This is a genomic window from Alteromonas sp. KUL150, assembly GCF_009811475.1.
GTDB classification, from domain to species: Bacteria; Pseudomonadota; Gammaproteobacteria; order Enterobacterales; family Alteromonadaceae; genus Alteromonas; species Alteromonas gracilis.
Genome location: NZ_BLIJ01000021.1, coordinates 1 through 115,343, shown reverse-complemented (window position 1 = coordinate 115,343; position 115,343 = coordinate 1). Strand labels below are relative to the sequence as shown.

Annotated in this window: 96 protein-coding genes and 1 other RNA gene (1 of these 97 running past the window's edge); 38 read left to right on the top strand and 59 right to left on the bottom strand. The window is 45.1% G+C overall.

Annotation, left to right across the window (positions count from 1 at the left end):
* The 4 genes from GVO62_RS04550 to GVO62_RS04535 all read right to left on the bottom strand — a co-directional run.
* Positions 1 to 127 carry the 5' end (the start) of an FAD-dependent monooxygenase gene (locus GVO62_RS04550; protein ID WP_159117924.1) on the bottom strand. 1,046 nt of this gene lie to the left of the window's left edge, so the window shows 127 of its 1,173 coding nt (coding positions 1–127); it begins with the start codon at positions 125 to 127; the stop codon falls past the left edge of the window.
* Positions 114 to 1,469: an FAD-dependent monooxygenase gene (locus GVO62_RS04545; protein WP_159117923.1), complete on the bottom strand. Its 1,356-nt coding sequence runs from the start codon at positions 1,467 to 1,469 to the stop codon at positions 114 to 116. Before GVO62_RS04545 ends, GVO62_RS04550 begins: the two co-directional genes overlap by 14 nt.
* 71 nt (positions 1,470 to 1,540) lie before the next feature.
* Positions 1,541 to 2,854 (bottom strand): Xaa-Pro aminopeptidase, encoded by a 1,314-nt coding sequence (pepP, locus tag GVO62_RS04540; RefSeq protein WP_159117922.1) that lies wholly within the window; start codon positions 2,852 to 2,854, stop codon positions 1,541 to 1,543.
* A gap of 83 nt (positions 2,855 to 2,937) precedes the next feature.
* Complete coding sequence (locus GVO62_RS04535; protein ID WP_105929674.1) at positions 2,938 to 3,504, bottom strand: UPF0149 family protein; 567 nt, start codon at positions 3,502 to 3,504, stop codon at positions 2,938 to 2,940.
* Positions 3,505 to 4,038: 534 nt separating this feature from the next.
* Between GVO62_RS04535 and ssrS the strand changes: the two genes are divergently transcribed.
* From ssrS to serA, 7 genes are all read left to right on the top strand, one after another.
* Positions 4,039 to 4,221, top strand: a non-coding RNA gene (gene ssrS, locus GVO62_RS04530) — 6S RNA.
* 21 nt (positions 4,222 to 4,242) lie between these two features.
* Complete coding sequence (locus GVO62_RS04525) at positions 4,243 to 5,139, top strand: ribokinase (protein ID WP_105929673.1); 897 nt, start codon at positions 4,243 to 4,245, stop codon at positions 5,137 to 5,139.
* A gap of 22 nt (positions 5,140 to 5,161) precedes the next feature.
* Positions 5,162 to 6,103 carry a nucleoside hydrolase gene (locus GVO62_RS04520; RefSeq protein WP_105929635.1) on the top strand — a complete coding sequence of 314 codons (942 nt, stop codon included), beginning with the start codon at positions 5,162 to 5,164 and terminating at the stop codon, positions 6,101 to 6,103.
* A gap of 60 nt (positions 6,104 to 6,163) precedes the next feature.
* Entirely contained in the window at positions 6,164 to 7,792 is a 1,629-nt protein-coding gene (locus GVO62_RS04515) for a hybrid sensor histidine kinase/response regulator (protein ID WP_159117921.1), read from the top strand.
* A gap of 99 nt (positions 7,793 to 7,891) precedes the next feature.
* On the top strand, positions 7,892 to 8,512 hold the full coding sequence (locus GVO62_RS04510; protein ID WP_236547063.1) for a 5-formyltetrahydrofolate cyclo-ligase: 621 nt from the start codon (positions 7,892 to 7,894) through the stop codon (positions 8,510 to 8,512).
* A gap of 90 nt (positions 8,513 to 8,602) precedes the next feature.
* Positions 8,603 to 9,259 carry a ribose-5-phosphate isomerase RpiA gene (gene rpiA / locus GVO62_RS04505; protein ID WP_105929672.1) on the top strand — a complete coding sequence of 219 codons (657 nt, stop codon included), beginning with the start codon at positions 8,603 to 8,605 and terminating at the stop codon, positions 9,257 to 9,259.
* Positions 9,260 to 9,640: 381 nt separating this feature from the next.
* Complete coding sequence (gene serA / locus GVO62_RS04500) at positions 9,641 to 10,870, top strand: phosphoglycerate dehydrogenase (RefSeq protein WP_159117919.1); 1,230 nt, start codon at positions 9,641 to 9,643, stop codon at positions 10,868 to 10,870.
* A gap of 153 nt (positions 10,871 to 11,023) precedes the next feature.
* Here the strand turns inward: serA and GVO62_RS04495 are convergent, their stop codons facing one another.
* The 7 genes from GVO62_RS04495 to GVO62_RS04465 all read right to left on the bottom strand — a co-directional run bounded on the left by GVO62_RS04495 (position 11,024) and on the right by GVO62_RS04465 (position 19,615).
* Entirely contained in the window at positions 11,024 to 11,770 is a 747-nt protein-coding gene (locus tag GVO62_RS04495; protein WP_159117918.1) for a DUF481 domain-containing protein, read from the bottom strand.
* Between the two features lie 214 nt (positions 11,771 to 11,984).
* Positions 11,985 to 12,785 carry a DUF481 domain-containing protein gene (locus GVO62_RS04490; protein WP_159117917.1) on the bottom strand — a complete coding sequence of 267 codons (801 nt, stop codon included), beginning with the start codon at positions 12,783 to 12,785 and terminating at the stop codon, positions 11,985 to 11,987.
* Positions 12,786 to 12,917: 132 nt separating this feature from the next.
* Entirely contained in the window at positions 12,918 to 13,742 is an 825-nt protein-coding gene (locus GVO62_RS04485) for an HDOD domain-containing protein (protein WP_159117916.1), read from the bottom strand.
* 36 nt (positions 13,743 to 13,778) lie between these two features.
* On the bottom strand, positions 13,779 to 14,060 hold the full coding sequence (locus GVO62_RS04480) for a DUF1289 domain-containing protein (protein ID WP_159117915.1): 282 nt from the start codon (positions 14,058 to 14,060) through the stop codon (positions 13,779 to 13,781).
* A gap of 258 nt (positions 14,061 to 14,318) precedes the next feature.
* Positions 14,319 to 15,029, bottom strand: coding sequence for an SIMPL domain-containing protein (locus GVO62_RS04475; protein WP_159117914.1), 711 nt, complete (start codon positions 15,027 to 15,029; stop codon positions 14,319 to 14,321).
* A 177-nt stretch (positions 15,030 to 15,206) separates the two neighbouring features.
* On the bottom strand, positions 15,207 to 18,329 hold the full coding sequence (locus GVO62_RS04470) for an efflux RND transporter permease subunit (protein WP_159117913.1): 3,123 nt from the start codon (positions 18,327 to 18,329) through the stop codon (positions 15,207 to 15,209).
* Positions 18,329 to 19,615, bottom strand: coding sequence for an efflux RND transporter periplasmic adaptor subunit (locus tag GVO62_RS04465; protein WP_159117912.1), 1,287 nt, complete (start codon positions 19,613 to 19,615; stop codon positions 18,329 to 18,331). The genes GVO62_RS04470 and GVO62_RS04465 overlap by 1 nt, the downstream gene beginning before the upstream one ends.
* A 434-nt stretch (positions 19,616 to 20,049) precedes the next feature.
* Between GVO62_RS04465 and GVO62_RS04460 the strand changes: the two genes are divergently transcribed.
* On the top strand, positions 20,050 to 21,132 hold the full coding sequence (locus GVO62_RS04460; protein ID WP_159117911.1) for a LysR family transcriptional regulator: 1,083 nt from the start codon (positions 20,050 to 20,052) through the stop codon (positions 21,130 to 21,132).
* 118 nt (positions 21,133 to 21,250) lie between these two features.
* Here GVO62_RS04460 and lpdA read toward each other — a convergent pair whose 3' ends face one another.
* From lpdA to ampD, 6 genes are all read right to left on the bottom strand, one after another.
* Positions 21,251 to 22,672, bottom strand: a complete 1,422-nt coding sequence (gene lpdA, locus GVO62_RS04455) for a dihydrolipoyl dehydrogenase (protein ID WP_105929621.1) — start codon at positions 22,670 to 22,672, stop codon at positions 21,251 to 21,253.
* Positions 22,673 to 22,804: 132 nt separating this feature from the next.
* Positions 22,805 to 24,844: a pyruvate dehydrogenase complex dihydrolipoyllysine-residue acetyltransferase gene (gene aceF / locus GVO62_RS04450; protein ID WP_159117910.1), complete on the bottom strand. Its 2,040-nt coding sequence runs from the start codon at positions 24,842 to 24,844 to the stop codon at positions 22,805 to 22,807.
* Between the two features lie 21 nt (positions 24,845 to 24,865).
* Positions 24,866 to 27,541, bottom strand: coding sequence for a pyruvate dehydrogenase (acetyl-transferring), homodimeric type (gene aceE, locus GVO62_RS04445; protein WP_159117909.1), 2,676 nt, complete (start codon positions 27,539 to 27,541; stop codon positions 24,866 to 24,868).
* 206 nt (positions 27,542 to 27,747) lie between these two features.
* Positions 27,748 to 28,494 (bottom strand): pyruvate dehydrogenase complex transcriptional repressor PdhR, encoded by a 747-nt coding sequence (pdhR, locus tag GVO62_RS04440; RefSeq protein ID WP_024016767.1) that lies wholly within the window; start codon positions 28,492 to 28,494, stop codon positions 27,748 to 27,750.
* Positions 28,495 to 28,833: 339 nt separating this feature from the next.
* On the bottom strand, positions 28,834 to 29,751 hold the full coding sequence (gene ampE / locus GVO62_RS04435; protein WP_159117908.1) for a beta-lactamase regulator AmpE: 918 nt from the start codon (positions 29,749 to 29,751) through the stop codon (positions 28,834 to 28,836).
* Between the two features lie 42 nt (positions 29,752 to 29,793).
* Positions 29,794 to 30,333 carry a 1,6-anhydro-N-acetylmuramyl-L-alanine amidase AmpD gene (gene ampD, locus GVO62_RS04430; RefSeq protein ID WP_159117907.1) on the bottom strand — a complete coding sequence of 180 codons (540 nt, stop codon included), beginning with the start codon at positions 30,331 to 30,333 and terminating at the stop codon, positions 29,794 to 29,796.
* Positions 30,334 to 30,549: 216 nt separating this feature from the next.
* Between ampD and GVO62_RS04425 the strand changes: the two genes are divergently transcribed.
* The 9 genes from GVO62_RS04425 (at position 30,550) to GVO62_RS04385 (ending at position 38,027) form a co-directional block, all read left to right on the top strand.
* Positions 30,550 to 31,068 (top strand): retropepsin-like aspartic protease family protein, encoded by a 519-nt coding sequence (locus GVO62_RS04425; RefSeq protein WP_159117906.1) that lies wholly within the window; start codon positions 30,550 to 30,552, stop codon positions 31,066 to 31,068.
* A 31-nt stretch (positions 31,069 to 31,099) separates the two neighbouring features.
* Positions 31,100 to 31,954, top strand: coding sequence for a carboxylating nicotinate-nucleotide diphosphorylase (gene nadC, locus GVO62_RS04420; protein ID WP_159117905.1), 855 nt, complete (start codon positions 31,100 to 31,102; stop codon positions 31,952 to 31,954).
* Positions 31,955 to 32,353: 399 nt separating this feature from the next.
* Entirely contained in the window at positions 32,354 to 32,797 is a 444-nt protein-coding gene (locus GVO62_RS04415) for a pilin (protein WP_308469232.1), read from the top strand.
* 65 nt (positions 32,798 to 32,862) lie between these two features.
* Positions 32,863 to 34,071: a type II secretion system F family protein gene (locus GVO62_RS04410; protein ID WP_159117904.1), complete on the top strand. Its 1,209-nt coding sequence runs from the start codon at positions 32,863 to 32,865 to the stop codon at positions 34,069 to 34,071.
* 142 nt (positions 34,072 to 34,213) lie between these two features.
* Positions 34,214 to 35,116: a prepilin peptidase gene (locus GVO62_RS04405; RefSeq protein ID WP_159117903.1), complete on the top strand. Its 903-nt coding sequence runs from the start codon at positions 34,214 to 34,216 to the stop codon at positions 35,114 to 35,116.
* 113 nt (positions 35,117 to 35,229) lie between these two features.
* Positions 35,230 to 35,844, top strand: coding sequence for a dephospho-CoA kinase (gene coaE, locus GVO62_RS04400; RefSeq protein ID WP_159117902.1), 615 nt, complete (start codon positions 35,230 to 35,232; stop codon positions 35,842 to 35,844).
* 223 nt (positions 35,845 to 36,067) lie between these two features.
* Complete coding sequence (zapD, locus tag GVO62_RS04395) at positions 36,068 to 36,820, top strand: cell division protein ZapD (RefSeq protein ID WP_159117901.1); 753 nt, start codon at positions 36,068 to 36,070, stop codon at positions 36,818 to 36,820.
* Between the two features lie 89 nt (positions 36,821 to 36,909).
* On the top strand, positions 36,910 to 37,137 hold the full coding sequence (yacG, locus tag GVO62_RS04390; RefSeq protein ID WP_159117900.1) for a DNA gyrase inhibitor YacG: 228 nt from the start codon (positions 36,910 to 36,912) through the stop codon (positions 37,135 to 37,137).
* Positions 37,138 to 37,154: 17 nt separating this feature from the next.
* Positions 37,155 to 38,027 carry an aspartoacylase gene (locus GVO62_RS04385; protein WP_159117899.1) on the top strand — a complete coding sequence of 291 codons (873 nt, stop codon included), beginning with the start codon at positions 37,155 to 37,157 and terminating at the stop codon, positions 38,025 to 38,027.
* 123 nt (positions 38,028 to 38,150) lie between these two features.
* On the opposite strand, the gene mutT is transcribed toward GVO62_RS04385, so the two are convergent.
* The 21 genes from mutT to GVO62_RS04280 all read right to left on the bottom strand — a co-directional run bounded on the left by mutT (position 38,151) and on the right by GVO62_RS04280 (position 63,117).
* Positions 38,151 to 38,531 carry an 8-oxo-dGTP diphosphatase MutT gene (gene mutT / locus GVO62_RS04380; protein WP_159117898.1) on the bottom strand — a complete coding sequence of 127 codons (381 nt, stop codon included), beginning with the start codon at positions 38,529 to 38,531 and terminating at the stop codon, positions 38,151 to 38,153.
* On the bottom strand, positions 38,531 to 41,239 hold the full coding sequence (secA, locus tag GVO62_RS04375) for a preprotein translocase subunit SecA (RefSeq protein ID WP_120961745.1): 2,709 nt from the start codon (positions 41,237 to 41,239) through the stop codon (positions 38,531 to 38,533). Before secA ends, mutT begins: the two co-directional genes overlap by 1 nt.
* A gap of 179 nt (positions 41,240 to 41,418) precedes the next feature.
* The gene (locus GVO62_RS04370) at positions 41,419 to 42,297 is read right to left on the bottom strand and encodes a M23 family metallopeptidase (RefSeq protein WP_105929595.1); all 879 of its coding nucleotides are present in this window, start codon (positions 42,295 to 42,297) and stop codon (positions 41,419 to 41,421) included.
* A gap of 178 nt (positions 42,298 to 42,475) precedes the next feature.
* A complete protein-coding gene (lpxC, locus tag GVO62_RS04365; RefSeq protein WP_105929594.1) occupies positions 42,476 to 43,387 on the bottom strand; it encodes a UDP-3-O-acyl-N-acetylglucosamine deacetylase in 912 nt (303 codons plus the stop codon).
* A 211-nt stretch (positions 43,388 to 43,598) separates the two neighbouring features.
* Positions 43,599 to 44,765 carry a cell division protein FtsZ gene (gene ftsZ, locus GVO62_RS04360; RefSeq protein WP_105929593.1) on the bottom strand — a complete coding sequence of 389 codons (1,167 nt, stop codon included), beginning with the start codon at positions 44,763 to 44,765 and terminating at the stop codon, positions 43,599 to 43,601.
* 105 nt (positions 44,766 to 44,870) lie between these two features.
* Positions 44,871 to 46,100, bottom strand: coding sequence for a cell division protein FtsA (gene ftsA / locus GVO62_RS04355; RefSeq protein WP_120961749.1), 1,230 nt, complete (start codon positions 46,098 to 46,100; stop codon positions 44,871 to 44,873).
* A gap of 7 nt (positions 46,101 to 46,107) precedes the next feature.
* Entirely contained in the window at positions 46,108 to 46,878 is a 771-nt protein-coding gene (locus GVO62_RS04350; protein ID WP_159117897.1) for a cell division protein FtsQ/DivIB, read from the bottom strand.
* Positions 46,879 to 46,880: 2 nt separating this feature from the next.
* On the bottom strand, positions 46,881 to 47,864 hold the full coding sequence (locus GVO62_RS04345) for a D-alanine--D-alanine ligase (RefSeq protein ID WP_159117896.1): 984 nt from the start codon (positions 47,862 to 47,864) through the stop codon (positions 46,881 to 46,883).
* 1 nt (position 47,865) lies between these two features.
* A complete protein-coding gene (gene murC / locus GVO62_RS04340) occupies positions 47,866 to 49,311 on the bottom strand; it encodes a UDP-N-acetylmuramate--L-alanine ligase (RefSeq protein ID WP_120961755.1) in 1,446 nt (481 codons plus the stop codon).
* Positions 49,311 to 50,453, bottom strand: a complete 1,143-nt coding sequence (murG, locus tag GVO62_RS04335; RefSeq protein WP_159117895.1) for an undecaprenyldiphospho-muramoylpentapeptide beta-N-acetylglucosaminyltransferase — start codon at positions 50,451 to 50,453, stop codon at positions 49,311 to 49,313. The genes murC and murG overlap by 1 nt, the downstream gene beginning before the upstream one ends.
* The gene (gene ftsW / locus GVO62_RS04330; RefSeq protein ID WP_159117894.1) at positions 50,446 to 51,867 is read right to left on the bottom strand and encodes a cell division protein FtsW; all 1,422 of its coding nucleotides are present in this window, start codon (positions 51,865 to 51,867) and stop codon (positions 50,446 to 50,448) included. Before ftsW ends, murG begins: the two co-directional genes overlap by 8 nt.
* Positions 51,864 to 53,351, bottom strand: a complete 1,488-nt coding sequence (murD, locus tag GVO62_RS04325; protein WP_159117893.1) for a UDP-N-acetylmuramoyl-L-alanine--D-glutamate ligase — start codon at positions 53,349 to 53,351, stop codon at positions 51,864 to 51,866. The genes ftsW and murD overlap by 4 nt, the downstream gene beginning before the upstream one ends.
* 21 nt (positions 53,352 to 53,372) lie before the next feature.
* Complete coding sequence (mraY, locus tag GVO62_RS04320) at positions 53,373 to 54,455, bottom strand: phospho-N-acetylmuramoyl-pentapeptide-transferase (protein ID WP_159117892.1); 1,083 nt, start codon at positions 54,453 to 54,455, stop codon at positions 53,373 to 53,375.
* Positions 54,449 to 55,858: a UDP-N-acetylmuramoyl-tripeptide--D-alanyl-D-alanine ligase gene (locus GVO62_RS04315; protein ID WP_159117891.1), complete on the bottom strand. Its 1,410-nt coding sequence runs from the start codon at positions 55,856 to 55,858 to the stop codon at positions 54,449 to 54,451. Before GVO62_RS04315 ends, mraY begins: the two co-directional genes overlap by 7 nt.
* The gene (locus GVO62_RS04310) at positions 55,855 to 57,405 is read right to left on the bottom strand and encodes a UDP-N-acetylmuramoyl-L-alanyl-D-glutamate--2,6-diaminopimelate ligase (RefSeq protein WP_159117890.1); all 1,551 of its coding nucleotides are present in this window, start codon (positions 57,403 to 57,405) and stop codon (positions 55,855 to 55,857) included. The genes GVO62_RS04315 and GVO62_RS04310 overlap by 4 nt, the downstream gene beginning before the upstream one ends.
* Positions 57,395 to 59,167 (bottom strand): penicillin-binding transpeptidase domain-containing protein, encoded by a 1,773-nt coding sequence (locus GVO62_RS04305; RefSeq protein ID WP_105929583.1) that lies wholly within the window; start codon positions 59,165 to 59,167, stop codon positions 57,395 to 57,397. Before GVO62_RS04305 ends, GVO62_RS04310 begins: the two co-directional genes overlap by 11 nt.
* The gene (gene ftsL, locus GVO62_RS04300; RefSeq protein ID WP_105929582.1) at positions 59,164 to 59,499 is read right to left on the bottom strand and encodes a cell division protein FtsL; all 336 of its coding nucleotides are present in this window, start codon (positions 59,497 to 59,499) and stop codon (positions 59,164 to 59,166) included. Before ftsL ends, GVO62_RS04305 begins: the two co-directional genes overlap by 4 nt.
* Positions 59,496 to 60,437: a 16S rRNA (cytosine(1402)-N(4))-methyltransferase RsmH gene (rsmH, locus tag GVO62_RS04295; protein ID WP_159117889.1), complete on the bottom strand. Its 942-nt coding sequence runs from the start codon at positions 60,435 to 60,437 to the stop codon at positions 59,496 to 59,498. The genes ftsL and rsmH overlap by 4 nt, the downstream gene beginning before the upstream one ends.
* On the bottom strand, positions 60,434 to 60,892 hold the full coding sequence (mraZ, locus tag GVO62_RS04290) for a division/cell wall cluster transcriptional repressor MraZ (protein ID WP_105929580.1): 459 nt from the start codon (positions 60,890 to 60,892) through the stop codon (positions 60,434 to 60,436). The genes rsmH and mraZ overlap by 4 nt, the downstream gene beginning before the upstream one ends.
* A 470-nt stretch (positions 60,893 to 61,362) precedes the next feature.
* On the bottom strand, positions 61,363 to 62,187 hold the full coding sequence (locus GVO62_RS04285; protein WP_159117888.1) for a putative porin: 825 nt from the start codon (positions 62,185 to 62,187) through the stop codon (positions 61,363 to 61,365).
* 159 nt (positions 62,188 to 62,346) lie between these two features.
* A complete protein-coding gene (locus tag GVO62_RS04280; protein ID WP_105929578.1) occupies positions 62,347 to 63,117 on the bottom strand; it encodes a SapC family protein in 771 nt (256 codons plus the stop codon).
* A gap of 392 nt (positions 63,118 to 63,509) precedes the next feature.
* Here GVO62_RS04280 and GVO62_RS04275 point away from each other — a divergent pair, with 392 nt between their 5' ends.
* Positions 63,510 to 64,724, top strand: coding sequence for a dipeptidase (locus GVO62_RS04275; RefSeq protein ID WP_159117887.1), 1,215 nt, complete (start codon positions 63,510 to 63,512; stop codon positions 64,722 to 64,724).
* Positions 64,725 to 64,785: 61 nt separating this feature from the next.
* Here GVO62_RS04275 and GVO62_RS04270 read toward each other — a convergent pair whose 3' ends face one another.
* The 6 genes from GVO62_RS04270 to GVO62_RS04245 form a co-directional block, all read right to left on the bottom strand.
* A complete protein-coding gene (locus GVO62_RS04270) occupies positions 64,786 to 67,956 on the bottom strand; it encodes an efflux RND transporter permease subunit (protein WP_159117886.1) in 3,171 nt (1,056 codons plus the stop codon).
* Positions 67,949 to 69,682 (bottom strand): efflux RND transporter periplasmic adaptor subunit, encoded by a 1,734-nt coding sequence (locus tag GVO62_RS04265; RefSeq protein ID WP_159117885.1) that lies wholly within the window; start codon positions 69,680 to 69,682, stop codon positions 67,949 to 67,951. The genes GVO62_RS04270 and GVO62_RS04265 overlap by 8 nt, the downstream gene beginning before the upstream one ends.
* Before the next feature lie 5 nt (positions 69,683 to 69,687).
* Positions 69,688 to 71,070 carry a TolC family protein gene (locus GVO62_RS04260; protein ID WP_159117884.1) on the bottom strand — a complete coding sequence of 461 codons (1,383 nt, stop codon included), beginning with the start codon at positions 71,068 to 71,070 and terminating at the stop codon, positions 69,688 to 69,690.
* Between the two features lie 215 nt (positions 71,071 to 71,285).
* The gene (locus GVO62_RS04255; protein WP_236547061.1) at positions 71,286 to 71,840 is read right to left on the bottom strand and encodes a hypothetical protein; all 555 of its coding nucleotides are present in this window, start codon (positions 71,838 to 71,840) and stop codon (positions 71,286 to 71,288) included.
* 102 nt (positions 71,841 to 71,942) lie between these two features.
* Positions 71,943 to 72,983: an alpha/beta hydrolase gene (locus GVO62_RS04250; protein WP_159117883.1), complete on the bottom strand. Its 1,041-nt coding sequence runs from the start codon at positions 72,981 to 72,983 to the stop codon at positions 71,943 to 71,945.
* An 84-nt stretch (positions 72,984 to 73,067) separates the two neighbouring features.
* The gene (locus GVO62_RS04245) at positions 73,068 to 73,808 is read right to left on the bottom strand and encodes a glutathione peroxidase (RefSeq protein WP_159117882.1); all 741 of its coding nucleotides are present in this window, start codon (positions 73,806 to 73,808) and stop codon (positions 73,068 to 73,070) included.
* 236 nt (positions 73,809 to 74,044) lie between these two features.
* On the opposite strand from GVO62_RS04245, the gene GVO62_RS04240 reads away from it, so the two are divergent.
* From GVO62_RS04240 to GVO62_RS04225, 4 genes are all read left to right on the top strand, one after another.
* Positions 74,045 to 74,740, top strand: a complete 696-nt coding sequence (locus GVO62_RS04240) for an AAA family ATPase (RefSeq protein WP_105929571.1) — start codon at positions 74,045 to 74,047, stop codon at positions 74,738 to 74,740.
* Complete coding sequence (locus tag GVO62_RS04235; protein WP_159117881.1) at positions 74,700 to 75,053, top strand: replication protein RepA; 354 nt, start codon at positions 74,700 to 74,702, stop codon at positions 75,051 to 75,053. The genes GVO62_RS04240 and GVO62_RS04235 overlap by 41 nt, the downstream gene beginning before the upstream one ends.
* A gap of 163 nt (positions 75,054 to 75,216) precedes the next feature.
* Complete coding sequence (locus GVO62_RS04230) at positions 75,217 to 77,346, top strand: GGDEF domain-containing protein (protein ID WP_159117880.1); 2,130 nt, start codon at positions 75,217 to 75,219, stop codon at positions 77,344 to 77,346.
* Between the two features lie 21 nt (positions 77,347 to 77,367).
* Positions 77,368 to 77,685 (top strand): GFA family protein, encoded by a 318-nt coding sequence (locus GVO62_RS04225; RefSeq protein ID WP_159117879.1) that lies wholly within the window; start codon positions 77,368 to 77,370, stop codon positions 77,683 to 77,685.
* Positions 77,686 to 77,768: 83 nt separating this feature from the next.
* Here GVO62_RS04225 and prsR read toward each other — a convergent pair whose 3' ends face one another.
* From prsR to GVO62_RS04205, 4 genes are all read right to left on the bottom strand, one after another.
* Positions 77,769 to 79,130: a PEP-CTERM-box response regulator transcription factor gene (gene prsR, locus GVO62_RS04220; protein ID WP_159117878.1), complete on the bottom strand. Its 1,362-nt coding sequence runs from the start codon at positions 79,128 to 79,130 to the stop codon at positions 77,769 to 77,771.
* An 80-nt stretch (positions 79,131 to 79,210) separates the two neighbouring features.
* Complete coding sequence (prsK, locus tag GVO62_RS04215) at positions 79,211 to 81,241, bottom strand: XrtA/PEP-CTERM system histidine kinase PrsK (RefSeq protein WP_159117877.1); 2,031 nt, start codon at positions 81,239 to 81,241, stop codon at positions 79,211 to 79,213.
* Between the two features lie 33 nt (positions 81,242 to 81,274).
* On the bottom strand, positions 81,275 to 82,399 hold the full coding sequence (locus GVO62_RS04210) for a beta-ketoacyl-ACP synthase III (RefSeq protein WP_159117876.1): 1,125 nt from the start codon (positions 82,397 to 82,399) through the stop codon (positions 81,275 to 81,277).
* Positions 82,400 to 82,929: 530 nt separating this feature from the next.
* Positions 82,930 to 84,732 carry a choice-of-anchor I family protein gene (locus GVO62_RS04205; protein WP_159117875.1) on the bottom strand — a complete coding sequence of 601 codons (1,803 nt, stop codon included), beginning with the start codon at positions 84,730 to 84,732 and terminating at the stop codon, positions 82,930 to 82,932.
* A gap of 389 nt (positions 84,733 to 85,121) precedes the next feature.
* Between GVO62_RS04205 and GVO62_RS04200 the strand changes: the two genes are divergently transcribed.
* Positions 85,122 to 85,919 carry a M48 family metallopeptidase gene (locus GVO62_RS04200; protein WP_159117874.1) on the top strand — a complete coding sequence of 266 codons (798 nt, stop codon included), beginning with the start codon at positions 85,122 to 85,124 and terminating at the stop codon, positions 85,917 to 85,919.
* Positions 85,920 to 86,046: 127 nt separating this feature from the next.
* On the opposite strand, the gene GVO62_RS04195 is transcribed toward GVO62_RS04200, so the two are convergent.
* The gene (locus GVO62_RS04195) at positions 86,047 to 86,889 is read right to left on the bottom strand and encodes a mechanosensitive ion channel family protein (protein WP_159117873.1); all 843 of its coding nucleotides are present in this window, start codon (positions 86,887 to 86,889) and stop codon (positions 86,047 to 86,049) included.
* A gap of 798 nt (positions 86,890 to 87,687) precedes the next feature.
* On the opposite strand from GVO62_RS04195, the gene GVO62_RS04190 reads away from it, so the two are divergent.
* The 4 genes from GVO62_RS04190 to ruvX all read left to right on the top strand — a co-directional run bounded on the left by GVO62_RS04190 (position 87,688) and on the right by ruvX (position 90,585).
* Positions 87,688 to 88,416 (top strand): 16S rRNA (uracil(1498)-N(3))-methyltransferase, encoded by a 729-nt coding sequence (locus GVO62_RS04190; protein ID WP_159117872.1) that lies wholly within the window; start codon positions 87,688 to 87,690, stop codon positions 88,414 to 88,416.
* Positions 88,417 to 88,531: 115 nt separating this feature from the next.
* Positions 88,532 to 89,482 (top strand): glutathione synthase, encoded by a 951-nt coding sequence (gene gshB, locus GVO62_RS04185; protein ID WP_159117871.1) that lies wholly within the window; start codon positions 88,532 to 88,534, stop codon positions 89,480 to 89,482.
* Between the two features lie 112 nt (positions 89,483 to 89,594).
* On the top strand, positions 89,595 to 90,161 hold the full coding sequence (locus GVO62_RS04180) for a YqgE/AlgH family protein (protein WP_159117870.1): 567 nt from the start codon (positions 89,595 to 89,597) through the stop codon (positions 90,159 to 90,161).
* Positions 90,154 to 90,585: a Holliday junction resolvase RuvX gene (gene ruvX, locus GVO62_RS04175; RefSeq protein WP_159117869.1), complete on the top strand. Its 432-nt coding sequence runs from the start codon at positions 90,154 to 90,156 to the stop codon at positions 90,583 to 90,585. The genes GVO62_RS04180 and ruvX overlap by 8 nt, the downstream gene beginning before the upstream one ends.
* A gap of 75 nt (positions 90,586 to 90,660) precedes the next feature.
* On the opposite strand, the gene GVO62_RS04170 is transcribed toward ruvX, so the two are convergent.
* The 3 genes from GVO62_RS04170 to GVO62_RS04160 form a co-directional block, all read right to left on the bottom strand.
* On the bottom strand, positions 90,661 to 90,987 hold the full coding sequence (locus GVO62_RS04170) for a putative signal transducing protein (RefSeq protein WP_159117868.1): 327 nt from the start codon (positions 90,985 to 90,987) through the stop codon (positions 90,661 to 90,663).
* A 125-nt stretch (positions 90,988 to 91,112) separates the two neighbouring features.
* Positions 91,113 to 92,225, bottom strand: a complete 1,113-nt coding sequence (locus GVO62_RS04165) for a PilT/PilU family type 4a pilus ATPase (protein WP_159117867.1) — start codon at positions 92,223 to 92,225, stop codon at positions 91,113 to 91,115.
* Positions 92,226 to 92,233: 8 nt separating this feature from the next.
* On the bottom strand, positions 92,234 to 93,277 hold the full coding sequence (locus tag GVO62_RS04160; protein WP_159117866.1) for a type IV pilus twitching motility protein PilT: 1,044 nt from the start codon (positions 93,275 to 93,277) through the stop codon (positions 92,234 to 92,236).
* A gap of 27 nt (positions 93,278 to 93,304) precedes the next feature.
* Here GVO62_RS04160 and GVO62_RS04155 point away from each other — a divergent pair, with 27 nt between their 5' ends.
* From GVO62_RS04155 to GVO62_RS04135, 5 genes are all read left to right on the top strand, one after another.
* Complete coding sequence (locus GVO62_RS04155; RefSeq protein ID WP_159117865.1) at positions 93,305 to 93,991, top strand: YggS family pyridoxal phosphate-dependent enzyme; 687 nt, start codon at positions 93,305 to 93,307, stop codon at positions 93,989 to 93,991.
* 50 nt (positions 93,992 to 94,041) lie between these two features.
* On the top strand, positions 94,042 to 94,863 hold the full coding sequence (gene proC, locus GVO62_RS04150) for a pyrroline-5-carboxylate reductase (RefSeq protein WP_159117864.1): 822 nt from the start codon (positions 94,042 to 94,044) through the stop codon (positions 94,861 to 94,863).
* 20 nt (positions 94,864 to 94,883) lie between these two features.
* Complete coding sequence (locus tag GVO62_RS04145) at positions 94,884 to 95,420, top strand: YggT family protein (protein ID WP_159117863.1); 537 nt, start codon at positions 94,884 to 94,886, stop codon at positions 95,418 to 95,420.
* Between the two features lie 89 nt (positions 95,421 to 95,509).
* On the top strand, positions 95,510 to 95,983 hold the full coding sequence (locus GVO62_RS04140) for a DUF4426 domain-containing protein (protein WP_159117862.1): 474 nt from the start codon (positions 95,510 to 95,512) through the stop codon (positions 95,981 to 95,983).
* 297 nt (positions 95,984 to 96,280) lie between these two features.
* Positions 96,281 to 98,320, top strand: coding sequence for an NADPH-dependent 2,4-dienoyl-CoA reductase (locus GVO62_RS04135; protein WP_159117861.1), 2,040 nt, complete (start codon positions 96,281 to 96,283; stop codon positions 98,318 to 98,320).
* On the opposite strand, the gene GVO62_RS04130 is transcribed toward GVO62_RS04135, so the two are convergent.
* From GVO62_RS04130 to GVO62_RS04120, 3 genes are all read right to left on the bottom strand, one after another.
* On the bottom strand, positions 98,317 to 98,652 hold the full coding sequence (locus GVO62_RS04130) for a VOC family protein (RefSeq protein WP_159117860.1): 336 nt from the start codon (positions 98,650 to 98,652) through the stop codon (positions 98,317 to 98,319). The two genes, GVO62_RS04135 and GVO62_RS04130, sit on opposite strands and share 4 nt — an antisense overlap.
* 180 nt (positions 98,653 to 98,832) lie before the next feature.
* Entirely contained in the window at positions 98,833 to 100,677 is a 1,845-nt protein-coding gene (locus GVO62_RS04125; protein ID WP_159117859.1) for a DUF885 domain-containing protein, read from the bottom strand.
* 235 nt (positions 100,678 to 100,912) lie between these two features.
* Positions 100,913 to 101,557 carry a glutathione S-transferase family protein gene (locus tag GVO62_RS04120; protein ID WP_159117858.1) on the bottom strand — a complete coding sequence of 215 codons (645 nt, stop codon included), beginning with the start codon at positions 101,555 to 101,557 and terminating at the stop codon, positions 100,913 to 100,915.
* 366 nt (positions 101,558 to 101,923) lie between these two features.
* On the opposite strand from GVO62_RS04120, the gene sodC reads away from it, so the two are divergent.
* Positions 101,924 to 102,469 (top strand): superoxide dismutase family protein, encoded by a 546-nt coding sequence (gene sodC, locus GVO62_RS04115; RefSeq protein ID WP_159117857.1) that lies wholly within the window; start codon positions 101,924 to 101,926, stop codon positions 102,467 to 102,469.
* A gap of 112 nt (positions 102,470 to 102,581) precedes the next feature.
* Here the strand turns inward: sodC and GVO62_RS04110 are convergent, their stop codons facing one another.
* Positions 102,582 to 103,016, bottom strand: coding sequence for an OsmC family protein (locus GVO62_RS04110; protein WP_159117856.1), 435 nt, complete (start codon positions 103,014 to 103,016; stop codon positions 102,582 to 102,584).
* A gap of 508 nt (positions 103,017 to 103,524) precedes the next feature.
* On the opposite strand from GVO62_RS04110, the gene msrA reads away from it, so the two are divergent.
* Positions 103,525 to 104,136: a peptide-methionine (S)-S-oxide reductase MsrA gene (msrA, locus tag GVO62_RS04105; protein WP_159117855.1), complete on the top strand. Its 612-nt coding sequence runs from the start codon at positions 103,525 to 103,527 to the stop codon at positions 104,134 to 104,136.
* On the opposite strand, the gene GVO62_RS04100 is transcribed toward msrA, so the two are convergent.
* Positions 104,133 to 104,288, bottom strand: a complete 156-nt coding sequence (locus GVO62_RS04100; protein ID WP_159117854.1) for a hypothetical protein — start codon at positions 104,286 to 104,288, stop codon at positions 104,133 to 104,135. The two genes, msrA and GVO62_RS04100, sit on opposite strands and share 4 nt — an antisense overlap.
* Positions 104,289 to 104,649: 361 nt before the next feature.
* Here GVO62_RS04100 and GVO62_RS04095 point away from each other — a divergent pair, with 361 nt between their 5' ends.
* From GVO62_RS04095 to GVO62_RS04080, 4 genes are all read left to right on the top strand, one after another.
* Positions 104,650 to 105,894 carry an MFS transporter gene (locus tag GVO62_RS04095; protein WP_159117853.1) on the top strand — a complete coding sequence of 415 codons (1,245 nt, stop codon included), beginning with the start codon at positions 104,650 to 104,652 and terminating at the stop codon, positions 105,892 to 105,894.
* 381 nt (positions 105,895 to 106,275) lie between these two features.
* Complete coding sequence (locus tag GVO62_RS04090; protein ID WP_159117852.1) at positions 106,276 to 109,641, top strand: glycoside hydrolase family 16 protein; 3,366 nt, start codon at positions 106,276 to 106,278, stop codon at positions 109,639 to 109,641.
* Positions 109,642 to 109,653: 12 nt separating this feature from the next.
* The gene (locus GVO62_RS04085; RefSeq protein WP_201282643.1) at positions 109,654 to 112,401 is read left to right on the top strand and encodes a TonB-dependent receptor; all 2,748 of its coding nucleotides are present in this window, start codon (positions 109,654 to 109,656) and stop codon (positions 112,399 to 112,401) included.
* A gap of 156 nt (positions 112,402 to 112,557) precedes the next feature.
* Complete coding sequence (locus GVO62_RS04080) at positions 112,558 to 113,856, top strand: glycoside hydrolase family 2 TIM barrel-domain containing protein (protein WP_236547060.1); 1,299 nt, start codon at positions 112,558 to 112,560, stop codon at positions 113,854 to 113,856.
* Between the two features lie 169 nt (positions 113,857 to 114,025).
* On the opposite strand, the gene GVO62_RS04075 is transcribed toward GVO62_RS04080, so the two are convergent.
* Entirely contained in the window at positions 114,026 to 114,379 is a 354-nt protein-coding gene (locus GVO62_RS04075) for an RNA recognition motif domain-containing protein (protein ID WP_159117850.1), read from the bottom strand.
* Between the two features lie 151 nt (positions 114,380 to 114,530).
* Entirely contained in the window at positions 114,531 to 115,307 is a 777-nt protein-coding gene (gene yaaA, locus GVO62_RS04070) for a peroxide stress protein YaaA (protein ID WP_159117849.1), read from the bottom strand.
* Positions 115,308 to 115,343 lie beyond the last annotated feature (36 nt).

The following is a 115,343-nucleotide window of genomic DNA, read 5'->3' as shown; positions in this document are numbered from 1 at the left end:
CAGAAAGCGGTTGATAGCACGCTGCCTTGTCAATAACGGCTATGCTTAATTCACTATTTTTAAGAGCGGCAGCAAGGGTTAACCCTACAATTCCCCCGCCCACTATTGCTATATCAACGTGCTGCATTGCGGTCTCTATTTATCTGCGGTGTTTCGCCATACCCTGTTGTATGTTTAACGAAGGCTTTCTTTGCCTGCGGCATCATACTCAGCGCCAGTAGCGATACATTCCGGCCGATTACCGTTGGAAAGTACTGATTAGAAAAGGTTCTTACCAAGGTATCGGTAAGGGTTATTGTATTGTTTCTGTCCTGTTCTCTTTCGTTCGCATAGCGTTGCAGAACATCAAATGCGCCCGCATCAAAGCGTTCAGGGAGATATTCAGGCACAGCTTGACTCTCACTGTTATCTTCACGCTTGTCTGCTGCATTTTGTTGTGAATTATGCGCGCTAGACGACGCGCTAAGAACATCAATTAACGTACTTAAGTCTCGTAAACCCAGATTAAAACCTTGCCCTGCAATGGGGTGTAAGGCTTGCGCTGCATTACCGACAACCACTGTGCGATGGCTGGTCAGTGATTCAGCTTTCACAAGCATGAGCGGATAACTTGCTAACTCACTGACTCTGAGTATTTTACCCTGGCGATAACCGAACGCATTTTGCAATGCCTTTATAAATTCTGTTCTAGTTAACGTCATCAAAGACTTTGCGGCTTCTGTTTCTACCGTCCACACGACTGAAAACCCGTTTCCTCGCGCTTTAACGCCCTCAATTTCACTATCGAAGGGGAGAAATGCCAGCGGACCATTTTGTGTGAAGCGTTCGTACGCTTTGTTTTGGTGAGGTGATTGCGCATGAACATTAAATACAATGGCGGTTTGCTTATAGTCACTCACGGTTTTAGCAATCCCAACCTGCTGCGCTAAACCAGAGCGGCCTCCATCAGCTAGCACTAGTAGCTTTGCCGTGAGCGTCTCGCCATTATCAAGCGCAACGTGTACCGCATCTTTTTGCTGAGTTACCGTTTCTACTTTTGCCGGGGCGATGTATTGATACGCCGAACTAGCATTTGCTGCCAAGCGTGTCAGCGCGCTTAAACTTACAACTTGTCCGAAAGCATCAATGTGATAATCATCGCTATTGAGGTTAAGTAAGCCCACATGGCCCTTGTCGCTTACTTCGATATGCTTGATTTCTGGGGGGAGTTCGCCGTTGTGCTGCTTAGCCACATCTTCCAGATTTAGCCCGACACTAGAGAGTTCAGCTACTGTACGTCTTGCAAGTGCAATGACGCGCGTATCGGTAAATGGATTAAAATCGGTATTTGATTCCTGAGTTTGTTTTGGGTCTGCAGCGTCAATCAGCGCTACAGAAAGTCCTACTTTTTCTGCAAGCCCTTTGGCCAACACGGTTCCCACGATACCGCCACCAATAATTACTACATCCACCGCTTCTGCTGATTTCACCGTGTTTTATCCTGCCGCCCTGTTTTTTTTCGTTATTTTTTTGCGCATACGCTAGATTAGCGACTATGCTTTCAACTTTTTTTCATAAGCGCTTCGATTTCTTCGATTTCTTTGGGCACATCTGAGGTGAGCACATCCACGCCAGTGGCGGTGATAACCACATCGTCCTCAATACGAATACCGATACCCTTATATTTATCTGGCGCATCGCTGTCTCGACTTATGTAAATGCCGGGCTCAACGGTGATAACCATACCTGGCTTCAGTGGACGATCTTCGCCTTCAATCTTATAGTTACCTACATCGTGTACATCAAGCCCGAGGAAATGCCCCAAGCCATGCATATAAAATTGTCGCCAGCTCTCGCTTTGTAGGTTCTCAGCTACACTACCTTCCAATATGTCGAGGTCAACTAAACCCTGAGTAATAATCTCGGCGCTGTGTAACATCGCTTCAGAAAGCGTTACACCAGGCGCAAGCATATCTAACACACTTTTTTGCGCTTTTAGCACAACGCTGTAAATGTCTCGTTGAGCCTGGCTAAAAGTACCATTCGCCGGAAAAGTGCGAGTAATGTCGGCAGCATAGCCTTGATACTCTGCGCCAGCATCGATCAAGATCAAATCACCATCATTTACTTGCGCATTATTCTGTACGTAATGTAAAACACAGGCGTTCTCGCCGCTTCCTACTATGGTACTGTAGGCGGATGAGCGTGCGCCGGCCATTGCGAACTCATGATGAATTTCTGCTTCTAACTGGTATTCAAAACAGCCCGGCGCTGCAAACTGCATTGCACGTTTGTGAGCGCGCGCGGTGATTTCTCCCGCCGCCTTCATCACGGCAACTTCACAGGCAGATTTGAACAAACGCATTTCGTGCAAAATAGGGCGAAAATCGTGTATTGCTCGTGGTGCAAGAGACTCTTTGGGCGCATCTCGTAAGGTATTTAACGCCTCAGTGATTAACTTGTCGTGTGCTTCGTTATGACCTAATCCAAAATAAAGGTTATCTTGCCCTTGAATTGACGCCAACAATGCCTCTTCAAGTTCTTGAAGTTCAAAAGCTTCATCTAAACTAAAACGAGACAAAGCCGCTTCAGCCCCAAGGCGCTTCCCCTGCCAAATTTCGGCGCTTTTGTCTTTGTCTTGCACCACCATCGCTCGGTAACTTTCACCATAGCGTGAATGGTTAGATAATATTAGCCATGCATTCGGCTCTTCAAACCCAGTTAAATACCAAAAATCGCTGTCTTGCCTAAAGGTATACTCGGTATCTCGACTGCGTGTGACTAATCCAGCTGCCGGCACAATACATACACTGTTAGGTCCACACTGAGCCAGTAGCCTGTCCTGTCTGGCAATAAACTCTTGCGCACTAATCATAAACGAGAAAACCCTGAGTAAGTGACTTGAATGACCTGAACTAAGTAACTAATAAAAAGGCTACTTTTTCCGATAGTAATTATTTAGTGTACGGATGGCGTGTCTTGTTGATCATCTAACAGTGATTGACCAAGTTCGCTGAAGCATAAAATAGCAGAGACTTTTACGTATTCTTCCACTTCGAACAATGCCTTTTCCGACTCTTCATCTGCGTCCATGGGCTCTTCCATACGAGAGATATCAGAGAAATCCTCTAGGGCCTCTTTTACATCTTCTGAGCATTGCATCAAATCTTGTTGATGAAGTCCAAACCCTAACATAAACCCTTGAACCCAATTGATAAGAGCAGCACCACGATCATTGATAGGCGCGTGGTCTTCGGGAAGCAATAAGTTCAATGCAAACTCCGGCTCAAGCAATTGTTGGCAGGTTTGATTAAAAAGCGCATTCAGAAGGTGCTCGGTTTGGTCGTCGAAGCTTTCCCCTTGATTAATGGTTTCACTCAACGCTTCTTGCCATTTTAGATCAGTGAGAGACATTCCCCCGCAAAGCATGCCGCACAGAATGCCGTGGACTTCGGCTCCGTCTACTATGATGCCTTGCTGAGTCAATTTATTACTTACACTGTCGTAATCGAGCTGTTTTTCCACGGTTCTTTCTCTTCGTTTGAAATGAGTTGAGATTAACGCACCATTGTTACGTGGCCCATATCTCTTGATGGTGGTAATACTAGCAAAAATCAATCTATAAAGCCTACCTTTGGCAATGTTGCTGTCATGGAATAGCAGTGCCAGCAAAACGTCGTACACGCTTTGCACAATCACTTACGACACTTGTTTATTCGGTGCTCAAACAAACTTAATTTGTGTTTGTTTATCAAAATTAAAAAGCGGTATGGGTAGCAACACTGCATGATTTCATCTAAGATCAGTGTCGTTGGATAAGGATTTCCTTTCGCACAGCGTTTCAAACTGTCTTTTAGTCTGTTATTTCCTGAATTAGCTGTTTGGTTATTATTGAGCTTAACTAATATGCGTGTATAATTGCTGACCAATTGGTCAAGAAAAGTAATATTTTTTTACCGCTTTTATAATCACCACGCAAAATAGTTATAAAGCGCTTTAGGTGATCCTCTTCACTGGATCTCGCGTTTGATATACCCTGTTGCGTTAATACAACAACAATGTTTCCTGGGATGTTTGCTAGTTCATTCATGTCCCTGGCCGATGCTTTAAACCAAGGAAGTTGAAACAGCTGCTATTGTGCAAGCTCGACACGTATCGAGAAGCCTACGGCAATTGTGATACTTCCGCCCTGAACTTTTCGGTTCACGGGCGAAACATGGACAGCGGCATTCTGGGAAGCGCCCTCTTTCGACGGAAGAAGAAATGGCAATAATAAATTTTGGCTCTATAAATATTGACCACGTTTATCAGGTAGATCACTTTGTTCAACCTGGTGAAACATTAGCTTCAACCCATTACCAAACCTTGTTAGGCGGTAAGGGTGCAAACCAGTCCATAGCTCTAGCGCAAGCAGGTGCAGACGTTCGACACGTCGGCAGCATTCACGAGAACGACGCCTCATTTAAACAAGCACTTATTAAAAAAGGTGTGGATTGTCGTGGCGTAAAGTGTTCCGAAGTCCCTTCTGGTCACGCAATTATTCAAGTTACCCCTAGCGGCGAAAATGCCATCGTACTTTTTGGTGGTGCAAACCAAACCATAGATGCGAAAACCGTAATGCAGGCGCTAGACGACACACGCCCTTCAGACTGGGTGCTTACTCAAAACGAAACGAGCAGTATTGAAGAAGTACTTCGCCAAGCTAAAGAGAAGCAGCTTAAAGTGGCTTTTAACCCTGCCCCTATGAGCGAGTCGGTCAAACAATTACCACTCGACTGCGTAGATTTACTTATTGTAAATGAAACAGAAGCAGCTGCGATTACGGGTAAAGAAGAACTTGAAGATATTGTGACCGTATTTAAAGAACAATGGTCACATTGTGAGGTTATAATTACGCTAGGAAAAGCAGGCGTAATGATGCTTCGTAAAAGCGACGTTATTGAAGTTAAAGCGTTCTCTGTTGACGCTGTCGACACTACCGCAGCGGGTGATACCTTCATAGGGTATTTCCTTTCAGCTTATTGTAATCATACTGATGCAAAACAAGCATTACGCCGTGGCTGTGCAGCTTCTGCAATTGCAGTAACGCGAGAAGGTGCCGCGCAAAGTATTCCAACACAAAAAGAAGTGGATCGTTTCTTAGCGAAACACGCCAATTAGCAAGACGCATTGAGATAATTTGATGACACATAAAATCATATTAGATACAGATCCGGGCATTGATGATGCGATGGCGATATTCTTCGCATTTCAATCACCAGATATTGAAGTCCTAGGTTTAACCACTGTTTTTGGTAATGTTCCAGTAACTATGGCGGCACAAAACGCGCTAACTCTGTGCGAAATTGCCGGTAAAGACATTCCTGTTACCAAAGGTGTTGGTATGCCTTGGGTAGGTCCAGAATCTACTTACGCTCACTTTGTACATGGTGAGTACGGCTTTGGACATATTAAGCCAGAAGCGCCTAAAACTGAGTTAGACCCGCGTAGCTCAGCCCAGTTCATCGTAGATATGGCCCGCAAGTATCCAGGCGAGATTACTATTGTCGCTATAGGTCCACTTGGCAATCTAGCACTTGCTTTGCGTCTTGAACCTGAACTGCCGAAGTTAGTGAAAGGCGTCAGTATTATGGGCGGCGCCGCATTTGTACCTGGCAACGTCACCCCTGTTGCTGAAGCCAATATTTGGAACGACGCAAACGCTGCTGAAATCGTATTTGCTGCAGACTGGGAACTGACCATGTTCGGTCTTGACGTGACTAACTTCACACCTTTCTCACCTGAGTTCGTAGAAAAACTTGAAGATAAAAACAATACCCTTGGTGGGTTTGTTAAAGAAAGTGCACAGTTCTACATGGACTTCTACTCACAGAACCGTGAAGACCGCGTTTGTTTCTTCCATGATGCATTCCCTATTGCACATCTTCGTCACCCTGAGCTGTTTGAACTGACAGAAGGTCATGTTCGCGTTGGTACAGGCACGCTAGATAGAGGGCAAACCGTTGTGGCTCCAAAAGGAACGACGCCTAGCCCGCTGTGGAATGAGGCAAATACCATCAAAGTTGCAACTAAAGTTGACCATCAAAAATTGGAACAATTATTCATAGATACCTATGCTCTATGATATCTTTAAGGGATTGTTTATATACAATCCCTTTTTATTTAAGCGTTAGGTAAAATCTCTATGGAAGTGGCGCCACTCCCCAAAAACGAAGATGAACGTTTAGCGGAGCTATTAAGCTACGATGTCCTCGACACTGAAGCCGAAATACTGTTCGATGAATTAACCGCGCTTGCCTCACAGATATGTGAAACTCCTATCGCCCTTATCAGCTTAATCGACCCAAATAGACAGTGGTTTAAATCGAGGGTGGGCCTTGATGCCGAAGAAACGTCAAGAGAAATAGCGTTTTGTTCCCATGCTATTTTGCAAAAAGACGTGTTTGAAATTCCCAATGCTACCCTAGACAAACGATTCCACGACAATCCCTTAGTGACAGGTGCGCCGGATATACGTTTTTATGCAGGGGCACCACTTATTACTCCGTCGGGTCATGCTATAGGGACTTTGTGTGCAATAGACAAGAAACCTCGCCAACTAACCGATGCTCAAAAAGCTTCACTTCAAACCTTAAGCAAATCGGTAGTGGCACATCTTGAACTTAAGCGAAAGAACAGAGAACTTGAGCGAACCAGCCAATTCAAATCTGATTTCTTGTCTTACATAAGCCACGAAATTAGAACACCGCTTAACGCTATCAATACATTCAGCCACCTACTTGAAAGTGAAGCAAATAAACTGAATCTGCCTAGCACTTTCTCTACGCCTTTATCACATGTATCGCAAAGTGGCGAAAGGCTTCTGGAAATTGTTAATTCTGTCTTAGATATTAACCAGATAGAAGCAGGTAAAATGCGGGTAATGCCACGAACTGTCCGCTTAAACGACTTTTTCACTCACTTATTTTCCCTCACTAAAATTCGCGCGGAAGAAAGCGGTGTCGTATTTAGCACGTCAAGTGAGGCAGCGCTGCCTGAATCTCTATTTTTTGATGACACTAAGTTCGGTCAGGTTGCGCTTAACATACTATCTAACGCAATAAAGTTTACGGCAAAGGATAAATCTGTAAAAGCGCAGGTGAAATACAAAAACGGTAAATTAATTTTTAACGTGATTGATCAAGGTATTGGAATGAGTGAAGAGGACCAGGAGCGACTGTTCACCCCCTTTGAGCGAATGGAAAATGCCCGCAAGATAAGCGGGACGGGTTTAGGCCTTAATATATCAAAGCGCCTTGTCGAATTAATGGACGGCTCAATTAAGGTGAGTAGTAAGTTAAATGCAGGGACACGGGTTAGCGTTTCAATACCCGCCGACTTAATCGGTACTTCTGAGCCCTTTGAATCATCCCCGCGAAGTCTGGTGGCGCAATTAGATATTGATAAATCAGCTAATGTGCTTGTTGTTGAAGATCACTACATTAACCAAGTGGTAATCCAAACATTTTTTGAAAAGTTAGGCGTTCAATTTGCCATTGTGAGTACCGGTGAGGAAGGCGTTGAATATGCAAAGTCTCACCCTGCTGAACTTGTTCTTATGGACTTAAACTTACCGGGTATTCAAGGTGATGAAGCGACAGCTCAAATAAAAAGATTGAGGCCTGAGCTTCCAATTGTAGCCTTAACTGCAGATGTTATTACGAAGCCCGATTATCTTCGAGAAAAAGGCCTAGATGATGTATTAACAAAGCCTATTAACAGTGATGAGCTTATTCGCGTACTCAATCACTTTTTAGCAAAAGAAAAGCAGTAAAATGACAGCGACTAAAGAACGGCTCAAATTGCCAGGTTTACTGCATACGCCCTATAGTTAAATACAAAACCACATTAGAACATGGTCTCAGAACAAATATTGAAATCGCGCACCGCCTTGAGAAAAGAGCTTCGAGAAGCGCGTCGCGCGTTAAGCGCAGTTCAACAGGAAGAGGCCGCACGTGGTATAGCTGAGCAACTACATCAGTTGCCCTTATTAAAACACGCTCGCAATATAGCCGGTTATCTAGTAAACGATGGCGAAGTCGATCTCGGCCCCTATATTGCCTCGCAGTGGCAGAGCACCCCTTCAAAACAGTTTGCGCTGCCCGTACTTCACCCCGTTTGCAAAGGTCACTTACTCTTTCTTTTTTACTCCAGCCATACTGCACTGGTGAAGAACAAGTATAAAATCAAAGAGCCTGCACTATCCTGTCAAAACGTACTTCCAACGTCACAATGTGACGTTATTCTTATGCCTTTGGTTGGATTTGATATTAAGGGAAACCGACTAGGCATGGGGGGCGGTTACTATGACAGAACACTAGCGTTTACCCAAACCAAACGGCACTCTCGAGATCAACTATGCCCCAAAAATCCAAAGCTTGTCGGTATTGCTCACGATATCCAAGAGGTTAAATCATTACCTATTGCACCTTGGGACGTGCCGTTAGACGCCATTGTCACGCCTACTAGGACGTTAATTTTCAACAACACTTAATACCCACGATATCAAAATGTGATGACTTATATGTGGGAGCGTTTACGCATATACGTTACACTGCCAAAAACGATAAGCCGGAGAATGACCATGGATCAGAACGCAAAGAAACAAGCCGTAGCCAAAGCAGCCATCGACTATGTTGAGTCTGACAGCATAGTGGGTGTGGGTACAGGTTCTACCGTCAACTTCTTCATTGAAGAACTTGGCAAGATAAAGCATAAAATTGAAGGTGCAGTGTCAAGCTCAGAAGCCTCGACCGAGCGCTTAAAAGCACTTGGTATTGAAGTATTTGAACTTAATGAAGTAAGCAATTTATCTGTTTATATCGATGGAGCAGATGAAGTTACTGAACATAAGCATATGATCAAAGGTGGTGGCGCCGCACTCACTCGCGAAAAAATTGTTGCAGGTGCAGCCACGACTTTTGTCTGTATTGTTGATGAAAGTAAGCGTGTGCCAGTACTGGGCTCCTTCCCACTCCCGGTTGAAGTTATTCCTATGGCTCGCTCTTTTGTTGCTCGCGAGTTGGTCAAACTGGGCGGAGACCCTGAGTATCGTCAAGGCGTTGTGACCGATAATGGTAACGTTATTTTAGACGTGCACAATCTCGAGATATTAAACCCTCGCGAGCTAGAGCAGAAAATTAATAACATTCCAGGTGTAGTAACCAACGGAATTTTTGCGCTGCGCGGTGCTGACATTGTGCTTAGTGCAACGGAAAGTGGCGTCGAAACTTTTAAGTAAACACCATTTGAAATGAGCAAAAAACTTCTATGCAGGTAATGCAGCTAATTACTTTTTTGCGTATATGCAACACCTGCGGTGAAAAGCTAAACAAAAACTGCTTTTAACTTTATACGTTTTCTGTTAATTTCCGTTTGGACGTCTAGATGTCTTTTAAAGAAAGTAGGTATTCTTGTTCCTCGAAGCCATTGGCTTCGACCAAAAACAAAACCGACGGAATTAAAAGCGTGGTGGCGCTAGATTTCAGACCAAAAACAGCTTCGATACGTGAAACGAGAAATACTAAGCTGCAATACCGTTAGAAGCCTTTAACAAACGTCTGAAGCACGTGTTTTAGTGATTCAAGTAAACCAAATTACATCAGTGAGAGATAGCGAGTTCATGAGCAAAGTTTCATTAGAGAAGGATAAGATCCGAATTTTGTTGTTAGAAGGTGTTCACCAGAGTGCCTTAGAAACACTTCAAAGCAATGGGTATAGCAACATTGAATTTCTCAAGACCTCTCTTCCAGAAGATGAGTTAATCGAGAAAATCAAAGACGCTCACTTTGTAGGTATTCGCTCGCGCACGCAAATTACAGAGAAAGTGGTTGATGCTGCGCAAAAGCTAGTGGCCATTGGCTGTTTCTGTATTGGCACAAACCAGGTTGATCTTGAAGCGACACAGCGCCGCGGCATCCCAGTATTTAATGCGCCATTCTCGAACACACGTTCAGTAGCAGAATTAGTGCTTGGACAAATTATTCTTCTACTTCGCCAAGTACCTAGCAAAAACGCGAAAGCACACCGTGGAGAATGGGAAAAAACGGCCGTTGGCTCATATGAAGCGCGTGGTAAGACATTAGGCATCATTGGTTATGGCCACATTGGAACGCAGCTTAGTATTCTTGCTGAACACCTTGGTATGCGCGTTCAATTTTTCGATATTGAAGACAAACTTGTATTAGGTAACTCGGCTCAAGTGAAGTCACTAGAAAAGCTACTTAACACATCTGATGTTGTATCGCTGCATGTTCCTGAAACGCCTCAAACTCAAGACATGATTGGCGAAAAAGAGCTGTCACAAATGAAAAAAGGCAGCATTCTTATTAACGCATCTCGTGGTACTGTGGTTGATATTGATGCGCTTGCAAAGGCACTGGAGAGCGGACAACTCAACGGCGCGGCAATTGACGTATTCCCTGTTGAGCCGAAATCTAATACGGAAGAATTTGAATCGCCACTTCGCGCGTTCGATAATGTCATTCTTACTCCTCACGTAGGTGGAAGCACGCAGGAAGCACAAGAAAATATCGGTATAGAAGTCGCTGGAAAACTCGCGAAATACAGCGACAACGGCTCTACGCTGTCGGCAGTTAACTTCCCTGAAGTTTCGTTACCGGAACATACGGGTCGTTCGCGCCTGCTTCATGTACACAAAAACCAGCCTGGTATTCTTACTCAAATTAACCAAGCATTTGCAGAGAAAGGCATCAACATCGAAGCTCAGTATCTACAAACAAATTCAGAAATCGGTTACGTGGTTGTTGATGTACAAGAAGACCGCGGCTATGAAGCCCTCGCTGAACTACAACAAATTGACGGTACAATCAAAACACGTATTCTTCACTAGAAACGATAGCAACAACACCTTGATGGGACATCTACTGCAAGATGTCTTTTACAAAAAAACGCTGCATGTTATGCAGCGTTTTTTTGAATTTTCATATCTAAAGGCATTGAAAGACAGCTCATTTTTAACTGCCTTTGTACCCTCAAATCTGGCTTAAAAGAAATTGTAAACCAGGCTTACTGCGGTCTCTGTATCTAACTTCTCAACATCGTCTTCAACATTAGTGTTGTGATCAAGTTTGAAAGACAAACGCATGGATAGGTTGCCACTAATCGTTGCGGTAAGCGCTGATTCTGCGCGAGATTTAGTATTGTCAGAACCTACTTCCGTACTCACTGTTTGTGTGAACTTAGCGGTATCTGAAATTTTCCACGAATAGGCTGAAGATGCACGAACAATAACGCTATCTAAGTTTTCACCGTCTTGTGTTTCAATAAACGAGTAACCAGGACCGATTGAGTATTCAAGGGTATGGCGTTTATTCTCTAATACCTTTTGGTTCCAACCAGCAGCGATAGTAGATTGGTAATTAAAGTTACTGAAACGGTCGTCTTCGTATGATGCAAAGCCGAATAAACGATTATCTGGGTTTTCTAACTTGTAGTTACCTTGTGCTGAACCGAAGAACTTTTGTGCTGACGTGAATTCAATATCTTCTCCATCATCACCTTCTACTGTCTCTTGCTTGTAAAGACCTTTAAGAACGTAATCGTTACTCCAACTTTCAAGCTCCTGATGCGCTTGAATACCTGCACTGATTGACGTGGTTTCAGTGTTACCTGAGGTTGATATGAAGCCCAATTCACCTTCCATTGTAAAAGGCTTAACTTCATCATCTTGAGCGAAAACGGCTGGAGAAAGAGAAACTGCAATTAAAGATGCAAGCACTTGCTTTTTCATTGAACAATCCTATTGATTATCGGTCCATTAGTCGTACACGACACCTTTGGTACTGCAAGGCGGTACAACGCGAATTTTAACGTAGTCTGTTAGAAGGCATTGCAAAGTAGCAGCTACCATTATCGATGTGCTGCGCAGTTTACATTTTCATCCTTTCTAGTCAATGCGGAATAGACAAAAAGCCGGTTTCACTAGCGAAATTTAAACTAATTACCTAAAAAAACTGGTACACCAAGGCAACTGATGTCTCCGTGCTGAGCGCAGCGACGTCTTCTGGCGTGTCGGTTTCGTGACTTAATATAAATGACAATTTCATTGCTAATGAACCGAACACGTTCGCGGAAAGCGAGGTTTCGGAGCGAGATTTGGTATTCTCTTCACCTGCTTCAGTGCTTACAAACTGCCTTAGTTTGGCACCCGAACTCCAATGGTATTTATACTCAGCTGAAGCGCGCACAATAATGCCGTCATTTATAAGGCTATCGTTATCTTCCTCTGCCTCAATGAAGGTGTAACCTGGCCCCACGCTATAGCGAAATTCACTGTCTTCGTTGCGCCAAACGCGCTGCGACCAACCCGCCGCCAGCGAGGCTCGATGGTCGTATCCGGTAAATTTGTCATCTTCAAGATCGCCATACATGAAAAGACGGCGACCAGGGGTTAGAAGTTTATAGTCGAATTGGGCACTGGTATAAAATCGCTGAGCACTGATATCACGCTGCGTATTCGCTCTTCCGCTCTCCTTGTAAAGCAGTTCAGCAAAATAAACACTGCTCCAGTTTTCAGTTTCATGATCAGCATTCACCGCTGCTTTCACACTGGCAGCAGATGTATTACCGGTGTTAACTAATACACCAAGCTCGCCATCGAGAGTAAAACGGGGAATTTCATCGTCAGTGTCAGGAGTAAAGTCGGCATGATAGAGCGTTTCGATTAGATCTCTGGCCTTTACTGAAGCGCACACGCTTAAAAAGAAAACAGCAATAGCTATGCTTAGCAGGATTTTCATGAACATAATCTGATTTACGTTAAGCTTTTATAGTTCTTAGATTACGTCTTAAAACGACGCTTGTTATTCCAATCCTATGGAGAGCTTTCAACGTTCTTGCAGTATATCGATGAAGTAACGGGGTTTTATTATTAAAGCTCAGTTAATAAGTGAAGCAATTTTTGCTGTTTCTTGCTCAGCGTAATCAATTGAATTACTTATTACTTCCATGTCGAGACTTAACGTATTGGCTATTTCTGGCGTAAAAAGTTCAATATTTGCGTAATTTTCTTTATCTAGCTGACTAAACGTTATTCGATTAGCCAATGCCAGCACACAAACATCCACGTCAGACGCGTACTTCGCCTCATCATTCATGAAGGATACAGGGTAGTACAAGCCAATAGGTAAGTGCCAATTTTCGAGTATGATACCGCTGCATTGCGCAAACGTAAAACCGAAATGCGTTAACTGGTCAATATGTGGTAATTCTTCCTTTTCAGCATTCTGATAATTGTAGTAACGCTGAGGCTCTTTCTTTGCCACTACCAATTCGCTTAGGTTTTGAAGAATACCCATAACAAAGAAACGTTCCGCGCCGCGAACATTAAGTCGCATTGCAAGGCTTTTCGCGAGCATGCCGCAGTAAACCGATTGATACCAATGTTTATCTAGTTTAATAAGAATATTGTCAAAGTGCTTGAAAGCCGTTGTGGCCGTTTCAGCCATGACCAAATTGTAAAGCGCTTCTCCACCGATAACGCTTATGGCTTTTGACACTGTCTCAATTTGGGATGGGAAACGAAATAAAGAGCTGTTCGCTAAACGCAGTACTTTAGCAGTTAGCGACGCGTCTGCACTGATAAGCTGACCGATATCTTCAGCGCTAGAACGGGGGTCGTCAAGCGTAGCACGCAGCCTCACGCAAATATCGGGCAACGTAAATGATTTCGCGGCAAAGGCAACATACTTATCTAACGACATGTATTAAATCTCAGTCTCTTTTAATTTTTAACTTATCTATGACGGCGAATCGAACAAGGGGTACTGTTGTTCCCTCTCCTCGCCTTGCTCAACTTGGGCCTTACGCTTCTTAGCCAGTACGGCTTTTTTGCGCCGTACACATGCACTGATTATTTTCCGTTTGGTAGCGTCATCTACCTTAAGCCAATAAAGACGCTCATCCCGGCTTCGAAAACATCCTTTACAAAAACCTCGTGGACCAGACTCACAGACACCAACACAGGGGCTAGGAATTTCAAAAAATTCCAGTTGCTGAGCGTGCGTTTTTGGGTCTGTCATCTCAGACGTTCCACCTTCTTAGTAGCAGGCTTTAGATAGTACGGCACTGACAAGGATTAAACCCCATTAGCATGCATCAAACCAGTAGACATTAGCAGTAAGTTAAGTAAATATTTTATTAAACAAACACAAAAAGGTTTATTTTTTAAACTACAAGGCTTGAGCGTGTGCTCTTTGCGTCAGCATCAGCGATGTATAATGCATAATGCAGTACAAAAGTCTTCACACTCTCCTCGTACCTAAAGCATAACATGAATATTAGTCTACAAGCGTGTATTCAATGGTGGAAACAACTCGAACTTTCTTAATATGAGGGTGGTGGCTATCCCGGCTTGATATACTGAACTGCCCTTGATTAGCACGCTTTATCTTTCCCAACGTACTGTTTGAGTCTGAGGCAAACTTTTCCGCAACTTCACGAGCATTTAACGTAGCCTCTTCAATCATCGCCGGCTTCACATCATTTAATCGAGTAAATACATAGTCAGGCTGTGCGCGGTAACTTTGATCTGATAGCACAATACCGGTTTTGATTAATTCACCAATTTGCTGCATTAATTCACGTACTTTTTCTACCTCATTGGAAAAAACCGTTACCGTTTGAATTGCACTGTAGCGAAACGGCGCCCTTTCACCGCTCCCGTATTGTTGCGCAAGTTTGTCGTTAATTTCAGGCTTGCCGATGGCTACACTCTCAACAGGAATACCTTTTTCTTTTAGAAAATCGGCTACCTTGATGCTGTTTTTCTCGATATTTTCATACAGCTGGGGTAAGTCATTTCCTGCGTCGACAAACTGAATAGGCCAAATCACTTGGTCAGCGATGTATTCTCGCTCTGACAATCCTTTGACGGTAACTACCCTATCCCACGTTTGCATATCGTTCATGGCAGACGATACCTGGACGCCAAGTAAAGACACCGCAATCACCATGCCCAGCGCCATTACTATTGCTGCACCTATTCTCATTAGAGTCTCCAATTATCTGTTGTACTTTTTAACTTGGTGTTAAGGATGTAGTGAAATATAAGCATTTAAATAATGCAATACGAGATAAAAGCTGACCAATGGTGGCAAAAAAAAGGCCACTCAAACGAGTGGCCTAAAGAGCCCCTTAAGAGGGCAACGCTTGGGTAGTCGGGAGAGTTAACCTTTACGTTTCAGTAAATAATAAAATACAGGGGTAAGAATTAAGCCAAAGAAGGTTACGCCAATCATGCCTGAGAATACGGCAACCCCCATCGCCTGGCGCATCTCGGCACCAGCGCCGGTAGAAATAACCATAGGCAACACCCCCATAATGAAGGCAATTGATGTCATTAAGATTGGGCGTAAACGTAAGCGGCTTGCCTCTTTAATGGCAGAAAGTGCGTCCATTCCGCTGTCTTGCAATTCCTTGGCAAACTCCACAATAAGAATGGCGTTCTTCGTAGCAAGGCCGACCAATACAATCAAGCCAATTTGAGTGAAAATATTATTGTCGCCACCGTAAATTTGCACGCCTATTAAGGCACTTAACAACGTCATTGGCACAATGAGAATAATCGCTAGTGGTAAACGCAAGCTCTCATATTGCGCCGCCAACACCAAGAACACCAAAAGCACAACCAGTGGAAATACGAAGGCTGAAGCATTACCTGCCAGTATTTGCTGATACGTTAGTTCGGTCCATTCATAGGTCATTCCGAGCGGCAAGGTTTCAGCCAATACTTCTTCAATGGCCGCTTTCGCTTGGTCTGACGAATAGCCAGGCGCTGGGGCACCGTTGATTTCGGCGGTAACGTAGCCATTGTAGTGCATCACTCGGTCTGGACCGGCGCTATGTTGAACGTCTAGGAATGAGCCTAGCGGTATCATTTCACCTTGGCTATTTCTAATTTTAAACTGGGTAATGTCACCAATTTCCTGACGATATTGAGCATCTGCCTGAACATTAACTTGATAGGTTCTGCCAAACAAATTGAAGTCATTAACATACAGCGAGCCCAAATAGGCTTGAAGCGTGGTAAACAAGGTATCGATGTTTACCCCTTGGCTTACCGCTTTTTCACGGTCTACATCTACATCTAGCTGCGGTACAGCTACAGTAAAGCTTGTGAATGAACCTGTTAGCGCTGGGTGCGCCCACGCTTTACCGATGACTTCTTGGGTTACACGCTCTAGCTCTTCAAATCCTAAATTACCTCTGTCTTCCACTTGCAAGCGGAAGCCACCAATAGTGCCTAGCCCCATTACCGGTGGTGGTGGGAAAATAGCGACATAAGCCCCTTTAATCGAGCCAAACTGCTGATTGAGTTTTGCGGCAATGGCACCTGCAGATAATTCTGGCGACTGTCTTTCACTAAAAGGCTTAAGCGGGGTAAATAAAATTCCAGAACTTGGGCTATTAGTAAAACCGTTAATATTTAAGCCAGGAAACGCTACAGCGTCTGACACGCCCGGGTGTTCCATGGCAATGCGGGACATTTCGCGAATGACTTCTTCGGTTCTGTCTAAGCTTGCCGCATTAGGCAGTTGTGCAAAGGCTACTAAGTATTGCTTATCTTGACCTGGCACGTATCCGGTAGGCGTAGTCGCAAATTGATTATACGTAAGTGCGATAAGCCCCGCATACAACACCAACACAATACCACTTTTACGAATTAAGCCGCCAACCGCCCCGGTGTATTTTTTCGAACCACGCTCGAATACCCGGTTAAATGGCGCGAATACAAAACGACCAAACACTTTATCCATAGTGCGAGTTAGCCAATCATTGGCTTTACCGTGAGGTTTCAATAGTAGAGCAGATAAAGCAGGGCTAAGTGTTAACGAGTTAATCGCAGATATTACGGTCGAAATAGTGATAGTAAGCGCAAACTGCTTATAGAACTGCCCGGTCAGGCCGCTCATAAAAGCCGTTGGTATAAATACAGCAGCCAATACCAGCGTAGTAGCAATAATCGGCCCAGTCACTTCTTTCATTGCCTGAACGGTTGCGTCGAATGGCGACTTACCTTCAGCGATATTTCGCTCTACGTTTTCAACTACAACAATGGCGTCGTCGACCACGATACCAATTGCTAGTACCAAGCCAAACAGCGACAAGGCATTAAGTGAGAACCCCATGAGCTGCATGAAAGCAAAGGTGCCCACTAATGATATGGGTACTGCAACTAACGGAATAATAGACGCACGCCATGTTTGAAGAAACAGCACAACCACCAGTACAACAAGCAATACAGCTTCAAACAGGGTATCAACCACTGCTTCAATGGAGCCACGCACGAATACCGTTGGATCGTAGACTATGTCGTACTCCAGGCCATCTGGAAACATTTTAGACAGCTCGGCCATACGTGCTCGCACATCATCTGAAATCTGAATAGCGTTCGAGCCAGGTGCCTGGAAAATCGGAATAGCTGCTGCCGGGTTATTGTTTAACAGCGAACGCAACGCATAGTTGTCAGCACCTAGCTCAATGCGTGCAATATCTTTTAAGCGAGTAATTTCACCGTTTTCGCCCGACTTAACAATGATATTTTCAAATTCAGCTTCGTCTTTTAACCGTCCGCGAACATTGATAAGCAGCTGAAATTCACTGGTTCCTGTTGGCTGCGCGCCTAGGCTACCTGCCGCCGCTTGCTGGTTTTGGTCCGCAATAGCTGCTGCCACATCGCCAGGGTTTAATTGAAGCGCAGCAAGCTTGTTAGGGTCTAGCCAAACACGCATACTGAATTCACCTGCGCCGAATAAACGCACTTGCCCTACCCCGTTAATGCGCGCCAGCTCATCTTTCACGTTCTGGTCAGCATAGTTAGACAGGTAAAGCATGTCGTAACGATTATCGGGCGACGTTAAGTGCACCACCATGGTTAAATCTGGCGAAGACTTTTCGGTAACTACGCCTAGTCGCTGCACTTCCTGCGGCAGTCGTGGAGTAGCACGATTAACACGGTTTTGTACTAAAGTAGTCGCATCATCTGGATCGGTTCCAATAGCGAAGGTGATAGTGAGCGTCATACGACCGTCGCTTGTCGCCTGCGAGGACATATACAGCATATCTTCAACACCGTTTATCTCTTGCTCTAGCGGTGTTGCAACGGTTTCAGCAATGACTTCTGGATTAGCGCCAGGATAACTTGCAGTTACCACAACAGTAGGCGGCACGACTTCTGGGTATTCGGTAATTGGCAACTGCCATACCGCAATGGCGCCACCAATAAAGATAAGTAGTGAAAGCACGCCCGCAAAAATCGGGCGGCTAATGAAAAACTGCGATATGTTCATTACTTAAGACCTGCCGTCGCTGTACTCGAGGTAAATGAACCACCAGATAGAACATCTTCAACCTGCGCCATGTTTTGAGCGACTTGTGATGCATTATCAACGCGGGCCTGCCAGTTAGATAAGTTTGCTAGCGCATCTTCATCCCCCATAGGCACTTCGTTAGCAGCCACTTGTGCACCAGGGCGTACTCGCTGTAAACCGTCAACTACGATAGTGTCGTTGGCATTTAGGCCGCTAGTGATAATGCGCATGCTGCCCACTTTGTCACCAAGCTTAACCGCGCGATATTCAACCTTACTTTCGTCGTTAACCACCAATACATACTTGTTGTTAAGGTCTGTACCAATAGCTTTTTCTTTAATGAGAATACCCTGTTCGTCTGTATCTCCCGCAAGTTTAAGGTGCGCAAACAAGCCAGGAATTAAACGGCCATCTTCGTTATTAAATACGGCGCGAACGCGAAGTGTGCCAGTGCTGCCGTTCACTTGGTTGTCGATAAAATCAATCTGCCCCCAGTGGTTGTAGTCCGATTCATTTGCTAGACGCATCCCTACTGGCTGCTCGCTTACTGCCGTTGATGCTTTTTTATTGCCGTTTGAATTATCACTTAAATAATTTAAGTAAGTCTGCTCATCAATATCGAAATACGCATAAAGTCGATCGGTAGAAACAATACGAGTGAGTTCTGTTTGACCTGCGGTAACAAAGTTACCTTCCGTGATATTGGCACGAGATATACGGCCTGAGATAGGCGCTTCAACTCGGGCAAACCCGCGGTTTAAGCGCGCCACTTCAAGTGCGGCTTGTGTTTGATTTAAGCTTGCTAGTGCTTGATTCTTTTCTGCTAGGCGAGCGTCAAGCACCTCTTCAGATACCGCTTGGGTTTTACGTAGTTTGAATGCGCGGTTGTAGTTTTGCTCAGCAAGCTGAACACGGCTTTTCGCTTCTTCAAGCTGTGCGGTCAGACGGTCTACTTCCGCTTTGAACGTACGGTTATCAATCAAGAACAAGGTCTGACCTTGCTTTACATACTCACCTTCATCAAACGCAACAAAGTCGATATAACCCGATACGCGTGGACGAAGTGCAACAATGTGTGGCGATTCTAAACGGCCTGTGAAGTTATCCCATTCGGTTAAACGTTGAGATACTACGGTGGCCACATCAACAGGCACACCAGTATTTGCACTGGTACTCATAGATTGACCTTGATCCTGCTTGCCACCGCATGCAGCGACTAGCGCAGTTAGGCTGACTATTGCCAATAAACGGGTAAAAGTTTTCATCGCAAGATTCTCTAAAAAGTTAAACTAAAGTTTGATGCCGCGCATTATGCATACCCTCAAAGAATAAAAATAATTATCTTTTTATATGCAACACATCACATGATGTTATATATTAACCCGTAGAGAAATGGCGCATTAAAAGCGTTAATGAAGCGATAAAATTTGGAAAACACAACGTTAAAACAATATTACTAAAGCGTTAACATCAACCGCGTTAGGTAGGCTATTTAAAAGTTCTGAAGTTACGCTAGGTGTTATTCGAAATGAAAAAACTGATATATATCAGCATCTAAAAGAAGCGTGGAATCAGTAGTAATATCTACCTACATACTACTAGGCTGATACAAAAGAAGTGAGATAAAACGAAAGCTGCTCGCAAGCCCTACATAAGATTTGGATTATATCTAATTCGTAAACGATATTTGGAGACGATGATGCGTCCACATGATTTAAATTTATTAATGATTTTTGATGCGATTATGACCGAAGGGGCAATTACCCGTGCGGCAGATAGGCTATCAATGACGCAGCCCGCCGTTTCCAATGCGCTATCACGCATGCGCACCGCCTGGAATGATGAATTATTTGTGAAAGATGGCCGAGGTATTCAGCCAACATCGTTTGCTAAAAATTTATGGAGCCAAATTCAAGGGCCGCTGGGAGAGCTTGAAGTTGCCGTAAACCCCACCGACTTTAATCCTGCAACGGCCAAACGTACTTTTCGTATAGCCGCTACCGACAGTATTGTATCTATGGTGTGGGGGCCGCTACGCAAAGTTATTGAAAATGAAGCGCCTGGTATCAATATCCATGCTATTCCAAATTACGATATGGAAACGGATAAGATCCTTAAAGACGCTGAAGCCGAACTGACTTTTTCCAAGTATCAAGAGCCTGGTTCTGTTATTCGAGCCGAACATGTTCTTGACCCAAGCTGGGTTGTTGTCATGCGGCCAGATCACCCGTTGGCGAAGTCTCAACTTAGTTTGGAAGACTTTGTGGCCGCTGATCATTTATTAGTTTCCGTAACAGGCGATGTAAGCGGGCCAACTGACCAAGTATTAGCAAATTTAGGTCTTAAACGCCGTGTAGCCATGTCGGTGAATCAATTTCACAACGCCGCGCCATTGCTTAAAGAGAGCAACCTTATTTGCGTTGCGCCCTCACTCGTTATGGAAAAAGAGATTTTCTCGGGTGAACTGGCGGTGTTCGAAACACCTATAGAGATTGTAAGTTCGCCGCTATCGGTTATGTGGCATAAACGTCAAGACCAAGATGCCGGTTTACAATGGCTTAGAGGCTTAGTGGTTAAGTTTATTCGCGAGCGTGTACAGCGTCATGAAATGCTGTTGTCTCAGTGCTGCCGTAAAGCGTACTGCGCAGACACCGTTAAACGCTTTATGGAACAGCGCAATATGAACTGCGAAGAGTTTACGCCGGCTCATTTGCAAACGCCCAGCAATGATGAAATGGACGAAGAACTCAGCAAGATGGTGGTTGGAAAAGAAACGGCTTGATTATCTATGCGGACTAGTATTACTGAGTCATTTTAACGACGACGCAATCTGTTCGAATGTAGAAATAAAAAAACCGCTCATATGAGCGGTTTTTTATAGTTTATCGAAAGAAGTTATTTTACTTCTTTTTCTTCGCTTTCGGGTTTGGCAGGTCAGTAATGCTTCCTTCGAAGATTTCAGACGCAAGACCGATAGACTCGTTAAGCGTTGGGTGAGCGTGAATAGTAAGTGCTACGTCTTCTGCATCAGCACCCATTTCTAGTGCAAGGCCAATCTCACCTAGCATTTCGCCTGCATTAGTACCCACCATTGCACCACCAATAACTCGACCCGTTTCTTTGTCGAAAATCATCTTGGTCATACCGTTAGTGGCATCAGAGGCAATGGCACGGCCAGACGCAGCCCATGGGAACGTCGCTGTTTCGTAGCTTAAGCCTTGCTCTTTCGCTTCTTTCTCAGTAACACCAACCCAAGCAACTTCTGGCTCAGTGTAAGCTACTGAAGGAATGCCGCGCGGGTCGAAGTAATGCTTCTGTCCAGCGATAACTTCTGCTGCAACGTGACCTTCATGCACTGCTTTGTGGGCAAGCATTGGCTGACCTACAAGGTCACCGATTGCGAAAATGTGGTCAACGTTAGTACGCATTTGCTTATCAACATTAATAAAGCCACGCTCGTCAACATTAACGCCAGCAGCGTCTGCACCAACTAGTTTACCGTTTGGCTTACGGCCAACAGCAACCAATACTTTATCGTAGCGAACTTGTTCTGAAGGTGCATTCTTGCCTTCAAACGTTACATAAAGACCGTCGTCTTTTGCTTCAACCGCAGTTACTTTGGTTTCTAGCATAATGTTGAATTTTTCTTTGTAGTCCTTCATGAATACTTTCATGATGTCTTTGTCAGCTGCTGGAATTAGCTGGTCTAAGAATTCAACTACATCAATTTTTGAGCCAAGTGCTTCGTACACAGTACCCATTTCAAGGCCGATGATACCACCGCCTAGTACTAGCATTTTTTCTGGAATATCTTTCATTTCCAGTGCGCCAGTTGAGTCGATTACACGATCATCTTCTGGAATGAACGGTAGGCTTACCGGCTCAGAACCTGCAGCAATAATCGCCTTTTCAAAAGTAATAGTAGTAACGTCGTCACCATTTTTTACTTCTAGGGTGTTTGCGCCTGTAAATTTACCGAAGCCTTGTACATGCTTGGTTTTACGCATTTTAGACATACCGCTAAGGCCATTCGTTAATTGCTTAACAACGCCGTCTTTGTACTCGCGGATTTTATCTAAATCGATGGTTGGCTCGCCAAACGATACACCGTGACTTGCAAGGTGCTTCGCTTCTTTCATCACTTTAGCAACGTGAAGAAGGGCTTTTGAAGGGATACAGCCAACGTTAAGACAAACGCCACCTAGGGTGTCGCGAGAGTCTACGATAACCGTTTCAATACCTAAGTCAGCCGCACGGAATGCTGCTGAATAACCGCCAGGGCCGCCGCCCAGTACCACCAATTGCGTTTTAATTTCGCTCATTGTGAACCTCAATCCTGTTCTTGTAGGGTCATGCTATTACTTTTGCGTAATAGCATAACCTAAATGCCGTCAAAAAGGCTGATAAAATCATCGAAAATGTTACTGATATTGTAAACTTTTTCGGCCTTTTATTTAAAGTATGATTCTGCGTAAGTCAGTTAGGTTTGCAGCAACCTCAGTAGAGAATCTTGCACCTACCGCACCATCGATTACTCGGTGGTCATAAGACAGGCTTAGCGGCACCATCAAGCGCGGCTCAAACTCTTTACCATTCCACTTAGGCTTCATCTCAGACTTAGATACACCCAATATGGCGACTTCTGGTGCATTTACAATAGGCGTAAACGCTGTACCGCCGATACCACCAAGGCTAGAGATAGTAAATGTACCGCCCTGCATATCCGCTGCTTTAAGCTTACCTTCACGAGCTTTCTTAGATGTTTCGATAAGCTCCCGAGAAAGTTCTTCAATACCTTTTTTATTCACGTCACGAATAACAGGTACAACAAGGCCTCCCGGTGTTTCAACCGCAATACCAATATTGATAAACTTCTTGATGATTAAGCTTTCGCCGTCGTCAGACAGTGACGAGTTGAATACTTCGTATTTCTCAAGGGCTTTTGCTACGGCTTTCATTACGAAAACAAGTGGCGTGATCTTAAGACCAGACTTAATCTTCGCGTGGTAAGCGTTTTGCTCTTTACGGAACTCTTCAACGTCAGTGATATCTGCTTCGTCGAATTGCGTAACGTGCGGAATCGTCGCCCAGTTACGGTGTAAGAACGGCCCAGAGATCTTTTGAATACGAGAAAGTTTCTGTTCTTCAATCTCACCAAACTTGCTGTGATCAACAGGTTTAACCGGCACAATTTGAAGTACATTGTCGCCTACTGGCGCACTGCCTGAAGCTGCTGCTGTGCGAGGTTTCGCAAGTTCAGCTTTTACGTAAGCCTGAACGTCTTCTTTCAAGATACGGTTTTTAGGGCCAGAGCCATTAACCTGAGTTAGATCTACACCAAATTCGCGAGCAATTCGGCGTACCGAAGGCGACGCATGCGCTTTGCCGTTACCTTTTGATTCAGGAGCAGGAGGTACCGGTGAACGACCTTGCGAGGCATCTTGCTGCGACTCTTCTTGTTGTGAGTCTTGTTTAGTCTCTTCTTGCTTAGGCGCGTCAGCTTGCTTTTCAGCTTTCGGTGCTGATGACGCTTGTGAAGACGAACCACCGCTGGTCTCTAGTTTAACAACCAAAGTACCTTGCTTAACTTTGTCGCCGGTTTTGATGAAGACTTCTTTGATAGTACCTGCGTGTGTTGAAGGTACATCCATGGTGGCTTTATCAGTTTCCAGCGTAATTAGGCCGTCTTCTTTTTCAACGGTGTCGCCAACAGATACAAGAACGTCAATAACGTCAACTTCACCGTCTTCACCAATATCCGGCACTGCTACTTCAATGGTTTCGCTACTTGCAGAAGCCGCTGGCGCTGACTCTTGCTTTTCGCTTTCTTGAGCAGCCGGTGTAGATGCTTCAGAAGGTGCATCGCTAGAAGCCGATTCACTTGAAGACGAACCAGAACCCGCTACTTCAAGCTTAATAACTACCGTACCTTCTTTTACTTTATCGCCAGTGCTGATGAATACTTCTTTCACCGTACCTGCGTGTGTTGAAGGAACGTCCATAGTTGCCTTATCGGTTTCTAGAGTAATAAGACCATCTTCTTTTTCGATGGTGTCGCCCGCTGAAACCAGCACGTCGATAACGTCTACTTCATCGTCAGAGCCAATATCGGGCACTGCAACTTCAATCACTTCGGTGCCGCCAGACGCAGCTGGCGCTGCCTCTGACTTGCTTTCTTCTTTCGGTGCTTCTTGTGACGCGTCGTCTGAAGATGACTCTTCAGCGGCGCTGTCACTATCACCGGCACTGTCGCCACCGGCAACTTTCATTTCACCAATTACATCGCCTTCTTTGATTTTATCGCCTACTGATACAGACAGGCTTACAATCTCACCTTCAAACGGTGCAGGAATGTCCATTGACGCCTTGTCACTTTCAACAGTAACCACGCCTTCATCGGCTTCAATGTTGTCGCCTACGGCAACACATAGCTCGATAACTTCAACTTCGTCGCCACCTACATCGGGTACGATAATCTTTTGAATATCTGACATATGTAAAATACCTTATCTGGCTTACGCGTAAAGTGGGTTAAGTTTTTCAGCGTTAATTTCAAAACGCTTAATGGCTTCTGCTACCACTTTCTTCTCAACGTCACCGCGCTGAGCCAATTCATAAAGTGATGCAACCACAATGTATGACGCATTAACTTCAAAGTGAGTACGCAAGTTTTCACGGCTATCGCTTCGACCAAAACCGTCTGTACCTAGGCAGCGGTATTCAGTGTCGATAAACGCACGTACTTGGTCTGAGTAATTCTTCACATAGTCAGTAGCAGAAATCGCAGGGCCTGCATCTTTCGTAATTACCTGACCAATGTAAGGTACTTTTTGCTCCGCTTCTGGGTTTAGCATGTTCCAGCGTGCTACGTCTTGACCTTCACGGGCTAGCTCGTTGAACGAGGTCACTGAGTAAACGTCAGAAGACACGTTGTAATCGTCACACAGAATTTGTGCCGCTTTACGTACTTCGTTCAAGATAGTACCTGAGCCCATTAGCTGAACATTAAGCTTAGACTTGTCGTTTTCAACACGCTCTAGCTTGTAAATACCCTTAATGATTTGCTCAGCTACATCATCACCTTCTGGCATTGCAGGGTGCTGATAGTTCTCGTTCATTAGCGTTAGGTAATAGAAGATGTTCTCGTTGTTACCATACATACGACGTAGACCGTCTTGAACGATAACCGCTACTTCGTACCCATATGTTGGGTCGTAAGTAATACAGTTTGGAATTAGGTTAGCCTGAACATGTGAATGACCGTCCTGGTGCTGTAAGCCTTCACCGTTAAGTGTGGTTCTACCTGCTGTTGCACCTAATAGGAAACCACGCGCTTGGCTATCGCCCGCTGCCCATGCAAGGTCACCAACACGTTGGAAACCAAACATTGAATAGTAAATGTAGAACGGAATAGTGGTTGCATTACACGTAGAGTAAGACGTACCTGACGCCACCCACGATGCCATTGCACCTAGCTCGTTGATACCTTCTTGAAGTACCTGACCTTTCTTATCTTCGCGATAGTAAGCGACTTGGTCGGCGTCTTGAGGTACGTATTTCTGACCTTCGTTGGCGTAAATACCTACCTGACGGAACAAGCCTTCCATACCGAAGGTACGGGCTTCATCAGGGATAATTGGTACAATACGCTTACCAATTTTCTTGTCTTTCAATAGCGCGTTTAATACACGTACAAAGGTCATGGTTGATGACACTTGACGGTCGCCTGAACCTTTCAAGATTGCATCGAATGCACTTAGCTCAGGAACTTCCAACTGTTCTTCAGCTTGTTCGCGACGCGATGGTAGGTAACCACCTAGTGCTTCACGACGTGCGCGAAGGTACTTCATTTCTTCGCTGTCTTCGTCAAACTTGAAGTAAGGCAGGTCAGCAATCTTGTCATCCGCTACCGGAATGTTGAAACGGTCACGGAATACTTTGATTGAATCAACGTCCATTTTCTTAACGTTGTGCGCTACGTTTTGTGCTTCGCCTGATGCGCCTAGACCGAAACCTTTAACCGTTTTAGCAAGAATTACTGTTGGACGACCTTTGGTATCAATCGCTTTTTGATATGCTGCGAATACTTTAACCGGGTCGTGGCCACCACGGTTCAAACGCCAAATGTCATCGTCAGACATGTTCGCTACAAGCGCCGCTGTTTCTGGGTACTTGTTAAAGAAGTTCTCGCGAGTGTATTTGCCGCCTTTGGCTTTACAGTTCTGGTATTCACCGTCTACTGTTTCACCCATAAGCTGAATTAGCTTGCCAGATTTATCACGAGCTAATAGCTCATCCCAGTAGCTGCCCCAAATGACTTTCACTACTTCCCAGCCTGCGCCGCGGAACGTACCTTCAAGTTCTTGGATAATTTTGCCGTTACCACGTACCGGGCCGTCTAGACGCTGAAGGTTACAGTTAATAACGAACGTGAGGTTGTCTAGGCCTTCACGAGACGCAAGGCCAATTGCACCCAAGCTTTCTGGCTCATCACACTCACCGTCACCCATGTAGCAGTATACGCGCTGACCTGAGCAGTCTTTAATACCACGATTAGTTAGGTACTTAAGGAAACGTGCTGTATAGATTGCTTGAAGCGGACCAAGACCCATAGATACAGTTGGGAACTGCCAGTAGTCTTTCATCAAGTGAGGGTGTGGGTAAGACGATAGACCATCGCCCGCACATTCTTGACGGAAGTTATTCAACTGCTCTTCAGTTAAATTGCCTTCCATGTAAGAACGCGCATAAATTCCCGGAGAAATATGGCCCTGCGCGAAAATAAAGTCGCCGCCTTGGTTTTCATTAGGTGCTTTAAAGAAATGGTTAAAACCTACATCATAAAGCATAGCCGATGATGCGAAGCTACCAATGTGGCCACCAAGCTCTAGATCTTTTTTCGATGCACGCAATACAATCATCAATGCGTTCCAACGAATCGCCGCACGGATGCGCGCTTCGATGGTCAAGTCACCAGGCATTTTTGGTTCTTGCGCTGCTGGGATAGTATTGATGTAGGCAGTAGTAGCGTCATACGGTAAATGCGCTCCGCTGCGACGTGCTTTATCAATAAGTTTTTCGAGTAAATAGTGGGCGCGTTCTACGCCTTCCTCTTCTAAAACCGACTCAAGCGCATCAATCCACTCTTTAGTTTCTTGAGGATCTACATCTTGGTGCATCATATCAGACATGGTGCCATCCTATTTTTTGCTTATATAGAAAATCCTCCCTTAGCATTGCCTCTTATCATAAAGGCGCTAAAAGAAGGAAAACTAAATTACGTTGTACTCACAGTGACCCAATCTGGCTCACCTGCTTTTGCAGTGGCACAGGAAAAACCTGACCGGCCTCTGCGAATGAATAGCTATCTAGCTCTTTTGAAATCAAAGCTAAGTAACTAAATTTCTAATCGTCGCAATGCGCGCTGTACACGTGTATCGCGTTGATTAATGGTTAAAAGCGTTTTTTCGATAAACGCCAAATGCGTATTACATGCCTGACGCGCAGCTTCAGGGTCGCGAGAAGCAATAGCTTCTACAATTTCACGACGCTGCTTAGCAATGTCTTCCACTGCTTCAGGGTGCGCTGCCAACATGTCAAAATTTCGTTCAATATTGTCCACCAGCATACTTTGCATGGTGCTCATCACATGCAACAGCACCATATTGTGCGATGCTCTTGCCATAATGATGTAAAACTGACCTAACGCCTCTGCTTGAGCACGTTTACTTTCATGGGCTTTGGGCGTAGGCACGTCATTTAATGCTTGCTTTAATGCCTCATAGTCTTCTGGTTGACCACGAAGCGCCGCGTAATAAGCCGCCATTCCTTCAAGGGCGTGACGAAATTCAAGCAAATCAAACTGGGTTTCAGGGCGCTGGCTAACTAAGTCCATTAGCGGGTCGGTCATGGCAGAATTAAGGTTGCGATTTACAAATGTACCGCCGCCTTGCTTACGCTCTACCAGTCCGCGTGCCTGTAGATTGCCAATGGCCTCTCTCAACGACGGGCGAGAAACATCGAATTCAAGCGCAAGCTCTCTTTCTGGCGGCAGTTTTTGACCCGCCAATAAGGTACCGTCGAGTATCATTGACTCGAGTTGCTCGGTAATCACATCAGAGAGTTTTTTTCGCTGCTGCCGCATGCGTTGCACTTATCCTTTAATTTAAACCAGCGCTGATATAACAGCAGTGAATGTAAAAAATAATCAGAGATAATTATTCTACACCCACAATTGGTAATACCATTTTACCTATCTAGTTTAAGGCAGATCGATTTCGAGGTAAATACTCTCAAGCATAGCAAACACAGTGAGAATTGCTGCTTGTTAAGCTTTATTGTTGAATTTGTTAAGAAAAGCGCAACAGTCAGAACTGGTCTGATGAGGCGAAATAAAGGAATGATGAGACGCGAAAGGTTTGATCTGTCTACAAATTATAAACAGACCAAACATTTGGTACTTATTAAATGTTAAAAATATTGGCTATGCCAAGCTACCTACAAGTGTTAAAGCCGAGGTAATGGCTAGCAGAAAAATAACATTACGTTTTGCTAACTTTACAAGCACCTTGGGCTCTACTGCTGCATTTTCAGCCTGTAGCTGCTGTTCATCTGCCGTGAGCACCTCGGCTTTTGAGGAAATTTTTGTCAGCACATCGTATGCAGATACATCGAATTGAAGGGCATATTTTAGCCACTCTGGAAGCGCTCGGGAAAAATGTCCCATCATCAACATACCGAAGGCTGTTACCCGAACAGGAATATAATCTAGCGCAAACATGAGCCTACCTGCGGCCATCTTCAAAGGATGATTAGCATCACACAATGCTTCCGTTGTGCTTCGACTTAAGCTATAGAACAACGCCCCCGGTGCACCAAAGGCGATAAACCACAACATCACTGCTGCATAATGCTGATAGTTAAGCCAAGTAAGATGTTGACCAAAGCTTTTACCTTCTGCTCCGGCTGTGCCGTCACTGTCTGTTTGACTGCCGCAATGCCCTAATTGATCAGTATACATACTGCATGCCTGAAGATCGCCCCGGTCAGCAGCATTAAGAAAGTTCTTGTAAACCGCCCTCAATACCGGGCAGCCAATACAAACAAACAACACTATGCTCTGTTCAATAAAGGTAAGAAATGCCCCAAGCAACCAATATTCAATGGCCCCAAGCAGCACTGCTGGAAGTAAGAGATAGAAATAAAGTGCCGCAGAGGGAGCGGATGGCCTTTCTTCATTAGTTTCCTTCGCACTTTCCTCTTCGCTATTTTTAAGCTTGAGCAGACCTTTATCGTGAAGAATGTCACGATATTGAGCGACATACTTTTCGATATGCCAATTCGGTGTTTTGGTTATCAACCGTTCAAGACTGAGAACTAATAGCAAGCTCATTAACATCATAGGTATTGTGTTTCCTTTTTCCTGCGGCGGACCTGAGTTTTATTACGTAAGCCCAGCAACGCGCATTCTGTACCTTGCCCAATCAAATGCCTCGCCCGGATCAGTTTTTCGACCAGGCGCAATATCATTATGACCTACGATACGCCCTAAAGTGATCCGAGGATAGTGTCTAGTAATGAATTCAGTAAGTTCACCGAGTGCTTTATACTGCGCATCGGTGAAGGGCAAGGTATCTGTGCCTTCCAGTTCAATACCAATGGCATAGTCATTACACCGGCTACGGCCCTGAAATGAAGATACGCCTGCATGCCATGCCCGCTGCTCGAAAGGTACAAATTGTTCTACTTCGCCGGTCCGATATATCACGCAGTGGGCGGAAACCCGTATACCAGCAATTTCTTTATAAAAAGGATGTTCATCTGGATTTAGCGTGCCAGTAAACAATTGTCGAATGCCAGGCGTACCAAATTGTGAAGGCGGCAGTGAGATATTATGTATGACTAGTAAGCTTACGTCTGTGTCGTCTGGACGGGCGTCGAAATGCGGGCTCGATGTGAAGCGAGCGTTATTGTAGAGCACCATGATATTTGCTTCGATAATTGATTTTCTGCGTAGTAGCCTACATTGTATAGGCTTATAAGTGTATAGGGCTCTAAGAGCTTCCAGTGATTTGGACCAATTTATTTAGCCAATGGCCTAGGCAAATAATTAAGCCTGACCTTAGACCTTTTCGAAGGCCTTTCCAGAAAAGCCGGCTGTATAAGATATAATGCACACCATGAATAGAAAGGGTTAAGCATGAATGAACAACAAGACCCGACAACATCAACGGGCAAATGGATGGTGGCGCTTGCCTGGATTTGCGGCTTTGGGCTACTGGTTTTTGTCTTCTCTGACTTGCTAGAAAAACAAATTAACCCCAATACCGAACCAACATCCGAGCGTATAGGTTCCCAAACTGAGGTCCGCCTTAAGCAAAATCGTCAAGGTCACTATGTAACAACCGGTTATATCAATGGCGAAGAAGTGGTATTTCTTGTGGATACCGGCGCGACCGACGTGGCTGTACCCGCTCACCTGGCAAATAAACTGCAGCTCAAAGCAGGACGTGAAGGATTAGCCAACACAGCCAATGGCGTAGTGAGAGTTGCCGAATCGACAATTAATACGTTGCGCATTGGTGAAATTGTGGTGCGCGATGTAAAAGCAAACTTAAACCCCGGTATGCAAGATGACCATATACTGCTTGGAATGAGCGTTCTTCGCCAATTAGAGTTTACTCAGCGCGGAGATTGGTTAATATTGCGTACCCTTTAAGTAGACCATAACACAGATCACAGCGATGAAGATGACATCACCAGACATGCAAGCAATTCGAGAGCAAGTATCTAACGCGCTTGTTGAAGATCTTGGCGGCGAACTAAATGCCGCGAACGACATTACCGCAAACTTGATAGATGAGAGCGTTAATGCAAAAGCCACCATTATTACGCGAGAGCCTTGCGTTGTTTGCGGGATCGCATGGGCAAACCAAGCGTTTGCGCTTATCGATGAGTCAGTATCGCTAACCTGGCATGTAAAAGACGGTGAAAAGGTAGAGGCCGACACCGTTCTGGTAAGTTTAGAAGGCTCCGCTCGAGCCATATTGACTGCTGAACGTACGGCACTTAACTTTTTGCAGACCCTATCAGCCACTGCAACCGTAACCGCGTTTTACGCTAAATTCTTAGCTGGCTCTAATACTAAAATTCTAGATACTCGCAAAACCTTGCCCGGCCTTCGCTATGCACAGAAATACGCAGTGCGCTGTGGCGGTGGTCAAAACCATCGTGTAGGCCTGTTCGACGCTTTTCTGATTAAAGAGAACCACATCTTTTCTTGCGGCAATATTGAAAAAGCCGTTAGCAGAGCAAAGTCGATGATGCTGGGTAAGCCTGTTGAAGTAGAAGTAGAGAATTTGGAAGAACTTGAGCAAGCCCTATCAGCAGGGGCAGACATTGTCATGTTGGACAACTTTTCTAACGAACAGATCCAACAGGCAGTAGCGCTTAATAAAGGTCAATGTAAACTGGAAGTATCAGGAAACATTACTGATGAACGACTGGCGTCACTTGCACAACTAGGTGTAGATTACATCTCATCTGGCGCGCTGACTAAACATGTTCAGGCGATTGATTTGTCGCTGCGGATTACCTTGTCTTAGTAGTACAGTTTGTGAAGGCGTTTTAGACAGCTAACTAGGTGCCAACACCTTCGTTTGTAGCGAAGCAGAAAAGCGTGAGTTGTAGTATGACCATAGATACGACAACTCGCGCCAATCCCCTGTTATTTCTCGTCATGTTTCTCTGTGTATAGATGGATATACATAGCTAAGTCATTAAGATTTATACGAAAGTTTAAGTAAACAGGTCTGCCATGGGCTAGCGAACCATGTCATACTGCAAAAGCTAGACATACGTATATTCGCTTATACTTGTCAGTACCAAATAAAATTCTATACTGAGTATCAAGTACCAGGGGCGTTGAAAAGGACGACTCGGGTATAAACGTCAATTTGAATTAGATTTAACTTAGCGTGTTATACGCGTCCCGGAGAAAAACCATGATGAACATGAATACTAAAAACCAAAAGGGTTTCACCCTAATCGAACTAATGATTGTTGTTGCCATTATCGGTATCCTTGCAGCAATCGCATTGCCTGCTTATCAGAACTACACGCAAAAAGCGAAGTTTACAGAAGTTTCAAATGCAACCGCTGCTGCGAAAACTGCGGTTGAGGTATGTTATGCTTCAACAGCTGATCTAACGCAGTGTACTTCTGGTAACAACGGTGTTCCTGCTACAACTACAGCAGCAGACGCTACTGCAACAACTCCAGCAATCGTTGGCGTAAATACTGGCACAGCAGGCACAATTACAGCTACAGCTTACCCTGACATGAATATCCAAGGCGGTACTGGTGATGGTACCTACACTTTGACAGCAACAGAAGAAACTGGACGTATACTTTGGACTGTTAGCTGTGACCCAGCAGACCTTTGCTAACAGCTGATTAAATTGATAATAAGCCCAGTGATAACTGGGCTTACTAGTTTTTAAAGGTGTAAAAAATGGCTAAAGCGGCAACTACATTTATATGGCAAGGAAAAGACCGCCACGGCCAAGTCCGAAAAGGCGAAATTTCTGCTACATCACTGTCAGAGGCCAAAAATCTTCTCCGTCGCCAAGGAATTTCTGCGAATAAAGTCAAAAAACTCGCAACACCTCTGTTTGGCGGAGCCAAGAAAATTACTCCAGCTGATATTTCTGTCATCTCTCGTCAAATCGCTACTATGCTTGCAGCAGGTGTTACGCTGATTCAGTCTCTAGAGATGATCGCGCAAGGGCATGCCAACCCGTCAATGCGCAAACTTCTTGGTGAAATTACTGAAGAAGTTAAATCAGGTAATCCGCTTTCTTCTGCACTCAGAAAACACCCCCTCTATTTTGATGATTTATACTGTGATTTGGTTTACACCGGTGAACAGTCGGGTGCCCTTGAAACCATTTACGATCGCATTGCGACATACAAAGAAAAGGCTGAAGCACTAAAATCAAAAATCAAAAAAGCGATGTTCTATCCTATCGCCGTTTTGGTTGTTGCTTTTATTGTTACCACTATTCTGCTTATTTTTGTTGTGCCCCAGTTTGAAGAAATCTTCAGTAGTTTTGGCGCTGAGTTGCCCGCATTTACCGTATTTGTGCTTGGAATTTCGCGTTTTGTGCAAGACTACGGCATTTTTATCGCCATGGGTCTAGCTGCTGCAGGCTTTATGTTCATTCGTGCTCATAGGCGCAGCCAAAAGCTACGCGATAGTGTAGACCGCAACATTTTAAAAATTCCGGTTATTGGTGAAATACTTAAAAAAGCCAGTATCGCCCGTTTTACACGTACTTTGGCCACTACCTTTGCGGCAGGTGTTCCGCTTATCGGCGCGTTAGAATCTGCAGCGGGGGCATCTGGTAATGCGGTTTACCGCGACGCCATTTTATATATACGTAAAGAAGTGGCTGGCGGTATGCCTATGCATGTTGCTATGCGTGCTACCCAAGTATTCCCCGACATGGTGACCCAGATGATTGCCATTGGTGAGGAGTCAGGTGCCGTTGATGAAATGCTAAGCAAAATAGCGACGATTTACGAAGCTGAAGTTGACGACATGGTAGACGGTTTAACCAGTTTGCTTGAACCTATGATCATGGCTGTACTAGGTGTGGTTATCGGTGGCCTGATTGTGGCCATGTACTTACCTATATTCGAAATGGGTAACGTGGTATAACTTATCAAAGCAAAAGTCTACATGCTCTTGGCTTGAAGCATATAAATTGAATTTAGCTAAAGCGCCTTAAATCGGCGCTTTATGAAAAGCTAAGAGCCAAGCCCTTTATCGACCATTAATAAAATTAAAAGAACTACACTTCATGGATGCCATCATAACGCTTAGCCAGCTTTACCCCGCTATTTTTTATTGTCTTGTTTTCTTTGTAAGCCTAATGGTGGGAAGCTTTTTAAATGTAGTAATTTACCGTTTGCCCATTATGATGGAGCGCAGCTGGCAGCAAGAGTATGAAAGCTATTTTAGCGATAGCGGAAATGATGGTATTTCCACTGCTAGTGATAAATCAACCACGCCAGACGAACCTTTCAACCTAGTAAAACCTGATAGTACCTGCCCAAGCTGCGGCCATGAAATTCGCGCGTGGGAAAATATTCCCGTTATCAGCTATCTATTTCTTAAAGGCAAATGCGCTAATTGCAAAGTTGGAATATCAGTTCGTTACCCGCTTGTTGAGCTGTTTACGGCCATTGCCTGTACCTTCGCTGCGTATCAGTTCGGCGTAACTTCACAGGCGCTGTGGGCTGTCGCGTTCACCTATGTGCTTGTTGCACTGCTATTTATCGATTTAGATAAAATGTTACTGCCCGACCAGCTTACGCTTCCTCTGCTTTGGCTTGGGCTGCTGTTAAGCACTCAAAACATTTTTGTTGGTACGACCGATGCAATCATTGGCGCAGCGGCAGGCTATTTAAGTTTATGGTCAGTATATTGGCTGTTTAAGCTGGTTACAGGCAAGGAAGGCATGGGTTACGGCGACTTTAAATTGTTAGCTGCACTCGGGGCATTTACCGGTTGGCAAGGGCTGCCCGTTATCATATTGCTGTCATCTCTTGTTGGCGCGATTGCAGGTATTCTGATCATGATTATTCAGAACAAAGGAAAGTCGTTAGCTATTCCTTTTGGCCCTTATCTCGCTGTAGCTGGATGGTTAACCCTGTTGTTTAAACACGAAATTATTACCACATATTTAGACTATGTGCTCTAATCCACTACGTACATTTACTAATTGCTTTTACTTAGTGCTTTAACTCAGCGCCTTAACTCAGTGCCTTAACTCAACAGCATGGCTACGAGCATTCACCCCAAGGTTTTATAGAAATGACAACACCACAACAAGCGTTTGTAGTTGGCCTAACCGGCGGTATAGGCAGCGGTAAATCAGCAGCCACAGCATACTTTGAAAAGCTGGGTATCGATATTGTTGATGCTGATGAAGTAGCACGTGATGTGGTAGCGCCTGGCTCTGAAGGCCTAAAAGAAATAGTAAATCGCTTTGGAAATAGCATTCTACTAGAAGACGGCAATCTTAATCGCGCCGCGCTTCGTGAAAAAGTATTTTCCGACATCAATGAAAAAAACTGGCTGAACAATTTGCTGCACCCACTCATTCACTCGCGCATGCAGCACCTCATTGGTGAATCGACCAGCCCTTATTGTATTTTATCTGTGCCCCTACTTGTTGAAAACAAGCTCACGGAAATGTGTAACTACGTGGTTGTTGTAGACTGCCCTGAAACAATGCAGCTTGAGCGTGCTTTAAAGCGGGATGGAAGTACAGAAGAAACCATTAGAAATATCATGGCTTCTCAAGCCACACGAAACGAGCGAATAGAAGCAGCTGATACGGTTTTGGATAACAGCACAACCCTATCTGCACTTTCTGCACAAATTGCAGACCTCCACAACACGCTGCTGGCATTATCATCTGATTAAGTGCTTATGACGCGATATCCACAGAAATAATAACTTCCCCCCCAGTCTAATAGTAGTTTTTGAAACTTTTTTGAACAAATAACGTCAAACAAAAGATTTGTCCTACAAGTGTGCTTGGCTTAAACGCATTGATGCTTTAGGCTTAACGCAACTTACTGTTCGGTTTCAATTTTGGTGCGTCTCTCGTGCCAATTCTCTACATCAATGTGTCTTAAGGGGTTTCATGGGTAACGCTGTTTTCGAATTTCCGCTAAAGGAAAAAGTACGTAACTATCTACGTGTTGAGCAGCTGCTTGGACAACTTAAGATAACGGCGAAGTCCGAGCATACTCATTTACAGCTTGTTTTTTTTGAACAGCTTTTCGAACTGCTCGATTTAATTGAACGGTTAGATTTGCGCTCAGATTTAACTAAAGATCTCGACGCCCACGAAAAGAACTTAGTGTATTGGTCAAAGCATCCGAAAATTGATAGCACAGCATTAGAACAAGCCTTAAAGACCGTATTAACCTTAAAGCAAAAGCTAAAAACAGATCGTCGATTTGGCAGTACTCTTAAAGATGACAAACTGTTGAGCGCTATTCGTCAACGCTTTGCTATCCCTGGTGGCGCGTGTAGTTTTGATTTACCCAACCTGCATTTTTGGTTGCAGCAACCGTTAGAGCAGCGCCAAACAGAAATAAAGCAATGGTTAGAAACGCTAGGTCTACTAGATGATGCCATTGCTGTAAGCCTTTCCTTTATACGCGAGCGTGGTCAGTTTGTTGAAGTCGTTGCCGACAACGGGTTTTACCAAGGCGCAGCCGAAGACAAAAACGAGCTTATTCGGGTAAAATGCAGCGTAGATGGGGGATATTACCCTATCCTGAGCGGAAACAAATATCGCTATGCACTGCGCTTTATGAACTTTGCACCCGAAGAAGGGCAAAATGGCGCTGTCGAAGACAGTATTCAGTTTCGTTTAGCAGCCTGTTAAACTTCACATAATCTCTATTTATTGGTTACTCGTTGGGCTGTAACGCCAACGATATTAGCCTTATATAACGTATTTCACTGGAGCGTACTATGGAAGTGAAATGTCCAATTTGTGCCAAACAAGTAGTTTGGACACCAACAAGCGAATACCGCCCTTTTTGCAGCAAAAAATGTCAGCTTATCGATTTGGGTGAATGGGCTGCTGAAGATAGAAAGATAGCGGGAAAGCCTGCCGAGGATGCAACACCCAAGGATTTTGATGTCGAAGAGATAGAAGCCATGTTGGCTCAACAATCTGACGACTTCTTCAAGCATTAACTATACAAGGAAACACAATGTTTAATTCTATCGCTCTTGTTGGTGGTACTCATGGAAACGAAACCAGCGGTATTCAGCTTATTCGCAATTGGCAACAGTTTGGCTTGCCGTCGCGATTTGATGCATTAAACGTTTCTTTGACAATTGCAAATGAAGCAGCGCTTGAGGCAAACGTGCGATTTGTAGAAGAAGATTTAAACCGTCAGTTTACTTTTGAACGTCTAGCGAATAATAATCCAGCCAAAGAAGCGGTACTTGCCAAATCTCTAAACGAAAAACTTGGCCCAAAAGGCAATTCAAATACCGACTTTGTTATTGATATTCACAATACCACCAGCGAAATGGGAGCCACGCTGATTATTCTAGAAGCGGATGAGTTTCACACTCAGCTAGCGCGATTCGTTAAACAGCGAATGCCAGAAGCGAATATTCTGGTGGAAGACGAGAAGCCTTATCTTGAACACGGCTACCTGTGCACTACGGGTAAAAAAGGCGTAATGATTGAAGTGGGCGGGCAGCCTCAAGGCGTGTTAAGAGAAGATGTTTACCTTTTAACGCAAACCATGGCAGAAGCCATTTTAGATTTTTGTATTGCTTATAACAATCAAGAGATAAAAACAGACGTATTGCCAGTCTGTGAGGCGTTTCGCTTAGGTGAAAATGTCGGTTTCCCTTTAGATGACAATGGCAAGCGCACCGCTATGATCCACCATGCATTGCAAGACAACGACTTTGAGCCACTCATGCCTGGCATGCCCATGTTCAGAACCTTCGACGGCAAAGACATCCTATGGGATGGTGAGACAGAAACCTACCCTCATTTCATTAACGAAGCCGCCTATTTTAAACTGGACGTAGCGTTTGCCACGTCTGAACGTATAACGCTTTGATTTCTCATACAAAGAACGATTTCTCGCACAAAGAACGAACGGGATAATTAACCTATCGCCTTTGCGCTTTCAAGTTAAAGAGTCGAATAACAAAATAGCCACATCAAGATGTGGCTATTTTTATTACTGTAATGCTTTGATAATGGGAACGTTAGCTTCTGGAAAATCTTCTGCATTAAGTGACTTCACATTGACCCATCGGGATTGTTGCCCTTCTTTACCATGGGGCTCACCTGCGAAATCATCCACGCGATGTACATCTAGCTTAACTTGCTTATCGCCATAGTCATGGGTAATAACAATTACTGGCTCACTGTGGTTTACGCTAATTCCTACTTCCTCAGCAAGCTCACGCTTTAGGGCCTGAAGCACGGTTTCGCCTTCTTCCACCTTACCGCCTGGGAATTCCCATTTCCCACCCTGATGAACACCGTCGGGACGCAGGGTAATGAATATTTCATCGCCGCGGGCGATAACGCCCACAGCAACATGTACCACTTTCATTACTTCAATTTACCGTGACACTGCTTATATTTCTTACCAGAACCACAAGGACATGGGTCGTTGCGGCCTACTTTCGCGCCCTCGCGAACTTGGGTACGTACTTTGTCGCTAGCAGCTTCTGGCGCTGCGCTAGCTTCTTCGTGCTCGAAGTTCTTAGGCACATCGTCAGCTTGGCGACGCTGCTCTTCAACTTTTTGAACATCTTCTTCAGCTTGTACTTTTACACGAGCAAGAATAGTGATCACTTCAACTTTGAGCGCTTCTAACATTTGAGAGAACAAAGCAAACGACTCACGCTTGTATTCTTGCTTAGGGTTTTTCTGTGCATAGCCGCGTAAGTGAATACCTTGACGTAGGTGGTCCATTGCTGCCAAATGCTCTTTCCAATGGCTGTCTAGGTTCTGAAGCATTACGGCTTTCTCGAACTGGCGTAGCACCTGTTCGCCGACCACTTCTTCTTTTTGTTTATAGGCGCTGATCACTTCACCTAAGATGCGTTCGCGAAGCTTTTCTTCATAAAGCTTATCGTCATTTTCTAACCAGGTTTTAATTGGCAGGTCTACAGCGAAATCAGCGCGCATGCGCTCTTCTAGGCCGCTGACGTCCCACATTTCTTCAAGCGATTGCGGTGGGATGTACTCGTCAACAACGCTTGAAATTACGTCTTCACGAATAGCAGCAATAGTCTCGCTAATATCGCCTTCATCAAGCAGTTCATTGCGCTGTTCGTAAATAACTTTACGTTGGTCGTTAGCCACATCATCGTATTCAAGCAACTGTTTACGAATGTCGAAGTTACGACCTTCTACTTTGCGCTGTGCGTTCTCGATGGCGCGAGTTACCCACGGATGCTCAATGGCTTCACCGCGCTCCATACCTAAACGCTTCATCATGTTGCCCATTTTTTCAGAAGCAAATATACGCATTAGCGCGTCGTCTAATGATAGGTAGAAACGGCTTGAACCCGGGTCACCTTGACGGCCTGAACGACCACGAAGCTGGTTATCGATACGACGAGACTCGTGACGCTCTGTACCAATAATATGTAAACCGCCCGAAGCAAGTACAGCGTCGTGGCTTTCTTTCCACGCCGCTTTGATCTTTTCAATTTGTGCTTCCGTTGGGTTTTCTATTTTCTCGACTTCCGCTTGCCAGTTACCGCCTAACACAATATCGGTACCACGGCCGGCCATGTTGGTCGCTATCGTAACAGCACCAGGTTTACCTGCTTGAGCAACAATATCGGCTTCGTGTTCATGGAACTTAGCGTTAAGTACCTTATGAGGAATTTTCGACTTTTTAAGAATGCGAGAGATCAGTTCCGAGTTCTCGATAGAGACCGTGCCTACAAGGGTCGGCTGTCCGCGCTTAACACATTCTTTAATGTCTTCAACAATGGCTTCGTACTTCTCTTCCGCCGTCAGGTAGATAAGATCAGGCATATCTTTACGCTGCATAGGGCGGTTAGTTGGGATCACTACTGTCTCTAAGCCGTAAATATGATTAAATTCGAATGCTTCTGTGTCTGCAGTACCCGTCATACCCGCAAGCTTGTTGTACAAACGGAAGTAGTTTTGGAAAGTAATAGACGCAAGGGTTTGGTTTTCGTTTTGAATACGAACTCCTTCTTTTGCTTCTACTGCTTGGTGAAGACCTTCAGACCAACGACGGCCTTCCATTGTGCGACCGGTATGTTCGTCAACAATAACAATTTGGTCTTCTTTAACAATGTAGTCTACGTCTTTAGAGAATAGTTTGTGCGCGCGAAGTGCAGCGTTAATATGGTGAAGCAAAGAAATATTGCCCGCATCAAACAACGACTCGCCTTCTGGCAATAGGCCTTCTTCATGTAGAATTTCTTCGACGTGAATTTGACCGCGCTCTGTTAGATGAATTTGTTTAGCTTTAAGGTCGATAGTGTAATCACCATCGCCTTCTTGACCTTCTTCATCTTCCTTTTCCTGCTGAACAAGTTTAGGAATAATGATGTTGATACGACGATACAACTCTGAACTATCTTCAGCCTGACCAGAAATGATAAGTGGCGTACGGGCTTCGTCGATAAGGATTGAGTCAACCTCGTCCACTACTGCATAGTTAAGTGGGCGCTGAACGCGATCTTGCGGGCTAAATGCCATGTTGTCACGAAGGTAGTCGAAACCAAATTCATTGTTCGTACCGTAAGTAATGTCCGCCTGATAAGCTTCTCGCTTTTGCTGTGGCGACATACCTGGTACGTTACATCCAACGCGCATGCCTAGGAAGTTGAATAGCTGATTACTCCATTCAGCATCACGACGTGCTAAGTAATCGTTCACGGTAACTACATGAACACCTTTACCCGATAGCGCATTAAGATAGGTAGGTAAAGTTGCCGTTAAGGTTTTACCCTCACCGGTACGCATTTCCGAAATTTTACCTTCGTGCAGTACTTGGCCACCTAGCATTTGAACGTCAAAGTGACGCATACCATATACACGCTTACTTGCTTCACGCACCGTAGCAAACGCTTCAATAAGGATATCGTCAAGGGTTTCCCCCTTTTCAATGCGCGCTTTAAATTCGTCGGTTTTAGCCTTTAGCGCCTCATCGGAAAGCTTTTCAAATTCTGCTTCCAGTGCATTGATGGCATCTACGTTTTTGCGTAATTTTTTTAATAGTCGGTCATTTCTGCTACCGAATACTTTTCGAAGGATGCTTGAAAACATTAGCTTTTTTATTCCACTACTTGTCGAGACGCCGCACATTGTGCACAGCTAAATTAAACGTAAAAAACACAACCGGTTTGTTCGGGTGCTTTGCGATTTTCTAAAATTGTGTTTCACCGTCATCAAAGCTGTCTGTAAAAAGCCTTGATAACAGGAATATACCTGGCTGCTACCTTAATCTACTTTTTGTAGACGAAAGGCAGAGGATCGACTTGTTTTCCGTTTCTTATTACTTCGTAGTGAACGTGAACGCCGGTTGAACGCCCGGTGTTGCCCATTTTAGCAATAGCTTCACCCTTGGTGACAACATCGCCTATTGATACGGTTAATTCATCGTTGTGCCCGTATCGGGTAACAAAACCATCACCGTGATCAATCTCTACTAGTTGGCCATAGCCGTAGCGCTCGCCTGCCCAGGTTACAATACCTGCTGCAGTGGCAACGACGTTTTCTCCTGCTTTACCTGCAAAGTCCAACCCTTTGTGCATGGTTGGTTTACCTGTAAACGGATCGGCCCGCATACCATAATAAGAAGACAACCACCCTGACTCAATCGGACGACCAGATAATTGGCTCTGTTCGTTTATATGGTGACCCCTTACCAAACTTTCAAGCATAGATAACTGTTGAGACTTCAAATCAAGTGATTGCTCAAGCTTTGCTATTTCGTGAAGAATGGGGTCGTCTTGGAGGTTATCCGGTATCGATACCGGTACGAAAGCGTCCAGGTCAGCCGCTGACATACCTAATTCTGTTGCTATTTGCTTACCTTTCTCATCAAGCAACGTAGCTTGCGCTGATAGTTCAGCGACATGAGAAAGTAAGGCTTTTATCTTAACGGAGGTTTGTTGCTTTAGCGCCTCAACATCTTTTTGTTGTTCATTGACTTCTGTTTGGGCTAAACGCACACGCGCAATATCTTCGGATACCGATTCGGTTGAACGGCTGGATACCAACATAAAAATAGACGATAGCACGGTGGCACTAACAAGCGTGCGGACACTGATACTGTGTCTGTAACGTTTATTTTTGCCTGCTAATGTAATAGTTAGTTTCATACCACGAAGATTATTGCTGTTTCACGCCTGTGCTCCGACGAAAATAAACGACAATCGCTTTTGATTGTTAATTTCTGGCACATGGGTGAAATTTATATTAATTATTCGGCTACTGTATCATTTATTTCAGTAATTGCCATATGAAAAAAAGCCGCCTGTTAGGCGGCTTTTGAAAATATTACGCTAATGCCGGTTGAGCATAACGAATTGGCGCGGTTTCCTGAGAATCGTATGTCACGAACTCCCAACACTCTTTTTGCGCTAACACAGCGTTTAATAGCTTATTGTTCAGTCCGTGGCCTGTTTTGTAAGCACGTAATTCACCAATTAAACTATGGCCGCCTAAGTATAAGTCACCAATAGCGTCCAAAATCTTGTGTTTCAAAAACTCATCATCATAGCGCAACCCTTCTGGGTTTAGTACGCGAAACTCATCTAAGGCAACAGCATTTTCCATGCTACCGCCTAGTGCTAAGTTGTTCGCGTTCATGTATTCAAGGTCGCGCATAAAGCCAAACGTACGTGCTCGACTTACTTCATTAACATATGAACATGAATCAAAATCCATCGTCATATGTTGACGAGTTTGACTAATTACCGGGTGATCAAAGTCGATTTGGAAATCAACACGAAAACCATCATATGGCACTAATTCTGCCCACTTATCGCCATCTTCAACTCGAACAGGCTTTTTAATTCGGATGAATCGCTTTGGCGCATTTAGCTCTTCAATACCCGCAGATTGAAGTAGAAATACGAACGGGCTAGCACTTCCGTCCATAATTGGCAGCTCGTTACTGTCTACCTCAACAATGATATTGTCGATACCTAATCCTGCAAGCGCAGACGCCAGATGTTCTACCGTTTGGATAGTTACACCGTCTTCATTATTCAAACACGTACACAGCATGGTATTACCCACTGCGTTCGCACGCGAAGGTATGTCGACATGTGGTTCAAGGTCAACACGCCTAAACACGATACCCGTGTTTGCTGGCGCAGGTCGGAGAGTCATTGTGACCTTTTCCCCTTTATGAAGCCCAATGCCGGTCTCTTGGACCGATTGCTTGATTGTACGTTGTCTAATCATCTGCTTAAGCTTTTACCTATTAAAAAAGCGGGCGCGAATTATAGTGAGTTATTACTCACATGTCAAAAAACACCCGTTCCGACGATATTTACCCCGTCAGATTGCGTATTTAAACAATCACTTCACGCGAATTTTTCACGCTGTGAAATTTCATCTAATTAATGAGACATCACAAACGCAAAATAATTCCCTTCGTTTTCAAACAGCTAAATTAGTCTGCCTGTTTACGAAGAAACGCTGGAATATCTAGATACTCCAAGTCGTTGTCAGGTTGTGCACTGTCATCAGCTTTAAGCGCTTGATTACCTTCCGTACCACCGACTGCAGAACGCGGCTCACTTGAGTGTGTGCTGCCGTACTCTTTCGCTGGGGTCGTCAGGCGAGAACCTTCAGAGCTTACTAGCGAAATGTCAGGCTTGCGCTCTGCGCCAATACCGGTCGCAACAACCGTAACGCGAAGCTCATCTGTCATTTCCATATCAATAACTGTACCCACAACCACAGTCGCGTTTTCTGATGCGAATGCTTTAACTGCATTACCTACAGTCTCAAACTCGTCGATAGCGAAGTCTGGGCCAGCAGTAATGTTTACAAGGATACCGCGCGCACCTGACAAATCGATGTCTTCTAGAAGCGGGCTTGCAATGGCAGATTCCGCGGCTTCTTCAGCACGGTCTGGACCGCTTGCTGCACCGCTGCCCATCATAGCTTTACCCATTTCAGACATAACAGTTCGTACGTCTGCAAAGTCAACGTTGATCAAACCAGGGCGAGTGATTAGCTCGGCAATGCCTTGAACCGCGCCGCGTAATACATCATTTGCTGCGCTGAATGCCTGAAGTAGTGGCGTGCCTGGACCCATTACTTTCAATAGTTTTTCGTTAGGAATAGTGATCAACGAGTCAACATTGTTCGCAAGCTCTACAATGCCTTGCTCAGCAAAAGAGGTACGCTTTTTACCTTCAAATGGGAATGGCTTAGTAACAACCGCTACGGTTAGAATACCCATTTCACGGGCAATCTTTGCCACTTCTGGCGCTGCACCAGTACCTGTACCACCGCCCATACCGGCTGTGATAAACACCATATCCGCGCCGTCAAGCGCTTGGCGTATAGTTTCTCTGTCTTCTTGCGCTGCTTCACGACCGATATTCGGATCGGCACCTGCACCCAAGCCTTTTGTTACGCTTGAGCCAATTTGAAGCGTAACATTTGCACTTGAGCTACGAAGCACCTGTGCATCTGTGTTTACCGCAATAAACTCTACGCCTTCAATGCTTTGAGACACCATGTGTTCAACTGCATTACCACCGCCGCCACCGACACCGATGACTTTGATTACGGCTTCTTCGCCGTGACTATCCATTAATTCGAACATACTTACTCTCCGGTTGTACGTCTTTTAAACACTACGCCAGGTCATTCCCTTAGGCTAATTGCTTCCTGCTAGCCTTAATGCCGTAGCTATAGCGCCCCCAAAAAATTAAAATTCACCTTTAAACCAGCTTTGCACACGATGAAATAAGCTTTCACCGGTTTTCTGCGTACTGGACTTTTTATTATCAGATTGTACTTTGCCATATTGCAGTAGCCCAACGACTGTCGCAAATCCAGCATCATCGACGTATTCAGATAAACCTTTTACGTTGATGGGTTTGCCCACGCGCACGGGCATCTGGAAAAGTTCTTCGGCAAATTCAACAGCACCTTCCATCTTAGCGGTACCACCAGTAAGTACAAGACCCGCTGCGATTTGCTCTTCCAGACCGCTGGCACGAATTTCATCATGTACCAGCTCAAAAAGTTCCTGATAGCGAGGCTCAATAACCTCAGCTAACGTATGACGAGACATGACTCTAGCTGGGCGTCCGCCAACACTAGGTACTTCGATACTGTCTTCCATACTCACCATATCTTTTAATGCACAGGCGTAATTAACCTTAATTTCCTCTGCATTACTAATAGGTGTTCTAAATATTTTTGCTATGTCACTGGTAATTTGATTACCAGCAACCGGTATGACCGCAGTGTGGCGAATGGCGCCATCGGTGAAAATCACGATGTCCATAGTACCGCCACCAATATCAACCACACAAACACCAAGTTCTCGCTCGTCATCTGTTAAAACGGCATAACTTGATGCGAGGGCTGAAAAAATCAGTTGGTCCGCATTAAGCTCACAACGCTCAACGCACTTCACCATGTTCTTCGCCATATCGTCGGCGCAAGTGATAATGTGCGCATCTGCTTCCATTCTTACGCCCGACATACCTATCGGGTTTTTAATCCCCTCTTGCACGTCAATAGTAAACTCTTGGGGTAACACATGCAGAAGTCGACGTTCAGCCGCAATAGGCACACTGCGCGCTGCATGAATAACGTTGTCCACATCTTCTTGTGTTACTTCTTGATTGTTAATCGGTACCATGCCGTTTTCATTTTGGCACTTAACGTGGCGTCCCGAGATAGACATGAAAACTGAAGACACACGGCAATCTGCCATTAACTCCATCTCGTTTACCGCACGCTGAACCGACTTAACCACCAAATTTAAATCGTTAACGCCGCCCTTATCCATGCCTTTAGATGCATGGGTGCCCACGCCAACGATACTGATTTGATCGTCTTCTAGCAATTCACCCACCACAGCCTTGACTTGGCTGGTGCCGATATCTAGTCCTACAATCAAATTGCGTTCAGCAGGTTTTGACATGGTTTCCTTAACTCTCTTCATCTGTGGTGTTGTCGTCTTTCCAACCAACGGCAACACCCGTGTCATAGCGAAGGTCGACGTATTTCACCGCCTTCTCTTGTTGCGCCAAAAGTGGATATACATCAATAAAGCGCTGCAGCCTATCGATAAACTCCTGACGTCCTAAATTCAATTTTATGCCGTTTTTCAACTGCACCTGCCATGCAAACCGTTCGCTTAATGACAACTCAGACAACGTCATGTCTGTTGTTGAAATAAGTGCATGCATGGCGTTATAACCTTCTAGCGCCGTTTTCTCGCTACCGCCCGGGCCATATAAACGCGGTAAATCGAGTACTACACCTTCATCGTTAAACGTATCCCCGTAAGGGTTTAACAACAAATCTTCATTCCATTGGGCGACCGGCTGCTGTTCCACCAAATAAATTTTCAGCGTGTTCGGCCACTTTTTGCGAACCGAAGCACGGTAAACCCAAGACTGTGATTCAACGAGTTCAAATACCTCGTTAACGTCTAGAGCAAAAAAACTTCCTGGTTGCGCTTTACGAATCAATCGCTCAAGCTTTGTAATATCGATATGCTGATAGTCACCAGAAAAATCGATAACCTGTACCGGCATTTGCTGTTCATCTTGCAAATACTGATTAGCTTTCAACCCACCAAATACTAATCCAGCAATAACCAACAGTAAGAAAGCGACGCCGCCCCACACTGTTGATTTACTTTTGCCGCCCTTAACAGAAGCTTGCCTGTCTTGGTTAGTATCGGTATTGGCCACGTCTACGCCTTGTTTGCAACGTCGTCAAAACTGGTAGAAAGAATACTGAGTACCAGTTCGTCAAAGGTTAATCCTGCAACTTTGGCTGCCTTAGGCACCAAACTTTTTTCTGTCATGCCAGGCACTGTATTCACCTCTAGCAAATAAAATTGCCTTTGGTTGTCCTGCATAACGTCTATTCTGCCCCAACCGCTGCCAGAAATAGCGTCGAAAGCACGTGATGCTAGTTTTGCTAGCTGTGCTTCTTGCTCTTCAGACAAGCCGCTTGGGCAATAATATTCAGTCGTATTATCCTGATATTTCGCAGCATAATCATAGAATGTATGTGGAGTAGACATGCGAATAGACGGCAACGCCTGCCCCTGTAACACAGAAACAGTGAATTCGGGACCGTCTATATACTGCTCTAACAGGACTTGATTATCATATTTAAAGGCGTCCTGAACGGCAGTTTCGAGTTGTTTAGCGCTTGTCACTCTCGCCATGCCAATACTCGACCCTTCTCTGGCCGGTTTTACCATGACTTCATTCCCCAATTTATCCATTATAGCGCTGCACTTACCAGCTTCAAAGTGCCTTTTATCAGCAATTTCATATTTAGCGGTAGGTAAACCTAAACTTTGCCACACTTGCTTAGTGTGAATTTTGTCCATTGCCAGCGCTGAGCCCAAAACGCGACTTCCCGTGTAGGGTATTTTTAGAAGCTGAAGAGCACCTTGCATAGAGCCATCTTCACCACCTCGACCGTGCAGCATAATGAGCGCTCGGTCTACGTTTAGTTCAAGAAGGTCGGTTAGCGGGCGCTCTGCAGGGTCGAAAGCAAAAGCATCCACGCCTTGTCTTAGCAATGCATTTAGCACCGCGTTGCCCGAATTTAGCGATACTTCCCGTTCAGCAGAATCGCCGCCAAGCAGCACAGCAACTTTTCCATACTCGCCGGGCAAGTGTGTTTTTTGTGAGTGAATACTTACTGAAGGTATAGACATATTATTCTCCTTCCTTTGTAAGTGTTTTTGGCTCTAACTCACAACGCGCTAATAACTTCGCGATTTGACCGATATTACCCGCCCCTTGGGTCATCACAATATCGCCGTCTTGCATGATATTCGCCAAAATTGCAGGTAAGGCGTCTTTATCGCCTACATATACCGGCTCTATCTGTCCCCGCTGACGAATTGAACGACACAGCGCTTTACTGTCAGCACCCTCAATCGGCTGTTCACTGGCTGCGTAAACGTCAAGAAGCAGCAGTGCGTCAACGCTCGACAACACCTCAACGAAGTCTTCGTACAGATCACGAGTTCGCGTAAACCGATGGGGCTGGTAGACCATAACCAAACGTTTATCAGGCCAGTTTGCGCGAGCTGCAGCAATAGTGGCTCTTACTTCTGTAGGATGATGGCCGTAATCATCCACCAAGCACACTTCACCTTTACTCGTGTTGAATGTACCTAGCTGTTCAAATCGGCGACCAATGCCTCCAAAACTGGCTAAAGCACGCATAATGGCGTCGTCGTCTACCCCTTCATCCGTTGCCACCGCAATGGCAGCAAGAGCATTTAAAACGTTATGGTTGCCCGTAAGATTTAACGTTATATCTAACGGCTCGTGATCCGGTCGAATAACGGTAAAATTTGCTTTGCCAAATGAGAGCGTAATATTTTCAGCGCGATAGTCATTGTGCGGCTCAAAACCGTAAGTAATGATACTTCGTCCAATACGCGGGCGAATCTCTTGAATATTGGCATCGTCGCCACAGACAATGGCCTGACCGTAAAATGGCAAGTTAGACAGAAAATCTACGAAGGTATCTTTTACCTTTGAGAAATCGCCGCCATAGGTATCCATGTGATCCGCTTCAATGTTCGTAACCACCGATACCATTGGCTGAAGGTGAAGGAAAGATGCATCGCTCTCATCAGCCTCGGCAATTAGATAACGACTTTTTCCTAACCGGGCATTTGTGCCAGCACTATTTAACAGGCCGCCAATCACGAACGTAGGGTCGTATTCGGCTTCTGCGAATATGGTAGAAATCAAACTGGTTGTGGTAGTTTTGCCATGCGTTCCAGCTATCGCAATACCGTGACGGAATCGCATCAACTCCGCCAGCATTTCTGCACGGCGAATAATAGGGATACGTTTTTCACGAGCAACGATAATTTCTGGGTTTTGCTCGTTAATTGCGCTAGACACAACGATAACATCCATGCCTTCGACATTTTCAGCGCGATGACCAATTTTCACTTCGGCACCTAACTCGCTTAAACGCTGTGTCATAGGCCCTTCTTGAATATCAGAGCCAGCAATAGCATAACCTTCGTTAAGCAGCACTTCTGCAATACCGCCCATACCGGCACCGCCAATACCAATAAAGAATATATTTTTTACCCTGCGCATTTGCGGGCTTTCAAATGGGGTTTTAAAAACCATTAGTCCCCTACTCCTACCACGCTTTTAACGTGGCTTACTACATTTTCCGTGGCATGAGTGCTTGCACATGTTTTGGCAACAGCTCCCATTGTTAAGCAGTTTTCAGGGTGTTGTAACCACTGACGAACCGCCTGCCCTAAATTTTCTTTTAATACAGATTGAGCAATCATAAGTGCTGCATTTTGCCTCACTAGCGACTGCGCATTTTTTGTTTGGTGATCGTCAACCGCAAACGGTAGCGGTACGAAAATCGCCGCGCGTCCAGCAGCTGCAACTTCACTTACCGTAAGCGCACCGGCTCTACAGACAATAAAATCTGCCCACTCATAAGCTGCGGCCATGTCATCAATAAAATCACTGACATCGATTTTCGACATATCTGCGCCCACCGACGCATAGGCATTAATGACACCTTCACTGTTACCTTTTCCGCACTGGTGTTTTATTGATAAGCCCTCTAGCACACCACAGGTCTCGGGTACGGTTTCATTCAAAACTTGTGCGCCTAAGCTGCCGCCAACAACAAGCATGTTTAGGCCTTGTTTGTGCTCACAGATGTTTTCAAAACGGTTTTCAAGCGTGTTTTTACGAGCGTTTGTATTAATGCCTACAGGTTTTGATTTCACCTGCCAAATCTCATCGCGAACTGGATTGCCCACAGTATGCACGTTGTCAGCAACGCCTGAGAATTGTTCTTTAGCATCGTCAAAGCCAAGGAGTACTCGGTTTGCGATTTTGCTAAGAAGCTTATTGGTCATGCCTGCCGCGGCATTTTGCTCATGCACAATGACGGGGATGCCTAAGCTTTTTGCTGCTACCCCGCCGGGACCGCTAGCATAGCCGCCAAACCCAACAACAACATCAGGCTTTAGCCGTTTGATGATTCGTCTTGCTGAGAATAAACTTTTTACCAGGGCAATAGCGCCCTTAAAACGTGCCGACATCCCTTTACCACGTAGCCCTTTTACCGGAATAAAGTGAATAGGAATACCGTGCTTAGGTATTACCTGCGCTTCCATTCGCTCGGCGGTGCCCAACCAATGAATATCCCAGCCCTCGCTACGAAGCGCATTGGCTACCGCAAGGCCTGGAAAAACATGCCCGCCTGTACCGCCAGCCATTATTAAACAGCGTTTAGCCATTGTCGGCCTCCTGCGCCACGCGCGCGAGAATGGCTTTAATGCCGGCTTTGCCTTCATCTTCCGCTGTTGATGTTTTAGTCGCAGGTTTCGCCTTAACAATTCCAGTTGAAAAATCTTCTTCATCAGCATCGTTTACTGATGCTGACGGGGATGTTGCTGGCACCTTTGATTGAGCCGCACCTGAAGGAATAGGCTTTTTCCTACGCGGGTGTTTCTTACCGTCTTTCCCATCACCTCGGCCAATTGCCTGTACGCCATCAACGCGCAATTCGAAGTCGATACGAAGCAATATAGCCACAGCCACAGACATAACGATAAGTGACGAACCGCCATAGCTAACTAGTGGTAACGTTAATCCTTTGGTTGGCAGAATACCTGCGCTTGCGCCAATGTTTACCGCCGTTTGGAAACTAAACCAGATGCCGATGCTGTAAGCCAGATAGCCATCAAACGCTCGACCTTTCTCTAGTGCTTTATTTCCAATGCTTAACGCGCGCAATACCATCCATAAAATGAGGCCAAGTACCGCGAGTACGCCAACAAAGCCAAGTTCTTCTGCCAAAATGGCCATAACAAAGTCGGTATGTGCCTCTGGCAAAAATTCCAGTTTTTGCAGGCTGTTACCCAGACCTTGCCCAAACCAGTTACCGCGGCCATAAGCCATTAAGGATTGGGTTAGCTGATAACCCGCGCCAAACGGGTCTGCCCACGGATCTAAAAATGAAGTTACCCGTTTCATTCGGTATTCTTCAAACACGATAAGTGCGACAACCGCCAATATGCCTGCAAACACCAATGCGAAGAACTGCCATAGTCGTGCGCCAGCTAAAAATAACAGGCCAATTGTAGTGGCGAACATTACCACCACTGTACCCAAGTCTGGCTGAAGCAGTAGCAACATCGCTAATACAAAAAACACAGCCAGTGGTTTGATAAAGCCTTTCAAGTTTTCTGTAACTTCTTCATAACGGCGAACTAAATAGCCCGCCAGATAGGCGAAGAAGAAAAGCTTGGCTGGCTCTGCAGCCTGAATAGTAATAGGGCCAATCGCCAACCAGCGAGTACTTCCGTTTACGGTTCTTCCAACCACGAGTACAGCCAATAGGAGCGCGATGGCAGCGAGCAGTAGATAAGGGTTAGTCATGCGCCAAAACTGCATAGGAAGATTCAGTACAACCATGGCCGCGACTATCGCTCCAACGATATAAATACCGTGGCGAATAGCAAAGTAAAATGGGTTGTCGTGCAGTCTATCCGCAACCGGCATAGATGCAGACGTAACGATAATAACGCCAATGCTCATTAATGCTAGCGCGATTAAAATAAGCGTGACGTCATAAGGATGCGTCGCTGTTTGCTGCCCGTCATGCCTTGCAGCAAATAAAGCGCTTAGTTTAGTAGAGGCCGCCATCATAGTACCGCCTCCAAACTCATATTGTGTAGGTCGTAAACGTCCTGTTTGAAGGTGTCTCCGCGATGCATATAGTTTTTAAACATATCTAAACTCGCACACGCAGGTGAAAGCAGCACCGTATCGCCGGGAGCAGCAACCCTAATCGCCGCTTTCACCGCATCTTTCATTGTGGCTACGCGGGTTGTATGCGCGAAGCTCTCTTCGAACAAGTGTGCATCTTTGCCCAAAGCAAACACATGGAAAACGTGCTGGTTTAGATAAGGCGCAAGACTTGCCATATCAGCACCTTTGGCATCGCCTCCTGCAATAAGAATAAGCTTGCCATCTATAGTTGGGCCAATTCCCTCAAGTGCTGCGATGGTCGCCCCAATATTAGTGGCTTTTGAATCGTCGATATAGCGAACATTGTTTACACGGGCTATTTCAACACAGCGATGAGGCGCAGATTTGAAGCTGTGTAGATATTTAACCGCCGCTTGAGGCGTCACACCGAGTTTAAGGCAGATGCCAAGGGCTGCCATAATATTTAACACGTTATGCATGCCGGCTAAATGAATGTCGCTTAAAGCGATAAGCTTTTCGCCGTTAAACGCGATACACGGTTTCCCATCGTCTTCGAAGGTCGCGATAGAAAAACCGCTAGAAGACTCACCTAAGCCATACTCAATAATATATTGTGCACCTTGCTTTTCTATATGAGGTGTTTCACTTAGATAAGTATCCGAAACCGGGCTTAAGTTGTCATTAGCCTCAACTAAAAGGTGTTCATCGGGTGCTACAAACTCACCGTCTCGCCAGACAATGGCTGATTTGGCATTATCAAAAATGCGATGCTTAGCATCAACATACGCCTCTAGCGTTCCGTGACGGTCCAGGTGATCATCGGAAATATTCAGTATCGTGGCAGCCTCAAGCACTAGACTTGACGTTGTTTCAAGCTGAAAGCTCGACAATTCCATTACTACCACATCAGCATCGCTTTCCAACGCTTCCAATACAGGTCGGCCTACGTTACCCGCTTCAATGCTTTTCACGCCACAGGCGTTGAGTAAGTGATTGACTAGCAGAGTGACAGTGGTTTTGCCGTTTGAGCCCGTTATACCCACTACACGCTTAGCAGGCGTGTTGCTGCTGTTTGAGATGTTTAAGCGGGCAAATAGTTCTACGTCGCCAATCACTTCAACGCCGCATGTTTTCGCTAGGCTAACTTGTTCAATGTTAAGCGCAAGACCCGGGCTTAACACCAAGGTGTCTACGCCATCAAAGAAATCTGCGCTAAGCGCATTACACGTGACCTTTTCAGCCATGAACGCTTGCATGTCAGGTTCAAGGTCACCATTAAGATCAGCAGGTGCAGTAAAATTCGCGCGTGTATCAAACGCTTTAACGGTTGCCTGTTTCTGCAACAAAAAGCGCACGCAAGCCTGACCCGTCATACCTAGGCCACCGACTACATAACTATGCTCACGTACGTTATACGACATTAATATTTATCTCTTCAGCGCTTATCTGAGTTTGAGGGTAGCGAGCCCCACCAAAACCAAAATGATAGAAATTATCCAAAAACGCACAATCACGCGCGGCTCTGGCCAGCCCTTTAATTCATAGTGGTGGTGGATGGGTGCCATCCGAAATATACGCTGACCACGTAGTTTGTAAGAACCAACTTGCAGGATCACTGACAAGGTCTCTATGACAAACACACCACCCATTATGATGAGAACCAATTCTTGACGCACAAGTACGGCAAGTACACCCAAGGTTCCGCCTAGCGCTAATGAGCCAACATCCCCCATAAACACCTGTGCTGGATAGGTGTTAAACCATAAAAAGCCCAAACCTGCGCCGACTATAGCGGTACAGACAATCACCAGTTCACTGGTAAGGGGGATGTGCGGGATATTTAAGTACTCAGCAAAATTTGCGTTACCTGTTACATAGGCAAAAATAGCGAACGCGCCTGCTACCAAAATGGTTGGCACTATTGCCAGGCCATCCAGGCCATCGGTAAGGTTTACCGCGTTACTGGTTCCTACAATGGCAAAGTAAGTAATGATGATGAAAAAGGCACCCAACTGCGGGAATACCTCTTTAAAGAAAGGTACCAGCAGCGAGGTTTCAGCGCTTATTGTGGCACTGCTATACAAATAAAACGCCACACCTAAAGCCACAACCGATTGCCAGAAATATTTCCAGCGTGCGATTAGCCCCTTTGAGTCTTTGCGAATGACTTTTCTATAATCGTCAACAAACCCAATAATACCGTAGGCCACCACCACGGTCAGGGTTACCAGCACATAACGGTTTGTGAGATCTGCCCATAGCAGGCCGCTTACCACGATTGCCGCTAAGATGAGTAGCCCGCCCATTGTGGGCGTGCCCGATTTTGATAAATGGCTTTGCGGGCCATCGTCGCGCACGGTTTGACCGATTTGCATACGCTGCAAATAACGGATCATTTTAGGGCCAATAAGAATGGCAATAAGCAACGCGGTCAACGTACTTAATATTGCGCGAAGGGTTAGGTATGAAAATACGTTAAACCCTGAATCGAATTGTGTCAGCCAGTCGGCGAGCCAAATTAACATGCTATTCGCTCCCGACGGCTATCCAGCTTTCCCAGCGTAGAGGCCTCGATCGCCTCTACCACGCGTTCCATCTTAGAACTGCGTGAACCCTTTACTAAAATTGAAATATCGCGCTGCTGCACTAACAAATCATTCTCCATTGCGGTCAACAAACTTTCAACATCGCTGAAATGACCACCATTTTCATTAAACACAGCACTTGCTGACTGACTCAAAACACCCATAGTGTAAAGGTAATTAATCCCTTTTTGTTTTGCATATTCACCTACCTGCTCATGATAAAAACGCGCCTGTTCGCCCAATTCTTTCATGTCTCCAAGCACAAGTACTCTTATGCCTGAAAAGCTGCTGAGAGTATCAATTGCTGCGTTCACAGAAGCCACGTTGGCATTGTAGGTATCGTCTAGTAATCGAACTTGTTCGGTAAGCTGTTTTACATTTAAACGGCCGCTAACCTGCTTCATGGCAAGTAAACCGTCACGCACGTTTTCTAATGTCGCACCCACTTGTAACGTCAGCGCCGCAGCGACCAACGCATTGCCTACGTTATGAATACCGGGGATAGTAAGCTGGATAGCTATTCCGCCCTGAGGACAAACTAGTTGAAATGCGGCGCATCCATCTAATCCGATAGTAATATCTTGCGCTTTGAAGTCGGCGTCGTTTTTTTGTTCAGGGGAAAATGTCAGCGTTTTAGTCTGTTTAAGTTTACCTTGCCAAAACTCTGCAAATTGACTGTCGATGTTAACAACGGCTACACCGTCGCTTCCCAACCCTTTAAATATTTCGCTTTTTGCTCGAGCTACGCCTAATAAGCTGCCAAAGCCTTCTAAATGAGAAGCCGCAGCATTTACGATAGTTGCAACATCAGGCTTAACCAAGTCGGTAGTGTAGGCAATCTCACCTAAATGATTTGCTCCTAACTCCATAACGGCGTATTCATGCTGAGGCTCTAGGCGAAGCAAAGTTAAGGGGACACCAATATCGTTATTGAAATTCCCTTTAGTGGCGAGCACATTACCTCTACGGGCTAAAATTGCTGCACACATTTCTTTAACCGTGGTTTTACCGCTACTTCCTGTGATCGCAATAGTTTTTGGTGCAACCTGTGCCTTCACCGCCGCTCCTAATGCGCCCAATGCCTCTTTGGTGTCTTTCACCAAAATTACAGGTAGCGATGTCACTATCTCTTCACTGGCAATAACTGCACTAGCCCCTGCTTTTTCAGCGGTCTCGACAAAATCATGACCGTTAAAATTTGGGCCTTTAAGTGCTAGATATACCGCGCCCGCTTCGAGCGTGCGGGTATCAGTACTTACCGAACACACTTCGGTGTCCGCAGCAGTACCTACTAATTTTCCGTTAACCTTTTCGGCTATCCACGACAGCGTTGTTGTTATCATTTGCTGTACTCCTGTTGCAGTCGCGCCACAACTGCACGTTCGTTATAGTTAGTCTTTTTGTCACCGATAATTTGGTAATCTTCATGGCCTTTTCCAGCCACTATGATGATGTCGCCTTCCTGTGCATGCTCAAGGCAATGACGAATAGCTTCTTCGCGGTCTGCAATAGCGACTGCCAGTTCGCGATTTTGCAAACCGTCATTGATATCTTTCGCAATAGACTCTGGGCTTTCACTGCGACTGTTATCGGTTGTGATAACAATCGCGTCAGCACCTGACTCGGCTGCCTGCCCCATCAAAGGCCGCTTACCTTTATCTCGATCACCGCCGCAGCCAAATACACACCACACGTTACCGCTAGTATGAAATTTTGCGCTAAGCAGCACCTTCTCAAGTGCGTCAGGCGTATGCGCGTAGTCCACCACTAAATTGGCAGCGCCTTTAACAGGAAACACTTCCATTCGGCCAGGTACAGGAGTAATAGCATTTACCGCTTTAACCACTTCATCAAAACGCTCGCCCTCAGCTAATAAGGTCGCGATGGCACTTAGCACATTACTGATGTTGAACTTACCGAAAAGTGGCAAAGCTATAGCAGCACTTCCCCAAGAGCTCACTAGCTCAAAGCTACATCCACCCGCATGATAAGAAGCATTTGTGGCGAAACAATGGCGATATTGAGGATTGTTGTAGGCGCTTAACAGCGCAGCATCTTTGCTATCATCAATACCAGTCCACACTCGCATAATGGCGCTATCTGCGGCACCGTCCCACTTTGTACTTTCATCATCGTTCGCGTTTAACACTACGATTTTCAAACCCGGCTGTTGAAGCAGCAAGCGCTTGGCTTTGCCATACTCTTCCATTGTGCCGTGATAATCGAGATGGTCTCGCGTAAGGTTGGTGAAAATCGCAATATCGGTTTTAACCGTGCCAAGACGCCCTTGAACCAACGCGTGAGAACTTGCTTCAAAGGCGGTATGGCGCACTTCGCTTTGCACAAAGTCTGCCAATAAATATTGCATACGTATGGCGTCGGGCGTTGTGTTTGCCGCAGGTGTATTCGCCCACTGCGTTTCGTCACCTTCAAATACGCTACTGCCCAAGGTACCTATACTTGCGCTGCGCGTACCTAACACATCTTTAAGCTGGGTAAGCAATTGAACTGTAGAGGTTTTTCCATTTGTTCCGGTTACCGCAACAGTCGTCATTTTTTGTGCGGGATAGTCGTAGAATGCAGCAGCTAGTGATGAAAGCATTTGCGGTAATTCATACAGCGAAATAATTACGCTGTGATCACGCATTTCCATTTGACCATGGGCTCCACTGTCGTCAGTTTGCGCCAGAATTACACGGGCCCCTAAACTTATTGCCTGCGGGATAAAATCTCGACCGTCTCGTTCGTGCCCTTTAATAGCCAAGAACGCCAACCGGGTGTTCACCTCTCGACTATCTAACGTAAGACCTTCAATACGAATATCCGGCGCCTCTACGCCGAACTTCGCTAGCAAGGCTTTAGTGCTTTGAATAAAGGCATTAACTACCACTTTGACCTCCTTTCAATAAGCTGCTTGAGGTAACCTGCTTGTCGTCTGGCGTAACGTTTAACATGTGTAACGCGCCGCCCATAATCGACGAAAAGACCGGTGCAGCTGTATCCCCCGCGTGATACAAATCGCCGCCGGGTTCGTTGATCAATACAATAGTTACTAATCTAGGGTCGGACACAGGTGCAATACCGGCAAAGATGTTGACGTACTCTTCACCGTACCCGCCAGCTACTGCTTTTCGGCTCGTTCCTGTCTTTCCCGCTACACGATAACCGGGCACTGCTGCCTTCGTTGCAGTTCCGCCGCGCAGCGTAACGCTCTCCATCATCTGGACGATGGCGTTTGCGTTTTCTTCACTTATAACGCGCTCTGATTGTGCGTGCCACGAGGGTTGCTCTGGTGTTTTGATGATCTTAAGCGGCGTTTTAATTCCACCATTTGCCAATGTGGCATAGAGACGTCCCAACTGGGCCGTTGTCACTGAAATACCGTAGCCGAAAGAAAGTGTGGCAAGTTCAAATTCAGACCAACGACTACGCTCGTGGAAAATCCCGCTGCTTTCCCCGGCCATGTTAAGGCCCGTGTCACTCATCAACCCCATGTTGTAATAAGTATCAAGCAAGAACTGCTTAGGTACAGACAGCGCCAGTTTAGACGTCCCCATATTCGATGAATGCTGAATAATTTCTTCTAAGGTCAACTCACCGTAGTTACGCGAGTCTTTAACCAAGCTTCCACCTAAACGCATCCAACCTGGATGAGTATTGACAGAATCTTCCGGTTCCACCTCACCAAACTCCAAAGCAGTTAACACCGCAAGGGGTTTAAGTGCCGAGCCCGGTTCAAAGGCGTCAGTGATAATGCGGTTGCGCATGCGGTGTGGGCTGATATCACTTCTATCATTAGGATTGAACGATGGCGCGTTAACCATTGCCAGCACTTCGCCGCTTTTTACATCGATAACAATGGCAGAAGCCGAGCTTGATTGATAATAAATCATGGCTTCTTTTATCTCTTTGTAAGCAAGAGCTTGAATACGTTGGTCAATAGTCAGCTGTAAATCGCCGGCCTTTTCGCCTGAAGTAGTTTCTAAAATCTCAACTTGGCGACCTTTCGCGTCACGGCGAATTTTGCGAGAGCCTGGCGTCCCCGTTAGCCATTCGTTATACATCCGCTCTAAGCCTTCAACACCTGTGTCATCCACATCAGTTACGCCGATTAACTGCGCTGAAACCTCACCCGTAGGATAGTAGCGGCGACTTTCGCGACGAAGATAGATGCCCGGAATGTCCAGTTTATCTACGTACTCGGCCATGGCAGGCGAAACTTGACGCTGCAGATACACAAAGCGGCGCTTGGGGTTAGCGACTTTTTCTTTAAGTTCATTAACGTCTTGGCGCAGCACATCAGCCAACGCTTCCCAACGACGTTCCTCTTTAAAACCGTCGTTTTCGTGAATAATTTTCGGGTCTGCGTAGATAGCGCGAACAGGCACACTCACTGCCAGCTCAACCCCGTTTCTATCGGTGATAAGGCCACGGTAGGTTGGCATATCACGGGTGCGAAGCGTTCGATTATCTCCCTGTTGAATAAGCTCATCAGGTTCAATAACTTGAATGTAGGCGGCACGGGCTGCCAGCACGCTGAATACCAACATTATGACAACAAGAACAACCACAAATCTCCAGTGTACTAAGCTGGGGGTAACATTTTGTTTTGCGCCAGTTTTCTTTCGCTGTCGATTATTTGCAACGTTCATTTCAATCTCACCACTACTTCATCGTCAGCAGTCGGGCGGTACATATCTAACTGTTTTTCTACGAGGTTTTCGATACGGTTGTGTTCAGTAAGCGCCCGTTGCTCTAGAACGAGGTTGCGCCACTCAACGTCAAGCTCGTCTTTCTCCTGCATAAGGTCTTCAAGGGCTATCACTTGCTGACGATTGTGGTGGCTGCTTAGCGTTACCGCCATAGCACTAACAATAACCATTAAATACAACAAAACCCGCAACTTGTTGCGGGTCAAATCTGAAACAATAATGAGCAGTAATTTAAAATTAGTGCTGGCCTTGTCTGGCGTGACTTTCGTCATAGTTTTTCTGCCACACGCAATACCGAACTGCGAGAGCGAACATTGTTCGCAATCTCCTGCTCTGAGGGTTTTATCGCTTTGCCTAATGCTTTTAGCACTTTATCGGCATCTATTTCAGCCTGAGTAATCGGTAAGTTATGTGGTACTGACTTCCCTTTACTTTGATCCTTGATAAAGCGTTTCACTAAACGGTCTTCAAGAGAGTGAAATGAGATAACAGCAAGACGCCCTTCTTTTGCCAGCACCTGTGTAGCCGCTTTAAGGCCAACGCGAAGCTGCTCTAACTCAGCATTGATATAGATGCGAATTCCCTGAAACGCTCGGGTTGCCGGGTGCTTAAATTTATCTTTAACCGGCACTGCTTCATCGATAATTTTTGCTAGCTGCGCAGTACGTGTAATGGGCGTATCTTTGCGTATATTTACGATAGCGTGCGCAATTCGCTTGCCAAATTTTTCTTCGCCAAACTCTTTAATTACCTGCGTAATATCTTGTTCTTCGGCGCTGGCTAGCCAGTCTGCCGCACTTTGCCCACGTGAAGTGTCCATGCGCATATCAAGCGGGCCGTCACGTAAAAAGCTAAAACCGCGTTCAGCATCGTCAAGCTGTGGAGAAGAGACGCCTAAGTCCATCAGCACACCGTCAATCTTTCCGGTTAGCCCTAGCGCTTCTATTTCTTCTGCCATATCACCAAACGGAGAGTGGATAATGCTAAAGCGCTTGTCATCGGCAAAACGTTCGGCTGCTTTAATCGCTTGAGGGTCACGGTCAAAGGCGATAAGACGCCCGCTTTCACCTAGCGAATTCAATATATGCGCTGAATGCCCACCACGACCAAAGGTGGCATCAATATAGATACCGTCTGGTTTAATTGCCAGCGCTTCAATACACTCGTCAAGCAGTACTGAAATATGTTTAAATTCATTAGGCTGCGTCATAGCGAGAAGTCCTGTAATCGTTCGGTAAGTTCAAATTCGCCTTTGCGTTCGGTGTCTATATCAGCTTCAACTTGTTGTGCCCAAATATCGGCATCCCAAATTTCGAATTTGTTTAACTGACCAACTAACATGACTTCTTTTGAGAGTTTTGCGAATGTTCGCAGTGGTGTGGGAACAAGAATACGACCGCTTTTGTCCATCTCGCCTTCAGAGGCATACCCAAGGAGCAATCGCTGGAGGCGACGCTCGGCTGGGATCATGCTTGAAAGTTTAGAGAGTTTAAGCTCAATCTCTTCCCATTCGGGAAGTGGGTAAAGCAGCAAACAACTTTGTTGTGTATCGACTGTGCAGACTAGTTGTCCCTGACAATCATCCAGCAGCGACTGACGATACTTCGTAGGTATAGCCAGTCTGCCTTTTGTATCCAGATTGATTGCGTTAGCGCCGCGGAACATTCCCCTAGCCTTTTATTATTTGCTCTTGGTTTTCTTGTTTTTTGAGTACTAATCTGCAAAGTGATGATGATTTGATCCACAATTCGCCACATTTACCCACTGAGATACAGTTTAGGTACCAATGATCCCCACTGTCAAGTAGAAAAAAGCCGTGGAGGCCGCATAAACACTGGGTTTTAACTGGCTGCATATACAGTACTTTTAGGAAGTGTATGATTAGGCATGTAAAAAAGATTAAAAAACATTCAACAGCGAAAAATTAAACCTATAATTTATCGATGAACTACAGTTTTTAACGCACTGAAGTGAAGGGCCTGTAGATTTCCCCAATCACGAGCGCAGCAACAAATCTAACGTGGTAAAGGTAGGAGGGTGAAAGCAAAAAATGAGCTTTCAACCTAGCTGAAAGCCCACTGTCTTTATTGTTTTTCGCTGTTGAATTTTATTCTATTGAGAAGCCGTGCATTTAATTAGAAACGGTATGTGGCTGACAATGCCGCAACATCGCTATCTACGTCGCTATCAATATCCGTTTCATAACTCGCTGATATTGCAAACTGCTCATTGACCCAGTAATCAAGCGCTACGCCTGCCGTTTTAACATTATCAAAACCGTCTGGCGCATTCGTATAGCTGTAGCTACCTTGAACACTTAATCCCGGGCTAAAGAAGTAACGCGCACTTCCAGACAGCACATCAATATCATCGGCGATGTATTGGGCTGTGAAATCCCATCCCGTTCCTGCATTACCTACTGTGGTATATCGGGTAAAAACAAGCGGCGATGTTTCATTTTCACTCTCGCTGTAGCTTTCTCCACCGGCATTAAAGTCGTAGGTGGCACGCTGGTAGATTAGACCTGCACCAATTTGCCACTGACGTGATAGGTTAAACCCTACTTTTAGATCAATATTGGTGTAGTCCTCATCACCAAAGTCATCATCAAATTTACTATGGGCGCCTTCTATAGCAAGCATCCAGGTATCATCAATATAAAACGTGCTGCCTAAATTAAACACGTCAATACCATCTAAATTTGCATAACTACCGGACAGGCTAGATACACGCTGAAGATAAGGGTTGATAAGGTAAGCGCCGCTGTTACCGCTCACTTCATCTAAATAGCGAACATATTTGGCGCCATAAAGATTTTCATCTAGCCCTTCAAAATCGACAGCCATAACTTGTACTTCGTTTTGTGTAGCGGCATGTGCTGCTGAGACTGAAAATACTGAAGCCGTAATGAGTGATAGTGCAGTTAGCGTTGTTGAAAATTTATTAGATTTGATATTCATGTCTTTTGTCCTTAAAAAAATGTGTTGGAATCGACGAACAAGATAAGACATTAAAACTTAACGGTTTCTGAACGAAAGATGACGAAGTCTGAACGTGAATTTTAGGCACAAAAAAGCCCGCGACTTGGCGGGCTTCTAACTTTCAAAATTAAGGGGCAATTACGCGCTTGGCGCCGCTTCGGCTGGAGCTTCTTCTGCTTTTACAGCAGAAAGCTGCATACTGCGAATTGGGTTTTCTGTACCGTTAGAGAGCTCAACAAGACGGTTTAGCTGACCAACAGACATCATTACTGCGTAGATAGCGCCTAGGAAGCCTTGCTTGTGCAGCTCTAGTACTTGCTCTTCTGGCAGCTCAAGAAGTTTCTTCTCGTTGATGCTCATCATGCCGGTAACGTTGCGCTGTTTACCATCTTGGTAAGTAAGGCGAATTTGAATTGGATCTAGTAGGTCTAGTTCCACAACTTTCGCCACGAAACGCTGAGTTAGCATTTCGCTATTCGCTAGGTCTGCTAGGAACTTCTGGCGGTTTTCAAGGAACTCGCTTGCTTCACCAGCTTCGGTGAATAGTGCTTGGCCTTCGTCAGAGATAAGGTCAGAGTTTTCATCAATATAAACACCAAGCTTGTCGCCGTCAGGACGTACGTCGAATGGGTAGCGAAGAATGTTCATCGGAACGTGTGGGCCTTTCCAACTATCGCCAGTAAGGAAAAGGTTTTGTCCTTGCTCCATGCCTAGCATAGTCACCACGTGATGGCGCTTTGCATTGGTATCTTCAATAAAAACCAACGGCATTGTCGCTGCAAGTTGTGCAAACTCACGAATCGTCGCTGCTGCAAGGTGTGTATTTTTCGCAAAGCTGAAAGAAGTGTTTACCGCAACCTTTAAGTCTTTATGCTTTTCTTTATCTAGCGGTACAAAATTAATAGCCATATTTATTTCTCATACTTGTTAGCTGTGGCCCCGGCTTGATTATGTGAGAAGAGCGGGTGCCATCAAAAATTTTACGTCGGCCGCGCTGATGCATATCAGCATCGATAGTTGGCGGAGCGCTTGGGAGTATCCCGTATTCGCGCAATGAAGTCACGCAGTCTTCACCATAACAAGTTTTAAATTTTTATTGCAATGTAAACTTGAAGTAAACAAGCACAAGCGCTCTAAAAATGAGCAATTCAAGCTAATTTCAAGAGTCGAAAGAGCGATTTGATGTAAATAAGAGTCTGTTGAAGACCTATTGTCGCGGTATGAATTATCCTTTAGTCTCTTATTGCTAGTTAATTAGGGGCTGTTGACCTAAGCGATAAAAAACAAAATAAGGATTTTCTATGAAGGGGCACTTCCCACTCTCGTCTTGCGCATTCTTTATCTCTGCGCTTTTTGCTTCCAACAGTGTATTTGCAGACACTCCGGTCTACTCTGCATCAGAAAACGCGATTAAAATCGCTCAAGAAACCATTATTGTAGACGGGCATATCGATGTGCCTTATCGTGTAAAAGAAAAGTGGGTTGATGTTACCAAGGCGACCGATGGTGGAGACTTTGACTACCCTCGCGCTGTATCCGGTGGTTTAAACGCCCCGTTTATGAGCATTTATGTACCCGCGAACTTAGACAATTCACCTGAATCTACACAGCTTGCTCACGAGCTTATTGACTCAGTAGAAGCAATTGTTGCTCGCGCTTCGGACAAGTTCGCTATTGCTAAAAGCCCTTCTGACGTAAAAGCACAGTTTGAAAAAGGGCTAATTTCTTTGCCTATGGGTATGGAAAACGGTTCGCCTATTCAGGGTGACTTGAAAAACCTAGCGGCTTTTTACGAGCGCGGGATACGCTACATTACTCTTGCCCATAGCCAAGCAAACCATATTTCTGATTCATCATACGACCTTCGCAGAAAGTGGAAAGGGCTGAGTCCATTTGGCAAAGAACTCGTAGGCGAAATGAATAATATTGGCATTATGTTGGATATTTCTCATGTGTCTGACGACGCCTTCTATCAGGTTATTGAATTGACTAAGGCGCCAGTTATAGCCTCTCACTCTTCACTGCGCCGCTTCACACCTGGCTTCGAACGCAACATGGATGACGACATGATCAAAAAGCTCGGCGAAAACGGCGGCGTGATCATGATTAACTTTGGTTCTAGCTTTGTTTCGAAAGAAGCCGGTAAATGGCGTAGCGGCCTAACTGCTGCACGCAAAGCGTTGGTTGAAAAGGAAGGTGAAGACAGCCCTAAACTAGAGAATTTTGAGGAGAATTATCGCAAAGAAGTACCCTACCCTTATTCAACACTTGATGAAGTACTTGATCATATCGATCACGTGGTAAAACTAATTGGTGTTGAACATGTGGGAATTGGTTCAGACTACGACGGTGTAGGTGACTCACTCCCCATTGGGCTTAAAGACGTAGCAAGCTTTCCAAACCTCGTTCAAGGGCTGCTAGATAGAGGCTATAGCCGCACAGATATTGAAAAGATATTAAGCGGTAACCTGCTGCGCGTTTGGCAGCAGGTAGAAGACTATGCGGCAGCGCACTAACTCGCTAGTACTTCATAGATAAGGCGTGGGGAAGCAGATATGTGCTTCCCTTTTTTGCCTGTTACGTTTTACGCGAAACAACGAAGTAAAACGCGCTTGGCAACACAAGTAAAGTTAGCACTAGTGCACTTGCCATACCACCCACCATCGGCGCGGCAATTCGCTGCATTACCTCGCTACCAGTACCCGTAGCATAAAGAACAGGCAGCAAGCCTACAATAATAGAAAGCGATGTCATCATGACTGGACGAAGTCTTGCCAAAGCAGCGTTAACGATTGCCTTTTTCACCCGCTCATCTTTGTTAGTATAAGCGTCTTCTGTCTCAGACTCAGGCATCGAGAGAGTTTCTGATACATATTGCTTTAAGTAAACCAGCATGATCACGCCTATTTCAACCGCTACACCCGCAAGGGCAATAAATCCGACACCCACAGCAACCGATAAATTGAAATTAAGAAGGTAAAGCAACCAAACGCTTCCAACCAATGCCAATGGCAAGGTAGCGAGTATTAACGCCACGTCGCGCAGGCGCCTAAATGCCAGATAGAGCAAAAGACAGATGATGGATAGCGTGAGAGGTATAACCACTGACAGTTTCGCTTTCGCACGCTCCAGATAAGCGAATTGGCCAGCCCAAGTAAGTGAGTACCCAGCAGGTACCTCAAGGTGATCTGAAAGGTGTTTTTTAGCCGCTGCTACATAGCCTCCCAAATCTATACCTGTGGCAGAATCGGACGATACGTCAATATATACCCAACCGTTTAAACGCGCGTTTTCACTTTTAATCGCTGCAGGACCATCATCTATGCGTACGTTTGCGACATCACCCAAAGTAATATGCGCCCCACTTGGAGTAACGAACGGCATGGATGCTAAAGATTCAGGGGTATCGCGATAATGCTGTAAAAACCGCATGGTTACAGGAAAACGCTCTCGCCCTTCCACAGACTGAGTCACTATTTGCCCGCCAATGGCTGTTCCCACAATTTTGTGAACATCGTCGATTGACATGCCATAGCGCGCCGCCAACTGACGATCAATATCAATATAGACATAGCGCCCGCCGACAACGCGCTCGGCGTATACCGACGCGGTATGGGGCACGTCTTTTAGTTGCGCCTCTATATCTTTACCAATAGATTCAATCCCCGCTAAATCTGGCCCAGCAATTTTAATTCCCACAGGTGTTTTTATCCCTGTTGCCAACATATCGATGCGGGTTTTGATAGGCATAACCCATGCGTTAGTCAGCCCGGGAAACTGTATAAGTGCATTAAGCTCTTCTTTGAGTTTTTCAGTGGTCATGCCGTCTCGCCACTGCGCTTTTGGTTTAAGCTGAATAAAAGTTTCAATCATAGTTAGTGGCGCAGGGTCAGTGGCCGTATCAGCCCGCCCAATTTTTCCAAATACTGTTTTAACTTCCGGCAGGGTTGCAATAAGCTTGTCGGTTTGTTGCAAAAGTTCTCTGGCTTTTCCAACCGAAATACTTGGATAAGTGGTGGGCATATACATTAAGTCACCTTCATCTATCTCAGGCATAAATTCACTGCCAAGATGACTTAACGGCCAATACATAGAAACCAATAAAACTAATGCGGCAACAAGGGTAACTAATGGGTAATTGAGCGAACGCATTAGCAATGGCCTGTAGACGCGCTCTAATGCGCGATTAACCGGGTTTTCTGCTTCAGCGCGTATTTTGCCGCGAACAAAATAGCCCGCTAACACAGGAACCAAGGTAATCGCGAGAGCGGCGGCGGCAGCCATGGCATATGTTTTGGTAAAAGCGAGTGGCGCAAAAAGCCGTCCTTCTTGGGCTTCCAACGCAAAAACAGGAATAAACGAAACCGTTATAATAAGCAGCGCAAAAAAAAGCGCTGGACCAACTTCCGATGTTGACCTTATCACCAGTTCCCAACGCTTGGCGGCAGAAAGCCGATAAGATGTTGCATTTGCGGAATGTTGATGTAAGTGCCTATGCAAATTCTCAACCACTACAATAGCGCCATCTACCATAGCACCAATGGCAATTGCGATACCGCCTAACGACATGATGTTGGCGTTAAGCCCTTGGATCTTCATCACGATAAAGGCGGTGAGAATACCAATGGGTAAACTGATTAACGCAACCATAGAGGAGCGTAGGTGAAACAAGAAGATAGCGCATACAAAGCCGACAACTAGTAGCTCTTCCACTAATTTATTTGAAAGCGTATCCACCGAGTTATCAATAAGTGTGGCCCTGTCGTAAACCGGAACTATCTTCACGCCTTTCGGCAAACTCGCTTTTAATGCCTCTAGCTTTTCTTTGACGGCATTGATAGTGGCTTTCGCATTTTCACCATATCGCATAACAATGATGCCACCTACCGTTTCGCCTTTCCCATTAAGCTCTGCGACACCGCGGCGCATCAGCGGACTTTCAACCACTTGCGCCACATCGTCGATGGTGATGCTCACACCATTTTGAATAACTCCTGTAGGTAATGCGAGTATGTCATCTATTCCCTGAATATAGCTTTGGGCAGTAACCATATATTCTGCTTCAGCCATTTCGATAACCGAAGCTCCGGTGGCGCGATTACCGCGTTTAAGGGCAATGTCGATCACAGATGGCTGAATGTTATAGGCGCGCAATTTCTCTGGGTCGACAATCACTTGGTACTGCTTAACCATACCGCCCACAGACGCAACTTCGGATACGCCTTCTACTGACTGTAGTTCAAACTTTAAGAACCAGTCTTGCAGTGCTCTTAACTCCCCAGCATCAAGCGCGTTTGACTGATTCACATCGTTTTCCAAAGCATATATGTATACCCAACCCACGCCGGTTGCGTCTGGGCCTAGCTGAGGTGTGACGCCTTCAGGCAGTTGCGAAGCGGCTTGGCTTAAATATTCTAAAACTCGGCTTCGCGCCCAATACATGTCCGTGTCATCATCAAAAATGACGTACACGTAAGCATCACCAAAAAACGAATAGCCTCGTACAGTTTGTGCCCCCGGAACTGACATTAACGCTGATGTTAGTGGAAACGTCACCTGATCTTCGACCACTTGTGGAGACTGACCCGGATAGCTTACTTTCACAATAACCTGGACATCAGACAAATCAGGGATAGCATCAATGGGTGTGTTTTTTACTGCCCAAACACCTGCAACACTCAGCATTAGTGCGCTCAGCAATATCAGTATTCTATTATTTACCGACCAGCGAATTACCGATTCAATCATGGTGCATGTGCTCCTTATGATTCATCGACTCATGATCTTTGGCGTTATGACTGTTTTTTTCATGACGCATTTCATCCCGCTCTTTTTCCATAGAGCTAGGGTTAGCAATACCGTTATTCGGGGTATGAGCGTGGGTACTTTGTTTCGAACCGTGAAGCATGTCGCTGTGCATAACGTGCTCCGCGGGTTTACGCATATCGATAACCGTGAATTCATCGCCGGTTACGAAGGTAAACGTCACCGTGTCGCCCTCTTTAAACTGGGATAAATCAATGTGTTTTGACACTGCAAACGACATAACTGCCGGGCCCCGTCCCCATTTCTCTATTGGTCCGCGTGCTATAACCACTTCGGCATTGCCGCCAGCCTCATCTGCTTTGTTGTTAACTGGCAATTTAATTGCCTCAATGGTTCCCGTCGTTGTTGCCTGATTGTCCGGTGCTCTCATCCGGTTGAAGTCACTGTTTTTAGACGACTCAGAATCAATTAAAAAGTGTGCTGATACTACAACCTGGTCTCCTGGCAACAAGCCGTCTAACACCTCAAAATGTGAATTGTCGCTTTGACCTAGCCTTACACTGACCGATTTGAAGTTCCCCTTCCCATCACTCAGGACTACTCTGGCTCCCTGGGAGAAACGAATTACTGCACTGCGAGGCACAAGTAGGGCAGCGGCGCGCTCAGCCGGTTTTATTGACACATGGGTGAACATATTGGGCTTAAGCTTATGATGATTATTGCTAAGTGGAATACGTACTTTCAAAGTTCGCGTAACGTCAGACATAGACGGATAAATGTATTCAATATGACTTTTCCATCTAGCATCTGAGGTATGAGCAAGTTCATCAAGACTGACTAAAGCTGTATCATGTAGAGCTATATTTTGCGCGTACTTTTCAGGAAGCTCGGCGATGACCCACACCGTATCTAGCTGGGCAATACTCATCAGCGTCATACCAGGCTGAATATAGAATCCCTCACGAATATTCAGGGCCTCCACCACCCCACCTTGCGGCGCGTTGAAAGTAACGGTTTGAGAAATGCGCCTGCTTTTTGTCAGGCCATCGAGAGCCTTCTGTGACAGCCCCAGCGTTTTAAGTCGCTCAGCAGCGCCTTCAATTAGGCGTGAGTCACCTCTTTTAAGGGCAAGCATATATTCCTCTTGTGCTGTCACCAACTCCGGTGAGTATAACGTGTAGAGTGCCTGTCCTTTTTCAACTTGCTCTCCCTGAGATTTGATAAAAAGCGTGTCGACCCAACCCGATACTCGGGGATGGATGTGAACAATACTATCTTCATCGTAGGCTACGCTACCTAACGCTGCGATGGTTTGCTCCAAAGCACCAATGGTGACTGGGGCAACTTTAACTCCCATGTTCTGTTGTACGTTGGAGGGGATCATAACTGTTCCAGGTGTGTGCCCGTCGCCTTGATTGGAACTTGTATCAGCAGTGGCATAAACCGGCACCAGATCCATTCCCATCGGTGACTTGCCGGGTTTATCTCGACGATAGCTATCATCCATAGGAGCGACCCAATATAGGGGCGCACTATCACTGTTTTGTGCGTTTCTTTGTTTGTCACTTTGCTCATTGCCTTCGCTCTTTCCATCACTGGAAGAGTGTGACGTTAATAATGTCGATAGACCCAGTGCTAAAAGGGCACCAATAACAACGCCTAGAATTAACCCTTTGGTTTTTGGACTTATATTTGTTGAAGGTGTCATGATAACTACTCTGTGCTCGATAGGTTAATGTGGGATGGCAGATATAAATAGGCAAGTTCCGCAAGCGTTTTGGCGCGCTCTACATCAATTTTTAATAAGTCGTCCTGCACTTTTACTAACATGAGGTTTGCGTTCACCACGTCGGTGATATCTGCCGTGTCATTGGTGTAAGCCGTAAGTTCAGCCTCGGAGAGTTGTTTTGTTTCGTCAATAAGCACGGCTTCATAAAGCGCTTTTCGCTCACTGAGTCCAGACAGTCGTGTTATAAGGACGTCGGCTTTTGAACCAAGGTCATTCACTTTTAATCGAAAGTCCGTTTCAGACGCACTCATTCTGGAAGCCGCTGCCGAAATAGAAGCATCTTGGCGGGATTGATTAAAAAATGGCAGGTCTACCTGAACGCCAAAAGAAACAAAGTCAGCACGGCTCATGCCATTTTCATCATCCTGCCGATACCCGTAGCTTGCTTCAAAGGCCCACTTTGATTTAGTTTGCTCGCGAGCAATATTGAGATTTTGCGCTTCAATCTTGGATTGCAATTGAAACAAAATGGCTTCAGGGTGATGCTGCAGTACCGTGAAAGGCTCGTCGGTATCTATATCATTTAAAAACGCAGAGACATCGCCCTTGTAGTTCTGCACAATGGCAGCAAAGTCTATCGATGATGTTACGCTTAACGATGCTTCTAGCGGCGCACCATACCATTTTGAAAGTGCAGCTTTTGCTTCATTGTTCTGCTGATAAGCCTGCACATACTTATCTTCTAACGATAGCAGCGCGAGGCGGACTTTTAGTATATCTTGTTGTGAAGTTGAACCCACACCTTGGCTGTAGCTGGAGTTTGTAAAATCAAGTAGTTGGGTAAGCAATGCCTTTTCTTTGTCTAACAGCACAATGCGACGTGTGGCATAAAACCAGTTTAACCAAGTAACAGTGACTTCTTTTTTAAGCCAGGCCTCTCTTACTTGATTTTCAATCAACACTCCCTCACCCATGACCTTGTATTTCTGTTGGGTATAATAATTTTCGTCGCCTCGTGGCAGTTGCTGTTTCAGACCCACTTTGAATTGAGTCATAGGCTCTTGGTTAACGGCAAAACCATCAGTTGGTAGATTTTGAAGCGACGCCGAAATCTGAGGGTTTTCCCAGTATGTCGCTGCATCAGACTGGGCTTTGAATCCTTGCTCTCGATGCGCGTTCCCTTTTAATTGTGGGTCATGTTGAATTGCTAATTGAACTGCATGTTCAAGGCTTAGGGCCTGTCCGTACCCCTTCAAAGGAAATGAAAAATACAGCAACAGCAAAGGTAAAACGGTAAACAAAGCGCGAGGTTTTCGATATACCTTTACGCACTCGTTCACTTTTGGAAAAACCGTAAAATAACACATCTATGACATCACTTTTTAGAGGCAGTACGTATTAAATAAATTGCTTTTATTCCACCTGCCAACGGGAGTGTTGACGAGAGAAGTAGCCACGTACCACACAGATAAATAGAATTAACTCGAACATTATTTCGAAGCTATGCTTCGGGAAATAAAACCTTGTTTACATGCGAGCGCAGTTCGCCATTTAGCCTGCGACACAAGCTCGCTAGATAGATCTATGCTGTGAAAAGAGATTTGGGCGGGCGAAATTGCCCAAAATGAAGGGTTGAATATTGCCCCAAGATAGGGGTAATCGCTGCCATAGTAGCCACCGCTATATGGGTTTGTATTACGGGTTGTAAAAGCGCGGAAGCACCGGTGTTAAAGCAATGACCAGAAGGACATTGGCAATCATCTTTACAGCACGCCACGTCAGGTTCTAGGTCAACAATTGCTCGAGGTGTCACTTCAGTATCATTAATGGAACCTACCTTTTGCGATGGCATGCTTTGCTGCTGGCAGTGGGTGCTTGAAGGCTTGGGGGATGTAGTAACGTTATCTGAAAAAGCAGCATGATGAGCGCCATGCGAAGCTTTTCCATGCTTATGACTATTCGCATCGTGAGTTGAAGTCTTTACCACTTCTGCATTAGATGTTAAGTGAGCATGTTCATAAGATACAGCATTACCTGACGACACAAGGGACGCCATCAAAAACAGCATAAGCACTAACGAGCGTGCTCTGGTTGCCTTATACCATTTTGCTGTGAAACACTGCTTTATGTTACTCACGATTTTAATCTAAACGTTTTGCTTTTTTTAATACTTATTAAATCATAGCTCGTTAGCCAATGGCAGTAAAGCCAGAGGCTAATTGCTGCTAACGCTAAATTATTAAAACTGCGACAGATAATCACGCAACATCAATTCCATAGTAGAAAACAACGGATTTGTTTTGGGTACGGCACATTCTTCTTGTTGATTTACCATATTCGCGTTGAAATTCATTTGGCTAAGTAAACGTGGACTAACTACTAAATCGGCGTGACAAAGTGAATACGACTCATCAATAACGAAGAAGGTATTTGGACCTTTACTGGCGTCCATCAATTGCTCAATGCCGCGTATAGGCGTCGTAACGTCAGCTTGTGAATGCGCAGCGAACAGCGGCACTTCGATTAACTGCCCTTCGCTCACTTTCTCGCGAATAGTGTTAATTAAATCCATCAACTCCAAACCAGCAAAGCCAGCGACATTAGGATATTTATAAGGATTTGGACCGTGAGTCTCATAGCTACCGTCAATCATTCGAGCTAGAAGTTTAATACCCCAAATTCGAGACATGCCTTCGGCGTTATCAGAAAGCGCAAGCGCGCCAGAAAAGAGCATAATGCCATCGATGTTTTCAGCATCATCCAAGTAGTGCTCTACCGCTAGCGCGCCCCCCGTGGAAAAACCACCCACAAGCAATGTGTTTCCCATGCTATTCGCCAAGTTGATAACATCATCAATGTGTTGTTGCCAGCGCTCTGCTAAATCCCAATCAGACATATCGTCATCGGCATCCCGTTTACCATGCCCAGGAAGTAGTGGTACGACAACCGTAAACCCCTGCTCGAAAAGGATATTGGCAATTTCGCGCATGAAAAAAGGCGAATCACTAAGGCCGTGAATTAACACAGCGACATTATCGCTTTCTTTGTTAGTGAGTATAAAAGGCGCATTACCCTCATTACGCAATACGTTGCTGCAAACAGAGTAGCGGTTAAGGCTAGTTTCTTTGCAAGGCTGGGTTTGCCCCCATTCTTTCTCGTAAAACGCTTTAAACTGCGTCTTGTGCTCTTTTATTTCATTGTTTTCAGCCGCAGCGTTATTTGCAGCCATTAATACAACACAACACGTCAGCGTTTTTACAAAAGACTTCAACGACACCATTCTTCTCCGCTATGGATGACTAATAAAAAAACGGGAGCATATTAACATGCTCCCGCTTTTGTGACGATTCAAACAAAAATTGTATTAGCTGAAATAAGCCTCTAGGTCGTCTGAACCACCAATATGCTTTCCGCCAATAAAGACTTGCGGCACGGTTTCTCGACCACTAATTGCTGTTAGACTTGTGAGCGTAGCGCCTTTACCAAGAACAATCTCTTCGTACTCAAAACCTTTGTCATCGAGCAACGCTTTAGCTTTTGCACAGAAAGGACACCCTGGTTTCGTAATAATAGAGACCGGCGCATTAGTTTGTTCCTCTGGCGCAATATAGCCAAGCATGGTATCCGCATCAGACACTTCAAAGGGGTCGCCAGCCACATCAGGCTCGATGAACATTTTGTCCACCACGCCATCTTTTACCAACATTGAGTAGCGCCAGCTTCGTTTACCAAAACCAAGATCCGCCTTATCAACTAACATGCCCATACCGTCTGTAAATTCGCCATTCCCATCTGGAATTACGGTGATGTTATCTGCTTCCTGGTTCGCGGCCCAAGCATTCATTACGAAGGTATCGTTCACCGACATACAAATGATGTCATCAACGCCGTGCTTTGCGAATTTTTTTGCTAACGCATTGTAACGAGGCAAGTGCGTGGATGAGCAGGTGGGCGTGAATGCGCCAGGAAGCGAAAACACAACGACTGTTTTGCCAGAAAATAACTCATCTGTGGTTTTGGTTACCCAAGCTTCGCCCTCTCGGCATTTAAATGACACACTTGGGACTTTTTGCCCCTCTTTTGACGTAAAGCGACTTTCTGACATAACAACCTCTTATCGGTAATTTCGAAAATAAACACATCACTAAGTTTAGAAGCCTAGAGCGAGATCGCACACAAATCAATAGGTATTGCCTTACATTCGTTAATATCGATTTTGATGCTGAATTTAACGCCTGCACTGCCTATCCTTTCTAGCACAGACAGGTAAGGCCGTAAGATTATTTATGGTCGGACTTACTTGCAAATTTCAATGTAAAGCGACATTCGAGGGTTAGCACCATGATTATTTTAGTTGGTGGAGAAAAAGGCGGTAGTGGCAAAAGCTGCTTAGCACAAAATATAGCCGTATACCTTCGCACCGAAAAGGGTGCAAAGGTGCTAATGGTAGACTGCGATCCACAGCGAACGACCTCGGACTGGATCCAGGAGCGTAAGGCTAACCCCCGCCTCGCTGAAATAAATTGCGTTCAGTTATACGGAAAAATACGCAACGAATTATTAAGCCTGCGTCAGTATTACGACTACGTCGTTATCGACTGTGGTGGACAAGACAACCTAGCGTTGCGCTCATCAATGGCGGTCGCTGACCACATTTTGATTCCGTTGCGTCCAAAAAGACGGGATTTGAAGACAGTTCCCCATATGGAAGATATTTTATCTACTTGTAAGATGGTAAACCCCAAGATGAACGCAGCGTTCGTTATTACACAGTGCCCTTCTCTGCCTAGTCTTGCCAGCCGTATCTTAGAAGCAAAAGAAGTCTGTCGCTCGTTCGGCATTCCGGTGCTAAATTCAGTAACGTTTAGCCGCAATATGTATGACGATTCCGAGGAATCAGGTCAATCTGTAATTGAAAGCGAACCGGAAGGCAAAGCCGCTACAGAAATTAGAGCGTTATTTGAAGAGCTACTTGCTGGCAAAATGGAGGATGCTTATGAGTTTGCTCAACCTCAAAAAGTCGAAGCCTTTAGCTAAGCCCAACCTTCGTACTGTTGAAGATTTCATTGATGACGCAATACACTACGCTCAGGGGAAAGTGAATGCGCGACATAACATTAGTGCCGTAAATCAGCGATTATCTACAGAAGCGGCTGTAAAATCTTGTGCTGTAATCACTGACCGAGTTGTATCGATAAACAAGAAGAGTAGTCAGCCAGTGAAAGAAGGTATGCGCCATGCTACTTTCACGCTAACACCGCAATGTATCGATAAGCTTGCAGAGATTTCAGAAAAAACAGGTAAAGCCAAATCTGCATTAATTCGGGAATGGATAAACGCGCATAGTTAAAAATAGACAAAAGTATAAACCTAAATACAGACTTTATTCGTTAAATCCGTCACAATGAAGCAAGGTGCTGCTTTCATGTTAGAACTCAATGAACGGATGCTTCATTAGCGTAATAAACATGTAGATACCGCGAATAACGTTAGTATATAGGAGACAAGAGCGAATGGGCTCAAGGAGACGTAGCACTTTGCGTGTGCTGGGGTGTGCCCTTCTTATTACTCTGCAACTTGCCTATATCAAAATGGCTGTTGCAGAGAACATTGTAGGCGCTGAAATCGCAAACATTGAAAGGCTTCTTGATGCCGAACGATATGCTGATGCCGACAGCAAAGCGCTGCTGTTATTAGAGCAAGCCTACCAGCAACAGAAAATACCTGCCGACGAATTCTTGAGTCTTGGTCTACTTTTCCTTAATGCGTCTCGTTTTGAAGTGTCTAAAGTAGTATTTAGTGCCGCATTAGAACGCTACACAGCGAAAGGTGCACTTAGCAAAATGGCACTGACACTGCTTCACCTTGCGACGTCAGAACGGCACCTTTCCAACTACGATTCGTCTCTTACCTACGTGCACCGTGCTATGTCAATTGCTCAAATAGAGCGAGATGATACCTTAAAAGCTAGGCTAAACTTAGAACTCGGAACTATTCAGCAGCAGCAGGGCAAAATTGAGATTGCACTAGAGCCACTCAAACAAGCACTAGGATATTTTCGAGACAACAATATGCCCAGCGAGATGAGTCTTTCCTTGCTGCATATTGGCGACTTATACAGCACACTTAATCAGACTTCACTGGCTCATACCTATTACCGTGATGCATTAGAAAGTATAGAAAAGGCGAATGACAGCCGTCTGCTTGGTATCATCAAAACTCGCCTCGGTGCACTTTTACTTAAAACAAGTTCACCTTCACAGGCAATCCAAAGCATTGAAAGTGGGCTTAAGCACTTAGATGTGACTAAAGACGTGGGCGCTATCGCCGAAGCCAAAATGTTGTTGGGTAGGGCTTTTGTTGAACAGGGTGACACGAGCAAGGGCCGTAAATTGCTGCAAGAGGCCATGGCATTTGCTCAATCATCCGGACAATTAAAACTTTTGCAGGAAGGGCGGCTTGCCCTCGCTCGCGCCTATATGAAGGAGCAGAGTTTCGAGCTGGCGCTAGCAGAGGCGCGCACTGGAACTATTGAGGCTAGAAAACATCGTGATCTACGGGATCAAATAAGCTTTTTATCTTTACAACTGAATGCGTTCGTATCCTTGGGAGAGTTTAAAAAAGCGTTGGACATTCAATCGGTAATTCAGCAGTTACGCGAGGCATTACTGGACACTGAAAACAAATCTGCTATTGAGGGCCTTCAAGCTGAAATTGAAGTGATTCGACAATCTCACACCCTTGAAAAATTAGAGGAATCAAAAGAGCTTGCTCTTGCCCAAGCAGAGCAAGAAAAACTACAAACAACACTAGTTTGGAGCATCTCATTAGCAGCGTTACTGTTCACTTTTCTGATATGGAGCAGATACAAACAGCGCCAGCAAACCATCATTTTGCGCCGTGAGGTTCGTCAGCAAACATTAACACTTCAAGAGAAGAACGAAGAATTACAGGCCGCCTATAGAACCCTTGAAGAAGTCAGCTTACGAGATCCTTTGACGAGTTTATATAACAGACACTACCTTGAGTCTCAGCTTCCCGGAGAAATAAGGCGAAGCCAGTTTTCATCTAATCAAAGCACTGATACGAATAAGTCAAAGCAAGATTTACTGTGTCTACTGATTGATATTGACCATTTCAAACGAATTAACGACGATTATGGCCATATTGCCGGTGATAAAGTGTTGGCATCGTTTGCACAAGTTTTAAAACACGTTTTTAGGCTTACCGATTTAATAATTCGATGGGGAGGCGAAGAATTTTTAGTCGTTTGTCGCCAGTCTAATCGCGAGGAACTTCCAGAGCTTGCTGAACGTTGTCGCGAGATGGTCGCAAGTACCCCTTTTGATATTGGGCTAGAAAAGCCGATAAATATAACCTGTAGTATAGGTTTCTCGTTACTGCCGCCAGACAGAAAAGACAATTTTGACATGGCATGGGAGCGTACGTTTGCTGTCGTTGATTATGCGCTCTACGCTGCAAAGCTCTCAGGAAGAAACGGCTGGGTAGGCGTTATTGAAACACTTAATAACAATGAAAATAAGCGCACGCCAATAGATCATAAATTTAACTTTACTGGTTCAAGAATTGCGACATCATTCAATAACGTTGCAAGTATTAAATGGCCAGATAACCTCGATTAAAAGCAGTAGAGGAATAGCGGTATGTATAGAGGAAGTTGTAGTTGCCAAGCTATTCAGTATGAAGTTGACCATATTGGTGAACTCGAAGCTGATAATGAGACATTGTCACAGGCTGATGCCTGCGCTTTTCGTGTAAACGTAACCAAAGAGCAGCTAGTTATTGACTGCGCACCCTCAACGTTGGCTACGCTTCATGAGTCAAATGGAGAAACGCATCACGTATGCAACCTTTGTGGCAGCATCGTCTATGTAGAGGATAGCTCACATGGTATTGCGATAGAAGTCCATTACAGCGGCCATGATGTGTTAGCAGAGACACACTGCCAATTCATTCTTTAGCGGAATGTTGTGGTGCTTACCACGCGCTATCTATTATTGTATGGTGATAAGCAAAAGCACTTACCACCATATTATGCGATAAATTAATCGCTGCTTTTGATATCTTCCATGTGATATTTGTCAATAAGTGAATAAAGCGTGGGTCTAGTTACGCCAAGAAGCTCGGCCGTTCTCGACATATTCTTTTCAGCTTTTTGATACGCCCGGCGTATTGCGCGGCTTTCTGCAATTTCTCGCACCTCTCGCAAATTCAGCGTTTCTGGCTCATCTTGGGCATCAACAGGTATTAATCCTAGATCGTCAGGCTGTATAACCGTGCCCTCTGCCATGATCACCGCCGACTTCAATTTGTTCTGCATTTCGCGAATGTTGCCCGGCCATTTATGGGCGAGCATGGCGTTAACCGCTGACTCAGAAAAGCTTTTGGCTTTCGCTTTAAACTCTTCGCGGTAAATATTGAGGAAAGTTCGGGCAAGCAAAATAATATCTTGATCACGGTCGCGCAGCGGCGGGATCATAATAGGCATCTCACCCACACGATAGTATAAATCTTCTCTGAAGGTTTCTTGCGCAACCATACTTTGCAAATCACGGTGTGTTGCACAAATGACCCGAATGTCTACTGGAATCTCATTTCGACCGCCAACGCGCTCAATTACACGCTCTTGCAAAAAACGAAGCATTTTAGCCTGGAGTCCAATAGGCATGTCGCCAATCTCATCCAAGAATAGCGTACCACCTTGAGCGGTCTCTATTTTGCCCACCGTTGTTTTATTCGCGCCGGTAAACGCCCCCTTTTCATATCCGAATAGTTCACTTTCTAGCAAATTTTCTGGAATAGAGGCGCAGTTAATCGCTACGAAGGGCTTATCTCTTCTCGGGCTGTGCTCATGAATACTTCGAGCAAAAACTTCTTTACCTGTACCACTTTCACCCAATAACAAGGTACTTATATCCGTATTGGCAATTTTTTCTGCACGGCGCACTACTTTTTGAATCGCCTCGCTATTACCTACAATACGCGACATACCCGAACGAGCGCGGGCTAATATACTGTTTTCATGTTCTAGCTTAGAAAGATTGAGTGCGCGGTGGACAAGCAACTTAATGGTGTCAGAGTCTATTGGCTTTTGATAAAAATCGTAGGCTCCGAAATCTATGGCCTTCAACGCATTTTGCTTGTCATTGTTTCCTGTAACAACAATGACTTTGGTTCGCGGCGCAAGAGAGATGATATCATGAAGAATGCGAAGGCCCTCTGAGGCATTCGCAGGGTCGGGAGGCAGTCCTAAGTCAAGAGTAACAACTTTTGGCTCAAATCGACGCAGTTGAGCAATGGCTGAAGTATGATCGTCAGCAAAAACAACATTGTAATCCGTAAGACTCCATTTTAGCTGCTTTTGTATACCTAAATCATCGTCTACTACCAAAATGGTATCAGTCATTTTATCATCCTATTATTATACTTCATCCATTCATCGTGCTTGGATTTGTGCGGTTTTTCACCGCTTATTTAGCGTACACCCTATCCTATCGGAAAATACAGTGTAAAACAGCTGCCACGACCTGGTTCGCTTTGAACAGTAAGCTTCCCGCCAATTGACTCAATGTAGGTTTTAGCATCGTAAGCACCAATGCCCATACCTGCATTCCCTTTGGTCGTATCAAAAGGCTTAAATAAGCGTTCATCAATAAACGCTTTATCCATACCTGTACCGGTATCTTCTATCATTACAAGCTGTGTATTATTATCTGAATTACGGGTAATAACCACATCTACTTCACCATCATCTGCGGTAGCTTGCTGTGCATTACTTATAAGATGGTAAAGTACGTTTGCGACTTTTTCTCTATCTACCAGCACGGGAGTTTCTCGAACAAGATGCACGGCAGGTAGCGGACGTAACGCTGAACAGCGCTTTTCGACCACATCTTTTGCAATATCTGAAAGGAGAAACTCGGAATTTACGCCCTCTTCTACCGCTTTTTTATCGGTAAGTTGTTTTAGCATTTTTTCCATTCTTGCTTTGGTGTGCTCTAAAGTCTCAAAGGTGTCATCAATAAACTCAGGATTGTGCTTATGCTGCTGCGCATTGGCCAGTATCAAGTCGACCTGCGCTAAAACATTTTTTAAATCATGCAGTACAAATGCTGACATTCGATTGAACGCAGCGAACTGTGCATTTTCAGCCACAACTTGGGCAGCTTCGTGATGTTGTATGTACGTACCCACTTGCTCGGATACAGCAGTAAGGTAATCTTTTACTTCCCAGTTAAGGCTGATTTTTTCCTTATCTCCCGGCGCAAGTACAGCAAAGCCCCATAGCCCACCCTCTTTCAATAAGGGAACAAAGAGCTGGTAGCCCCACTGCTTTAGTGCGTCTCTATCTAACTTTAGCCCCTCGTAATCAAAAGGTTTGACTAGATAAGCATCGGTGTCGATTATCCAACCATTTTCATCACTATATAGCAGGAGCGCATCAAGGGTCTTACACCTATATTCTTTACCGTCCGATATAGGAGACGCCGAAGCAATACATTCATACCCATTTTGCGTGACTTTAAATAACAAACCAGAATCGTACTGGATTGCGTTAAGCATGCCGGTTAAACCCGCATAGTACACATCCGAACTCGATTCTCCGGCTTTCGTCAGCCATTTCGTTAACTTTACCCACTCGACGCGATAATCGAACTGGTTTGCAAAAAAGTGCTTCGTAATAAATACTTTTATCTTCGTTCGAAAACCATTGGATAAAAACACCGTGGCGAGCAAAGCGAAAGACATCACAACCAAAATTATTTGAACAGTAGCGCCCCAGTTTCCCCCCAAATAGTTTATCGCGTACCCGACTACGGCCATTATGAACAGGTAGCCACCTGCCACTAAAAGCAGCGAGCTATGCAGAACGACATCGCGAGAGATAAATATATCTATGCCCCAATGATGAATTCGGCGTATAGAAATAACAAGCAGGGGCATCAACAGGAAGTAGATGAAACCGCGAGCAGCTATATAGCCAACCTCCACTTGGTTAACCATGGTCGCGTTCGCGTAAGTGACAAATTCAAATAAATTTGTGGCACCTAGATAAATGATAAGCGGCTTGAAGGCCCATTGCTCTCGGCCTGCTTGTCTGTAGACAACTTCCAGTAAAACCAATACTTCTAAAGACAATACGATAAGAACAAGAAAGCTCCACGCTGGATTGACCGCCAATAAATAGGGCGCAAACAATGCAACTAGCGCAGGCGCTAGAATGATAAGTGTGACGGGCCGCTTTAAAACATCGAAAATGTTGTTGAAACTTGTTTGAAGGCAGCCAGCTAAAAATAACAGCCACGCAAGCTGCTTAAGGACATCAGCGCTGAGCAACCAACTTAATGAAACCGGGCCAAACAGTGCAGTGACTAAACTTGTCGACCATAAAAACGTAGCAGCCGTAGCCAAGACTAATAGATTCTTGGCCACACCTGGTTTGCGTACGGTCAATAACAACAATAAAAGGGCTAAATGCGCCAGACTGTTTAACACATAGCCTACATCTGAAATCATCCCTTCATCTCACCCTTTTTATTTTGTAAAGCACTACCTTTTACGGATAACCAGAGAGCCTATTGAGTAACCCGCTCCAAATGAGCAAAGTACGCCAACATCGCCGGCAACAAGATCCTCATGGTTGAGGCCAAAGGCGATCAAAGAGCCAGCCGAAGCAGTGTTGGCAAATTCATCCAGCACAATTGGCGCCTCGGTACGGTCGGCATCACGCCCTAGCAGTCGCTTACAAATCAGGGTGTTCATATTAATATTTGCCTGATGCAGCCACCAGCGTTTTACGCCTTCAGGCTTTATGTCGTGAGTAGCCAAGTGCTCTTCAATATGTGCCGCAGCCAAAGGGCAAACTTCTTTGAACACTTTTCTCCCAGCCTGATGGAATAACTTATCAGGTCCGTAAGGGTCAACATCTTCTGCACGGGTCATATAGCCAAAGTTTGATCGGATGTTGTTTGAGAACTTTGTCAGGGCCTTAGTGCTAAGCACGTCATAAACATGTTCACTCTGAGCGGTTTCAGCCATCTCTAGTACAGTAGCGGTTGCCACATCACCAAAAATAAAATGGCTGTCGCGATCTGCGTAGTTGATTTGTGGAGACACCAACTCGGGATTAATTACCAATACTCGCGTCGCATTTTTTGCGCAGAGCATTTCATAAGCGCGGTGCATACCAAAGGTTGCGGCCGAGCACGCCACCAACATATCGAAACCGAAACCTTCAATATTTAGTGCTTCTTGCACTTCTATGGCTATTGCTGGATATGCACGTTGCGTATAGGCACATGAGACGATCACGGCGTCAATATCTTTACTATCTAGTTTAGCTGATGCTAGTGCTAGCTTTGCCGCTTCAACGGCTATTTCAGCTTGATGAGAAAGCTCGTCATCGCTGCGGGGTTCAATTTTCGGTTTCATCCGAGTGATATCTAGCGCGCCCTCTTTCTGATAGATGTAGCGGCTTTTTATACCTGAAGCTTTTTCGATGAACTCTGCACTTGAATAAGGCATTGCGCTAACTTCGCCCGTCTCTATTTGTGTCTTATTTTCTTCATTGAAAGCATCAACATAGGCATTATAACTATTAACCAGTTCTTCGTTTGTAATACTGTCTTTAGGGTGCCATACACCTACACCACTGATCACAACTTGATGAGACATAATCATTCTCTATTTTTTTAATTAACACCACAAACGCACTATGCACAGCGTTGCGACATGCCTTTTACACGATAGGCGACATGCCCTTCGCACAATAGGCGACGTGTCCTGTACGCGATAATACGTATGCAATTTAGCTCCTCCGATACCCTATTATTAGGTGCCGGGGGGCATTTGATGTCCTATAGCTTACCTTAATCCGCTTTCGGTGTAACTATAGTGAATGCGTCCCATCGTGTTGCGCCGGTAATTAACGGCTCTAACCCAAATAATCTAATTAGAAAATAAATCGCATTTGCCTGCGAAGCGTTTGAGCTAAACCAGACATGTAGATTGAAAGGGGCTAGTGAATTGAAATGCTCAAAAAATATCTGACCAAGTTATCCTCGTTTAGTGAAAACCTTGGTCTACTCATGTTTAACTTTAGAACCTTGTACTTTTTACTTTTGACAACAGCTCTGATATTCACCTCATAGCCAATAAAAAACCCGCTTTTAAAAGCGGGTTTTCATATTGCGTTTGGTAAATAATTAAAGCTGGTTAATTTGCCACACTGTTACCGTGCCGCTTACTTCGCTACCTACTACTAGAAGAGGAACACCACTTGGGCTGTCTTCTGCACTAACAAATACTAGGCTCTCAGGCGCAAGGTCACCAATAACATCATCGGCAGTTAACCCTTCAGTAAGGTCACGATTGATAATGTATTCAGCAAACTGAACATCATATGGGTTAGTTACGTCGTAAACGAAAATACCACCCATGCGCTCTGTGCCAATAAAGGCATACGTGCGATCGCCCACTTGCCCAACCGTTAAGGCTTCTGGCTCAGGGCCTTTATTTTCAGAGCGTGAGTCACCCGCGTTTTCATCATCACCGTTGTTAAACTGTGCGCCGTGGACTGAAGCAGTAATACGCTCAAAATCGTCACCTGAGTCGTAAACCACCAAACCGTTTTGATCCCAAATAGTAAATGAACGGGCGCCATATGCATACGCTGCATCGTATTCACCGTCACCATCTGCATCGCCCATGGCTGATGTTACACGTAAATCATCGGCTTCACCGGTTGCTTGTAGCATAGCTAATTCAGAGTTAGCAGCAGCAGTCAGATCTTCTACTTTTACTTCGTCAGTATACGCTAGGCAGCCGTCGTTCTCATCAAAATCAACACCGCCAGCAGCTGTACATGCGGCCTCGTCGGCAGCTTCAAAGAAGTATTCGCGAGCATCGCCTTCATTCGCTGTTACAATAAACGTCGCATCTTTCCACGTAAAGTTAGCGATAGTATCAGGCTGGTATACGCCATACAGCCCTGTATACTGACCAAAGCTCACTGCTCCATCTTCTTGTATGTCAATATTCAAGCCAGCCCACGACTTAGTCCCTAAACCAACAACATCAACAGTTAACTCTTCTAAATCTAAAATAGCCAAGCCGTTGTTTTCTTGCAGGCTTACATAAGCAACATCGTTAGTGGCTGTGATATATTCCGGCTCTAAATCTTTAGCAACAGATGACGTGATTGCAGTGCCATTAATTGTGCGCCCTGCTGGGTTAGGGAACATCATACCCTGTGCCATCAAGTCAGCTTCGGTGCCGTTAAGTGCGCTAAATCCAACAGTAGTCCCTGTTTCTTCAGGCTCACCACTCGCTAGAATATTGATAACCGTGATCGAACCTTCAGGGTCGATAGTGTAGTCATCAGAAGGCTCACCTTCGTTTGCTACCAACACTTTGCCACCATCAGGCGTAAAGGTAACCATATCAGGCAACGCACCTACTACTACCGAATCCAAAAAAGCAGGCGATGAGCTATCCAAGCCGTTATAAAACAGTACATAACCATTGTCTGTTTTCACATTAGCTGGCACTGCAACGGCCATAAGGTCACCGCTTATTGCAATGCTTGTTACGCTACCCAGCGTTACGCCGTTAATATCAGCAGGCAGTGCGATAGTAGTTGGCGTTAGCGTAGTCGTGTTAATTGGATCAGCCATGGTAGCGGTATTCACGCTAGAGGCATCAATAACCGCGATAGTGTTGGTCTCTCCATTTGTTGCGTAAATTGTGCTGGTTCCAGCATGAAACTGAACAATTTCAGCGGCTGTTTGGTTACCTAGGAAGGCGCGACCAACGACGTCCATAGCAATGCCAATTGACGCATCGGTACCATCGCTTCCATCTGCTCCAGCTTCGCCTTGCTCGCCTTGTGGACCCTGTGCACCTGTTTCACCTTGCGCACCGTCATCGCCATCGAGGCCGCATCCAGAAAGCGCAGCAGACACTAAAAATGCAAGTAATCCATATTTAAATTTATTACGCACTGCCATCTTATTTCCTTTTTATTTGTATTTTTGTCGTACGTTGTCAGGCCCTAGAAATCTCGAAGTTTTCACTTTCGCTGAAGAAAGTAAAAAGAGAAACGGGGACTTCTTGACTTAGTACACCAGAAAATTTATGTAACTTCTATGTATAAATTAGAATCAGTTTATGACACAAATATTAAATAGGCAAAGGGCAGTCACTTTTCTATAACAAAGATAAGAACCACACGGGTTTAACCCACCGAAAATCATAGATAAAGCAAACGCCTAGTTTTATTTGAAGGCACTATCTGATACTAATATTCACAATATTATGTATAAACTTAATGAAATTGGAATAGCTCGTTGTTGAAGTGAGTGGTTCCGACGCTCTTAGGTTTTTAAAAGGATTAGTCATGAAATTGAAATTCACAGCGTCAGCATTGATTGCAGCGACGCTTACGCTAACTGCTTGTGCAACCTCACCAACAGGCAGAAATCAAGTATTGCTCTTTTCTGAGAGTCAGTTAGCTCAAATGGGTGACCAAGCTTTCACAGGAATGAAAGAGGAGCTGAAGATTTCGAATAAGTCTGTTCAGAATTCTTACGTAGAATGTGTAGCAAACGCGATTACTGCCCAAGTACCTGCTAGCGTTTTCAATGGTCAGTGGGAAGTGGTGGTGTTTGACGATGAACAGGTAAATGCGTTTGCCCTGCCAGGCGGAAAGATTGGCGTTTATACAGGGCTTCTTAACGTTGCAGAAAACCAGCATCAACTTGCCGCTGTTATCGGTCATGAAGTGGGGCATGTTATTGCAGAGCACGGTAACGAACGGATGTCTCAATCAACATTGATAAATATGGGAAGTCAAGCGGTTGGTCAGGTGTTAGCAGCGAACGAAGTGCCTCAATCAGGGCCGATTATGGCTGCCATAGGGTTAGGTGTTCAGGTGGGTGTTCAGCTTCCCTTCAGCAGAACTCACGAATCTGAAGCCGATGTTATAGGTCTTCAGCTCATGGCGAAGTCTGGATTTGACCCTAGACAGTCAGTTAACTTATGGCAAAACATGGATGCGGCAAGTGGGGGTAACCGTCCAATGGAACTGTTATCAACTCACCCTGCTCCGCAAACCAGAATTGATAACTTGCAAGCTAATATGCCCGACGCCTATGCAGACTATCAAGCCACTGCCTATCGTCCTAACTGTAGATAATAGGTTGGCTCCCAAATCGACGTTTTTTGCTACTACAAGATTACAGTAAAAGGTATCAGTATTTCCTTTCCTTAAAGCAAAAAAAACGCTGCAATATTGCAGCGTTTTTTGTTTTCAAAGCTAGTGACTATTCGCCGTCTTGCTTGTGAAGATGAACATCCATTTGTGGGAATGGAATAGAAATACCTTCTTTGTCGAAGCGAAGTTTGACTTGCTCAGTAAAATCGAACTTAACCGACCAGAAATCTGCAGCTTTTACCCAAGGGCGTACTACAAAGTTAACGCTGCTATCTGCTAGTTCAGAAACTGCAACAGTCGGTGCGGGCTCTGCCAAAATACGCTCATCAGCAGCAATCATTTCTTGCAATACCTGCTTAGCTTTCAACAAGTCGGCGTCGTAACCAATACCTACAACCATGTCTACGCGACGAGTATCTTTTGCAGAATAGTTGGTGATGTTACCGCCATAAATATTACCATTTGGTACAATAATCTCTTTATTGTCTGGTGTATTCATTGTGGTTGTGAAGATACCAATCTTCTTAATAGAACCCGCCGTACCAGCAGCTTCAACAAAATCGCCTGCTTTAAATGGCTTAAATACTAGAAGCATTACACCAGCCGCGAAATTCTTCAGTGAATCTTGCAGTGATAGGCCAATTGCTAGACCGGCAGCACCCAGTATTGCGACAAGAGACGTAGTGTCTACACCTAGTTGGTCGAGTGACGCTACAATAACAAACAGCATCAAAATTGCGCTAAGTATGGCTTCTAGGAAGTCTACTAACATGTCATCGTATTTAGATTTAGCCATTAGGCGTCTAAAAACAGAAAGGATGAGTCCAACTACGATTTTACCGATTACATAAATTGCAATCGCCATTAATATATTGATACCCCAAGGAATGGCGTATTCGTTTATATATCTTTCAACATCGCTTGCTGAAAAAAGCGAGAGTTTCTCTTCCATAATATGGTCCTTGTCATGGTTAGTTGTGATTAACGCAAATACGTTAGCAGCTATTCGTATTAACACCAATACATAATAGGCTCAAACAGCATAAATTTGCTCTAAAGTCTAATCTACATAGGCTGTTGATAGTGCGCCCCTTATCCTAAAGTAGCGGTCTGAAAAGTCATTTTCACCCATCACATAGACTAAAGTTTGAGTATCTTTTTGAATAATTGTCACACCCCTGTAACTCATTAAAAGCATGATCTCATTAGAAGCTTAAATACGCTTTGCTATTTTCCATAAAATTGGAAGTTACCGAGTTTTAAGACAATTTTTTTGATGATTTTTTAGCCGCAAAGTTTTAGACTAAAGTCTCATGAAAGTTGGACGCGCTGCACACCTAATAATTGGCTGGCCAACCTGAAATGAACGAGCTTTAGCAAACTATGTCACTTAAAGGATTAACGCATGTTGCTTCTCATTACCTTATTTTCAGTTGTATTGTGTTTGTTTTTATATTCACTTCGCACTGATAAAGGAAAACATACTAAGTACGCAAGAGCGGAGTACCGCCCGTCACATCAATCGAAGCGAACAACCTCTGTGTTGAAATCGTCTTCTAACGACTCTTCGCCCACTGCGGCGTAAAGGTAAAACCGAATCAGCAAATATTTAAAGGGCGCATGCTGTTGTTCGTGTCATTTACTATTAAGGCGAATTTAACCTTAAAGTGCACACGAAGTCTTCAACAGCATTGCAACCTGTATCTCCATACACGTATTATACGCGGTAAAACCATACACCTGATTTACTATGCGTATACCTAGAGTCTATTACCCCAACCCCATCCCGTTAGAACAAGAATTTGAGTTAACCGAAGATGCAGGACATCACATCGCCACGGTTTTACGTATTAAGCCCAATCGCCCTATAGTGCTATTTAATGGTGATGGTAATGAATACAGCGCACAAGTCATCAGTGTTCAAAGGAAAAAAGTTACGGTAGAAGCTGATGCTTGCCTTTCTCTGGCAAAAGAGTCGCCACTTCACATTCACCTAGGTCAAGGTGTATCTAAAGGCGATAGAATGGACACCGTTTTGCAAAAGGGTGTGGAACTTGGAGTGTCTGAAATTACACCTATCATCACCGAGCGCTGCACCGTAAAGCTTGATGAATCGCGCTGGGAGAAAAAAATCCAGCAATGGCAAAGGATCATTATCGGCGCGTGCGAACAAAGCGGTCGCAACGTTATTCCAACACTAAATGCACCAGTTAGTCTGAGCCAGTGGCTGTCATCATCAACAAGTGCAACAAGGCTTGTACTTGCTCCAGGAGCGGAACAAAGTTTAGCCAGACAACCTTATAACACCCAGGGTTTTCGTTTATTAATTGGTCCTGAAGGTGGCTTGGCCGAAACAGAAATACATCAAGCGAATGAGAGTGGTTACCAGTCAGTAAGTCTGGGACCTCGAATTTTGCGAACGGAAACCGCGGCAATAACCAGCCTAAGTATACTTCAAGCGCTGCATGGCGACTTTTAGCGCCCTTTGCTTGTGAAATGATTAGCTTGAAGAAGTGAAGCTGTGCCCCAATATAAAACAAAAAGTAGCTGGCCCGTCTGTGATGGGACTTTATAAATATTCAAGGTGAGACACTATGCAATATACCGTTGGCGTAATCATGGACCCCATTGCGAGCATTAAGCCACATAAAGACACAAGCTTCGCAATGATGCTTGAAGCCCAGCGCCGCGGTGCAAAAGTTGTCTATTTCGAGCTAAAAGACTTGTACTTAGATAACGGTAAGCCTATGGGGCTTGGTAAAACCGTATCAGTAAAAGATCAAGCAACAGAATTTTATACTGTTGAGGATGAATTTACTGTTCACTTAGGAGATATCGATGTATTGCTAATGCGCAAAGACCCTCCGTTTGACAGTGAATTCCTCTATGCCACTCAAATACTTTCGCTCGCTCAAGACGAAGGCGCGATAGTGGTTAACAATCCGCAGGCGCTGCGTGATTACAACGAAAAGCTATTTACGTCTTACTTTCCAGAGCATATTCCTCATACATTGGTTTCAAACAATCAAACCTTGATCCGCGAGTTTCACGCTAAACACAAGGATATTATTTGTAAGCCATTGGACGGTATGGGCGGTGCCTCTATCTTCAGAATTAAACCCGACGGCAATAACTTGGGCGTTGTCATTGAAACGTTAACTAAGTTGGGCACCCGATACATGATGGTCCAAGAGTATTTGCCAGAAATAAAAGATGGCGATAAACGTGTACTCATTGTTGATGGCGAAGTGATGCCCTACTGCTTAGCACGCCTGCCAACTAAGGGCGAAACCCGCGGTAATTTAGCTGCCGGCGGTACTGGTCGCCCGCAGCCGATTTCAGAGTCTGACAGAGCGCTAGCTGAGGCTATAGCGCCCACGCTGAAAGAAAATAATATTCTTTTTGTGGGTCTTGATGTAATTGGGAATAAAATTACCGAAATAAACATTACTAGCCCAACGTGCGTACGAGAAATAGAAGCAGCTTACGACATCAATATAATTGGCGCGCTGTTTGATGCGATAGAAAAGCGCCTGACGAAGTAAAGAGATATAAGTCTCAACGCGCTTGGGCCCTATACCGACGACATTTTAAACAATAAGTAAAAAAGGCCTGCATGCTGATAGTTCGCAGTCCGATAGAAGTGAAAGAAAAACTATGACGGAATTGAAAAGCTTACAGAACCACTTTTTAGTCGCGATGCCGAGCCTGGACGATCCGTACTTTTCCCGATCACTCATTTATGTTTGTGAACATAACGCAGAAGGTGCAATGGGCATCGTAGTAAATCAGCCTTCTACGATGAACGTGAAGCAACTTCTAGAACAAACTGATAAAGAACTTATTGTATCTGATGAAAAAGCTGAGGATATCGTTCTCGCTGGTGGGCCTGTGAGTCAAGAGCGCGGGTTTGTGCTCCATTCTACTCAAAAAGCATGGGCGTCGAGTCTCAAGCTTGCACCGGGCATTATGGTCACCACATCTAAAGATATACTTACTGCAATTGCCAATGATGAAGGGCCGAAAGACGTGCTTATCGCATTAGGCTATGCAGGTTGGACTGCGGGGCAGCTTGAAAAAGAAATGCAAGAGAACGCGTGGCTAACCATTGAAGCCGATGAAGATATTTTGTTTAACACGCCCATACACAAAAAGTGGCAGGCGACGGTAAATAAATTAGGTGTTGACGTGTGGCAGCTTGCACCAGGAGCCGGACATGCCTGAGTTAGGTAATCGCACGGTACTTGCGTTTGATTTTGGTACTAAAAGTATTGGCGTGGCGGTGGGACAAGAGATTACCGGTACCGCTTCGCCGCTAGCGGCATTAAAAGCGAAAGACGGCATTCCAGACTGGGCGGTGATTGAAAAGCTCTACGAGGAATGGGGCCCTCACGTTATCGTGGTGGGATTACCGCTTAATATGGATGGTACCGAGCAAGAAATGACCCAGCGAGCACGCAAGTTTGCCAACCGTCTGCACGGGCGTTTTCGTGTGGCAGTGGAAACGTGTGATGAGCGCCTTACTACTACTGATGCCAGATCCATGTTGTTTGAGTTAGGCGGTTATAAGAAGCTAACTAAAGATAAAGTAGATAGCGTGTCTGCTTGTGTTATTTTTGCCAGTTGGAGTGAAAGCCAATATGGATAAGCCAATTAAGCAATACGCTTTATGCGCTCCAGCAAAATCCCGTTACCCTAAGCGCAATAAATTATTGTGCTAACGTTATTCAGGGCGGTGTCCTTCATTACACTGCCAACATAACTCGAATGCACTACCGTTTTCCTCTCCACATTGCGTGCAAAGCCAGTCTTCTCTGGCCCCCGTTGCTTTATTTGCGTTGTTTATTAACGCTTCCACCACTTTAGAAGCCCTGTCATACCAACTGTCATCAACAAGCCATACTTCTTGTTGTGAGTCTTGCCAAGGCAGCTCACCAATGGCGCCGCTAGCAAACTCGTTTTTTACCATATAAGGGATAGATAGAGCGTCTAATTCACTGCGAACGGCTTGCATTTCAAAGGCATCGTGTGAAGTGAAAAGTTTTTTCAAAAGCAATCCTCATTCAAATACAAAAGCAGCCACTGAAGGCTGCTTTTTTAGAAAATACCGTTTATTGACGAGTACAGGCCATAAAATTACGACGTATATTTTGCCTCAATCTAACTGAACGCGTTCTAATCATCCATATCAATCGACACATTAGATAGCGTGCCCAAACTAGATCCATCGCTAGTATCAAGTTTAATCATCAAGCGTAAGTCATTAGGCGAGTCAGCATGATGCAGCGCTTGATCCATATCGATCCTGCCCGCTTTATAAAGATCATAAAGGGCCATATCGAAGCTCTGCATACCTTGCTCTTTGCCCTTCTTCATCGCCTCTTTTAGCGCGCCAATTTCATTTCGCTGAATAAGATCGCGAACTAATGGTGAATTTAACAGTATTTCAATTGCAGCTACTCGGCCTTTACCATCCGGAGTAGGAACAAGCTGTTGGGCAACAATAGCCCGAATGTTTAGGCTTAAATCGAAGCGCAGCTTGTCGTGCTGATCTTTAGGCGCTAAATGCATGATACGCTCTATCGCTTGGTTTGCATTGTTAGCGTGCAATGTTGCCACACACAAATGCCCCGTATCGGCAAACGACATGGCATATTCCATGGTTTCCATAGAACGAATCTCACCAATGAGAATGACATCTGGCGCCTGACGCAGCGAGCTTTTAAGCGCATCGTCAAAAGATTGCGTATCGATACCTACTTCACGCTGAGTGATAACGCAATTTTTGTGCTCATGCACAAATTCAATAGGGTCTTCGATAGTTAATATATGACCATGAGAGTTTTCATTTCTATGACCAATAAGCGCAGCAAGTGAAGTAGATTTACCCGTTCCGGTTCCACCCACGAATAGAACAAGACCGCGCTTAGACATAATGATTTCTTTCAATACTCGCGGCAGACCTAAATCATCTGCTTTTGGTATCTGAGTAACAATTCGACGTATGACCATGCCTGCTTGGTCTCGCTGCCAAAACGCAGAGCAACGAAAGCGGCCAATTCCTTCTCGCACTATCGCAAAGTTACATTCCTTCGATGTATGGAATTCATTTTGCTGCTTCTCGGTCATGGCTTCATGAACAAGCGCTAATGAGGCGTCCTCAGAAGTCGCCGTTTCAGTGACCGGCGTAAGCTTACCGTTTATCTTGGCGCTAACGGGAAACCCCGCGGTAATGAACAAGTCCGACGCATTGGAGTCGACCATTTTTTGTAAAAGTGAATCTAACATATCGGCCTCTAGAAGTTGTTCATCGACTGTTTATCCACCGACTTAGCCGCCGCATCTTGTTTAGTAATCACCCCCATGGCCACTAAACGCTGTAAGCACTGATCCATCGTTTGCATACCATGTGCCTGACCAGTTTGAATGACAGAGTACATTTGCGGCACCTTATCTTCACGAATAAGATTACGAATAGCTGGAATACCTACCATGATCTCGTGTGCTGCTATTCGCCCCCCTCCAACTTTCTTCAGCAGGGTTTGAGATATTACCGCGCGTAGCGACTCTGAGAGCATGGAGCGCACCATGGCCTTTTCTTCGGCTGGGAATACATCGATAATACGGTCGATAGTCTTTGGCGCAGAGTTAGTGTGAAGCGTTCCAAACACCAAGTGACCGGTTTCCGCAGCTGATATAGCTAGTCGTATGGTTTCAAGGTCACGTAGCTCGCCCACCAAAATCACGTCAGGGTCTTCACGAAGTGCTGAACGCAACGCATTGTTAAACGAGTGGGTGTCGCGGTGCACCTCTCGCTGGTTTACCAGGCAAAGTTTGTTTTCGTGAACGAATTCGATTGGATCTTCAATAGTGAGAATATGCTCACGCTTGTGGGTGTTGATATGATCGACCATTGCTGCAAGCGTGGTACTTTTACCTGACCCCGTTGCCCCTGTTACAAGTACAATCCCCGTAGGTTGGTTTATTATCTCTTTGAAAATTTCAGGCGCGCCTAAATCTTCAAGCGTTAATACCTTGCTAGGAATGGTACGCAGTACCGCGGCAGCGCCTCGATTTTGAACGAATGCATTTACACGAAAGCGCGACAGGCCATTTACTTCGAAAGAAAAATCTGTTTCTAGATTTTCTTCGTATTCTTTGCGCTGCATGTCATTCATAATCTCATAAATGAGACTGTGTACTTGCTTGTGATCGAGAGCAGGCACGTTCAGTTTACGCATTTCGCCATCTACACGAATAATTGGTGGTAGGCCCGCTGATAAGTGTAAATCTGAGGCGTTATTCTTAACACTGAAAGCCAAAAGTTCGGTAATATCCACAACCACTTCTCCAAAACAAGGTGAATAATGCAAACAATAGCAGAAAGACTAAATTCCGCACTAAAAGGAATAGACCAAGCCGCTACCAGTGCACATCGTCCACCAAATTCCGTTAAATTGCTAGCGGTTAGCAAAACAAAACCCGTATCAGATATCATGGAAGCGTATGAAGCGGGACAACGAATGTTCGGTGAAAATTACGTACAGGAAGGTGTTGAAAAGGTTCAGGAACTTTCTTATCTCGATGATCTGGAATGGCATATGATTGGCCCAATCCAATCAAACAAAACTAAAATCGTCGCTGAGCATTTCGATTGGGTTCAGTCCGTAGACAGAGAAAAAATTGCTCGCCGCTTGAACGAGCAACGACCAGACTCATTGCCGCCGCTGAATGTATGTATTCAGGTGAATATTGATGACGAAGAGAGTAAGTCCGGTATATCTCTTGGCGAATTACCTTCTCTTATCGAGTTCATTGAATCGCAGGAACGCTTAACGTTGCGAGGGTTAATGGCCATTCCCAAAGCCAACCCAAGTGAAGAGCAGCAGCATAAGTCGCTCGCCAAACTTAAAGAATTATTCGACCACTACCATACATCACTGAGCAATTTTGATACCCTATCCGTAGGAATGAGTAGTGATATGGCAGAAGCGATCCAGCACGGGTCGACGATGGTGCGCGTAGGTACCGCTATTTTCGGTAAACGAAATTAGGTCGACACCTCACTACACAGACTTAAACGAAACTAATTAATAGGATTTACATGCAACAGAAAAAATTAGCATTTATTGGCGCGGGTAACATGAGCCGCAGCATCATCAGTGGTCTTATCAAATCAGGTTACGCCAAAGAAAATATCTTGGCGGCAAACCCTTCCACACCCAAGTTAGACGGCCTGAAAGCCGAGTTTGGTATTCATACCACACAGTCTAACGATGAAGCTTGCCAATTCGCTGATGCCATCGTGCTTGCGGTAAAACCACAAATAATGGGCGATATGTGCGCCGAGTTACAAAAGAACAATGACCTATCTGGCAAGTTGTTTATGAGTATTGCTGCCGGTCTTCCCGTCGCTCGGCTGCAAGAAATGCTAGGTGGTGAATACCCTGTTGTTCGTATTATGCCTAACACCCCAAGCTTATTGGGTAAAGGTATGTCTGGCATGTATGCCGACGACACGGTTTCAGAATCTGACAGACAATACGTTGACGATGTGATGAACAGCGTGGGCGAAACCGTATGGGTAGATAAAGAAGAGGGGATTAACGGTGTTATCGCTGCAGCAGGCAGCAGCCCTGCTTATTTCTTCTTGTTCCTGCAAAATATGCAGGAAGAAGCAATGAACATGGGCTTCGATAAAGCCCAGTCTCGCTTAATGGTTCAGCAGGCCATGTTAGGCGCAGCCGAAATGGTTTGTAACAACCCCAATCTTGAATTAAGCGAGCTTCGTGCCCAAGTTACATCTAAAGGCGGCACGACAGCAGAAGCCGTAAATACTTTCATTAATGAAGGTTTAAAAGACATTGTCAGCAAATCGATGCGCGCAGCAGTTTCACGTGCAGAAGAAATGGCAAAACAGCTATAACGTTTTAGGAAAAGCACAACATGAATGCAACGGTATTTTTGGTTGATACCTTATTTAGCCTTTATTTGATGGTGGTTATTCTGCGCCTTTGGCTACAAGTGGTTCAAGCAGATTTTTATAACCCAATGAGTCAATTTGTAGTAAAAGCAACCCACCCTATTGTGGGGCCGTTGCGCCGTGTTATCCCGTCAATCGGCAGATTCGACACCGCTACCTTTGTGTTGGCAGTAGCAGTATGCGCCCTAAAGCTAATCACGCTTGGCTTGATGTTTGGCGGTAGCCTCAACCCTGTTGGCATTGCCATTCTATCAGTGATTGGCGTGGTAAAAGAAACCTTATCACTGATGTTTTGGGTGTTGCTGTTACGGGCTATTTTAAGCTGGGTATCACAAGGTCAGTCTCCTGTTGACTACGTTTTATATCAGCTTACTGAACCGTTTTTAGCGCCTATCCGCAAGGTGATTCCTCCATTAGGCGGCTTGGACTTATCAGTGCTTATCGCCATCATTGCATTACAGTTTTTACAGCTACTGATCCAAGATACTTTTCCTATGTAATGAATGTCTACATATCGACATATCAATAAGGTATCTGCGGTCTAAGTAATGACGTTTATTGCATCGTGAGCGGAAAAACACAGGTAAAAATGAAGGCAACGATAAGGTCTATCATGAATAAATCAAACCGTATTAAAAAAGGCTATTTGGCATTTCTTGCAATAGCTATGGCTTGCCTAAGCATCTCTGCTTTTGCCGAACAAAAGCAAACGCTGGGTGAATGGGATGTACATTACATGGTGGTCGGCACCCCATTTTTAACGCCTGAAGTTGCTGCTAGCTATGGCATCGTAAGAAGTAAGTTCAATGCGCTGGTGAACATTTCTGTACTCGACAAAGTTTCTGGCGAAGCGCAACGTGCAGACGTCACAGGTACAGCAAAGAACCTCTTAGGTAACGCTCGCAAGCTCACCTTCAAAAAAGTTGAAGATGGCGACGCAATTTATTATTTAGCTGTTTTACCGTTTCGCGATCAGGAAACCTTTAGGTTTGAGATTGATGTGCAAAAAGGCGCGAGTAAACAAACGTTGAAATTCCAGCAAAAAATGTATGTTGATGAATAGATAAGGGCATATTTCAGCACTTTATTGCATACATATACATAAGTGTAACAGCTAGCTTATGCGGTACACCAAATCAGGGTTGATAAAGTTAAACTCTAAAAAGCGAGATTTCCGTTCAACTGGTATCTCGCTTTTTTATTTTCATAAAAACTTGATGACTCTACTTTACCATTTGCATGCAGTGGTAAATAATCAGAATAACTGGTCGGTCAAGCTAGCGTTTAACGCTATACGGTAAACTTAGCTCGTAAACCATAAACCAGCCGCCTTCATAGCATATAAAAACAGAGAATAATTATGAATACGCCCGCATCGCAGCCTTCACCATACCCTCACCTACTTGAACCACTAAATTTAGGCTTTACCACGCTTCGAAATAGAACGCTAATGGGGTCTATGCATCTTGGCCTTGAAGAAGAAAAAGGCGGATTTGACAAACTCGCTGCATTTTATGCCGAGCGTGCGAAAGGCGGTGCAGGTCTTATCGTAACTGGCGGGATCAGCCCTAATATTTCAGGTTGGGTAGCGCCATTTGCAGGCAGAATGACCCGTTCAAGTCATGCCAAAAAACATCGTGTTATTACTGAAGCAGTGCATAAAGAAAACGGCAAGATCTGCATGCAAATTCTGCATTCAGGGCGTTACGGCTATCATCCGCTTGCCGTTTCTGCCTCACCTATGAAGTCGCCTATCACGCCTTTTAAGCCACGGGAACTTTCCTCACGGGGCGTAAGAAGTACCATTAAAGACTACATAAAATGCGCTAGCTTAGCTCAAGATGCTGGATACGACGGCGTCGAAATTATGGGCTCTGAAGGCTACCTTATAAACCAGTTTTTCTGCGAGCGTACCAATCATAGAAGTGACGAATGGGGCGGCAGTCTGGAAAACCGTGCTCGTCTTGCTGTAGAGATAGTTAAAGGCGTACGGGAAAAAGTAGGTACTAACTTCATAATTATTTACCGACTGTCTATGCTCGATTTGGTTGAAGGCGGGGCTAAATGGGATGAAGTCGTGTACTTGGCTAAAGAAATTGAAAAAGCAGGTGCTACGCTAATTAATACCGGCATTGGTTGGCACGAAGCGCGGGTCCCCACTATTTCCACCTCGGTGCCTCGCGCGGCGTTTACCTGGATAACCAAACGGATGAAAAAAGAGGTGTCTGTCCCTCTTATTACGACTAACCGTATCAATACGCCTGAAGTTGCAGAGTCGGTGTTGGCTCAAGGTCATGCTGATATGGTGTCGATGGCCCGCCCTTTCTTGGCTGATGCACACTTTGTTGCCAAAGCCATGCGCAATGAATCTAAGCTTATCAACACCTGTATTGCGTGTAACCAAGCCTGCCTAGATCATGCATTTGAACAAAAGCGTGCAAGCTGCCTAGTTAATCCACAGGCATGCTATGAAACTGAACTGACTTTTGAACCCACGCAAAACAAGAAAAAGTTAGCGGTTGTAGGTGCAGGTCCAGCTGGACTGGCATTTTCCATGTATGCCGCTGAACGTGGTCACGACGTACACTTGTTCGATAAAGCCGCTGAGATTGGCGGGCAGTTTAACTACGCTAAGCAAGTGCCTGGCAAAGAAGAGTTTTACGAAACATTACGCTATTTCGATAATCAGTTGGCACGTGTTGGCGTTACTATCCATCTTAATACCGACGTGAATGCTGAAAACCTTGCTAAAGGCGGTTTTGATGAAGTCGTGTTAGCTACCGGTATCAACCCACGTAAACTGACAATTGAAGGCCACGACCACCCCAAAGTGATGAGCTATTTGGATGTATTGCGAGACCACAAGCCGGTAGGCAAAAAAGTAGCAATTGTGGGCGCTGGCGGCATCGGTTTTGATGTGGCAGAGTTTTTAGTTGAGCATGAACATTTAGCCAAAGATAAAGATAAATGGCTTGACCACTGGGGTATCGACAAAGATTATTCAACGCCAGGTGCGCTCAAACAAAAAGCGATAGAGCCATCAGACCGCGACGTTTATTTACTTCAGCGTAAGACCTCAAAAGTAGGCAAGGGGCTTGGCAAAACAACGGGCTGGATCCACAGGCAATCATTAAAACACCATAATGTCCAAATGATAAATGGTGTGAGCTACGAGAAAGTGGACGATGAAGGCCTTCACGTACTGATTAACGATACGCCTAAAGTACTGCCAGTCGATAACGTCATAGTCTGCGCAGGCCAAGAGCCGTTTAAGCCTCTCCAAGAACCGCTGGAAAATGCGGGGTTAACTGTACACATTATAGGTGGGGCTGATGTAGCTGCAGAGCTAGACGCCAAGCGTGCGATTCGTCAAGGCGCGGAGCTCGCAGCGAATATTTAAAACTGATCAAACATGATAGCGTTGCCGTCTGGGTCTTTAACGATTAAATGCCCAGGGCCGCTATCGCCTTTCACAGGAACCTCTAACCCTATACCCTGCGCCACTAAATTCCCTTGAAGAGCTCTTACATCGTCAGGATTAAAAGTCATAATGTTGTCTTCAAACATGCCTTCGAATAGGCCAATCATGGTGGTGCCATTTTTCATCATTAACCATTTGTCTTCCACCGAGCCGCATGAAGGCATGGCTTCAAAACCCAACGCCTCATAAAATGCCTTCGACTTGCTGATGTCCTTTACCGCTAAACTCAACGAAAATAGCCCTAAATCCATTTTCCGCTTCCTTATAAGTCTCAAATAATGATTAATACAATCCGCATAGATAATTACCCACTCTAGTGAAGCTACTTACCAATATCACTGCCACTGGTCGCAAAAACGAAAAAAGCCAGCAAGGCTTTAAACTTGCTGGCTTTAATATGTATTAACGTCTACCTAGTGTGTAGATGCTCTCTAACTTTTCTGGCTCGCAATCCAGCGGTCAATTTTTTGTTCAAGAATGGCCAAAGGTATACCACCTGTATTTAGCACTTGAGCATGAAATTCTCGAATATCGAAATTATCACCCAGCGCTTTCTCTGCACGAGCGCGCAATTCTTGAATTTTAAGTGCGCCGACCTTGTAAGATAGTGCCTGTGACGGAATGGCGATATAACGCTCTACCTCTGCCACAACTTCTGTACGTGTCATACCTGAATTATCAAGCATAAAGTCGATAGCTTGTTCACGGGTCCATCCTTTGGAATGGATACCCGTATCTACCACTAAACGCATGGCGCGCAGTTGTTCATCTTGAAGCGTACCATAGCGATTCCATGGGTCATCGAAGAAGCCCATTTCGTAGCCTAACGTTTCAGAATACAGCGCCCAGCCTTCACCGAAGGCAGGAAGGAAACTAAAGCGCATAAATGAAGGCAGCGCTTCATTTTCCTGCGCTAGACTCACTTGGAAATGGTGACCCGGCGCGCCTTCGTGTAGGTACAAGGTAACGTTTCCTGTGGTTAAGCGACTAGGAAGGTCATACGCGTTAAAGTAGAAAGTACCTGGGCGCGAACCATCGGGCGTGCCCGGCTGATAAGAACCACCCGCGCTAAATTGCTCGATAGCAGGGTCGTAAGGTTTTATTTCTAGTTCAGACTTGGGCAATAAAGAAAAGTACTGATCAATTTTCTCGTCAACTTCGCGGCCAATATCGTAATAGCTTTGCGTTAGTGCCTCGCGACTTTCAGGCTTAAACTTGGGATCGTTGCGTACATAGTCGAAGAACTCGTTTAGCGTCCCTTCAAACTTCACTTCATCCTTAATTTCAAGCATGTCGTTTTTAATACGCTTAACTTCTTTTAAGCCCAACTTGTGAAGTTCATCAGGCGTCATTGGCAGTGTCGTTGAACCTTCCACCATAAGCTGGTAAAGCTTAGCGCCACCTTTCATATCGCTAAGGCCAATGCTTTCACGGGCTACGGGAAGATACTCGTCGCGAAGAAAGTCACGCATACGCGTTGTTGCATCGTAAATCTCTTGCGTCGCTTTCTCATAATCAGCGGTTAAACGGGCTTTTTCTTCATCGGAAAAGCTCTCTGGGAACATAGTGACTGGCCCCCAATATTGTGACTCTTTAATTGGGATAGCTAACTGAGTATCAAACTGCTTAATTACGCGGTCAATAGTAAGCTTGGTTTCAAGCACGCCACTTTCCATGCCTTCTCGAAACTTATCGATAGCGCGGTCAGAAATCGCAATATAATCCTCATGGCGAGATAGGTTATTTTCGTAATCCTCTACCGTTTTAAATGGCGCTGCGCCCTTTCCGCTAGCAAAGGTTGGATAGAAGGTGTGAAACCCGCTGAAATGGTTAACAGGGCGAACTTCCGTTAGCGCTTCAATCTCGTCTGTCGACATTTTCAGCGAGCGCTCTTGGTTGTATTTAAATACATCGTAGGCAAGCTTGTCTGTATCGCTTAATTGGCTACGGTCAATTTGTTTAAGCTCTGACAAGTTTAGCAGTGTGGCCGTTTTGCCAGCTAGTGCATGGGAGTCTGTTAAGAAATCGCCCATTCTATCTGCATAGCGCATATCGCCACGGAAAATAGCCATAATGGGGTTTAGTTCTATATTCCGCTGGTCGGCAGCCGCAAAGAGTGCAAAAAGCTTATCGTGCTCAGATGCATCCTTCGTCGCCGACACACTTGCTTTGTCGATTGGCTGTTCTGCATGGTTATGGGCGAATGCCGAGGCAGCGCTAAGGCCTAGTGTCATAGTTACTGCGCTACTGACCACTAGTGTTTTAAATACTTTCATTTTTGTTCCTTGTTGTAATCGCCATTATCTCGCGAGTGTCTCGCCGCCGCGTTAAGTTAAAGGCGCTGTCATTTTTAATTCGTTGTAATTTTAAGTGCTACACAGCTTAGCGGGTACGCTAAACCACCAGACGTTATTTAAACCACGCTTGCTGCATTTCTATAAATAGCCTCAACGTTAACTGCTTTTAAGAGAAGCTTTATAAGTCTCATCTTGAGATTATTGATATGCGTTATTAGTTTTCGGCTATCTGAGCCATTTCTTTTCGCCATGCTCTTTCATACGCTTCACGACTTAATACGCGCTGCGCGTAAACTGAAATATTCTCTAGTTTTCCATCTAATGTTAAGTCTAATTTACTCCCCTTCGCCCACGCTAAAATATGACCTGCTATAACGTCGGCCATGGTAAACATGCTTCCGCACACAAATTCTTTGCCACCAAGCATAGAAGAAAATACAGGCAACACGCGCTTAAACTCCCACACCGCTACATCTCGCATTTGCTCTAGCCTTTGCTCTTTAGGCAACGCAAAGGTGTGCTTCGCTAAGTTCCAAATAGGCTGTTCTAATTCGCTGGTAAGAAATAGCATCATCTCTTCATACTTGGCTCTATCGAAACTGCCGGCCTCAGGGATAAATTCATGCATGCCGTGTCTTTCAGCCAAAAAAGTGACAATAGCTGCTGATTCACTCAAGGTACCTTCAGGTGTTGTAAGTACTGGGATTTTGGCGGCGGGGCTAATTGCCTTATATTCATCAGACAGATGCTCTCCTGCCTTTAAATCAATAACCTTGTAGTCGTAAGGTAAACCAATTTCTTCCAACGCCCATGCTATTCGTACCGAGCGCGTTTTCGGGTAGCCGTAAAGCGTATACATATCCCGCCCTTATCAAATTAATGTGTAATCACTTTAAGTCTAATACGCTAAGAGTGCTAGCGACATATTGTAACTGAGTTTTAACGGTGTAATTAAAGGTTTACCTAGCCACGTAACTTCAATTTTACGCAGTACATTACGTAAGATTTTCACAGAAAATTCACTTCTGATTTTGTAAGTTATCAATTTAACTCTTTAATACAATTAACTTTTCTTTCTACACATCAATAACCACGCGGGCTACCTTCATTTTCCTAATCCTATTCGTCAATCAAATTCAATGTGGTTTGCTTTGTGCTGTTCTAACTGTGCAGTGCCTATGTAATTGCAAGGCAATATTTCAACATCTTAGTGAAGGAGAACACTATGAAAAAACGTTTACTCTCAACCCTAGCAGGGTCTATATCATTAATAGTAAGTGCGGGCAGTTTTGCGGCGCATCACCAAGAAGATGGAAAAGATGTGGTGATGAATGATTTAAAAACGGGCAAAAGTATTGGTACCGTAATGGTAAGCAGCTACGACGACGATGGCGTCGTGTTCACGCCAAAGCTTTCAGGCTTAACACCGGGTGTTCATGGCTTTCATGTTCACCAAAATGGTGACTGCTCACCTGCGATGAAAGATGGGAAAAAAGTACTCGGTGGCGCGGCTGGTGGACATTTCGACCCAGAAGATACCGGTAAGCACCGTGAACCATGGTCTGAAAAAGGTCACGAGGGCGATCTTCCCGTACTTTATGTCGATGAAAATGGGAACGCCACAAAGCCAGTGTTTGCTCCCGAGCTTGAGTTAGAGGATATTGAAGGCCGTGCACTAATGATCCACGCAGGCGGCGACAATTATTCTGATTCTCCTAAAAAGCTGGGCGGCGGTGGTGAGCGCGTTGCTTGTGGTGTAATTGGGAAATAAACCCTGGAGCGTATATTGAGAATTCAAATGAAATCGATGAATTCCAAAATCAAGAAAAGCGGCCAATGCCGCTTTTCTCTCATCTGTTTGAAAAAAGTTTTTTACTGTTTTCTCAGCTTTTGTTCAGTTTGTATTCCAACGTAATATTAGCGTTTAGAAGTTGAGATACGGGGCAGTTCTCTTTCGCGTCCTTTGCAATTTTTTCGAATTCATCTTCGGTAATCCCTTCAACATTGGCATCCAGGCTTAGCGCTGACTGAGTAATTTCAAAACCGTCGTCACTCTTCTCTAAAGTGATTTTAGCCGTCGTATTTAACTCGCCATCGTCATAGCCAGCGTCTGATAGTGCAAATGAAAGCGCCATTGTGAAGCAACTTGCGTGAGCAGCACCAATTAGCTCTTCGGGGTTAGTCCCTTTTCCGTCTTCGAATCGTGTATTAAAACCATAGGGCTGATTAGATAAGGCACCTGTTTCGGTAGAAATACTTCCCTTCCCTTTTTTGCCAAGTGGTTTGTACGCTGCACTACCTGATTTTACTATCGACATATCATTCATCCTTACATTTTTGACTGAACTTACTTCACGCTAAACGTTTTAACTGCTTCGAACATATTCAAACTCTAACTGAACTGCTTTAAACAGAGCATTTAGCAATAAGCGGGTTAAAACCAACCTGCGGTCAAACAAGTCGGCTTCTAGATAACATCAATAATGCAAACGCTTTGCCGACATCGCAATTTAGCGCTCCCCCCCTGTTGTGCGTGGCCTTAAGAAAGAACAGGTCTACACGTAAAGTAAGCTAATGCCTAAAAACATAGTGAGACTACAGACTAAAATGAAAATTTTACGTGCTGCATTGCTTCATTTTTTGAAAGGAGAAAGCTAAAAAGGTGGGGAACCAGCAGAAGACGAATAGTGCGATGAAATATTTCGCTCACTTAAACGTTCTCTATTGGTGTGGCGTATATGATTAGGAAGTAGCTCTATAGTTTTGCACCATGGCGACATGTCCAATTATTAGCGCAGACCTCGTCATCACAACAGAAGGTAAAAAATGAAATCAACTTTCTTTACATTACTTGTAAGCGCTGTGCTTAGTACCGCTATTTTGTTACCAGCATCTTATGCAGACGAAGCCGTTTTAGCGGGTGGCTGCTTTTGGTGTATGGAAGCGGATTTTGAAAAGCTAGAGGGGGTAACCGATGTAGTCTCTGGCTTCACCGGTGGAAGTGCGCCAAATCCAACCTACAACGGCAATCACAAAGGGCACTATGAAGCGGTCAAAATAACCTATGATGGATCAAAACTTTCATACCGAGATATTCTTGATCATTTTTGGGTAAACATAGATCCCTTCGACAGCCGAGGCCAGTTTTGTGATAAAGGCCCAAGCTACTTAAGCGCCATATTTGTTGCTAACGACAAAGAGCGGGCAATTGCAGAAAAAACAAAGGCGGCAGTAAAAGCCCAATTTCCGAATAAAGAGGTTGTTACGCCTATTCTAGACGCCTCTACCTTTTATCCGATAAAGGGCGATGAAATTGGCCATCAAGATTTCTACAAAAAAAGTCCTGTTCGCTACCAATTCTATCGATGGAACTGTGGCCGCGACCAGCGTTTAAAAGAAATTTGGGGTGATAAGGCACTGGGGAAGAAAGGAACTTAAACCAGCAGCGCGAAAGCTAGATCGAATGATAAAACCTCGCCTGAACTGCTATCACGCCCAATAGAAATGGCAACGAGAAAATAACCACCTAGCAAAGGCAGCCAATCTGTTACTCCCAGCCCAAGTCCGCTTCGCATCGACGTTGTGCTCATGTGTTAGCCTCTTTGTGAGGCAAAACATACTGCTTGTTTTGCGTATTGTATGTGAAGTGGAAAGTCGACACTGAAAGCTGCGCTTAAGTCTGCAAGCGTTTTACGGTAAGTATTAATCATTATTTGAGTTATATTTTTGTGAAGTATTGATTTTTTGCTTAAAAGTCAAGGTTTTATATTGCAAATACCATTATGACTATCTTAAAAAAAACACACCAGTCCATTTCCATTAACATAAATAAAACAATTAACCCGTTGAATTAAATAATAAATCTTATCAACTACCGTTACCTTGATAGCTTGAGGATGATACGATCATCTCTAGTCGACGGATAGGTGCAGAAGGAACAAAAGGTAATTTATGGGAAATCAAACTGACAAGATGGCCTCTAACACAGCGGATACCAACCACTCTCTTAACGCAGACGAGTATTCGCTGGCCACCATTACATTTTGGCTGGCTTTCGGTACCTTTGTGATTGGTTGTAGCGAGTTTGCTGCAATGGGTTTATTACCTTACTTCGCTGAAGATTTTGGCATTACCGAACATATTGCAGGCTACGCAATTAGTGCCTATGCCATTGGCGTGGTTGTGGGGGCGCCGCTCATCACTATTTTCTTTTCTCGGCTTGCCCGCCGCACCATGCTTATTTCAATGATGGTGTTTTATGCCGTTGGAAACCTATTTACAGCGCTGGCATGGTCAGAATGGACAATGAATATCGCTCGTTTTATTGCCGGCCTTCCTCATGGCGCATATTTCGGTATCGCCATGCTATTTGCTGCAGACATTGCCGGCAAAAATAAACGGGCGCAAGCCGTCAGTAACGTCATTCTAGGCTTGGCTATCGCCAATATTATTGGTGTGCCGTCAATCAGTGGCATAGGGCAAGTATTTGGTTGGAGAACAGGGTTCTTCATGATTTCGGCTTTCGCATTGATAACTGCGCTAATGGTATGGAAAACCGCACCATACCGTGGTCCTAACCCAGATGCAAAACCGCTCACTGAGCTTAAGGCGCTAAAAAATAAAGATGTTTTGCTAGTCCTACTAATGGGCGCTATTGGCTTTGGTGGTATGTTTTCGGTGTACTCCTACTTCAGTGCCTCGTACCTGAGCACCACCACAACCCCAGAATGGGGAATATCTGCAACCTTATTAATTTACGGTATTGGCGTAACGCTGGGTAACATTATTGCCGGGCGGTATTCTGAAGGGCGACTGCTCACTTCAGCCATAATGTTTCAACTACTGCTTGGCTTATCAGCAGCTGCGTACGCAGCATCTATGGGCAACCCTTACCTCATGGCAACATCGTTATTTTTCATCGGTATTGGCGGTGGCATGGTCGTACCGCTACAAACCAGGCTAATGGACGTTGCAGGCGACGCACAAACACTGGCTGGAGCGATGAATCACGCGGCTTTCAACACGGCAAATGCGTTGGGACCTTGGCTTGCTGGTATGGCATTATCCGCAGGCTATGGCTATGCTTCAACCGGCTGGGTAGGTCTTGCCCTAGCCTTGTGTGGCGTGCTCGTTTGGCTGACAATAGTAATGTCGGCGCGCAAACCTAAAGTACAGAAAGAAGCAATATCCGGTTAAACAGCTGATTAGTGCTGGCAGATTCGTTTGCCAGCACGCCTTAATCAGATTATTCAGTGTATGTCGCTGTCATTCGTGTGATGACCATTAAATTCATTTTCTTTTTCCCGCCTAAAGCATTCAAAAGATCTATATTTCTAATTAACAGAACTTTCTCTTACTTAGCTTCAAAGAGCAGAGGCGAACACATCGACAGCTAACATTTTATCCTTCCCAAAGTTAAAATTAACATTAAATTAACGATAATTTTTCTTTTAATTTGGCTTTTTTTGACTATAACTTAACCTTGGGTGCTCATATAACGCTTAGAAAAATCAAATACAAAGCGATAAACGTGCACAAGAGTATCCACTACCAGTCCTGTCAACAAGAGAAAAACACATGAGCAGACCAACTCTCAACTTGTTAAGTCTAGCGTCAATTGTAAGCGCTTCCATGCTTTTAGGTGGCTGTCAAAATGATGATGAAGCTATAGGCGGCCAGCTTGAAAATCCACCTCCTCCTACCTCAGCAAATTTCGAGCTTGTTTGGGCTGATGAATTCGACGGCTCCGCTGTAGATACGAGCAAATGGGAAATACAAGTCGGAGACGGCACGTCAATTGGATTACCGCCAGGATGGGGTAACAATGAATTGCAATACTACACTGCCGACAATATCACTGTAGAAGACGGAACGTTAATCATTGAAGCACGTGTTGGTGACTCTCCAGATCCTAATTTTGCTTACACTTCCGGTCGCATGCGAACGCAGAGCTTGTTCGATTTTACGTATGGTCGAATAGAGGCGAGTATTAAAGTTCCCGAGGGTGTTGGACTTTGGGCCGCTTTTTGGACCCTCGGCAGCGATCCTTCGCCATTTGGCGAGTGGGCGGCGCGTGGTGAGATAGACGTAATGGAAAGCTTCGGTCAGGCTACGCCATTTGTCGCAGGGACAGCACACTTCGGTCAGCGTTTTCCACTGAATGTTAGCGAGTCTAAAACCTACGATATCGACCCTACTGATGGTTTTCACCAATACGCGGTGGAATGGGACTCACAGCGCATTCGTTGGTTTGTAGACGGTGATCATTATTTTACAATCAGTAGAGATACCTACTGGAATTACTATTTCAAAAATCAAATGGAAGGATTTCTCTCTGGTGAGGACGATGCACCTTTCAATGAAGACCAACACCTTATTGTTAATTTGGCCGTTGGAGGCAATCCTGCAGGTGTACCCAACCCCAATGATGCAGACGTATTTCCCGGGCAACTTTTGGTTGACTATATCCGCGTTTATCAATGCCCTCTGCCACCTGTAGGCGATGGTCTTGGGTGCGAAAATAGTATTGATGAGGTAGACCCATTTGTTATCACTCAAGGAGGCGACGGTACGCCGCCCCCACAAGATGTCGTCGTAAACACGTTCCCTCTGTATGACGATGCTCCGGGCGTATTATTTAGCGGCACTAACAGCGAAAGACCTTTGGGCATTGGTGTTTTCAACAATGACGGTGCGCTAACGGTTGCTGAAGTAGAGTCAAGTGACACGACGAGAGGTACGGTCATCGAAGTCACTACCAGTGGCGGTGGAAATATCCAAATAAACGATCCAGAAGGCAATACCTTTGAATTATTTGGAATGGGCAGAGCCGACAACAACGAGTTTTATGGCGGCGAATTAAAGTTTGACGTGTACATCGACAGTGCCGACACACAAGCGACCGCGCTGCAAGTAGGCGTTGACAGCGGCTTTCCAAATATTGGATTTATTCAAGTTCCACTTGCTAACCTTCCTACTGATGAATGGACATCAGTATCTCTAGCACTAAGTGACGTTATTCAAAGCAACATTGGTGCGTTTGGCGGTGGTCCAATGGATGTCGAGGAAGTCGTAAACCTCATTGTACTTGAACCAGTAGGTGGCGCTGCGAAAATGCGGTTCGACAACATACGGCTCGTGTGCGGAACTCCACAATCTGAGCCGTGCGGTATTGTTCGAATTACTACCGTGCCGCAAAACGTATTCATTGATGAGGTAGACCCCTTCTGGACGTTTGGCATAGGCGCAGTCGATAGCGGTTCTGGTTTTGAAACTTACACCGATGGAAGCAATCCCGATGGTGTTAACAAAATAGAATGGGAAATTGTCACCAGCGACGATGCATTACGAGACCAAGTTATCGATATCACCTTCAATGGCGATGGAGAAAACGGCGTATGGTTTATTGCTACAGACCCTCAGAATTTAGCAGGATATAATAACGGCGCAGTGGTGTTTGATTTGTTCGTGTCAGACTTTGGTAGCGACACAAACACCATTACTATGCAAATAGATTGTGTGTTCCCGTGCACAAGTGGACCACAAGACTTGGGCCGACCTGCTGATGGTGAGTGGCAGGAAATTGAAATTCCTCTCAATCAACTCATTAACGCTGGGCTGAACACCACGACAGTCAGTGCTGGTTTGGTGCTTTCAGTTACGGACGTTAATGCCACCACTTCGTTCACTATCGATAACGTTCGTTGGGAACCGTTCACCGATATCGTGGAAGAAGAAGTACTACCGCTAAGTTTTTACGCAGACTTTGAAGGCGTTGACCCTCAAGCCACTGCACTAGGTAACAACTGGATGAGTTTTGGTACGGCTTTTACTGCTGACGGAAGCTTTGTTTACAACTATGGCGCACCATTTGGAACCCCACTCAACTCTAACAGCTTTGCGAATATTGCCGTGGGACAAGGCGATGCAGTGCAGGGTTCACAACAGCTAGTATTGTTCAATGATTATAACAATGCTGATCATGGTAATGGCTTATTTATAGAAGCGGCAACATTCCAACAGTTTAATTTGGTTGCCGAAGACGCCGGTACCTACACCTTTAGCTTCGATGCAAGGGCACCAAGCGAAGGCGCAATTGCTGACCCTACAACAGCCACCGCCTACGTACAGACCTTAGATCCCAGCAATGGATTTTCAACCACGGCACGGGTAGAAATTGACCTGTCGGCGATATCAGGTAGCGACTGGCAAACTTATAGCGTCAACTTCGACATCACCGACGCTATGGCAGGCCAATTACTAGAGTTTGGTTTCACCTCTAGGACAACCAACTTTGCGCCTTCAGCCATCATTGTTGATAACGTTGACTTTGATAAAGCACAACCGGGGGTGTTCTACGAAACAGATTTCGAATCTGGTAACGCCGGTGCAGGAGAAATTGGTGACGGATGGCTGAGCTTTGCAGCGGTATTTGCTGACGGTAACTTCGCCTATAGTTACGGTCCATTCCCCTCCCCTAACAACACGGGCGGGTTCACAAGTTATGCCACTGGCGAAGCTGGTGAAGCGCAAGGTACTCAGTACTTAAACGTATTCAGTGATTACAATAACGGCGACCATGCTAATGGCTTGGTGATTGAAGCCGCTAGTTTCCAAGAGACCGTGTTCAGCACGTCTGACGCCGGTAGCTACGTGTTCTCATTTGACGCTAAAGCACCGTTTGAAGGGGGGATTGCCCCACCCACCACAGCGTATGCCTACATAAGAGTACTCGATCCTAACAACGGTTTTGCATCTAGTGTGGACGTGAGAGTGGATTTGAGTGCGGTAAGTAATACGGAATGGGCTCGCTACACTGTTGAGGCGACACTAGACGAGAGTTTAGACGGTCAAATCCTTCAGTTTGGTTTTTCAAATTCAGCTACTGACTATAACCCCAGCGGTGTCTTCTACGACAACGTTAATTTTTCAATAGTTGAATAGGGAGGGTCAAAAATGAAATGTTTTAATCGAGATTTTAATGACATGCCAACAATTACAACATCGGTCGGTGCGGGAAACCTTATGAAATTATTCGGACACTGTATCTTGGCCTCTTCTATTGTCTTTGGTGTCGCATCGGCGGTTGCACAAGAAGTAGAAAAAACCGAGGAAGAAAAGGAAGCAGACTTAGAACGCATAGTGGTAACCGTAGAACGTCGCTCTCAAGATATTCAAGATTTAGGAGGAACAGCGTTTGCGTTTTCTGGCGAAGACCTAAAGGCACAAGGTATTCAAGATATCACCGATATTTCTGAGTCCATTCCCGGTTTAGAAATCGGTAACAATCAGGGCAACGTAGAGGTATGGATCCGCGGTATAGGCAGCTCTAACAATACTGAGCTTGGCGACCCGGCGGCGGCGACGCATTTAGACGGCGTATATATACCGCGCCCCTCTGGTATCGGTTCAGCATTTTTCGATATATCTCGCGTTGAAGTTAACGTTGGTCCTCAAGGTACGCTCCGCGGAAGAAATGCGACCGCAGGGTCTGTAAATATTATCCCTTGGCGCCCAGCTATTGGTCAGTGGAATGGCAGTGCCGAAGTTGAGTTCGGTAACTACAACCATCGAACGATAACCGGCGCATTAAATATACCCGTCAATGACGTCTTGGCCTTTCGCGTTGCCGGTATCAAAACCGACCACGACTCGTATTACAATGATGTTGGCCCGCTCGATCTTGAACTTGCGGAAGCCGCTGATAACCTAGGCTTAAGATTTCAAGCGCTCTACGAACCTAATGACGACTTAAGCATTTACATGTCTTACGACTTTGCTAGAGAGCAAGGCACGGGTTACACGGGCACAAACTACGCCTTGCCACTTGGTCTTGGCATAGACCCTGACACCATTGAAGACCCCCGTGACGTAGTGGGCCGCGGTTTTTCTCCCATCCAAGACACTATTCACGATGGCTTCAAGCTTGAGGTCACCTATGACTTGGGTAAAGTTAAGCTTGAATATAATGGAAGCTATCGCGACCTAATCTACGACTATCAAGCCGCAACGCCATTATCACCAGACTTCCCTGGCGTTTTCGATGCCCTGGCCCCGTTGGATCAAGCACTTGACGATTTCTCTCGGTTCCAGTTTTTAACTGATTCTGAGTCAATCATTCACGAGCTACGTTTATTGTCTGACGACGATGCAAGCCGACTCACCTACACTGCTGGCATCTTTTTGTTTGACGAACGCCAACAAACGTTCCTAGCATCTGCGGGAGATCGTGGCGGCTTTTTTCAGGGTGCTGAATTTAACCAGCCAAACACCGATACCGATTCATTTTCGATATATGGTGACGCCACCTACGAGTTCAGTGCGGATACACGCCTAACGCTTGGCTTACGTTACACCAAAGATACTAAGACACGACAAGGTGTGAATGCACGCTATGCTTTTGCACTCGGAGGCTTCGATGTTAATACCGGTAACCCATTTGGTTGCTGTATGGGCGCCAGAGTAGGCACAGAAGGCTTCCAGTTCGCTGGGTTTGGGCGCTCTATTTACGACCCAGATCAAAATGGAGATGGTAACGTCTCTGATGACGAATTCTTAGCCTTCTACTTCGATGGTATTTCTCAGTTTGGTGATAGAGACACCCTTGACGACATCTTTGCTAATGGCGTTACCCAAGGCGGCGCAGAAAACCGCCCGGCCTGCTCAGACAGTGATGTCACGGATGGACTTATCTGTAATGAAGATGGTACTCACTCCTTCGCAGTACCTATCTCGCCAAACAACTCCATAACCGTGCAGGATGGTCGTATAGACAATGAGTTTGTAGACTGGCGTATCAGACTTGAACACGACTTAAACAATGACCAACTGTTGTATGGTCTTATTGCTACAGGTCACAAATCAGGTGGATTTAACGATACGTTTAGCGACCCTACAACCGGGTTAACGTTGGCTCCAACCTATCAAGAAGAAAGCGTTACATTGTTCGAGTTTGGTTCGAAGAACGAGTTCGATCTTGGTGATATTCCTACCACCTTTAACTTCTCGGCGTTTTACAATGATTATCGCGACCAGGTGTTTACAAACCTGTTATCGGTTGAACAAGCCCTTGAGTTCAACTCTGGTGCACCTGTTGACCCACTTGATGCAACGCCAGGAGCACTGGTAGTGTCGTTTAGCTTTAACGCTGCAGACTCAGCAATTTATGGTATGCAGTTCGACGGTAAGTTTGAGCTACCTTACGACATTAACTTTAACTGGACTGCACTGTGGCTAGAAGCGGAGATTGAGAATAGTCAGGAAATACAGGATTCTCGTTTCCAGGCCGACGTAGCGCCAGATGAAGCCGTATTCCAGTCAATTGATGGTAATCGTCTGCCCCGCACACCGCGCTTCCAGCTTAACGCTTCATTAAGTCAAATTTTTGATATAGGTAGCGGCACCCTCGATTATGTTATTTCAACAGGGTGGCGCGACTCTCAATTCTTGACCATATTCAACAGCATCGATTATCAAAACCCTGATAATCCTCGTCGCCGACTAGACGATTCTGTTGATGCGTATTGGACAGTGGATGCGGGTATGGGCTATACCCATGGCGATGGTGCACTTCGTATAGAAGCTTTTGCAAACAATCTTTTTGATGAAGTGCGCACTGCTGCAACAATTATTACCCAGTTTGACAACACACGCTTTTTTACACGCCCAAGAACGTTTGGCGTGCGCGTAAGGTACACCTACTAATGTAAGTGTTGAACAGCAGCGAAAAACGCTTAGTGTTGAATTAAGCAAAACCAACGCGCATATAAACCGAAAGGAGTATGCGCGTTATTTTTTATGACTCTTAAACGTAGTCAATATGCTGTATTTTCGACGCAAATAGGATTAAAGGAGAATAATGTGCAACGTTTCCCTATCATTGGAAGTCTGCTATTTGTATTCACTATGTTATCAGGTGGCGAAATAGCCGCGAAGCCAGTGCACGTAGAAGTGAGTAAACTCCCTGACGGAAGCTATAGCTTGTTACGCGATGGTAAGCCGTATTTAGTTAAGGGAGCCGGGGTAGATGGTGCCGATCTTGCCACTTTGGCTGCGCACGGGGCCAATTCAATTCGAACCTGGTCGATAGATGGTGGAGCAATGCCAGCCCAAGCTTTATTGGATAGAGCCCATGAGCTTGGAATGACCGTCTCTTTAGGCATTGACTTCGCTCGTGAGCGACATGGCTTTGATTATGATGATGAACAAGCTGTCGCTGCACAGCTTGAGAAGGTAAAAGCCAGCGTGCTGGCTCACAAAGACCATCCTGCCCTACTTACTTGGTTCATTGGGAATGAGCTGAATTATGATTTTACTAATCCCAAAGTGTACGACGCGGTTAATGAGGCTGCAGACTTGATTAAGTCAATTGATCCGCACCATCCAACCACAACCACCATTGCCGGGTTTGATAAAAAAGCCATGGACGCAATTATGCGCCGTGCTCCGTCCATCGATTTCGTTAGTTTTCAGCTTTATGCTGATGTGGTCAATCTTCCTAAATACATTGAAAAGTATGGCTATGAAGGGCCCTATATGATCACTGAATGGGGCGCAGTGGGTCACTGGGAAGTATATGAAACTAAATGGGGTGCCCCCGTTGAAACTACCAGTTCAGAAAAGGCCAGTAACTACGCGAAAAGCTTCGTAAAGGCAATTGAACCGGAAAAGAAACAACTCATTGGCAACTATGTTTTTCTTTGGGGGCAAAAGCAAGAACGTACAAGCACGTGGTACGGAATGTTTTTAGACTCAGGAGAGCGCACCGAAGCTATAGATGTAATGCACTATATATGGAAAGGAAAGTGGCCTGAAAACCGTACACCTAGGGTAAGCCCCATTGGTTTAGATGATAAGGTAGCGTTTGATAACGTTTTTCTCTTTTCCGGCGACAGTTATAAGGCAACGCTCAACGCAGTGGATCCCGATGGCGATACGTTGCGATTTAGATGGGAAGTGAGAAAAGAGTCTACAGCCACAGAAGTGGGTGGCGACCGTGAAGTAGTGCCAGAGGAAGTATTAGGGCTGATAAAGAACCCTGAAGCACAGAAAATAACACTGAAAGCGCCAGAATCTCCGGGGGCTTATCGGTTGTATGCGTTTGTTTATGATGGAAAAGGTAATGCCGCACATGCGAACTTTCCCTTTTTCGTGAAATAGAAAAAGCGCTAGCGCGTAGTTATCTCTACAGGATAACTACGCGCTGGCGCTTCAATTAAATAAAGTTTCTATTACTTTTTCGATCTCGTTTTGCAGGCGTTTTTTGCCCGGCAACATTTGAGAAAATAACAACGATTCGCCGTAACACTAACCATCGAACTTTAAGCAATTATTCTGGCTCGCTTTTATGCTTATCATTGGTGCTAGCAGCACTTCCCCACACGTTTTCAGGTATATCTCTAGGTGCTGCAGGAGCAAGCTCTTCCGCAGCGGCCTGCTTCTTCTCTTGATTTGACCATTTGACGCGAATTTTTTTCCCGTCAATAACCTTTGCGTTTAGCGCTTTAATGGCATTGTCGGTTTCATCTTGCGTGCTCATTTCAACAAAGCCAAAGCCTTTAGATAAGCCTGTTGCATCGTCCATCACCATGTCACATGACACAATGGAACCAAACTCAAAGAACAGATCTTCAAGACTTTCTTGGGTAAATGATTTAGGTAAGTTGCGAACTAGTATGCTCAAGGTATGACTCAACTCAGTTGATAATGATTGTAGGGTACATTGTAGCATGTGATCACGGTAGCATGTGATCACGCGCCGTTTCCTAACCGCTCTTAAGGTAGCGCCGAATAATACAAGTCTGCATAGATAAGTACCCAGAGAGGGGGCGGGCTTACCCCTCTTGGTTACGAAGAAACACAAGTTCCGTCGATGAACTTTGTTCTTCACTAAACTGATAGCCGTCTACGTCGAAGTTTTTCAAACCTTCAACGTCCTTTACACGGTTTTCAAGAATATAACGCGCCATCAAGCCACGGGCCTTCTTCGCAAAGAAGCTGATAATCTTATACTGGCCGTTTTTGCAATCTTTAAAGGTGGGCGTGATGATCATGCCATCAAGAGATTTCTTTTGAACCGCTTTAAAATATTCATTTGAAGCAAGGTTAATTAACACATTATCACCCTGCGCTTCCAATGCTTTATTCAGCACATAAGTAATGCGGTCATTCCAAAATGCGTATAAATCTTTGCCTTCAGGGTTTGTTAATTTAGTCCCCATCTCTAAACGGTAGGCCTGCATTAAGTCGAGTGGTCGCAGCAGTCCGTATAGACCAGATAGGATTCGAAGATGTTTTTGGGCGTATTCTACCGTTTCGCTATCAAGTGAATAAGCATCAAGTCCCGTATAAACATCGCCATTGAATGTATACATTGCCTGACGCGCGTTATCTGGCGTAAACGGTGTAGAAAATTCAGCAAATCGGTTTGCGTTTAAGGTGGCTAATTTGTCACTGATTTTCATTAGCGATGATAAGTCAGCGGGTGATAACGTGCGGCATACTTCCATTAAACGTTCCGTATCTTCAAGCATGACAGGCTGAGTAAACTTACTCACTGGAATATCGCTTTCAAAATCTAGATTTTTCGCTGGGGATACTACAACTAACATTTCGACTCCTTAAATTTTATACCAATCCGCATAGAT

Excerpts from the sequence above, each read along its gene's own strand:
- GVO62_RS04235 (WP_159117881.1), top strand. The coding sequence starts at position 74,700 with ATGAGTTTGCTCAACCTCAAAAAGTCGAAGCCTTTAGCTAAGCCCAAC.
- GVO62_RS04305 (WP_105929583.1), bottom strand. The coding sequence starts at position 59,167 with ATGAACGTTGCAAATAATCGACAGCGAAAGAAAACTGGCGCAAAACAA.
- GVO62_RS04270 (WP_159117886.1), bottom strand. The coding sequence starts at position 67,956 with ATGATTGAATCGGTAATTCGCTGGTCGGTAAATAATAGAATACTGATA.
- mraZ (WP_105929580.1), bottom strand. The coding sequence starts at position 60,892 with ATGTTCCGCGGCGCTAACGCAATCAATCTGGATACAAAAGGCAGACTG.
- GVO62_RS04470 (WP_159117913.1), bottom strand. The coding sequence starts at position 18,329 with ATGAACATATCGCAGTTTTTCATTAGCCGCCCGATTTTTGCGGGCGTG.
- ruvX (WP_159117869.1), top strand. The coding sequence starts at position 90,154 with ATGCCTGAGTTAGGTAATCGCACGGTACTTGCGTTTGATTTTGGTACT.
- pepP (WP_159117922.1), bottom strand. The coding sequence starts at position 2,854 with ATGATTAGTGCGCAAGAGTTTATTGCCAGACAGGACAGGCTACTGGCT.
- yacG (WP_159117900.1), top strand. The coding sequence starts at position 36,910 with ATGGAAGTGAAATGTCCAATTTGTGCCAAACAAGTAGTTTGGACACCA.
- GVO62_RS04250 (WP_159117883.1), bottom strand. The coding sequence starts at position 72,983 with ATGGTGTCGTTGAAGTCTTTTGTAAAAACGCTGACGTGTTGTGTTGTA.
- GVO62_RS04195 (WP_159117873.1), bottom strand. The coding sequence starts at position 86,889 with ATGGAAGAGAAACTCTCGCTTTTTTCAGCAAGCGATGTTGAAAGATAT.
- GVO62_RS04525 (WP_105929673.1), top strand. The coding sequence starts at position 4,243 with ATGGCAATAATAAATTTTGGCTCTATAAATATTGACCACGTTTATCAG.
- GVO62_RS04345 (WP_159117896.1), bottom strand. The coding sequence starts at position 47,864 with ATGTCTATACCTTCAGTAAGTATTCACTCACAAAAAACACACTTGCCC.
- GVO62_RS04460 (WP_159117911.1), top strand. The coding sequence starts at position 20,050 with ATGCGTCCACATGATTTAAATTTATTAATGATTTTTGATGCGATTATG.
- GVO62_RS04165 (WP_159117867.1), bottom strand. The coding sequence starts at position 92,225 with ATGTTAGATTCACTTTTACAAAAAATGGTCGACTCCAATGCGTCGGAC.
- lpdA (WP_105929621.1), bottom strand. The coding sequence starts at position 22,672 with ATGAGCGAAATTAAAACGCAATTGGTGGTACTGGGCGGCGGCCCTGGC.
- GVO62_RS04425 (WP_159117906.1), top strand. The coding sequence starts at position 30,550 with ATGAATGAACAACAAGACCCGACAACATCAACGGGCAAATGGATGGTG.
- GVO62_RS04130 (WP_159117860.1), bottom strand. The coding sequence starts at position 98,652 with ATGGATTTAGGGCTATTTTCGTTGAGTTTAGCGGTAAAGGACATCAGC.
- ampE (WP_159117908.1), bottom strand. The coding sequence starts at position 29,751 with ATGATGTTAATGAGCTTGCTATTAGTTCTCAGTCTTGAACGGTTGATA.
- zapD (WP_159117901.1), top strand. The coding sequence starts at position 36,068 with ATGGGTAACGCTGTTTTCGAATTTCCGCTAAAGGAAAAAGTACGTAAC.
- murC (WP_120961755.1), bottom strand. The coding sequence starts at position 49,311 with ATGGTTTTTAAAACCCCATTTGAAAGCCCGCAAATGCGCAGGGTAAAA.
- GVO62_RS04230 (WP_159117880.1), top strand. The coding sequence starts at position 75,217 with ATGGGCTCAAGGAGACGTAGCACTTTGCGTGTGCTGGGGTGTGCCCTT.
- secA (WP_120961745.1), bottom strand. The coding sequence starts at position 41,239 with ATGTTTTCAAGCATCCTTCGAAAAGTATTCGGTAGCAGAAATGACCGA.
- GVO62_RS04155 (WP_159117865.1), top strand. The coding sequence starts at position 93,305 with ATGCAAACAATAGCAGAAAGACTAAATTCCGCACTAAAAGGAATAGAC.
- murG (WP_159117895.1), bottom strand. The coding sequence starts at position 50,453 with ATGGCTAAACGCTGTTTAATAATGGCTGGCGGTACAGGCGGGCATGTT.
- GVO62_RS04265 (WP_159117885.1), bottom strand. The coding sequence starts at position 69,682 with ATGACACCTTCAACAAATATAAGTCCAAAAACCAAAGGGTTAATTCTA.
- gshB (WP_159117871.1), top strand. The coding sequence starts at position 88,532 with ATGCAATATACCGTTGGCGTAATCATGGACCCCATTGCGAGCATTAAG.
- GVO62_RS04465 (WP_159117912.1), bottom strand. The coding sequence starts at position 19,615 with ATGAAAACTTTTACCCGTTTATTGGCAATAGTCAGCCTAACTGCGCTA.
- GVO62_RS04085 (WP_201282643.1), top strand. The coding sequence starts at position 109,654 with ATGAAATGTTTTAATCGAGATTTTAATGACATGCCAACAATTACAACA.
- ampD (WP_159117907.1), bottom strand. The coding sequence starts at position 30,333 with ATGGTGCTCTACAATAACGCTCGCTTCACATCGAGCCCGCATTTCGAC.
- ftsL (WP_105929582.1), bottom strand. The coding sequence starts at position 59,499 with ATGACGAAAGTCACGCCAGACAAGGCCAGCACTAATTTTAAATTACTG.
- ftsZ (WP_105929593.1), bottom strand. The coding sequence starts at position 44,765 with ATGTTCGAATTAATGGATAGTCACGGCGAAGAAGCCGTAATCAAAGTC.
- GVO62_RS04180 (WP_159117870.1), top strand. The coding sequence starts at position 89,595 with ATGACGGAATTGAAAAGCTTACAGAACCACTTTTTAGTCGCGATGCCG.
- GVO62_RS04280 (WP_105929578.1), bottom strand. The coding sequence starts at position 63,117 with ATGGCTATTAATTTTGTACCGCTAGATAAAGAAAAGCATAAAGACTTA.
- GVO62_RS04475 (WP_159117914.1), bottom strand. The coding sequence starts at position 15,029 with ATGAGAATAGGTGCAGCAATAGTAATGGCGCTGGGCATGGTGATTGCG.
- aceE (WP_159117909.1), bottom strand. The coding sequence starts at position 27,541 with ATGTCTGATATGATGCACCAAGATGTAGATCCTCAAGAAACTAAAGAG.
- GVO62_RS04110 (WP_159117856.1), bottom strand. The coding sequence starts at position 103,016 with ATGTCGATAGTAAAATCAGGTAGTGCAGCGTACAAACCACTTGGCAAA.
- GVO62_RS04125 (WP_159117859.1), bottom strand. The coding sequence starts at position 100,677 with ATGAAAGTATTTAAAACACTAGTGGTCAGTAGCGCAGTAACTATGACA.
- mutT (WP_159117898.1), bottom strand. The coding sequence starts at position 38,531 with ATGAAAGTGGTACATGTTGCTGTGGGCGTTATCGCCCGCGGCGATGAA.
- GVO62_RS04490 (WP_159117917.1), bottom strand. The coding sequence starts at position 12,785 with ATGTTCATGAAAATCCTGCTAAGCATAGCTATTGCTGTTTTCTTTTTA.
- GVO62_RS04405 (WP_159117903.1), top strand. The coding sequence starts at position 34,214 with ATGGATGCCATCATAACGCTTAGCCAGCTTTACCCCGCTATTTTTTAT.
- GVO62_RS04245 (WP_159117882.1), bottom strand. The coding sequence starts at position 73,808 with ATGTCAGAAAGTCGCTTTACGTCAAAAGAGGGGCAAAAAGTCCCAAGT.
- ftsW (WP_159117894.1), bottom strand. The coding sequence starts at position 51,867 with ATGATGGCGGCCTCTACTAAACTAAGCGCTTTATTTGCTGCAAGGCAT.
- aceF (WP_159117910.1), bottom strand. The coding sequence starts at position 24,844 with ATGTCAGATATTCAAAAGATTATCGTACCCGATGTAGGTGGCGACGAA.
- coaE (WP_159117902.1), top strand. The coding sequence starts at position 35,230 with ATGACAACACCACAACAAGCGTTTGTAGTTGGCCTAACCGGCGGTATA.
- GVO62_RS04120 (WP_159117858.1), bottom strand. The coding sequence starts at position 101,557 with ATGTATACGCTTTACGGCTACCCGAAAACGCGCTCGGTACGAATAGCA.
- GVO62_RS04095 (WP_159117853.1), top strand. The coding sequence starts at position 104,650 with ATGGGAAATCAAACTGACAAGATGGCCTCTAACACAGCGGATACCAAC.
- lpxC (WP_105929594.1), bottom strand. The coding sequence starts at position 43,387 with ATGATTAGACAACGTACAATCAAGCAATCGGTCCAAGAGACCGGCATT.
- GVO62_RS04100 (WP_159117854.1), bottom strand. The coding sequence starts at position 104,288 with ATGAGCACAACGTCGATGCGAAGCGGACTTGGGCTGGGAGTAACAGAT.
- rpiA (WP_105929672.1), top strand. The coding sequence starts at position 8,603 with ATGGATCAGAACGCAAAGAAACAAGCCGTAGCCAAAGCAGCCATCGAC.
- GVO62_RS04415 (WP_308469232.1), top strand. The coding sequence starts at position 32,354 with ATGATGAACATGAATACTAAAAACCAAAAGGGTTTCACCCTAATCGAA.
- GVO62_RS04090 (WP_159117852.1), top strand. The coding sequence starts at position 106,276 with ATGAGCAGACCAACTCTCAACTTGTTAAGTCTAGCGTCAATTGTAAGC.
- msrA (WP_159117855.1), top strand. The coding sequence starts at position 103,525 with ATGAAATCAACTTTCTTTACATTACTTGTAAGCGCTGTGCTTAGTACC.
- proC (WP_159117864.1), top strand. The coding sequence starts at position 94,042 with ATGCAACAGAAAAAATTAGCATTTATTGGCGCGGGTAACATGAGCCGC.
- rsmH (WP_159117889.1), bottom strand. The coding sequence starts at position 60,437 with ATGACGCAGCCTAATGAATTTAAACATATTTCAGTACTGCTTGACGAG.
- GVO62_RS04515 (WP_159117921.1), top strand. The coding sequence starts at position 6,164 with ATGGAAGTGGCGCCACTCCCCAAAAACGAAGATGAACGTTTAGCGGAG.
- GVO62_RS04410 (WP_159117904.1), top strand. The coding sequence starts at position 32,863 with ATGGCTAAAGCGGCAACTACATTTATATGGCAAGGAAAAGACCGCCAC.
- serA (WP_159117919.1), top strand. The coding sequence starts at position 9,641 with ATGAGCAAAGTTTCATTAGAGAAGGATAAGATCCGAATTTTGTTGTTA.
- GVO62_RS04370 (WP_105929595.1), bottom strand. The coding sequence starts at position 42,297 with ATGAAACTAACTATTACATTAGCAGGCAAAAATAAACGTTACAGACAC.
- GVO62_RS04495 (WP_159117918.1), bottom strand. The coding sequence starts at position 11,770 with ATGAAAAAGCAAGTGCTTGCATCTTTAATTGCAGTTTCTCTTTCTCCA.
- GVO62_RS04190 (WP_159117872.1), top strand. The coding sequence starts at position 87,688 with ATGCGTATACCTAGAGTCTATTACCCCAACCCCATCCCGTTAGAACAA.
- GVO62_RS04140 (WP_159117862.1), top strand. The coding sequence starts at position 95,510 with ATGAAGGCAACGATAAGGTCTATCATGAATAAATCAAACCGTATTAAA.
- GVO62_RS04145 (WP_159117863.1), top strand. The coding sequence starts at position 94,884 with ATGAATGCAACGGTATTTTTGGTTGATACCTTATTTAGCCTTTATTTG.
- ftsA (WP_120961749.1), bottom strand. The coding sequence starts at position 46,100 with ATGTCAAAACCTGCTGAACGCAATTTGATTGTAGGACTAGATATCGGC.
- GVO62_RS04260 (WP_159117884.1), bottom strand. The coding sequence starts at position 71,070 with ATGTGTTATTTTACGGTTTTTCCAAAAGTGAACGAGTGCGTAAAGGTA.
- GVO62_RS04485 (WP_159117916.1), bottom strand. The coding sequence starts at position 13,742 with ATGTCGTTAGATAAGTATGTTGCCTTTGCCGCGAAATCATTTACGTTG.
- GVO62_RS04315 (WP_159117891.1), bottom strand. The coding sequence starts at position 55,858 with ATGATAACAACAACGCTGTCGTGGATAGCCGAAAAGGTTAACGGAAAA.
- GVO62_RS04285 (WP_159117888.1), bottom strand. The coding sequence starts at position 62,187 with ATGAATATCAAATCTAATAAATTTTCAACAACGCTAACTGCACTATCA.
- GVO62_RS04275 (WP_159117887.1), top strand. The coding sequence starts at position 63,510 with ATGAAGGGGCACTTCCCACTCTCGTCTTGCGCATTCTTTATCTCTGCG.
- mraY (WP_159117892.1), bottom strand. The coding sequence starts at position 54,455 with ATGTTAATTTGGCTCGCCGACTGGCTGACACAATTCGATTCAGGGTTT.
- sodC (WP_159117857.1), top strand. The coding sequence starts at position 101,924 with ATGAAAAAACGTTTACTCTCAACCCTAGCAGGGTCTATATCATTAATA.
- GVO62_RS04240 (WP_105929571.1), top strand. The coding sequence starts at position 74,045 with ATGATTATTTTAGTTGGTGGAGAAAAAGGCGGTAGTGGCAAAAGCTGC.
- pdhR (WP_024016767.1), bottom strand. The coding sequence starts at position 28,494 with ATGCGGCAGCAGCGAAAAAAACTCTCTGATGTGATTACCGAGCAACTC.
- yaaA (WP_159117849.1), bottom strand. The coding sequence starts at position 115,307 with ATGTTAGTTGTAGTATCCCCAGCGAAAAATCTAGATTTTGAAAGCGAT.
- GVO62_RS04205 (WP_159117875.1), bottom strand. The coding sequence starts at position 84,732 with ATGGCAGTGCGTAATAAATTTAAATATGGATTACTTGCATTTTTAGTG.
- GVO62_RS04225 (WP_159117879.1), top strand. The coding sequence starts at position 77,368 with ATGTATAGAGGAAGTTGTAGTTGCCAAGCTATTCAGTATGAAGTTGAC.
- GVO62_RS04135 (WP_159117861.1), top strand. The coding sequence starts at position 96,281 with ATGAATACGCCCGCATCGCAGCCTTCACCATACCCTCACCTACTTGAA.
- prsK (WP_159117877.1), bottom strand. The coding sequence starts at position 81,241 with ATGATTTCAGATGTAGGCTATGTGTTAAACAGTCTGGCGCATTTAGCC.
- GVO62_RS04210 (WP_159117876.1), bottom strand. The coding sequence starts at position 82,399 with ATGTCTCATCAAGTTGTGATCAGTGGTGTAGGTGTATGGCACCCTAAA.
- prsR (WP_159117878.1), bottom strand. The coding sequence starts at position 79,130 with ATGACTGATACCATTTTGGTAGTAGACGATGATTTAGGTATACAAAAG.
- GVO62_RS04385 (WP_159117899.1), top strand. The coding sequence starts at position 37,155 with ATGTTTAATTCTATCGCTCTTGTTGGTGGTACTCATGGAAACGAAACC.
- GVO62_RS04480 (WP_159117915.1), bottom strand. The coding sequence starts at position 14,060 with ATGACAGACCCAAAAACGCACGCTCAGCAACTGGAATTTTTTGAAATT.
- GVO62_RS04520 (WP_105929635.1), top strand. The coding sequence starts at position 5,162 with ATGACACATAAAATCATATTAGATACAGATCCGGGCATTGATGATGCG.
- nadC (WP_159117905.1), top strand. The coding sequence starts at position 31,100 with ATGACATCACCAGACATGCAAGCAATTCGAGAGCAAGTATCTAACGCG.
- murD (WP_159117893.1), bottom strand. The coding sequence starts at position 53,351 with ATGTCGTATAACGTACGTGAGCATAGTTATGTAGTCGGTGGCCTAGGT.
- GVO62_RS04200 (WP_159117874.1), top strand. The coding sequence starts at position 85,122 with ATGAAATTGAAATTCACAGCGTCAGCATTGATTGCAGCGACGCTTACG.